General features: G+C 44.2%; 105 protein-coding genes, 2 tRNA genes and 1 riboswitch (2 of these 108 cut by a window edge). Of the genes, 97 read left to right on the plus strand and 10 right to left on the minus strand.

Going from position 1 to position 115,343, the window contains the following annotated elements; all coding sequences use genetic code 11:
* The 26 genes from DXB91_RS08000 to DXB91_RS08130 all read left to right on the plus strand — a co-directional run.
* Window positions 1–680, plus strand: the 3' portion of a protein-coding gene (locus tag DXB91_RS08000) for a dihydroorotate dehydrogenase electron transfer subunit (RefSeq protein WP_117874277.1). It extends 85 nt beyond the left edge of the window; the window shows 680 of its 765 coding nt (coding positions 86–765); its start codon lies beyond the left edge, outside the window; the stop codon is at window positions 678–680.
* An 11-nt stretch (window positions 681–691) separates the two neighbouring features.
* Window positions 692–1,594 carry a dihydroorotate dehydrogenase gene (locus DXB91_RS08005; protein ID WP_172674885.1) on the plus strand — a complete coding sequence of 301 codons (903 nt, stop codon included), beginning with the start codon at window positions 692–694 and terminating at the stop codon, window positions 1,592–1,594.
* Window positions 1,595–1,637: 43 nt separating this feature from the next.
* Window positions 1,638–5,174 (plus strand): EAL domain-containing protein, encoded by a 3,537-nt coding sequence (locus DXB91_RS08010; protein WP_118017452.1) that lies wholly within the window; start codon window positions 1,638–1,640, stop codon window positions 5,172–5,174.
* A gap of 388 nt (window positions 5,175–5,562) precedes the next feature.
* The gene (locus tag DXB91_RS08015; protein WP_015534773.1) at window positions 5,563–5,970 is read left to right on the plus strand and encodes a TnpV protein; all 408 of its coding nucleotides are present in this window, start codon (window positions 5,563–5,565) and stop codon (window positions 5,968–5,970) included.
* Window positions 5,942–6,970 (plus strand): ParM/StbA family protein, encoded by a 1,029-nt coding sequence (locus tag DXB91_RS08020; RefSeq protein ID WP_118017454.1) that lies wholly within the window; start codon window positions 5,942–5,944, stop codon window positions 6,968–6,970. The genes DXB91_RS08015 and DXB91_RS08020 overlap by 29 nt, the downstream gene beginning before the upstream one ends.
* A gap of 9 nt (window positions 6,971–6,979) precedes the next feature.
* A complete protein-coding gene (locus DXB91_RS08025) occupies window positions 6,980–7,498 on the plus strand; it encodes a hypothetical protein (protein WP_015534771.1) in 519 nt (172 codons plus the stop codon).
* A 686-nt stretch (window positions 7,499–8,184) separates the two neighbouring features.
* Window positions 8,185–8,577, plus strand: a complete 393-nt coding sequence (locus tag DXB91_RS08030) for a plasmid mobilization protein (RefSeq protein WP_015534770.1) — start codon at window positions 8,185–8,187, stop codon at window positions 8,575–8,577.
* Window positions 8,577–10,424 (plus strand): relaxase/mobilization nuclease domain-containing protein, encoded by a 1,848-nt coding sequence (locus DXB91_RS08035; RefSeq protein WP_015534769.1) that lies wholly within the window; start codon window positions 8,577–8,579, stop codon window positions 10,422–10,424. Before DXB91_RS08030 ends, DXB91_RS08035 begins: the two co-directional genes overlap by 1 nt.
* A gap of 186 nt (window positions 10,425–10,610) precedes the next feature.
* On the plus strand, window positions 10,611–11,282 hold the full coding sequence (locus tag DXB91_RS08040) for a hypothetical protein (RefSeq protein WP_055144775.1): 672 nt from the start codon (window positions 10,611–10,613) through the stop codon (window positions 11,280–11,282).
* An 8-nt stretch (window positions 11,283–11,290) separates the two neighbouring features.
* Complete coding sequence (locus tag DXB91_RS08045; RefSeq protein ID WP_117874275.1) at window positions 11,291–11,644, plus strand: DUF6572 domain-containing protein; 354 nt, start codon at window positions 11,291–11,293, stop codon at window positions 11,642–11,644.
* Window positions 11,645–11,654: 10 nt separating this feature from the next.
* A complete protein-coding gene (locus DXB91_RS08050; RefSeq protein ID WP_055144769.1) occupies window positions 11,655–11,933 on the plus strand; it encodes a hypothetical protein in 279 nt (92 codons plus the stop codon).
* 20 nt (window positions 11,934–11,953) lie between these two features.
* Complete coding sequence (locus tag DXB91_RS08055) at window positions 11,954–12,481, plus strand: DUF3916 domain-containing protein (protein ID WP_055144767.1); 528 nt, start codon at window positions 11,954–11,956, stop codon at window positions 12,479–12,481.
* Between the two features lie 36 nt (window positions 12,482–12,517).
* Entirely contained in the window at window positions 12,518–12,862 is a 345-nt protein-coding gene (locus DXB91_RS08060) for a hypothetical protein (RefSeq protein ID WP_118017456.1), read from the plus strand.
* Entirely contained in the window at window positions 12,859–13,305 is a 447-nt protein-coding gene (locus DXB91_RS08065; RefSeq protein ID WP_158564587.1) for a hypothetical protein, read from the plus strand. Before DXB91_RS08060 ends, DXB91_RS08065 begins: the two co-directional genes overlap by 4 nt.
* Window positions 13,286–13,615, plus strand: coding sequence for a hypothetical protein (locus tag DXB91_RS08070; protein WP_243003549.1), 330 nt, complete (start codon window positions 13,286–13,288; stop codon window positions 13,613–13,615). Before DXB91_RS08065 ends, DXB91_RS08070 begins: the two co-directional genes overlap by 20 nt.
* Window positions 13,616–13,666: 51 nt before the next feature.
* Window positions 13,667–13,945 carry a hypothetical protein gene (locus tag DXB91_RS08075; RefSeq protein ID WP_117549086.1) on the plus strand — a complete coding sequence of 93 codons (279 nt, stop codon included), beginning with the start codon at window positions 13,667–13,669 and terminating at the stop codon, window positions 13,943–13,945.
* 8 nt (window positions 13,946–13,953) lie between these two features.
* Complete coding sequence (locus DXB91_RS08080; protein WP_133300871.1) at window positions 13,954–14,202, plus strand: hypothetical protein; 249 nt, start codon at window positions 13,954–13,956, stop codon at window positions 14,200–14,202.
* Window positions 14,203–14,245: 43 nt separating this feature from the next.
* On the plus strand, window positions 14,246–14,656 hold the full coding sequence (locus DXB91_RS08085) for a hypothetical protein (protein WP_055144752.1): 411 nt from the start codon (window positions 14,246–14,248) through the stop codon (window positions 14,654–14,656).
* 20 nt (window positions 14,657–14,676) lie between these two features.
* The gene (locus tag DXB91_RS08090; protein ID WP_055144749.1) at window positions 14,677–14,892 is read left to right on the plus strand and encodes a hypothetical protein; all 216 of its coding nucleotides are present in this window, start codon (window positions 14,677–14,679) and stop codon (window positions 14,890–14,892) included.
* 25 nt (window positions 14,893–14,917) lie between these two features.
* The gene (locus DXB91_RS08095) at window positions 14,918–15,229 is read left to right on the plus strand and encodes a hypothetical protein (RefSeq protein ID WP_055144746.1); all 312 of its coding nucleotides are present in this window, start codon (window positions 14,918–14,920) and stop codon (window positions 15,227–15,229) included.
* Window positions 15,230–15,269: 40 nt separating this feature from the next.
* A complete protein-coding gene (locus tag DXB91_RS08100) occupies window positions 15,270–15,707 on the plus strand; it encodes a hypothetical protein (RefSeq protein WP_055144743.1) in 438 nt (145 codons plus the stop codon).
* 25 nt (window positions 15,708–15,732) lie between these two features.
* Window positions 15,733–16,518, plus strand: a complete 786-nt coding sequence (locus DXB91_RS08105) for a hypothetical protein (RefSeq protein ID WP_118017460.1) — start codon at window positions 15,733–15,735, stop codon at window positions 16,516–16,518.
* 218 nt (window positions 16,519–16,736) lie between these two features.
* On the plus strand, window positions 16,737–16,970 hold the full coding sequence (locus tag DXB91_RS08115) for a hypothetical protein (protein WP_055144735.1): 234 nt from the start codon (window positions 16,737–16,739) through the stop codon (window positions 16,968–16,970).
* Between the two features lie 35 nt (window positions 16,971–17,005).
* The gene (locus DXB91_RS08120; protein WP_055144732.1) at window positions 17,006–17,725 is read left to right on the plus strand and encodes a PoNe immunity protein domain-containing protein; all 720 of its coding nucleotides are present in this window, start codon (window positions 17,006–17,008) and stop codon (window positions 17,723–17,725) included.
* Between the two features lie 55 nt (window positions 17,726–17,780).
* Window positions 17,781–18,149, plus strand: coding sequence for a hypothetical protein (locus tag DXB91_RS08125; RefSeq protein WP_055144730.1), 369 nt, complete (start codon window positions 17,781–17,783; stop codon window positions 18,147–18,149).
* A 29-nt stretch (window positions 18,150–18,178) separates the two neighbouring features.
* Complete coding sequence (locus tag DXB91_RS08130) at window positions 18,179–19,033, plus strand: DUF2262 domain-containing protein (protein WP_118017462.1); 855 nt, start codon at window positions 18,179–18,181, stop codon at window positions 19,031–19,033.
* Between the two features lie 264 nt (window positions 19,034–19,297).
* Here DXB91_RS08130 and DXB91_RS08135 read toward each other — a convergent pair whose 3' ends face one another.
* From DXB91_RS08135 to DXB91_RS08145, 3 genes are read right to left on the minus strand one after another with little or no spacing between them, the layout of a single operon-like run.
* The gene (locus DXB91_RS08135; protein ID WP_117549082.1) at window positions 19,298–20,296 is read right to left on the minus strand and encodes a virulence RhuM family protein; all 999 of its coding nucleotides are present in this window, start codon (window positions 20,294–20,296) and stop codon (window positions 19,298–19,300) included.
* Between the two features lie 15 nt (window positions 20,297–20,311).
* Window positions 20,312–21,223 (minus strand): hypothetical protein, encoded by a 912-nt coding sequence (locus DXB91_RS08140; protein ID WP_117549081.1) that lies wholly within the window; start codon window positions 21,221–21,223, stop codon window positions 20,312–20,314.
* A gap of 55 nt (window positions 21,224–21,278) precedes the next feature.
* Window positions 21,279–22,232, minus strand: a complete 954-nt coding sequence (locus DXB91_RS08145) for a hypothetical protein (protein WP_117549080.1) — start codon at window positions 22,230–22,232, stop codon at window positions 21,279–21,281.
* Between the two features lie 258 nt (window positions 22,233–22,490).
* Between DXB91_RS08145 and DXB91_RS08150 the strand changes: the two genes are divergently transcribed.
* The 5 genes from DXB91_RS08150 (at window position 22,491) to DXB91_RS08170 (ending at window position 27,915) form a co-directional block, all read left to right on the plus strand.
* The gene (locus tag DXB91_RS08150; RefSeq protein ID WP_015534801.1) at window positions 22,491–22,670 is read left to right on the plus strand and encodes a helix-turn-helix domain-containing protein; all 180 of its coding nucleotides are present in this window, start codon (window positions 22,491–22,493) and stop codon (window positions 22,668–22,670) included.
* Between the two features lie 134 nt (window positions 22,671–22,804).
* Complete coding sequence (locus DXB91_RS08155; protein ID WP_117549079.1) at window positions 22,805–23,947, plus strand: tyrosine-type recombinase/integrase; 1,143 nt, start codon at window positions 22,805–22,807, stop codon at window positions 23,945–23,947.
* 90 nt (window positions 23,948–24,037) lie between these two features.
* Window positions 24,038–24,712: an orotate phosphoribosyltransferase gene (pyrE, locus tag DXB91_RS08160; RefSeq protein WP_118017464.1), complete on the plus strand. Its 675-nt coding sequence runs from the start codon at window positions 24,038–24,040 to the stop codon at window positions 24,710–24,712.
* A gap of 112 nt (window positions 24,713–24,824) precedes the next feature.
* Window positions 24,825–26,930 carry an LTA synthase family protein gene (locus tag DXB91_RS08165; protein WP_118017466.1) on the plus strand — a complete coding sequence of 702 codons (2,106 nt, stop codon included), beginning with the start codon at window positions 24,825–24,827 and terminating at the stop codon, window positions 26,928–26,930.
* Window positions 26,931–27,042: 112 nt separating this feature from the next.
* Entirely contained in the window at window positions 27,043–27,915 is an 873-nt protein-coding gene (locus DXB91_RS08170) for a methionyl aminopeptidase (protein ID WP_015534804.1), read from the plus strand.
* A 122-nt stretch (window positions 27,916–28,037) separates the two neighbouring features.
* Here the strand turns inward: DXB91_RS08170 and htpG are convergent, their stop codons facing one another.
* Window positions 28,038–30,005 (minus strand): molecular chaperone HtpG, encoded by a 1,968-nt coding sequence (gene htpG, locus DXB91_RS08175; RefSeq protein WP_118017468.1) that lies wholly within the window; start codon window positions 30,003–30,005, stop codon window positions 28,038–28,040.
* Between the two features lie 250 nt (window positions 30,006–30,255).
* Window positions 30,256–30,753: a DUF5721 family protein gene (locus DXB91_RS08180; RefSeq protein ID WP_055144706.1), complete on the minus strand. Its 498-nt coding sequence runs from the start codon at window positions 30,751–30,753 to the stop codon at window positions 30,256–30,258.
* A 182-nt stretch (window positions 30,754–30,935) separates the two neighbouring features.
* On the opposite strand from DXB91_RS08180, the gene glgA reads away from it, so the two are divergent.
* From glgA to DXB91_RS08260, 16 genes are all read left to right on the plus strand, one after another.
* The gene (gene glgA / locus DXB91_RS08185; protein WP_055224132.1) at window positions 30,936–32,372 is read left to right on the plus strand and encodes a glycogen synthase GlgA; all 1,437 of its coding nucleotides are present in this window, start codon (window positions 30,936–30,938) and stop codon (window positions 32,370–32,372) included.
* A gap of 94 nt (window positions 32,373–32,466) precedes the next feature.
* Window positions 32,467–34,212 (plus strand): Rqc2 family fibronectin-binding protein, encoded by a 1,746-nt coding sequence (locus tag DXB91_RS08190; RefSeq protein WP_118017623.1) that lies wholly within the window; start codon window positions 32,467–32,469, stop codon window positions 34,210–34,212.
* 95 nt (window positions 34,213–34,307) lie between these two features.
* On the plus strand, window positions 34,308–35,186 hold the full coding sequence (locus DXB91_RS08195) for a YicC/YloC family endoribonuclease (RefSeq protein WP_022216788.1): 879 nt from the start codon (window positions 34,308–34,310) through the stop codon (window positions 35,184–35,186).
* 27 nt (window positions 35,187–35,213) lie between these two features.
* Complete coding sequence (gene gmk / locus DXB91_RS08200) at window positions 35,214–35,852, plus strand: guanylate kinase (protein ID WP_117549074.1); 639 nt, start codon at window positions 35,214–35,216, stop codon at window positions 35,850–35,852.
* A gap of 77 nt (window positions 35,853–35,929) precedes the next feature.
* Window positions 35,930–36,169 (plus strand): DNA-directed RNA polymerase subunit omega, encoded by a 240-nt coding sequence (gene rpoZ, locus DXB91_RS08205; RefSeq protein ID WP_015534811.1) that lies wholly within the window; start codon window positions 35,930–35,932, stop codon window positions 36,167–36,169.
* Window positions 36,170–36,306: 137 nt separating this feature from the next.
* Window positions 36,307–37,860 (plus strand): UDP-N-acetylmuramoyl-L-alanyl-D-glutamate--2,6-diaminopimelate ligase, encoded by a 1,554-nt coding sequence (locus tag DXB91_RS08210; protein WP_022216786.1) that lies wholly within the window; start codon window positions 36,307–36,309, stop codon window positions 37,858–37,860.
* Window positions 37,829–40,087: a replication restart helicase PriA gene (priA, locus tag DXB91_RS08215; RefSeq protein ID WP_118017470.1), complete on the plus strand. Its 2,259-nt coding sequence runs from the start codon at window positions 37,829–37,831 to the stop codon at window positions 40,085–40,087. Before DXB91_RS08210 ends, priA begins: the two co-directional genes overlap by 32 nt.
* 20 nt (window positions 40,088–40,107) lie before the next feature.
* A complete protein-coding gene (def, locus tag DXB91_RS08220) occupies window positions 40,108–40,575 on the plus strand; it encodes a peptide deformylase (RefSeq protein ID WP_015534815.1) in 468 nt (155 codons plus the stop codon).
* Window positions 40,576–40,609: 34 nt separating this feature from the next.
* A complete protein-coding gene (fmt, locus tag DXB91_RS08225) occupies window positions 40,610–41,536 on the plus strand; it encodes a methionyl-tRNA formyltransferase (RefSeq protein ID WP_118017472.1) in 927 nt (308 codons plus the stop codon).
* 35 nt (window positions 41,537–41,571) lie between these two features.
* Window positions 41,572–42,909 carry a 16S rRNA (cytosine(967)-C(5))-methyltransferase RsmB gene (rsmB, locus tag DXB91_RS08230; RefSeq protein ID WP_118017625.1) on the plus strand — a complete coding sequence of 446 codons (1,338 nt, stop codon included), beginning with the start codon at window positions 41,572–41,574 and terminating at the stop codon, window positions 42,907–42,909.
* 30 nt (window positions 42,910–42,939) lie between these two features.
* Entirely contained in the window at window positions 42,940–44,016 is a 1,077-nt protein-coding gene (gene rlmN / locus DXB91_RS08235) for a 23S rRNA (adenine(2503)-C(2))-methyltransferase RlmN (protein WP_118017474.1), read from the plus strand.
* 83 nt (window positions 44,017–44,099) lie between these two features.
* Window positions 44,100–44,834, plus strand: coding sequence for a Stp1/IreP family PP2C-type Ser/Thr phosphatase (locus DXB91_RS08240; RefSeq protein ID WP_015534819.1), 735 nt, complete (start codon window positions 44,100–44,102; stop codon window positions 44,832–44,834).
* A 6-nt stretch (window positions 44,835–44,840) separates the two neighbouring features.
* Window positions 44,841–47,051, plus strand: a complete 2,211-nt coding sequence (gene pknB / locus DXB91_RS08245) for a Stk1 family PASTA domain-containing Ser/Thr kinase (RefSeq protein WP_117874270.1) — start codon at window positions 44,841–44,843, stop codon at window positions 47,049–47,051.
* 14 nt (window positions 47,052–47,065) lie between these two features.
* On the plus strand, window positions 47,066–47,938 hold the full coding sequence (gene rsgA, locus DXB91_RS08250; RefSeq protein ID WP_117549456.1) for a ribosome small subunit-dependent GTPase A: 873 nt from the start codon (window positions 47,066–47,068) through the stop codon (window positions 47,936–47,938).
* Entirely contained in the window at window positions 47,938–48,600 is a 663-nt protein-coding gene (rpe, locus tag DXB91_RS08255) for a ribulose-phosphate 3-epimerase (protein WP_117549067.1), read from the plus strand. The genes rsgA and rpe overlap by 1 nt, the downstream gene beginning before the upstream one ends.
* A 22-nt stretch (window positions 48,601–48,622) precedes the next feature.
* Window positions 48,623–49,285, plus strand: a complete 663-nt coding sequence (locus tag DXB91_RS08260; RefSeq protein WP_055224121.1) for a thiamine diphosphokinase — start codon at window positions 48,623–48,625, stop codon at window positions 49,283–49,285.
* Between the two features lie 110 nt (window positions 49,286–49,395).
* On the opposite strand, the gene DXB91_RS08265 is transcribed toward DXB91_RS08260, so the two are convergent.
* On the minus strand, window positions 49,396–51,420 hold the full coding sequence (locus DXB91_RS08265; RefSeq protein ID WP_243003550.1) for a Na/Pi cotransporter family protein: 2,025 nt from the start codon (window positions 51,418–51,420) through the stop codon (window positions 49,396–49,398).
* A gap of 272 nt (window positions 51,421–51,692) precedes the next feature.
* Between DXB91_RS08265 and DXB91_RS08270 the strand changes: the two genes are divergently transcribed.
* Both DXB91_RS08270 and DXB91_RS08275 read left to right on the plus strand, forming a co-directional pair.
* Window positions 51,693–53,141, plus strand: a complete 1,449-nt coding sequence (locus DXB91_RS08270; RefSeq protein WP_118017476.1) for a hypothetical protein — start codon at window positions 51,693–51,695, stop codon at window positions 53,139–53,141.
* Between the two features lie 15 nt (window positions 53,142–53,156).
* Window positions 53,157–53,612: a 23S rRNA (pseudouridine(1915)-N(3))-methyltransferase RlmH gene (locus DXB91_RS08275; RefSeq protein ID WP_117549065.1), complete on the plus strand. Its 456-nt coding sequence runs from the start codon at window positions 53,157–53,159 to the stop codon at window positions 53,610–53,612.
* Window positions 53,613–53,618: 6 nt separating this feature from the next.
* Here DXB91_RS08275 and DXB91_RS08280 read toward each other — a convergent pair whose 3' ends face one another.
* The gene (locus DXB91_RS08280; protein ID WP_015534825.1) at window positions 53,619–54,017 is read right to left on the minus strand and encodes a 23S rRNA (pseudouridine(1915)-N(3))-methyltransferase RlmH; all 399 of its coding nucleotides are present in this window, start codon (window positions 54,015–54,017) and stop codon (window positions 53,619–53,621) included.
* A gap of 122 nt (window positions 54,018–54,139) precedes the next feature.
* Here DXB91_RS08280 and DXB91_RS08285 point away from each other — a divergent pair, with 122 nt between their 5' ends.
* The 12 genes from DXB91_RS08285 (at window position 54,140) to DXB91_RS08340 (ending at window position 68,318) form a co-directional block, all read left to right on the plus strand.
* Window positions 54,140–54,952 carry a Cof-type HAD-IIB family hydrolase gene (locus DXB91_RS08285; RefSeq protein ID WP_118017478.1) on the plus strand — a complete coding sequence of 271 codons (813 nt, stop codon included), beginning with the start codon at window positions 54,140–54,142 and terminating at the stop codon, window positions 54,950–54,952.
* A gap of 120 nt (window positions 54,953–55,072) precedes the next feature.
* Window positions 55,073–56,485 carry an LCP family protein gene (locus DXB91_RS08290; protein WP_118017480.1) on the plus strand — a complete coding sequence of 471 codons (1,413 nt, stop codon included), beginning with the start codon at window positions 55,073–55,075 and terminating at the stop codon, window positions 56,483–56,485.
* A 250-nt stretch (window positions 56,486–56,735) separates the two neighbouring features.
* Window positions 56,736–57,434 carry a UMP kinase gene (gene pyrH / locus DXB91_RS08295; RefSeq protein WP_055145001.1) on the plus strand — a complete coding sequence of 233 codons (699 nt, stop codon included), beginning with the start codon at window positions 56,736–56,738 and terminating at the stop codon, window positions 57,432–57,434.
* Between the two features lie 45 nt (window positions 57,435–57,479).
* Window positions 57,480–58,025, plus strand: a complete 546-nt coding sequence (gene frr / locus DXB91_RS08300) for a ribosome recycling factor (RefSeq protein ID WP_118017482.1) — start codon at window positions 57,480–57,482, stop codon at window positions 58,023–58,025.
* Window positions 58,026–58,070: 45 nt separating this feature from the next.
* Window positions 58,071–58,799: an isoprenyl transferase gene (locus DXB91_RS08305; RefSeq protein ID WP_022216775.1), complete on the plus strand. Its 729-nt coding sequence runs from the start codon at window positions 58,071–58,073 to the stop codon at window positions 58,797–58,799.
* A 21-nt stretch (window positions 58,800–58,820) separates the two neighbouring features.
* Window positions 58,821–59,618, plus strand: coding sequence for a phosphatidate cytidylyltransferase (locus tag DXB91_RS08310; protein ID WP_118017484.1), 798 nt, complete (start codon window positions 58,821–58,823; stop codon window positions 59,616–59,618).
* 92 nt (window positions 59,619–59,710) lie between these two features.
* Window positions 59,711–60,853: a 1-deoxy-D-xylulose-5-phosphate reductoisomerase gene (gene dxr / locus DXB91_RS08315; RefSeq protein WP_118017486.1), complete on the plus strand. Its 1,143-nt coding sequence runs from the start codon at window positions 59,711–59,713 to the stop codon at window positions 60,851–60,853.
* Between the two features lies 1 nt (window position 60,854).
* Window positions 60,855–61,952 carry a M50 family metallopeptidase gene (locus DXB91_RS08320; RefSeq protein WP_055144682.1) on the plus strand — a complete coding sequence of 366 codons (1,098 nt, stop codon included), beginning with the start codon at window positions 60,855–60,857 and terminating at the stop codon, window positions 61,950–61,952.
* A gap of 58 nt (window positions 61,953–62,010) precedes the next feature.
* Window positions 62,011–63,060 (plus strand): flavodoxin-dependent (E)-4-hydroxy-3-methylbut-2-enyl-diphosphate synthase, encoded by a 1,050-nt coding sequence (gene ispG / locus DXB91_RS08325; RefSeq protein WP_022216771.1) that lies wholly within the window; start codon window positions 62,011–62,013, stop codon window positions 63,058–63,060.
* 47 nt (window positions 63,061–63,107) lie between these two features.
* Window positions 63,108–68,003: a PolC-type DNA polymerase III gene (locus DXB91_RS08330; RefSeq protein WP_118017488.1), complete on the plus strand. Its 4,896-nt coding sequence runs from the start codon at window positions 63,108–63,110 to the stop codon at window positions 68,001–68,003.
* 130 nt (window positions 68,004–68,133) lie between these two features.
* Window positions 68,134–68,205: transfer RNA gene (locus DXB91_RS08335), tRNA-Glu, on the plus strand.
* A gap of 41 nt (window positions 68,206–68,246) precedes the next feature.
* Window positions 68,247–68,318: transfer RNA gene (locus tag DXB91_RS08340), tRNA-Glu, on the plus strand.
* Window positions 68,319–68,384: 66 nt separating this feature from the next.
* Here DXB91_RS08340 and DXB91_RS08345 read toward each other — a convergent pair.
* Window positions 68,385–69,617, minus strand: a complete 1,233-nt coding sequence (locus DXB91_RS08345) for a peptidoglycan-binding domain-containing protein (RefSeq protein ID WP_118017490.1) — start codon at window positions 69,615–69,617, stop codon at window positions 68,385–68,387.
* Between the two features lie 99 nt (window positions 69,618–69,716).
* Here DXB91_RS08345 and DXB91_RS08350 point away from each other — a divergent pair, with 99 nt between their 5' ends.
* The 31 genes from DXB91_RS08350 (at window position 69,717) to hisF (ending at window position 110,850) form a co-directional block, all read left to right on the plus strand.
* Window positions 69,717–70,355, plus strand: coding sequence for a precorrin-2 dehydrogenase/sirohydrochlorin ferrochelatase family protein (locus DXB91_RS08350; RefSeq protein WP_015534836.1), 639 nt, complete (start codon window positions 69,717–69,719; stop codon window positions 70,353–70,355).
* 184 nt (window positions 70,356–70,539) lie between these two features.
* Window positions 70,540–70,962, plus strand: coding sequence for a ribosome maturation factor RimP (rimP, locus tag DXB91_RS08355; RefSeq protein ID WP_055144996.1), 423 nt, complete (start codon window positions 70,540–70,542; stop codon window positions 70,960–70,962).
* Window positions 70,963–70,974: 12 nt separating this feature from the next.
* Window positions 70,975–72,165: a transcription termination factor NusA gene (gene nusA, locus DXB91_RS08360; protein WP_117549056.1), complete on the plus strand. Its 1,191-nt coding sequence runs from the start codon at window positions 70,975–70,977 to the stop codon at window positions 72,163–72,165.
* 49 nt (window positions 72,166–72,214) lie between these two features.
* Window positions 72,215–72,484 carry an RNase P modulator RnpM gene (rnpM, locus tag DXB91_RS08365; RefSeq protein ID WP_015534837.1) on the plus strand — a complete coding sequence of 90 codons (270 nt, stop codon included), beginning with the start codon at window positions 72,215–72,217 and terminating at the stop codon, window positions 72,482–72,484.
* Complete coding sequence (locus DXB91_RS08370) at window positions 72,468–72,797, plus strand: L7Ae/L30e/S12e/Gadd45 family ribosomal protein (RefSeq protein ID WP_082418050.1); 330 nt, start codon at window positions 72,468–72,470, stop codon at window positions 72,795–72,797. Before rnpM ends, DXB91_RS08370 begins: the two co-directional genes overlap by 17 nt.
* A 3-nt stretch (window positions 72,798–72,800) precedes the next feature.
* The gene (gene infB, locus DXB91_RS08375; RefSeq protein ID WP_118017492.1) at window positions 72,801–75,686 is read left to right on the plus strand and encodes a translation initiation factor IF-2; all 2,886 of its coding nucleotides are present in this window, start codon (window positions 72,801–72,803) and stop codon (window positions 75,684–75,686) included.
* Between the two features lie 8 nt (window positions 75,687–75,694).
* Window positions 75,695–76,108 (plus strand): 30S ribosome-binding factor RbfA, encoded by a 414-nt coding sequence (rbfA, locus tag DXB91_RS08380; RefSeq protein WP_015534838.1) that lies wholly within the window; start codon window positions 75,695–75,697, stop codon window positions 76,106–76,108.
* Between the two features lie 33 nt (window positions 76,109–76,141).
* Window positions 76,142–77,089 (plus strand): DHH family phosphoesterase, encoded by a 948-nt coding sequence (locus DXB91_RS08385; RefSeq protein ID WP_118017494.1) that lies wholly within the window; start codon window positions 76,142–76,144, stop codon window positions 77,087–77,089.
* A gap of 84 nt (window positions 77,090–77,173) precedes the next feature.
* Entirely contained in the window at window positions 77,174–78,076 is a 903-nt protein-coding gene (gene truB, locus DXB91_RS08390) for a tRNA pseudouridine(55) synthase TruB (RefSeq protein WP_118017496.1), read from the plus strand.
* 12 nt (window positions 78,077–78,088) lie between these two features.
* Window positions 78,089–79,060, plus strand: coding sequence for a bifunctional riboflavin kinase/FAD synthetase (locus DXB91_RS08395; RefSeq protein WP_118017498.1), 972 nt, complete (start codon window positions 78,089–78,091; stop codon window positions 79,058–79,060).
* A gap of 135 nt (window positions 79,061–79,195) precedes the next feature.
* Window positions 79,196–84,553 carry a glycoside hydrolase family 9 protein gene (locus DXB91_RS08400; RefSeq protein ID WP_118017500.1) on the plus strand — a complete coding sequence of 1,786 codons (5,358 nt, stop codon included), beginning with the start codon at window positions 79,196–79,198 and terminating at the stop codon, window positions 84,551–84,553.
* A gap of 411 nt (window positions 84,554–84,964) precedes the next feature.
* Window positions 84,965–85,040: riboswitch (cyclic di-GMP riboswitch) on the plus strand.
* 123 nt (window positions 85,041–85,163) lie between these two features.
* The gene (locus tag DXB91_RS08405; protein WP_117549050.1) at window positions 85,164–85,979 is read left to right on the plus strand and encodes a substrate-binding periplasmic protein; all 816 of its coding nucleotides are present in this window, start codon (window positions 85,164–85,166) and stop codon (window positions 85,977–85,979) included.
* Window positions 85,963–88,128, plus strand: coding sequence for an ATP-binding response regulator (locus DXB91_RS08410; RefSeq protein ID WP_118017502.1), 2,166 nt, complete (start codon window positions 85,963–85,965; stop codon window positions 88,126–88,128). The genes DXB91_RS08405 and DXB91_RS08410 overlap by 17 nt, the downstream gene beginning before the upstream one ends.
* Before the next feature lie 29 nt (window positions 88,129–88,157).
* The gene (locus DXB91_RS08415) at window positions 88,158–88,853 is read left to right on the plus strand and encodes a YczE/YyaS/YitT family protein (RefSeq protein WP_118017504.1); all 696 of its coding nucleotides are present in this window, start codon (window positions 88,158–88,160) and stop codon (window positions 88,851–88,853) included.
* A 1,165-nt stretch (window positions 88,854–90,018) separates the two neighbouring features.
* Window positions 90,019–90,432 carry a hypothetical protein gene (locus tag DXB91_RS08420; protein ID WP_118017506.1) on the plus strand — a complete coding sequence of 138 codons (414 nt, stop codon included), beginning with the start codon at window positions 90,019–90,021 and terminating at the stop codon, window positions 90,430–90,432.
* 21 nt (window positions 90,433–90,453) lie between these two features.
* Window positions 90,454–95,997, plus strand: coding sequence for a DUF4132 domain-containing protein (locus DXB91_RS08425; RefSeq protein WP_118017508.1), 5,544 nt, complete (start codon window positions 90,454–90,456; stop codon window positions 95,995–95,997).
* 86 nt (window positions 95,998–96,083) lie between these two features.
* Window positions 96,084–96,329, plus strand: a complete 246-nt coding sequence (locus tag DXB91_RS08430; RefSeq protein ID WP_330416363.1) for a hypothetical protein — start codon at window positions 96,084–96,086, stop codon at window positions 96,327–96,329.
* 394 nt (window positions 96,330–96,723) lie between these two features.
* Window positions 96,724–97,977, plus strand: coding sequence for an ATP-binding protein (locus DXB91_RS08435; RefSeq protein WP_118017510.1), 1,254 nt, complete (start codon window positions 96,724–96,726; stop codon window positions 97,975–97,977).
* A gap of 106 nt (window positions 97,978–98,083) precedes the next feature.
* Window positions 98,084–98,440 (plus strand): YlxM family DNA-binding protein, encoded by a 357-nt coding sequence (gene ylxM / locus DXB91_RS08440; protein ID WP_022059475.1) that lies wholly within the window; start codon window positions 98,084–98,086, stop codon window positions 98,438–98,440.
* Window positions 98,441–98,470: 30 nt separating this feature from the next.
* Window positions 98,471–99,817, plus strand: a complete 1,347-nt coding sequence (gene ffh, locus DXB91_RS08445) for a signal recognition particle protein (RefSeq protein WP_015534850.1) — start codon at window positions 98,471–98,473, stop codon at window positions 99,815–99,817.
* Between the two features lie 25 nt (window positions 99,818–99,842).
* A complete protein-coding gene (gene rpsP, locus DXB91_RS08450; protein WP_004851225.1) occupies window positions 99,843–100,088 on the plus strand; it encodes a 30S ribosomal protein S16 in 246 nt (81 codons plus the stop codon).
* 102 nt (window positions 100,089–100,190) lie between these two features.
* A complete protein-coding gene (locus tag DXB91_RS08455; RefSeq protein WP_004851223.1) occupies window positions 100,191–100,418 on the plus strand; it encodes a KH domain-containing protein in 228 nt (75 codons plus the stop codon).
* 124 nt (window positions 100,419–100,542) lie between these two features.
* Window positions 100,543–101,091, plus strand: coding sequence for a ribosome maturation factor RimM (gene rimM / locus DXB91_RS08460; protein ID WP_118017512.1), 549 nt, complete (start codon window positions 100,543–100,545; stop codon window positions 101,089–101,091).
* A gap of 52 nt (window positions 101,092–101,143) precedes the next feature.
* The gene (trmD, locus tag DXB91_RS08465; RefSeq protein ID WP_015534852.1) at window positions 101,144–101,869 is read left to right on the plus strand and encodes a tRNA (guanosine(37)-N1)-methyltransferase TrmD; all 726 of its coding nucleotides are present in this window, start codon (window positions 101,144–101,146) and stop codon (window positions 101,867–101,869) included.
* A 137-nt stretch (window positions 101,870–102,006) separates the two neighbouring features.
* Window positions 102,007–102,651 (plus strand): hypothetical protein, encoded by a 645-nt coding sequence (locus DXB91_RS08470; protein WP_022216568.1) that lies wholly within the window; start codon window positions 102,007–102,009, stop codon window positions 102,649–102,651.
* Window positions 102,652–102,816: 165 nt separating this feature from the next.
* A complete protein-coding gene (locus DXB91_RS08475) occupies window positions 102,817–103,494 on the plus strand; it encodes a response regulator transcription factor (protein ID WP_117874256.1) in 678 nt (225 codons plus the stop codon).
* Complete coding sequence (locus DXB91_RS08480; RefSeq protein ID WP_117874255.1) at window positions 103,494–105,104, plus strand: sensor histidine kinase; 1,611 nt, start codon at window positions 103,494–103,496, stop codon at window positions 105,102–105,104. Before DXB91_RS08475 ends, DXB91_RS08480 begins: the two co-directional genes overlap by 1 nt.
* A gap of 101 nt (window positions 105,105–105,205) precedes the next feature.
* A complete protein-coding gene (locus DXB91_RS08485) occupies window positions 105,206–107,107 on the plus strand; it encodes a DNA gyrase/topoisomerase IV subunit B (protein WP_118017514.1) in 1,902 nt (633 codons plus the stop codon).
* Window positions 107,108–107,169: 62 nt separating this feature from the next.
* Window positions 107,170–109,446 carry a DNA gyrase/topoisomerase IV subunit A gene (locus DXB91_RS08490; RefSeq protein ID WP_117549035.1) on the plus strand — a complete coding sequence of 759 codons (2,277 nt, stop codon included), beginning with the start codon at window positions 107,170–107,172 and terminating at the stop codon, window positions 109,444–109,446.
* A 27-nt stretch (window positions 109,447–109,473) separates the two neighbouring features.
* Window positions 109,474–110,085 (plus strand): imidazole glycerol phosphate synthase subunit HisH, encoded by a 612-nt coding sequence (gene hisH / locus DXB91_RS08495; RefSeq protein ID WP_118017516.1) that lies wholly within the window; start codon window positions 109,474–109,476, stop codon window positions 110,083–110,085.
* Between the two features lie 3 nt (window positions 110,086–110,088).
* On the plus strand, window positions 110,089–110,850 hold the full coding sequence (hisF, locus tag DXB91_RS08500) for an imidazole glycerol phosphate synthase subunit HisF (protein ID WP_004851206.1): 762 nt from the start codon (window positions 110,089–110,091) through the stop codon (window positions 110,848–110,850).
* A gap of 250 nt (window positions 110,851–111,100) precedes the next feature.
* On the opposite strand, the gene DXB91_RS08505 is transcribed toward hisF, so the two are convergent.
* Window positions 111,101–111,823 carry a hypothetical protein gene (locus DXB91_RS08505; protein WP_243002896.1) on the minus strand — a complete coding sequence of 241 codons (723 nt, stop codon included), beginning with the start codon at window positions 111,821–111,823 and terminating at the stop codon, window positions 111,101–111,103.
* A 3-nt stretch (window positions 111,824–111,826) separates the two neighbouring features.
* The gene (locus DXB91_RS08510; RefSeq protein WP_117874252.1) at window positions 111,827–112,300 is read right to left on the minus strand and encodes an RNA polymerase sigma factor; all 474 of its coding nucleotides are present in this window, start codon (window positions 112,298–112,300) and stop codon (window positions 111,827–111,829) included.
* 234 nt (window positions 112,301–112,534) lie between these two features.
* Between DXB91_RS08510 and DXB91_RS08515 the strand changes: the two genes are divergently transcribed.
* From DXB91_RS08515 to DXB91_RS08535, 5 genes are all read left to right on the plus strand, one after another.
* Complete coding sequence (locus DXB91_RS08515) at window positions 112,535–113,536, plus strand: IS3 family transposase (protein ID WP_118017518.1); 1,002 nt, start codon at window positions 112,535–112,537, stop codon at window positions 113,534–113,536.
* A gap of 16 nt (window positions 113,537–113,552) precedes the next feature.
* Window positions 113,553–113,726: a DUF1848 family protein gene (locus DXB91_RS08520; protein WP_330416364.1), complete on the plus strand. Its 174-nt coding sequence runs from the start codon at window positions 113,553–113,555 to the stop codon at window positions 113,724–113,726.
* A gap of 29 nt (window positions 113,727–113,755) precedes the next feature.
* Window positions 113,756–114,778: a hypothetical protein gene (locus DXB91_RS08525; RefSeq protein ID WP_118017520.1), complete on the plus strand. Its 1,023-nt coding sequence runs from the start codon at window positions 113,756–113,758 to the stop codon at window positions 114,776–114,778.
* A gap of 108 nt (window positions 114,779–114,886) precedes the next feature.
* Window positions 114,887–115,195, plus strand: coding sequence for a hypothetical protein (locus tag DXB91_RS08530; RefSeq protein ID WP_118017522.1), 309 nt, complete (start codon window positions 114,887–114,889; stop codon window positions 115,193–115,195).
* A 74-nt stretch (window positions 115,196–115,269) separates the two neighbouring features.
* Window positions 115,270–115,343: the beginning of an AAA family ATPase gene (locus DXB91_RS08535; protein ID WP_118017524.1), read on the plus strand. The gene runs 1,312 nt beyond the window's last position; the window shows 74 of its 1,386 coding nt (coding positions 1–74); the start codon lies at window positions 115,270–115,272; its stop codon lies beyond the right edge, outside the window.

Below are 115,343 nucleotides of genomic sequence, written 5' to 3' on the forward strand. Positions count from 1 at the left end.
AGATAGCTTCACAGGCTATAGCAGGACAGTTCGTGTCTGTATATACTCACGATGGCAGCAAGATGCTCCCGAGACCTATCAGCCTCTGCGGAATAGACAGAGAGGCGGGAACACTCCGCCTTGTATACAGAGTGGTTGGATTTGGAACAAAGGAATTTTCACAGCTTGCGGCTGGAGATACGGTCGATATATTGGGGCCTCTCGGCAACGGCTTCATGAAGTCGGACAAGAAGGCGATCCTGATAGGCGGAGGTATAGGAATCCCACCTATGTTACAGCTTGTAAAAGAGCTTGACTGTGAGAAGTCAGTCGTGCTCGGCTACAGGGATGAGATATTCCTGAACGAGGAATTTGAGCCATACGCACAGGTGTATATGTCATCTGAGGATGGACAGCACGGTGTGAAGGGCAACGTAATAGATGCCATAAAGGAATACGGCGTGGACGGTGCTGTCATATATGCATGTGGCCCTACTCCTATGCTTCGGGGAATCAAGGCATACGCCATGGAGAAGGGCATCGAGTGCCAGATATCCATGGAGGAGAAGATGGCGTGCGGCGTGGGCGCATGTCTTGCCTGCGTATGCAAGACAAAGGATATAGATGAGCACTCACAGGTGCACAACAGAAGGATCTGTAAGGATGGACCTGTATTCTACGCTGAGGAGGTGGAGCTGTAATGTCAGATAAGATCAATATGTCAGTGGATATAGCGGGTGTGACTCTCAAGAATCCAATAACAGTAGCTTCAGGAACATTTGGTTCAGGCATGGAGTACAGCGAGTTCGTGGATCTTTCACAGCTCGGTGCAGTAACCACCAAGGGCGTGGCAAATGTGCCATGGCCGGGCAATCCGACACCACGTATAGCTGAGACTTACGGCGGCATGATGAACGCCATAGGACTTCAGAATCCTGGAATCGATGTGTTCAAGAAGAGAGATATACCGTTCCTCAGGGATTACGATACAAAGATCATTGTCAACGTGTGTGGAAAGTCCAAGGAGGACTATGTTGACTGTGTTGAGAAGCTTGGCGATTGTGATGTGGATCTGCTTGAGATCAACGTGTCATGTCCGAATGTCAAGGAGGGTGGAATCGCATTTGGCCAGCAGCCGGATGCTCTCTACGATATAACAAAGGCAGTCAAGGCAGCGGCAAAGCAGCCTATCATCATGAAGCTGAGTCCGAATGTCACAGACATAACAGAGATGGCCAGAGCTGCAGAGGCTGGTGGTGCTGATGCGGTATCACTCATCAATACACTGACAGGTATGAAGATAGATGTGAACAGAAGAACATTTGCAGTGGCAAATAAGACTGCAGGTGTGTCAGGCCCTGCGATCCATCCGATAGCAGTCAGAATGGTATACCAGGTGGCAAATGCAATAAAGCTTCCTATCATAGGAATGGGCGGCGTGGCTACCACAGAAGATGCCCTTGAGATGATTATGGTCGGCGCAAGTGCGGTGGCAGTTGGAACGGCCAACTTCCACAATCCTTATGCAACAGTGGAGATCATAAAGGGTATTGAGGAGTATATGAAGAAGAATTCCATCAGCGATATCCATGAGCTGATAGGCTGTGTAAAATAGAACGATATAAGTCTTCTGTAAGAGTTTTAAGGGGTGTTGGGTTATGGAAGATAACATAGATATTGAAAAATATGCACAAAAACTCCGCATGGAACTGGATGAGGCGCTTGGCAGAAATGAGGAGCTCAGCGAGGAGATATCTGATCACGCAAGGATGCTGGAGAAGACTCTTGACAATCTGGCAGGCGGTGTGGGTATATTTGAACTTCACGGGAATAAGCCGGCTGTCAGGTACATGAGCAAAAGCTTTTATAAGCTGTTCAATGTGACCGAGGATCAGATGAGTGGATATGCCAGTGACTACGTGATGTTGGCCATTCCAGAGGATCGGTCTGCCCTTAAGAAGCAGATCCTGGAGACCATAACGAGTAACAAGACCACGGTGCGTGACATCCGCTTTACGGATGTGAATACCGGGGGATATTTCTGGATACAGGTCTGCCTTTCTGTCATGTCCATAAAAAAGGGAATCATCGCACTGTGTGCGGTGTTTATCGATGTGACAAGCAAGATGGAAGCGGAGCTGGAGAACAAGGCGCAGTCTGAGATGCTCAGGCTGATACTTCAGGGAAGCGGAGAGTCCATAATCGTGTACGATGTCCCAACGGATACTCTGATAAATAAGAAGGTCGTGGATGGCGAGATGGTCACCACCATGAAATATGAGAATTTCTATAAGGGCATCGACACTAACAGGATAGTCCACGCTGACGACAGAGACGCCGTGACCGGCATGTTCAGAAAGATCCTTGATGCGGATGCGGATAGCTGTGACAGGCTGATGGGTGATCTGCGCCTTGATCTGAATGGCGGAGGCAAATGTGAGTGGTACAGAGTGCTCTTTGTTCCTCTCAGGGACTCCAAGAAAAAGGTTCGCAAGATATTCGGCAAATATTACTCCATAAACGATGAGAAGATAAAAAGTCAGGAGCTTCAGCTCAGGGCGGAGAGGGATTCTCTGACGGGACTTTACAATCATGTCACATTTCAGCACAAGATTACGGATATGCTAGAGTCTTTCCCGGGTGAACTGTGCGCTTTTTATATCATGGATATAGATGACTTTAAGCATATAAATGACGCATTTGGACATTATGCGGGAGATGATCTTCTGTGTGATGTTGCAGTGACGCTGGAGGAGGTTGCGTCGGCAGCCGGAGGATTCTCAGGACGACTGGGCGGCGATGAATTTGCACTGTTTATCCCGATAGTCGACAGAAGAGAGGACGTGTATAAGCTGGCTGAGAATATACAGACCAGACTCACCACGATCAATTGCAGTCTGCCGCATACTATGTCGATGGGAATAAGTATCCACAGGATAGAGGGTGGTATAGATTTTGACCTTCTATACAGTGAGTCGGATCAGGCGTTGTACGCAGCAAAGAGGGGCGGCAAGAACCGTTACTGTGACTATGCCGACTCAGCGGATATGCATTCATGTGATTCGCATCACAGCGGATATACATACAATGATGACGAAGGTCTTATGCTGGATGAGATATCTGATATAGCATATGTTGCTGACATGAAGACCCACGAGATGTATTTCCTCAACAAGGCGGCGAAGAGAAGTCTTGGAATTGCGGAGAACGACGATTCTTACAAGGGTAAAAAGTGCTTTGAGATAACCCAGGGCGGTGATGACCAGTGCCCATTTTGTTCTAATGAGATACTGGTTCCCGGACAGAGTTATGTATGGAATCACTACAACAGCAAGGCAAAGGGACTGTATGTGGTGAAGGATAAGATAGTTGACTGGCACGGAAGAAAGAGCCGGCTTGAGATTGCAGTTGACGTGTCTGACATAGATAAGACAACACAGGTTCTGGCGGACAGCTATGACATAGAGGATGCCCTTGTCAATTTCATGGCGAATATAACTTCAAAGCAGAGCAGTGAGGAGAAATATACCAGTCTGCTCGAGGTGATGGGAACTTTCTACAATTCCAAGAACGCCTGCCTTGTGGAGTATGGACAGGATGGCACAGGGGAGCTTTATTACTGGAAATCATCAGACGAGGAGTCGATAGAGGATGGTCTGAAGGCTCTTGTCACACAGAAAATGAGGGATGAACTGGAGAAGGAAGTCCTCAGGGACGAGGTTCTCATAGTGGACCGTTCCCATCCATTAAGGAATCCTGAAACAGAATTTGCACGGATGCTGAGTGACAGCAGGATATGGTCACTGTATGCGGTTCCGATCATAGTGGACGATGAACTGCTCGGCAGGGTATTTGTGTTCAATCCGGAGAAGCACAATGGAAACATAAGACTCATGAAGAACTTCGCTGCTTTTATCGGAAGTGAGATATATCAGAGACATCTGAAGGAGGACCAGCAGTTTGAGTTCACCCACGATAAGCAGACAAAATGCTTTAACAGGAACAGTTACATAGACTATATAAGAGGCAGAAAGAATCTGAGCAGTATTGGACTGGTTGCTGTGGATATCAATGAGATAAGGGGCATCGCGGAGATGTTCGGTCCGGATTATGCGGACGATGTGATCCTGCAGCTTGTCGGCAGGATAAGGAAGACGTTCCCGGACGACAGGGTGTTCCGCATGGGCTATGACAGCTTTATCATCATATGTGAGAACATTGAGCAGTTGAAGTTCAATGTATACGCTTCAAGACTCAGGGAAAATCTGCTCTACGGTGAGTTCACGGCATGCTGTGGCTATGTCTGGACAGATTGCAATATTGATGTCCGCAGGATGGAGGATCATGCGGCAAATCTCCTGTATTCCGAGAAGCAGCGGTGGTATGAACAGCAGGACTGTCATTCGGTGAAGTGGAATACGCTGAAAAAGGATATGGTGAAGAAGGAGCTTGAGGAAGGACTGTTCTATGTCCTTTATCAGCCGAAGATGCTGTATCCGTCAGGAAAGATATGTGGGGCAGAGGCCCTTGTAAGATATTCCGGAAATGATGACTTGGCGGATGTTATCGACAGGCTTGAGAAGAGCAGGACTGTAAAATATGTGGATTTTTACGTGCTTGAGAATGTGTGCAGAGATCTGGCAAAATGGCATGAAGAGGGAATGCCATACATCCCGGTATCCTGTAACTTTTCCAGAATGTCGCTTATAGAGAGCGATGTGGCCAAGCAGATAGCAGCAGTGGTTGACAGGTACGGAATACCGCATGATGTGGTCGAGATAGAGATAACGGAGTCGGTCAGTGAGCAGGAGCATGATACTCTGGTGAACATTTCGAACAATATACATGAACTGGGCTTCAGGATCGCGATGGACGATTTTGGAACAAAATACTCAAATGTCGCTATGCTTGCCCATATGGGATTTGACATTATCAAGTTCGACAAGAGCATGATAAATGACATAACTGTCAATCCGGTGGATCGCACGGTTATGTGTCATCTCATAAACATGTTCAATGAACTGGGAATGTTCTGTATAGCTGAGGGTGTGGAGACCGAGGATCAGGCGGATGTGCTCAGCAGCATAGGACTGGCTTGTATACAGGGGTATCTGTGCAGCAGGCCGCTGGAGAAAGAAAAGTATGTGGAGATGTGCAGGGAAAGAGGCATATCACAGCCGTACACCAATAAATAATTGAATCTTTATATGGATTATGGTAGTATGTGTAGGAAAAAGGGCAAAAAAGCCTGAAAACAGGAGGATTCGCAGAGACATGGAACAGTACAAGAAGGAATTTATCGAATTCTTGGCTGTCCTGTTTTGAAGACTCTCCCAAACCTCGAAAAACGCCGTATTTACAAGGCTTACAGCACTTTTACAGAAATCGCAAAAGTATCGTAACTTATCGTAAAAGTGTGTAGTTTATCATAAAAAGTGTGTAGTAAAGTGTGTAGTACAAACGAATAGGAATCATCAGATGAGGATGATAAAAGTATAAGTCCATGTACTTGTAGAAATGCAGGTATGTGGGCTTTTTTTATTATCAAAAATTCAAATGGATTATGGAAGGAGAGTTAAGATTATGAGTAATGAAATTTCATTGTTTGAGAAGCTGGGAGGTACTTATACAGAGGTGGATGGTATTTTGTATCCGAATATCGGTATGGATGATACTGATACGAAATCCGATACGGCTTCGGTTGTAGCAGCCGCCGATATCGGAAAATACGGTCATCTGTGGATTTGTTATATGAAGGAAAACCACCCTGACAGGTATCGTCATCATATTAGGCTGGGTCAGCTTCTGATTAGGGCAAAGGAAGTAAATGAGGAGGCTTATGAGATGTTAGATAGGATTGTAGAGAAGTATCTGGTGAAGCATAAGCCAAAGGATGCACATTCCACTATGGAAATGTGGAAAATAAGAGAGCAGGCAAAACAGCTTGCGGAGGAGGTTATTTATGGAGAGATTGTTTACAAGTATCACTAATGCAGGAGCGACTGCAACACAAAACAAAAATATTATGCAGACCGGTTATTATGCCGGAGAAAGAGAGGATTTTATGAGAGAAAATTTATTTATGACTGAAACAACTATGGCACCTGTTAAAATTGCACTGGATCATGGCTGGAGTTCCATTAAGGGCGAGCATACTTTTATGGAGACTTCTATAGTTCCGGTGGATTATGAGCCTCTTACCAAGAACGGACTTTTGGAGTATAAAGGGAAAAAGTATATCGTAGGACAGGGCAGACTTGGAAAGCAGGCAACCAAGACAGAGAATGAGAACTATTTTCTGCTGACCCTTGCAGGGATTGCCAAGGAATTGCAGTATCAGGGTAAGACAGCGGCTTCTCATGTGGAATTATATGCAGGTGTGCCTCTGACCTTGTTTGGTGCGGAGCGTAAGGAGTTTCGTGATTATCTGTGGCATAAGGAGCGTATTTCTTTTACCTTTGAGGGAGTGCATTATTCTTTCTTCATGGATAAGGTAAAGATTTATGCCCAGTGTTATGCAGCTATTGCGAACCGTATGGGAGATATGGACAGACTCAGATGTGTGGACTTGGGCTCCTGGACCTTGGATATATTAAGCGTCCGTGACAGAATCCCTATGGATAAGGATGCCTGTACTTATGAGCTTGGACTGATTACCACCATTGAGCGTATCAAAAAGGAAGCCCTTCCCAAGTTAAAGTGTGAAATGCCGGAGGATGACATTGTTGATGTTATCCGTGGAAAGCAGTCCAATGTAAATGCTGACTTTATCCCTTTTATTGAGAAGGGCTTACAGCAGTATGCAGACGAGGTGGAAGCGAAGCTTCGGGAGATTAAGGTGGATTTAATGCATGAGAATATTGTGTATGTGGGCGGTGGCACCTGTGTGATGAAGCGTTTTGGCAGAGCGCAGGGCAGAAACATCCAGTATGTAACGGATGTGAAAGCCAATGCCATCGGCTACCGTTATCTTGCAGAAAATCTGGGATAGGAGGCTTTTATGGGAAATGCAATATCTTTTCGGTTGAATCCGAAATGTGAAAGTGACAGAAAAATCCTTGCGTGGCTGGAGGCAAAATCCAGCCAGCCGGGATATCTGAATCAGACAGAGCTTATCAAGCAGGCATTGTTTTCTGCTATGGAAAGTGAGCAAAGGGGCATTCGGGAAAAGGAAACCACAGAATGGATGGAGCAGGCAATCAAAAGCATGGCAGAGGAATTTACCAAGGTGGTGCAGGAGTCCTCACAGAATATGGCTAACAATATGTTTGCCGGAGTTCTGGGAGCAATGGCTCAGCAGATGAATATGGGAGTTGTTCCTATGGCTACGTTGCCGATGTCTGGTGCAGTTCCTAATGGTATGACAGTTGCTGTACCGAATGTAATGCCTTCTGCTGTAGCAGCTAATGTGCCGGAGCCAACGGTTCCCGATAATGAACTTGCCGCAGATACTTCCAATGCTATGGATAGTGCCACAAAAGATATGCTTGGAAGTCTGTTTGATATGGATGATGAGTAAGAAAATGAAAAATCACAGTATGACGGACTGTCTTACAAAAAGGTGCCTTGTATGAGGAAATGACCTTATCTGTAAGACAGTTCTTTTTCTATGGGAAAAGCTGTGATACGAAATTCTTACGAAGCCAGCCAAGCCTTTGGCAAAAAATAAAGTCTGCTTGCAGGCTTTATTTTTATGTCCATAAGGCGAAAAAGCTAGGGCTTGGGGATGTCAAATCCCCAACAAGTTCCTGCCCGTGTATATACAGGGCGGAACTTGCTCTACCTTATGCGACGTATCCGGAGCCCATGCCGACTTAGGTCGGCACGCATCAGCGAAAGAAGGATTTCTTAAGGAAAATGATGCGGAGGCTATAGCAGGATTTCTTATGAGAAATGTGATTAGCAGATTTCTGTAAGACAGGTGTATGACACATTTCCATATATTCGGCGAGCGAATTATAACGAGCCGCAACAGACTGCTAAAGGAAATATCCGTGAGTGCAACGAGCGCATTGGTGAGCGACCTTAGGGGAGCGAGGCTATGCACGGGAGGGGAGATGCAGAATCTGCATCGGGGAAAATCTTCTGACGTATCCGGCAGTTTAATTATTCTATTGGAGTAGCAATTAAAAATTTATATTTTGTAGGTACGAGGGAGCAGGTATTTATTTACCTGCTTTTTTGTGTATCGGAATGGAGGAATTTATGAGAAATACAGATAAAAAGAAAGAGAATATGGTTCTGATGTCCATGCGTATTTCGGCAGAGGATAAGGAAGAGATTGAAGCGAAGGCAAGAAAGACCGGGCTTAGCACCTCGGAATATATCAGACGGTGTGCATTAGGAAGAAAGCTTCCTTGTTATGGTGATACCAGTCTGCTGAAGGAGTATTCCATGCAGCTGGGCAAGATTGGTTCCAACCTGAACCAGATAGCAAAGCACTTAAATGGTGGCGGAGATTTTTACAGCATTTATTATGAACTGAAGGAAGCCATAAGGGAGCTGTTGGATTTGAAATTTAAAATACTTCCTGCATTGGAGGATGTTGCCTGTGGAAAGAAGCGTAGGCGCAAAAGTGGAGAGGATGGTGAAGGTTAATGGCGATTTTGAAGCATATCTCAGTAAAGAACCGATTTTATTCTTCGGCGGTGGAGTATCTTACCTGCCAGTTTGATGAATATACCAACAAGCCTGTGTTGGATGAAAAAGGCAGAATACAAGAGCGTGAGAATTATCTGATTGTAGGTGTGAACTGTGATGTGGACAGCTTTGGTGCAGAATGTATCGAGGTCAATCGTCTGTATGGCAAGAATAATTCCGTAAAGGATGTAAAGGCGCATCACTATATCATCAGCTTTGAGCCAAATGATCCCATTACCATAGAGCAGGCGTTGGAATTTGGCAAGCAATGGCTTTCGGTATTCGCACCGGGGCATCAGGCAGTGGTGGCAGTTCATCCGGATGGTCACAATGGCAGTCAGAATATGCACGTTCACATGGTTATCAATTCTGTCAGAAAGTATGCCGGAAAGCAGAGCAGGTGGCATGAGAAACCCTGTGAATGGAAGCTGGGCTGTAAGCACAAAAGCACCGGGAAGATGATGTTCCATGCAAAAAAGTGGGTAATGGAGAAGTGTATCCGACTGGGTTTAGGACAGGTAGATTTGCTTGCTAAGAAGCACACGGACAACTACTGGGTGGAAAAGAATCTGATGAATCAGAATGCCAAGGACGGTGTTGGTGTCACTTCTAACAGAGAATTGATTCGGGATACCATAGACAAGCTGTTGCCTTTCGTGGATTCCTTTGAGCAAATGGTTGAATGTCTGCAATTTATGTATAACTGGAAGATTCGTGTTACGAATAAAACAGTGACATTTTCCACGTCGGGTATGAAGCAGGGTATTCGAGGAAATAAGCTGGGAGAAGGTTATGGCAAAGCTGACCTTGTAGAAAGAATTGCAAAGGTTGTGGCAGAGCGTAATGCGGAAAAAGAAGCCCGTCGCATTGCTGAGGAAGTAGCAAGGGTAAAAGCAGAGGCACTTGCCAGAGAAGAGGCTGCAAGGAAGGAGAAACAGCTACAGGAGGAGCAGAAGCAGAGAGAGCTTCTTGCGCGGAAAAGAAAACTGGCATTTGACAGAAATCGTATTTGTCAGGATTATTGTAGTGAAGAGCTTGCAAGAGAGGACTGGAATAAAGACTATGTGGATTATCTGCAATCACAGTTTATAAATGTAAATGATGCAGCCGGATTCATGGAAGGGGAGCTTACAGCACCGGTTATGACCAAAGATGAGTTTGAGCGACAGCAGGCAGTAGAACTGTATCATGAAAAAGCTGCCAGAGCAGTAGAACTTTGGGATATGGTGTTAAGCCAGCTTTCCAGTTCTACCCATAAGTGGAAGTGGGAGTATATGGATTATTTGGAAGATATCAAATACCAAGATACAGCAGATGTGACTTTGGAGATGGCAAAGGAAGATATTATGTCTTATGAGGAATTTGCGGAAGTGAAGGACGCAGAGAAAGCAATACAAGAGCAGATTTCTGAGACTGTAGAGGATTCTAAGATCGCAGCTATTCAGACTGCTTCAATAGACGAGCTACTGGCTATTGTAGTATCAGAGGAAGCAGATGTTGAAATTCCTGAGACAGAAGAAAAAGTATCAGAAGATACAGAGGTTTTTCCGGAAACGATTGATTATACTAAGCTGTCTATGGAAGAACGTGCTTCGCTTCTACCTGTGCCTACAGATGATTATACAGCAGAATATAATGCTTACTGTCAGCGTATGGGATATACGAGAGAGAAGATGAATAGTATCCGTTATAAGATGACTGTGTATGATGAATTTATGGCTGAATATCAGTATCGTAAGAAATACTATGGTGTAAGAGATGATTCGAGAAGTATCAGCGTACAGAAGAGTAGAGAAACAAGGTAGTAATTATTAAAACGTAATATTTGCTATATTGTTATGTTGTGGGCGAATTGTTGTAATTTACAGTTCGCCCTTTAATAAAAAATATAGAAAATATAAGTGGAATGAACCTCCTGAACATGGTAAAGTGTAGGTTGTACAAGTAGCGTAGTTGTATGTGTTATAAAGCTATTGATTGGTAGGTAAGATATGTTTGATAATTATGAAAGAAAATTGCATAAGTGTATTGCCAAATTTATAAAAAGAGCGAATAAAGACTATCCGGATTGGAGCGAAAGTCGCGACAATGGGGAATGGGAGATTGACTTAAATGAATTTGACGATATGTGTGATGTTATATTTGATATAATTAAGACCACGTCCTGTGATGAAGCTTCGAAGCAGATGCTTGATGATATTTTATTTGGGATTGCAAGGGATAACGAATGTAGCCGTATTGTAGCAATGTTATTAGATTATCCTGAGTGGTACGAATTATTATGCAAGAAAGTGTTGTCTACTGATTACATAAATGCAAAGTGGCAATTCGCAGAGAGTCTGAAGGATTGTAATGGTAAGGATGAAATAAGGGAGCTGATATTCGATTTTTTGCAGGTTGATAATGAGTATACACAGCGTCTTGCTTTGCAATCCTTAGCTTATATTTACCCGGACAAAGCCGAGGAGTATGCAATAGATTTTTGGTGGAGAGATAAATATAAGGATGATGCTTATGCATCAGAGTACCAAAAGATTGTGGTACTTCATGTGTTGCATATTATTCATTCGGCTGAACTTGAAAAATATTTGGATTTGGCGGATAAAAGTGAATATCGCTATTTGAAAGAAAATGCAGAGGAAATACGGAAAATAATGGAATAGGTGATGATATGGAGTTAGAGAATAACAATAATAAGCTGAACGTTGAAAATACAGATACCATAGATGGCTTGGCGTATGAACAGGAAACTTCAAGTTTGATACTTCTTCTTGCAGATGGAATGGACTGGTCAGATATGAATCGACATTTATTGTTGTTGCAGGAGAAACTCAATAATTATATTTGGTACATAGATTCCAAACAATATGAAGAAAAATATCCTGATGTAAAAAGAATAGAGTTGCGTGTAAGCTTTTTGTTTCAGGAACCGGAGGTATGTCATAAGCTTTTGGAAAGAGCAAAGCAGGTGTTTGTGGATGTGTTTGAAAATGTAGAGATGATTGTGGAGCAGGGACGGCCTTAGGGGGATTGATATGGGAAATTATATTAAGTTACAGCTGGAAAATATACTTACAGAAGGTCAAACCATTGCACCGGAGTATTGCGATAAGAAATATGTCATCTATTATAATCCCAAGGAAACCAGGCAGAAAGTACGCATAAATACAGATTATTATCAAAATGATAATGTAATGATGCTGTGTAAATCTTACGACAGGGGATTGTGTGATGCCATAGAGGAATATGAAAAGCTGAATTTAAAATACATTGAAAGTCAGGCATATGGTTCGTGGATGGATGGCGCCAGATAAGATACAGAAGGGAAAGCAAAATGTCAATATATATGATTCGAAGCAAATCCAGAGGACATCAGAGAAAATTTAAAAGACTGTTAAGATGGATGGATAAAATAGATCCATTTAAAAATGCAAATGATTTGCCCTTCAAAGATACAGAGGATTCATACGAGCATTTTCACGTACCATGCGGACCATGGCTTTCGAAACCTAAAACCTCTGGTAAGATTAAGACTGCATTTTGTAAGAAATGGCTTGAAAAGACCGAGGAAATTATCGGTAACAAGCCGAAGGATTTACCATTTTGTAAGGTAGTAGCAGCTATAACCTATCCGGATGTACGGGAATCCCAGATTATTATTTTCTATGATGAGGAGTATTATAATTCCTTTTGGGACAGGAAAGGACCTTATCAGATATGGACGAGAGTGGATGATAAGCGTTCCTTTGCGAAAGAAAGAGGAATCATGACAAAGTTGCCTGAGATTGGATATATAGAAGAACTCAATGATGAAGACTATTATACGAAATCGAATATATGGTTTTATGGAGAGTGGATATAATATGCAGATTTCAAAAACTGTTGTGAGGTGTGACAGATGAAGGACAATGAATGTAGAATCATTAAAATTGAAAAGGATGCATTATTTGAATTCATATATGAGAATTTTATAGCAAATCATGAGGAACTAATGGATTTAGATGCGGTTGGATGTATGAATACATTTGCTATCGACTGGGAAGCGGGAGAATTTATCTTCTGTGCACATAAGGACGAAAACGAACACGGGGATATTGTTTCGTTTCCGAAAGACATTGATGTGAATGAATTGCTAAAGGTGATTCCGGCAACGACAAATTCTATTCTGGAGCCGGGTGAAAATTATAGGGATTATACCTTTGATGAGTTAAAGAAATTGCAGAAAAAGCAGGTGATTATTTGAGTATTGAAGATTTCAAATATTATTGGAGATTTAGCGATGAAAAATATGCAGTACTATCTGAACAGGAACTATCTACAATAAGTGTTATATCCAAGGATGAAGTAGAGAAGGAATGGATTCGGATTTGTGAAAAGGAAATATTTCAAGAGAGTGCATACATAAACGATATCGTTCATCATAGTGCTCCAGTATTAATTAAAGATTGCCAGTGGGGAAAGAATGAAGATAAAACCAGAGAAGCTTTTGAAACATTTTTTAGTGAATTAAATGTGGACAAGATATTGGTATATTATGACTGTGAAAATGGCTTGCAATTGCCAATTAATCTTTTTTGTACAAAGTGGTCGGATTTTTGTTATCCATCTGATTTGGTTTTGATTTTGTTGCCGTCGGTGATGGTTGTTTATTATGAGGATATAGTATATGGACCATACAGAATATAATTTGAATGCAGTAGATTTTAACTATTTCTTGGCAGAATTGAGAAAAGGCGAAATTATGAATGAAACATCCTTCTATTTTGTTGGTGAAATAAGTGAACCAGAACACTATATAGGTTGCCTTCCACAGTACGATAAACCCTACTGGGCTGGATTGTGTGATATTCCTAATGGAACGGAATTTTTAACAGCAGATGAATTAGTGAATGCAACAATTTATAGAGGAAAATCATTAAAAGAAAGATGGGATGATGTACGAATTATCTGCATGGGTGGAATTCCGGTAGATGATTACATGAAGTTGAGTGATTAATGATAGAAGCTTTAAAAGTGCTATAAATAGCCTAAAACGGAGGTAAATACAATGAAGGATACAGCGCCTACAATAGAGGAAATGAGAGAGGTTATACATACATTTGAAATGTTATCATTTAAAGAATTACAGGCACAGGGTATATTTGATGACAAAAGAAAAATGATAATTACAAAGCCTATGACCTATATCCTTATGTCTCATACAGACGACACCAATAAGGAAAAGATCTGGAAGTATTGTAAGAAGATAGCTTCTTTTAGTCATGCGCTAATCAAATTAAAGGACTACCAGAGAATGTTACCTTTTTCAGAGGATGTGGAATCGTAGATGTGATTATGAAAGCATTGGAAGAAAATAGGTATCCGTTCTCTGATGGGAAGAATAAAGTGGAGCCGGTGGAAGGATATTATTACGCCATAGCGACTATATCACAATCCACATACCGAAGAGAGGAAATTCTTTCACTACTTCAAGTTATTACGGATTATTTTAAGAGTAATCAGCCGGATAAACTATCGCTGCTAAAAAGGAATATGGATGTGCTTAAGAAGGGCTATCCGGACCTTGGAGAGATTGTGTTTTAAAATTTGAACTGGAGAAAATACGTGGATAAAGGAGAAAATTGTGATGAAAGGTTTTGAAGACGCGTTTACTGATTTACAGGCGGAGTTTGTATCTCTATGTATGGAGTATACAAACGGAAATGTTGATAAAATATATATCTACATTTACCAAGATACATCACAGAAAATGTTTAATGCCATTTTCGTGAAAGGAAACGATGTTATACCCGCGGGGAATTTTGCTGATGATGAAGCTTCTGACGAGTTTTTATCAATTGGAACAAAAGATATTAATAAGCTGGTTGAATTGTGTGATAGTTATCAACAAAAATGTCCCAATGAATATAAGCTGGAATTTGATGTTGCTACGCATAAATTCGATGCATCCTATCGTTATGACAACTATACCAAGAGTGGAATATCACCTGTGTCAGAGCTGATGAGCTGGTATGGAGAAATTAAAAAAATGGTTTAATAGGATTGGTGGTTTTGAGTATGGTTGCAAAGAAAGGGAAAAGAAAAATAGAATATGAAGGAAATATATTCTATTGGTTTGTGCGTGCTGATGATAATGGAAGATTAAGAATTCACATTTTGTCAGAAGATAAGAAGATAAATCTGGAATATCCACCGTTTGATTCGGAAGTACCTGTGACACCATCCTATATTAGAAGGCTATTGGATAATTATTTCATGAAAAGTATAAGGTGAGACTCATATACGAAGGGAGAATCTTATGAATTACAATATTATTTTTCCTACAGCGTTTGACAGTATCAATCCTGATAATGATAATATGGATGTGCTTGTTCAAACTGAGAATGGGAAGCAATATACATTTGTTGTTGCTACTCCGGATAATGTGGCGTATCTTATGAAAAAAGATAATGTGCCATTCCTTAAACCCGGATCGCCGTTTATTTTTGTTGAAAAACTTACAGAGGCTAATGTCCGCATGCTGGTGGAGGCATTAATGGAGGAAGATGCACAACTTATCCGTATGTATGGAGAGGATGTTTACTTGACGGATACAGAGAGAATGTTTTAATTCTATGTTTATAACATAGATGATAGTGGGTGGACTTAACATGGCGATATGGCAGTTTCAATGCAATATTATACCGGCAAGATTAAATTTTGATAGATTAAGTCATGATGAAATGATTTCGTGGAAAGGGATACCTCAACCACCGCATAATCTTAAGTTTCTTGAACAGGAGGATAGTTGGTCAAAAGACATTATCCAGTATGGAAAATCGGATGAAACGTGTATAGAGTTCATATACATTGATAACATATTAGATGAAATAAGCTGTCGATTGGATTTGCGAAGTCTTACGAAAACCAACTTAATTTCAGTGATTGAATATGTACAAGAAATCGGTGCAATGTTTCTTGTGGGAGATAAGATTTACTCACCACGAATGGAAGAGATAATTGGGGTTATGAAAAAATCAAGAGCAAATCGGTTTTGCAAAAATCCAGTGGAGTACATTTTATCTCAAAATGAAAAATTAGAAATTTAGCAACACAATGCCGGGAGGAATCGATATGTATTTGAAACTGAATAATTATGAATATAAAATCACTGCTGCTAATGTAGGTTTTGAGATGTCAGAAGATAACAAATCATTAATCATGTTTCTGGATATAGACGGAAGCTATGAGGGTGAAGATTTGGATTATGAGCTTAGAACCATTAGATTGTATCATAATAATGGTTTTCATATCGGAGTAAAAGAACCAAATAAATTAATAGGAAAAAGCTTTGAATGGAATGAGGCTTATAATAACAAGGGCGAAGAGGCAGGAACTTTGTATGTGTTAGAGCACGAGGATGTCACATCAGGAAAAATTGATATTTTAGATGTTACGCAGGATTTGATTAAGGTAAAATGGTCCGGTCAGGCGAATGTGTTTTGGAATGAGGAATGTGGAGAAAACGTTTCTTTTGAAGCAGAAGTAGAAGCAAAAGTGCCATCTGTTCCAAAGGTAAAGGTGATAAATGGCTTTAAGAAGACAAAATTAAAAATAGATAAAAATACAGAAATCGAGCTGTTGAATTTTTCGGATATGGTAATGGAAGCAGAAAGGTGCAAGGAGTTATATCTGAAAAATGATTCGAATGCATGGTCTACTTTTGATAAAGCATTAAAGCTGAAGCTTACATATATGAAAAAGGAATATTACGGAGAGGCTGTATATCAGGGCTCGGGAACGAAATGTTATACGGTATTTGATGACCAGTGCCCTTTAAATGTGCAAATTACAAAGACTTCCATGTGGATTGAGAACGAGGAATATAAGTTTTATATTTTGGTAGAGGCTAAAAATTGAGTAATATGGTTGAACAAAAAATAGTAAGGATGTAAAAAAATGATTGTAGAATTTCATGGCATGAAGTGTCGCTGCAGCACATACCGAACAAATGGAGAAGATAAGAATATTTTAACGCTTTTGAATGCAAAGGATTGGGAGAAATCATTGCAATATGATTTTACGGAGCCGCAATACGGTTTGTGGTGTCATTTCTTGACGGAAGAGGAAATGATGCTGTGAAAAACAGTTCTGTCAGACCGACTTTTGAGTATAATGGACAGTATTATAGAGTGGATGAAGTTTGTTTTTCGGATAAACCATTTATTGTGATAGAGTATGGAACATATGATGAACTTATGAATAATGCTATGGAGGATGCAGAGCCTTTTCCGTATAACTTAACTGAGGAAGAGCTATTGAATGAGGTAAAATATTCGTTGGGAATAGAAGTATGTCCGGGAGAGTATTAAGAAAAATTTATTAGTCGGAATGAAGGGATAAAATTATGAATAGAATAAAAGATGATTTTAAGTCAAAGGAATACTATCAGAAAGAATTAGAAAATCTTGAAAAAAGAATTAATCGATATAAAGATAATCTTAACCAAGAGAATGCCTCAAGACTTCATATTGCAATAGGCTTAAAGCTATTATCTGTTATTTTGATTAAATATCAATTGGGGTATGAAATTGATGAGATAAAGCATGATGTTTTGGAATATATAGAAAATGATAAACAGAAGGTTCTGTACTGTGAAGGGAACCTAACATATGACGATGTGGCTAATTTACTCTCATTAGCATATTTGTTTGATGTTGATTCTGAGCAAGTGGATTTTATTAAAACAAAAATGGTTGAAGAAAAATACATAGATATTCGTCTGGATATTATCCGTAATTTATATTTTGAAGGAAAGTGTTATTCTTCCAAAGGTTTTTATTATAGGGATAAGGGGTATTTCGGAGATTTTAGTAAAGAAAATGGAGGGATTGTAGATGTTTACAATGCTCCTGATGCAGAAAGAACTGACTTGTTTTTAAGGCATTTGAACACTGTAAAGGACAAGCATCACAGAAAGCTTGTAAAGTATTATGAGTCATTAGCGGAAGACAGATATACATATACCGGTGCTACTGATATTGTGCTGACAGCAGTTGCAAAAGCGCTAGCGCTTGATATGTCTGCACTATGCGATTCGAAATATATCGCCTCCGATTTATTGTAAGGAACTACAGGTTGGGTATGTTGCAGTGTTGTGATTTATGGATTGGAGTGATTAAATGTTCGGAATAGAATTTGGTAATCTTGCCTTTAATTGCGAGGTTTCAGAACAGACTTTATGTATAGTAGTTGCAGGAAAAAATGAAACATCAAGCATTGATGAATTTATTCAAAAAGCTTTGGACTATCAGATAAAGAATGATTTTTCTTGTGATGCTGAAGAATATAAAAACTGTGTTTTTGTAGATGCTACAGACGATGTTGTAAAATGGCTACATGAAATTATTGAGGGAATGAATCGAAAAGTATCCTTTGAAATAGGAGAACCCATAAAAACCTTAACAGGTACTATAACAGATTTTGACAATGCTTGGGTTATAGAAACAAAGGAAATGTTTTATTATATATTTTGGTGTACAACGGCATAAATAGATTTGATTATTGTGGAGGAGCGACTATGGATATACATGAAATCTATCAGGAAGATAATAAATTTGAGGGTGAGGAGAGCATATATTACGTTCTTGTTGGAAAAGGTGACTCGTCCAGATGGGACAAGAGTCACAAGTATTATATTATTACACGTTCTGCTGTTGCAATCTATGATATAAACGCTGCCAGTATGGTGAAGAAGATAAAGGTTATGACATGGCCTATACCTAACGAGGAACATGATGCACAGGAGAAAAACAGCGGATATTTTAACAGATTTAAAGAGGGTGTCATTTATAAGGTGGCAGGAAGATTACAGTATAGTTACTTCGGAGAACTTGCATTTCTGTACATCAGAGAGGTTTTGGAAGAAAATGCATCCGGAACAAAGCTTGATAAAAATCAGGAAAAGTATCTGGCACCAATTGTCTTAGAGGATGAGGTGCTGGGGAAATTAGTGTTAGAAAAATCGGAAGGTCTGTTTGAAGGTAAGTATGATTTTGCAGGTAATGACATCACAATTTATATTGAGGTAGAGTGGGACAGTAAGGCAACTTGGAAAAAGCCTTTGACTGTTGCCAGAGATTTTGCAGAGCATATTGCTTCAAAGGATGAGGTGTTTAGATCGTATATTGCATCTGATGAGGATCTGTATGATGCTGCATTGGAGTGCGTGGAAGAATATGAAGATGAATGTGAAATTCGTTTCTCTACACAGGAAGAATTTGCAGACGCATTAAAGGGGCGCATGAAATACATATTTGTGAATCGGAATGGCTCATATACTGTAGGATATGATGATGGATACGTGTTTGGCGGACATGAGATAGATGTGGATGTAAATTCTAAGGGTGAAATGGTGTGTGCCGAGATGAGATAAAACATAGGAGCATGAGAAATAAGATGAGTGAAAAATCTGTTTTTATAAACCATTGGTTATATTCAAAGCCTAATCCGGAACCAAATAAAGCTGGAAATGTTGTTAGACGTGATTAATTCCGAGATTCAGAAATTTAATGAATGCGGATTGGCTGAATGGAGCGGAATCTTGGATGAAGCGATTGCTAAATTTGATTTAGGAAATCCAGAAAGTTGATTTTGTTGCAGGCGGGCTGTTTAGACCCGCCTGAAGTATTTTGTGTATTTATTTATTGCCGAAATCCGCAATCTCTTCCAATGTGCCAATGCTTTTGATAAAGTCCTGTTCAACCGGGGAAATGGTGTTTTCCAAGCGGTTTTTGTACTTGGTGTATTCGGAATGAGCCTTATCAAGTGCCTGCTTATGGCTGATGTGACCGCTACTGGTAAGAATATCACGGCGGGTCATTTTCAGATAGTCGTCAATGGTTTCCAACCAGTCCTTCATATACATTGGTTCCTGATTAAGAGCATGTACCTCGGCGATATCAAGGTAGGCGGTAACTATTTTATTTAAAGCATCCAGCTCCTGCTGGGTGAGATAGTTTTTGGCAACTTCCACATCGGAGCGACGGATGGTGTCACTAGCCCATGAAGTAAGTCCCATATTATCTTTTTCAGCATCGGCACGCTGGTAAATAACTTCTGCGGCTGTGTGCTTGTGTGCTGCCCAGTGCATCTTATTCTGCACCTGCTTAAAGAATAGGACGGAGCTTTCTGCACTAGGATCGTAATCGATGCTGGTAGCATAGATTTCCAGAACCTTTCTCCAGAATACTTTTTCGGATGACCGGATGTCTCTGATACGGGCAAGCAATTCGTCAAAGTAATTGCCGCCGCCAAGTTTCTTCAGTCGGTCATCATCTAATGCAAATCCCTTTTTCATATATTCCTTTAAAATTCCCATAGCCCAGATACGGAACTGTGTACCACGGTGGGATTTTACACGGTAGCCTACGGAGATGATTACATCGAGATTGTAGTAATCGACATTGTAGGTTTTTCCGTCGGTGGCAGTTGTTGCAAAATTTGCAACAACTGAAATGCGCTGTAATTCTCCCTCTTCAAAGATGTTTTTGATATGGCGAGATATAGTGGATTTATCACGCTGAAACAACTCTGCCATCTGGTCAATGGACAGCCAAACAGTATCTTCTTCAAAGGTAGTTTCTATTTTTGTCAAACCATCTTCGGTTGTATACATAATAATATTCGATTTGTTCATGTGTATGTCCTCCCGCTATTCAAGATTGCTGTCATTATTCTTTTTTGCCCTGCTCTTATACACATTGTACTGGTTTTTACATTGTGGTGAACAGAATTCCATATTTGGTCTGGTGGCAACAAAAGCCTTGCCGCAGTGCTTGCATACCTTCATGGTGGAGTTTTCATCCGTCAGCATAAAGGAAAACATCATTTGGACGCATAACAACAAGGAATTGAAATCCCAGACAATGGTAGGGCGTTCCCGTAGTTCTATGCGGTAGGTAGGTGCCACACCGCCGAAAGCCGCCATTCCCTGACGGTATAGGTTACGCTCATTCTCATCTAGTCTGTCATAATCCAGATAATAAAGAAAGCTGGAGAAGAAGGTAAATGCCCAGTCTCGGAATACTTCAACAAGCCATTCATAAGGCTCTGCATATTCCTTCTGAAAGCTCATCATAACAGCCTGCGGCTTATTCTTCATGGTCATAATCAAGGCAATCATTTCCACGCAATCCGTACTCCAACTGGATTCCACACCCATTTTGCGGAAATCAATGTTGTCAAAAGGGAAGAAGTAGGACAAATACTTCTCTGTAGAGATGCTTTCTTCCTTGATAAAATGATTCTTTGGCAGATAGACTGCCTCATATGTAATAAAATCCGGTGTGGTAGGCAGGGCAGTCATTAGTCCCAGCATACCGTATTCGGATACAAAGCTCATAATGGCTTCTTTTAATTCAACTTCACTTGCCTTGTTCATGGCAGTAGTACCGATGTTAATTGCGGTCAGCACCAGCTTCTCATAATCCTTGATAGGATTGTAGATGGATGGCTTGGCATCCGCAGAAGGTGTAATATAACACTTTCCGTTTGCGGCTGTTCGCCATTCGTATTTATCATATTTCACCCAGTTGGAACTGGATTTCTGAAAGATATTCTTCATAGTAATTCCTTTCTGTGCAAAAACTATTACTATCATAGCACGTCTGTATGCATATTTAAACTTTTTTTTTACGATCCGATCGATTATTTTTCTTGCGTTTCTTGGTTTCTTCCTTTGCCTGGTTTTCCTGTTCTCTGGCAATTCTTCTTACCACTACACCGATTTCCTTTAGTAGAGCCAGCTTTTCTTTATCCAGTTTTTCCATAGTAGCCGGGATCTCTTCTTCATGTCTTAATAGGAAGTCCAGTTCTTCCATGGTAAGATTACCATTGGTAGAAGGAAAATCCTCTCCCTGCCTGTCCACCAGTATCATAAGAACCTTTTTCTCAATCTGACCAAGAATAGTAGAGCGGACACCACGGATATTTCTGTCGCTCTGATTACGTAAAGCAGCAAGCTGACTGGTAGTGAAATCTCTAAGATATAGGAAGTATATCAACTCCTTATGGTCGTCCTTTAAGTCATAAATAATCTTGGAATAGTCCTCATCGGAAAGGGAGTTGTGCATCTCAAAAGGACAGTTAGAGATAATGTCTATATAGTCCCCTTTCATAAGCTGTCGCCAGTAAGCATGATTGATGGGAGCCGGGATAACAATGGCAAGTGGTGCCACATCCTTCTTGCTGTCTAGGTTTTCTCTGCCGATTTCGTGATATCGCTCCTTGCGTTCTCTGTTGGAATCTAATAGGTCCCATTCCCTTATCACTTCCTCAAAATCCGAAACAGTGCGGGCACCGTCCTCCAGTCGCTTTAAAGCAATGGCACGAAGCTCCTTTTTTAACATGGTCTTATTGGGGTGCTCATCCTTCGGCTGGAAATTATCATCTTTTATGGGATGTAATTCCTGTTCCAAATCCATTTCATTAAAATGCTCTAATTCAATTTGTAATTCCTGCTGGGATGCCTCAAAGGTAATATCCTCATCTATGGAAAAGGCTCCGTCTTCGCTGTCGAAGTTATGAGAATATTCCCAGAAGTCCATCAATTCCTGATGTTTTCTAATGTTCATTTATCCGTAAAACCTGCCTTGTATATACATATTTAAAATTTTTTGCAACTTTTTTTAAAAACACTTCCGCAAAACCCCTTCTAAATCTCCTATAAGTGAGAGAGTAATAGTTTTTGATAAGAAACGATTACTTTTGAAAAGAAATGGTATGCGCATAACCATTATAACATGACACAAACAAATGTTCTGTATTTTTGGAGAAAAAACAGAAATTTATTTGTGTTTGGCTTAGAAATAGGATTTTGAGGAGGTAGAAGAATGAAGGATAAGGCTTTATTGACTGTAAAAGAGTTTTGCTCTTATTTGGGGATTGGTCAGACAAAGGCACGTGAGTTGTTGGCTGAAAATGCTGATGTATTCGCGGTTCGCATCGGAAACAGACTGTATGCTCACAAGGGCAAGCTGGATGAATGGCTTTTGAATCAGATTGGATGCTAGGAAATTTGATTCATAAAAAGACAATGAATTTATTAAATAACCATGAAACTAATTGAAAATTAAGTGTGTATATGCTACAATTGGGTGGACTGATGGTTCCTTTCAACGTATATACACGCTGGAAGGAGGCAGATATGGGTAAATCCATAAAAGGTAAAGAACTTGGTAAAGGCATTACACAGAGAAAGAGTGATGGACTTTATCAGGGACGATTTGTGAATCGTTTCGGCAAGACGCAGACCATATACGCAAGCAATCTGAATGAACTTCGTAAAAGGATGCGTGAGGAACAGTATGAGGATGAGAAGGCACTGAATGTTGTCACCAAGGATGTAACCCTTGATGAGTGGTATGAGATTTGGATGAATACCTGTAAGAAGAATTGCAGGAATTCCACTAGGGAATCCTATGCCACACATTATAAGCGGATACAGAAGGAGCTTGGGTGGCGTAAGCTGACATCATTGAACCTGATTATCATGCAGAATGCACTCAATGAGCTTGTTTCTGATAATGCCAGAAAGAACACGAAAAAGATTCTGGTGGATATGCTGGAAAAAGCAATCGACTCTGATTTACTTACAAAAAATGTTGCAAAGCAATTAAACACGGTGATTTCCAAGGAAGATAAGAAGGAAAGACGTGTACTGACAGTAAGTGAAGCAGAGTTGTTTTTAGGTGAGGCACAGAGTAGTTTCTACTATAATCTGTTTGTGCTTGCCATAGAAACCGGAATGCGTATTGGAGAGCTTTGTGGTGTTCAGTGGAAGGACATTGATTTTGACAAGAAGGTACTGTATGTGCGTCACACATTGTGCTATTTTCAAAAAGATGGTAAGTACATTTTTGAGATGCATGATGCAAAGACCAAGAATGGAAGACGAACGATTCCATTAACCACGAGGGCGTTGGAGGCATTGAAACGACAGCGCATTCAAAAACAGAAGATTCTCTTTAAGGGAATCGAAACAGAGGAACAGTACAGGGACTTGGTGTTTGTTACGAAAAACAACAGACCTACACAACAGTTCATAGTGCAGGAGGCAATCGGTGCCATTGTAAACCGGATTCGAAAAGAGCATCCTGACTATGAGATGTTTTCACCACATTGCTTAAGACATACTTTTGCAACCAGAGCAATTGAGAACGGAATGCAGCCAAAGACATTACAGAAGATTCTCGGACATGGCTCCTTGCAGATGACAATGGATTTGTATTGTCATGTGACAGAGGATACACTGTTTACAGAGATGATGAAGATGGAAAAGGCTGTGTAAGCTCAAAAGTGTGTAGTAAGTGTGTAGTAAGGCTATTTTGAGAATAAGGGGTTCCCCGGAACCCCTGTAAATACAGGAGGTTTTATTAAAATGGAAGCATATAAGAAGGAATTTATCGAATTTATGATTGACTGTAACGTACTCAAGTTTGGAGATTTCGTTACAAAGAGTGGAAGAAAGACACCATTTTTTGTCAATACAGGCTTTTACAGAACAGGTGCCCAGCTAAAGAGACTTGGCGAGTATTATGCTGAGGCTATAAATGCAGAGTTTGGTCTGGACTTTGATGTGTTATTTGGTCCTGCATACAAGGGAATACCTCTCACAGTTGCGACAACTATGTCCATAGCAGAGATGTACGATGAGGACATCAAGTATTGCTCAAACAGAAAAGAGGTAAAGGATCACGGCGACAAGGGAATACTCCTTGGAAGTCCTATAGAGGATGGCGATAAGGTTGTCATCATCGAGGATGTCACAACAGCCGGAACATCTATTCAGGAGACACTTCCTATCATCAAGGCACAGGGCGACGTGGATGTCATGGGGCTTGTGGTTTCAGTAGACAGAATGGAGAGAGGCCAGGGCGAGAAGAGTGCGCTGACAGAGATCGAGGAGAACTACGGAATCAAGACAACAGCCATCGTAACAATGGCAGAGGTAGTGGAGCATCTTTACAATAGAGAGTATAAGGGAAGAGTTATCATAGATGACACCCTTAAGGCCGCTATCGACGCTTACTACGATCAGTACGGTGTAAAGTAGATATAATATATCTTAAAATATTGTAAAAAGTCTTAAAATATTATATAAAATAAAGATATGGAGTTAAGGACCATATCTTTATTTTTTTTGTTTATATGGGAGATTCCAACGTATGATAAAGTTTTTTAAGGCGATGTTTGGGGATGTAAGAGAATATTTCAGAAAATGGTCGGGGTGGATACTGTTCACTGTGTTGATCTTGTATTATGAATTGCTGTTTCACGGCATGAATTTCAGCCTGGATGATGGGAACATAGCCGCTATAATAGCATTTGCGGTGGTGGTTGGAGGCGTGTTCAGCGTGCTGACAGGATTTTTTCCGCCGGTCATCAATAAGATACTTGCAACGCTGTTCACGTTGTTTACGGGTGTGATCTTCATCGCCCAGTACGTATATCATTCGGTCTTCAACAACTATCTGTCTGTTATTGGAACCATAAAATTCGGAAATCAGGCTGTGGACAATGCGGACACGGTCATATCCAATATAAAGGCACAGATAGTGGACGTTATTCTTCTGGCTGTCCCGGTGCTCATAATGATCGTGTGCATATGGACATTTATGGCATTTGACAGGAGAAGGTGGTGGGTGAACCTCATAGGTGCCGCCGGAACAGCTCTGGTGTATGCCACAACACTGTTTGTGATGTGGGCTGTGGCCTCGGATGTGTACAGTCCGTACAATTTATACAAGGAATATACATCGGTTGATCTCTCTGTTGAAAAGCTCGGCGTCATGGAGAGCTTTGTGGTGGATGTCAGAGAGGGTATCGCAGGCAAGAGCTCAGCACAGAGCAGGATAAACTTTGCCTCGGGTGGTGAGGTCGATATCGATTCACTTGCCTCCACAGAGAGCACAACGATGCAGGAGATTACCACCGAGACGGTGGATGTCGCGGAAGCGACCACAGAGGAGGTTGTGATCGACACATCCCCGAATGTCCTGGATCTGGATTTTGATGCCATAAATGACCTTGCGGGAAATGATGCGGTTTCATCGCTCAGCGAATATTTTGCAAATATACCCCCGACAAATAAGAATGAATATACAGGTATGTTCGAGGGCTATAATGTCATATGGATAACTGCGGAGGGGTTCTCAGGCTATGCGCTTGATTCCGGTCTGTTCCCTACACTGTCAAAACTTGCGGACGAGGGCTTTGTCTTTGAAAATTACTATCAGCCGCTATGGTATGGTTCAACATTAGGCGGAGAGTATGCAAACCTGATGGGAAGCCCGACTAAGAACGGTTCATACATCAGTATGTGCAGGGCTGCCGACAATGAGAATGGCATGCTGTTTTCCATGGCGAATACGCTCAAGAGACTCGGCTATAGCTGTTACGGATTCCATGACAACGACTATACATATTATGACAGGAATATCACCCATCCGGCGCTGGGATACGAGTGGATAGCCAGCGGTAATGGGCTTGAGTATCAGACTGACGAGAACGGACAGGACATGTGGCCTCAGTCGGATCTTGTCATGATGGAGGAGACATTTGACAAGTATACAGAGACGCAGCCGTTCCACCTGTACTACCTGACGGTCAGCGGTCATGTGCCATATGGATACGGTGCGGCAAATGCCATGGCGGAGAAGAACAAGGCTGTGGTCAGTGACCTTAACTATGTCCTGGATACGACAAAGGCATATCTGGCATCCCAGTACGAAATGGAAAAGATGCTTGAATATATGATGAAGAGACTTGAGAAGAAGGGGTTGCTGGACAATACTGTTATCGTCCTGGCGGGGGATCATGTACCGTATGACAATATGGACGTTGTGGACGAACTGGCAGGGGAGAACTTTGGAAACAGTCTTGAGGCGTACAGGAGCAGACTTGTCATATGGTCGGCGTCGATGGAGAAGCCGGTGAGAGTTGACAAGGTGTGCAGCAGTATAGATATCCTGCCGACCATGCTCAATGTCATGGGAGTGGATTATGATTCGAGGCTCATCATAGGAAGGGATATCCTGTCAGACAGTACAGGACTGGTGCTGTTCCCGGACAGAAGCTTTATAACGGATGCATTTGAATATAACGCAGTCACGGACACGCTGACATCCCACACGGGTGCGGAGGTATCGGATGACAGTTTCAGTGCGATGCAGCTATATGTCGCGGATAAATTTACAGCAGCTGACAACATAACAGAGTCGGGGTATTATACATATGTTGCCAGGTACCTGGGGATAGACGAGGATAATTGACAATATTTATCATATTAAAATGTGGAATTATTCTCAAAAACGTATTATAGTATTTGTGGCTAATACCATAGGTATGTAATGAAAATATATGCAATAAAGAAAGAGGTTAATTATGAAACTTGGTAGAAATGATATGTGCTGGTGCGGAAGTGGTAAGAAATACAAGACCTGTCACCTGGCTCTTGACGATAAGCTTGAGGATATGAAGAACAGAGGATTCAAGATCCCTACACATGCGATGATCAAGAACGCAGAGCAGATCGAGGGAATCAGGGAGGCTTCAAAGGTCAACACATCTGTGCTCGACTACATAACTCCATTTGTCAAGATAGGAGTGTCTACCAGAGAGCTGGATGACCTTATCTATAACTATACAAAGTCCATAGATGCTATTCCTGCATGTCTTGGATATGAGGGATATCCTAAGAGTGTGTGTATATCGGTAAATGATGTGGTATGCCACGGCATTCCAAGTGATGACATTATTCTCCAGGATGGAGATATAGTTAATATCGACTGTACAACAGAGTACAAGGGATATTTCGGAGACTCATCAAGAATGTTCATGCTGGGAAATGTTGATCCCGCATGGAAGAAGCTTGTAGAGGATACAAAGAAGGCTCTTGATATAGGTGTTGAGGTGTGCAGCAAGCCATATGTGACCATAGGAGATATAGGATATGCCATCAACAAATTTGCACAGGAGCAGGGCTATTCGGTTGTCCGTGAGATAGGCGGTCATGGAGTAGGTCTTGCAATTCATGAGGAGCCTTATGTAAGTCATATAGGACAGCCTGGCAAGGATTATGTGCTTGCTCCGGGAATGGTGTTCACCATTGAGCCTATGATCAACATGGGCGGCCCTGATGTATATCAGGATGCAGATGACGGCTGGACTATCTACACGGAGGATGGCTCACCATCGGCACAGTGGGAGTACACACTGGTTATGACAGAACATGGAGTGGAGATACTTGCCCACTAGGGAGTGAAATAGAATAAAAGAGCAGCAGCCTGATATGCTATCAAAGACATATCGGGCTGCTGCTTTTTGTTGTGTTAGTTATCCATTAGGATCTGCTGCCGTAAACCGGCAGACAGATTATATTACTTTGTAAGTATTCCAAGGATCTCGTTGCTTCTTGCGATGAACTTGGTCATTGCCTCTGCTGACAGTGGACGGTTGGCAAGTACGGCCAGATCATATAACTGGCAGCAGATCGTAGCTGTGTTGTCGCTGTCAGGGTTGTCCAGAACGTATTTAACAAGCTTGTTGTTGCTGTTCAGGATGAGTGTCTCGCCCTCGCCCTGACCGAACATTGATGGATCCATACCGGCCATGCCGTACATCTTCATCATTTCCTGCATACGTCTTGTCCCCTCAGGCTGGGTGAGGATAGAAGATGTGTTCTCGTCCTTCAGGGATTCAACCTTTACATTCAGGTTCTTCATGTCGAGAGCCTTCTCAAATGTAGCTGTGAGCTTATCCTTGTATTCCTTTGCAGTCTCCTCTGAGAGCTCCTCGCCGACAAAGTTGTCAGAGAGCTCAGCGTCTATTCTGTAGAAGTGAACATTCTCGTTCTTCTGCTCAAGCAGAGTGATGAATGGGCTGTCTATGGTCTGTGTCATGATCAGAGCGTCCATGCCCTCAGCCTTGAACATGTTGATGTACTGTGACTGAGCCTGCTCGTCGGTTACATAGAATACCTTGTTCTCGTACTTTTCTTTTCCTGCCTCAAGATACTCAGGGAGAGTTATATATTTGCCCTCGAGGTTCTTGTAGATGCAGAAGTCCTTCATCTTGTCGAGGAACTTGAGATCCTTCAGACAACCAAACTTGATAAATGGGTTGATGTCATCCCAGTACTTCTCGTAGTCCTCTCTGTGTGTCTTGTACATGCCGGACAGCTTGTCTGCAACCTTCTTGGTGATGTAGTCTGAGATCTTTTTGACAAATCCGTCATTCTGAAGCGCACTACGTGATACGTTCAGTGGGAGATCAGGACAGTCGATACATCCCTTTAAGAGCATGAGGAACTCAGGAATTACTTCCTTGATATTGTCGGCGACGAATACCTGGTTGTTGTACAGCTTGATCGTTCCCTCAAGGTTGTCATACTGTGTATTGATCTTAGGAAAGTACAGGATACCTTTCAGGTTGAATGGGTAGTCCATGTTCAGGTGTATCCAGAACAGAGGCTCCTTGTAGTCGTGGAATACCTTTCTGTAGAACTCCTTGTATTCCTCGTCGGTGCAGTCGTTTGGATGCTTTGCCCACAGTGGGGTAGTGGTGTTGAGTGGCTTAGGAGCTTCAGGCTTCTTCTCCTCGGTCTTTATATCGTCTGCGTCTGGGCCTTTGCTGTCAGTGCTGCCCTCAGCATTATCTGCTGTGTCGCTGACTTTCTTTGCATCCACGTCTACAGTAGCATCCTTAGGATCTTCCTGTGGCTCGTCTGCGTTGGTGTAGTAGATCTCAACAGGCATGAACGAACAATACTTGTCGATGACCTCCTTGATCCTGTATTCATTTGCAAATTCATAGCTGTCCTCGTTCAGATAAAGGGTGATGGTAGTACCTCGGTCAGCCTTAATGCACTTCTTCATGGAGTACTCAAGGCCGTCCTCGCACTCCCAGTATACAGCGTCCTCGCCGTCCTTGTATGACTTTGTCTCGATGGTGACCTTGTCGGCAACCATGAATGCGGAGTAGAAGCCCAGTCCGAAGTGGCCGATGATCTGTTCCTCTGTTGCCTTGTCCTTGTACTGCTCAAGGAATGCCTCGGCTCCTGAGAAAGCGATCTGGTTGATATATTTCTCAACCTCCTCCTCAGTCATACCGATACCGTTATCGGTAAATGTGATGGTCTTGTCGTTGGCACTTGTGGTCACATCTATACGATATGGCTCATCCGGCTCGTCAAATTCGCCCATGAGAGACAGCTTCTTAAGCTTTGTCACGGCATCACAGCCGTTTGATATAAGCTCCCTGACAAATATATCGTGGTCTGAATACAGCCACTTCTTGATGACAGGGAAAATGTTTTCACTGTTGATCGATAAATTTCCGTTCTTCATAATTGTATACATCTCCTTTAAATATAATGGTTTTCAATGAAAGATGTGTCATCCCCGATCTGTGTTCAATCTTAATAGAAATGTACACTGACACATCAGGCTAAAAGGTATGATAAATCAGCTGGGAACTAAAGTCAAGAAAAAATTAGCACTCGGACAAAATGAGTGCTAACAGGGGCGGCGCGTAAAAAAATCCGGCATCAGATGAGGTGCCGGATCTTCAAAAATCATATTAAATTTCTTCAAAAAATCAGCTTTCGGTGAAATATATTCCGGCAGTCTTCAGGAAATCCCTGATCTCCGCATCCCACACATGCTCAAGGGTCTTATCCATGGTGAATATGTTCTGGGTCGCCATGGATGTGAGTTGTATGCTCATGCCGTCATAGTAGACGTTCAAGGTGAGATTTGCCACATCGGATACCGGTATGGTGAGATGGTTCTTCTCAAGCATATCCATGATGTCCGGTTGGGAGAGCACGAGCACTATCTTGAAGCTCAGTGGCAGCTTCTTTCCTCTTATAACATTATATACATGTGGTTTTATGGACTCCCATGAGGCGTAGGATGTGGAAGCCATGAGCTCCAGCTCCTCCTTGTCATAGAAATCCTTGTTTACCCTTCCGTCAAAGCTGTATGTTATCCCGCTTTTTACAAATGCCTCCATGGCGAGAAAGCGGTCAAATGTATTGTCCATCAGAAGCTTCTTCACGAAGTCCCTGGTCTCGGTGATGGTGATGTCTAACATTGAAAATCTCCTGTTTTCTGGATTGTGATCCAGCCGTATCTGCGTGCGGCTGCATGCTAAAAGTATATCAGCGGAATGTGGCAAATGCAACAATATAGATACACTGATTTATTGAATTATGGATACTCGTGTGATATAATATACAAGGATTTAATGTCTAAATGTCATGGAGGGTTTATTTGATGAAGAAGGTTGCATATATAGCATCAGAGTGTGTGCCATTTATAAAGACGGGTGGTCTTGCGGATGTAGTTGGAACACTGCCAAAGATATTTGATAAGAACGAGTATGATGTGAGAGTCATCATGCCGAATTATCTCTGTATTCCGAACAAGTACAGGGAGAAGATGCAGTATATAACGCATTTTTATATGGACATCGGTTACAAGAATGATTATGTTGGCGTTATGTATCTGGAGTATGAGGGTGTCAAGGTATATTTCATAGATAACGAGTATTACTTTAACGGATTTACACCTTATGGTGATGTAAAGTGGGATATCGAGAAGTTCTGTTATTTCTCAAAGGCAGCGCTTTCGATCCTTCCATCGATCGGTTTCCAGCCGGATATACTTCACTGTCATGACTGGCAGGCAGGACTTGTGCCTGTATATCTCAAGACTCTGTTTGCAGGAGATATGTTCTATACAAGCATGAAGTCTGTTATGACTATTCATAATCTCCAGTTCCAGGGCAAGTGGGATATAAAGACCATTCAGGAGTATTCAGGGCTCCCTGATTATGTATTTACACCGGACAAGCTGGAGATCCAGAAGGATGCTGCCATGCTCAAGGGCGGACTTGTATATGCAGATAAGATAACAACGGTAAGTAACACATATGCCAAGGAGATACAGACTCCATATTATGGAGAGGGACTTGACGGGCTCTTAAGTGCCAGATGGCAGTCACTCTGGGGCATTGTCAACGGTATAGATTACGAGGTATGGAATCCTGCAACAGATCCACAGGTATATAAGAACTACAGCGTGGATAACTTCAGACAGCTCAAGAAGATCAACAAGATCGAACTGCAGAAGGAATGTGGACTTCCTCAGGATGAGAATCAGTTTGTAATAGGAATCATATCCAGACTCACAGACCAGAAGGGTCTTGATCTGGTTGACAGGATCATGAACGATATATGCTGTGACGGAGTACAGTTCATCGTCCTCGGAACCGGTGACGGCAAGTACGAGAACATGTTCAAGTATTATCAGGGAATACATCCTGCAAAGGTATCAGCGAACATCTATTATTCAGATGAGAGATCTCATAAGATGTATGCAGGCTGCGATGTGATGCTCGTGCCTTCAAGATTTGAGCCATGTGGACTCACACAGCTCATGGCACTCAGATATGGCACAGTTCCAGTAGTAAGAGAGACAGGTGGTCTTGCAGATACTGTTGAGGCTTATAATCAGTTCGAGGGTACAGGAACAGGATTCTCATTTGCTAATTATGATGCATATGAGCTCCTCAATGCCATAAACTATGCAAAGGAAGTGTACTATAACAACAAAGAGGCATGGTATGGAATCCAGGAGCGTGGCATGAGACAGGATTACTCATGGTATAACTCAGCGAATATATATAAGGATCTCTACAATTCACTGTAGGATCAGGATAGCAGTAATGTGGTAGTAGATATGGAAGAGGCAGAGAATGAATTTGCATTTTCTGCCTTTTTTCAGGGATATAGGAGAGACAGATATGGCGTTTGACGGAATAGTGATATCCAATGTGGTAAGAGACATGAAGGAGAAACTCATCGACGGAAGGATATATAAGATATATCAGCCGGAGAAGGACGAGCTCAACATAGTAATAAAGAATAACAGGGAGAATTACAGGCTGCTCATGTCTGCGGATGCAAGCCTCCCGCTTATATACTTTCAGCAGTCCGCCAAGGAGAATCCTATGACAGCGCCGAATTTCTGTATGCTCCTCAGGAAGCATATCAACAACGGAAGGATAGTTGATGTGTATCAGCCGGGCTTTGAGAGAATAGTTGTCATGGTCATCGAGCATCTGGACGAGCTTGGAGATCTAAAGAGAAAGAAACTCATCATAGAGATCATGGGTAAGCACAGCAATATCATATTTGCCACGGATGAGAATGTCATCATCGACAGCATAAAGCATATATCCCATATGGTGAGCTCAGTGAGGGAGGTTCTTCCGGGCAGGACTTATGAGTATCCTCCGGCGGGAGGAAAGGTATCCCCGCTTGAGATAGAGCGCGGGGACTTCATAGAGCGTGTGAGCTCGAGCCCTACGAATATCATAAAGGCGATATACCAGAACATAACCGGATTTCCACCGGTTGTGGCGAGTGAGATAACCTACAGGGCAGGACTTGACGGCAACATGCCTGTGGACAGCATGAGCGAGGCGGATGTCGCAAGGCTTTATGATGAATTTGCCGGGATAGTATCTGATATAAGGAACGGGAACTATACTCCTGAAATCATACTGGACGGTTACACTCCAGTGGAGTTCTCGTCGGTGCATCTGTCGATGTACAGCGACAAGACCATAGAATCAAGGGATGACATTTCAAAGGTGCTTGATGAGTATTTCTACAGAAAGAGTGCGGTCACAAGGATAAGACAGAAGTCATCGGATCTCAGAAAGATCGTCTCGAATGCCATTGAGAGAACGAGCAAGAAGTACGACCTGCAGCTCGCTCAGTTAAAGGACACTGAATCCAGGGAAAAGTACCGTGTGTACGGAGAACTGATCAACACATATGGTTACAATATAGAACAGGGAGCGGACAGTTTTGAGGCTCTCAACTACTATACTAACGAGATGATAAAGATCCCGCTTGACAAGACCATATCTGTTATGGATAACTCCAAGAGATATTTTGCGAGATACAACAAGCTCAAGAGGACTTATGAGGCACTTACACAGCTCACTGTCGAGACGAAGAGTGAGCTGGAGCATCTTCAGTCGGTACAGACGTTCCTTGATATGGCGATAGATGAGAATTCACTGGCACAGGTCAAGGAGGAGCTCGTAGCCTGCGGATATGTAAAGGGACATTACGGACGCAAGGGCGACAGGAAAAAGGCAAAGTCAAAACCGCTGCACTACATATCCAGCGATGGATTCCATATGTATGTGGGCAAGAATAATATCCAGAACGATGAGCTCACATTTAAATTCGCAAATGGTGGGGATATGTGGTTCCATGCTAAGAAGATGCCGGGTTCCCATGTCATCGTGAGACTTGAGGGTGCGGGAGAACTTCCTGATTCTACATATGAGGAGGCGGCAAGACTTGCAGCGTATTATTCGTCTGGAAGGACGGCACCGAAGGTGGAGATAGACTATACCGAGCGCAGAAATATCAAAAAGCCTGCAGGGGCAAAGCCTGGATTTGTAATATATCATACGAATTACTCGATGATCGCAGAGCCGAGGATTGCGGGAATAGAGGAAGTACAATAAATAATTTGATTTTTAAACAGGTGTGAAGTATAATATATTATCTGTTATCAGGTAATTGAAAACAACATATAACCTGGGAATATTAGGAGACAGATATGGTAAAAAGCATGACAGGATTTGGCCGCAGCGAGAGGGTGACTGATGCATACAAGATAGTTGTAGAGATGAAGTCAGTCAATCACAGATTCTGCGACATCAATATAAAGCTCCCAAAGAAGATAAGTTTCTTTGAGACAAACATAAGAACATATCTCAAAAAATATATTGAGAGAGGAAAGGTTGACGTGTTCATCACATACGAGGATTTCTCGGATGACAATGTCAAGCTGAAGTATAACAAGGACGTTGCCGAGAAGTATATGGGATATTTCGAGGAGATGTCCAAGGATTTTGGAATTGAGAACAGCATAACACCTGCACAGCTTGGAGGCTTCCCTGACGTGTTCACGGTTGAGGAGCAGGCGGTCGACCAGGATGAGCTGTGGAAGATAATAGAGACATCCCTTGACGAGGCTGCGAAGATGTTCGTGCAGTCGAGGATAACAGAGGGAGAGAACCTTAAGAAGGACATGATCGACAAGCTTGACGGAATGAGAGCTGCAGTTGATTATATAGAGGAGATATCACCTGAACTTGTGGAGGAGTACAGACGCAAGCTCACGGACAAGATCACAGAGGTCCTTGACAATCCTGTTATAGATGAGAACAGGATCGCCACAGAGGTCGTTATATATGCGGACAAGATATGTGTGGACGAGGAGACTGTAAGGCTTAAGAGCCATATCAGCAGCACGAAGAAGATTCTGGAGGATGGCGGAAGCGTCGGCAGGAAGCTGGACTTCATCGCACAGGAGATGAACAGAGAGGCGAACACGATACTTTCAAAGGCCAATTCACTTGATGTGTCAGACAAGGCGATACAGCTCAAGACTGACATAGAGAAGGTCAGAGAGCAGATACAGAATCTGGAATAGAATACATAATTTTTAGAGGTAATGATGATGGCAGATAAGAGTACAAAGCGTGGATCGCTCATAGTCATATCCGGTTTTTCAGGAGTTGGAAAGGGCACAGTTGTCAAGAGACTTGTGTCGGATTTTGGATATAACCTTTCAGTGTCCGCGACGACAAGATCACCGAGAGAGGGTGAGGTCGATGGAAGAGAGTATTATTTCATGGATCGCAAGGATTTTGAGAATCTCATTGACTACGGTGGATTTATCGAGTGGACACAGTATGTAGAGAATTATTATGGAACTCCAAAGAAGTATGTTGAGGAGAAGCTTGCTGATGGCAAGGACGTCATACTCGAGATAGAGGTCATGGGCGCACTTAATGTCAAGAAGCAGTTCCCAGATGCGCTTCTCATATTTATATCAGCTCCAAGCATAAGCGAGCTTAAGAGCAGACTGGCAGGAAGAGGAACAGAGTCGGAGGAGACCATAATCAAGAGACTCCGAAAGGCCACAGAGGAAGCTGAGGATATGGACAAGTACGACTACATTATAGTCAACGATGATCTGGACGAGTGTATACACACCGTGGATTCAGTCATCAGAAGCTATGGCTGCAGAAGAGATAATCAGCTTGGATATATAGCCGGAATAAAAGAAGAGCTTGCAGAGATAAAGAAACTCTGATAAATTAGACTGGATAACAGTGGACAGCAGTTTAGAAGAATATTTCAATAATCATATAAGAAAGGGGATATAATATCATGTTACATCCATCATACACAGACTTAATGTCAGTAGTAAATGCAGAGGTTGAGCCAGGTGAGCAGCCTGTAGTAAACAGCAGATATTCAATCGTTCTTGCAACAGCAAAGAGAGCAAGAGAGATCATTGATGGTCAGGAGCCTATGGTGGCAGCAGACCCAAAGAAGAAGCCATTATCCATCGCTGTAGATGAAGTTTACCATGGAAAGGTAAAGATCGTCGGAGCAGACGAGGATTAACAGACCGGAATATATAGCGGTAAGTGAGAAGAATGGAGGTTGGAGCTTTTAGCACAGCCTCCTATTTTTCTGATACACAACTGTGCCGGATGTGGCATATTCTAAATAAACAGGAATATGTCGACGGGAGGTGTATCATGAGGGCGTCAGATGTTCTAAAAGGCACGGTCTATGAGATCCTGGCAGGGGACATTGACTGTCAGATTACGGATCTGGCAGATGATTCCAGAGATGTCACACAGGGAACTCTTTTTGTGTGCCGGAGAGGTGCGAGAACAGATGGACATCGCTATATAGATGATGCCGTGGCAAGGGGCGCAGCGTGTATAGTCATGACAGATGATATCGGCATACCTGCGGAGCGGTCAGCCGGACGCTGGGGGGATACCGATGGTGTACTGATCGTGAGACTGTATGACTATCGCCACGGTATAGGAATGATATGTAATAATTTCTGGAATTTTCCGTCACGAAGTATGAAAGTTATAGGTGTGACCGGGACAAAGGGAAAGACCACGGTCGCATGTATGATAAAGTCTATGCTGGACAGATGGGGGCGTAGAACCGGTCTTGTGGGAACCATAGAGATCGATGACTGTATCCGGAAGATACCATCTGTGAACACTACTCCGGGAACGATATATCTCCATCGCAAGCTTGCAGACATGGTGGCAAATGGTGCGGAATACTGCGTCATGGAGGTATCGTCACAGGGGCTTATGCACGGCCGTGTGTCAGGGGTAGAATTTGATATATGCGTATATACAAATCTTGCTCCGGATCACATTGGGCGGAATGAACACCGCACATTTGCCGAGTATGGGAGATGGAAGAGAAGCCTGTTCTCAAAGTGTAAGACTGCGGTGATAAATGCAGATGACATGTATTCTGGGTGTATTGCTGCCGAGGCTGTGAATGCAGGGGCTGAAGTGGTATATTATGGTGTGAGGAATCACACTGCAGCCGGGGATGGCAATGTGTGTATGGCGGGAGCAATACACAGGCTCATTCTCCATAGAGTTATGGGGATAGGCTATGAGTGTGAGAGAACGGACGGGGAGAGCACTTACATGACTGTTGGCATACCGGGAGAGTTCAATGTGTACAATTCTCTTGCTGCGGTAACCACTTGCGGGATCATCGGGATACCGATGGAGGTAATGCAGGATTCGCAGTCGGATATGAAGGTGAGGGGCAGACTCGAGCCGGTGGAGATTCCGGGATACGCAAGGATATTCATCGATTATGCCCACAATGCCGTGAGCTTGGAAAATGTACTGACAACCCTCAGACAGTACAGGCCGAAGAGGCTTATATGTCTGTTCGGATGCGGCGGCAACAGATCAGCCGGGCGCAGAAAAGGCATGGGATTTGTGTCGGGCAGGCTGGCGGATATGACGGTCATAACAAGTGATAACCCGAGGTTTGAATCCCCGGAGGCGATAATGACGGATATTGAGACCGGGGTTCTCGAGGGCGGAGGAGAATATGTAAAGATATGCAGCCGTCTGGATGCTATAAGATACGCTCTGGAGATTTCGGACAGGGATGATATAGTCCTTCTGGCCGGCAAAGGCCATGAGACATATCAGGATATAGAGGGACGCAGGACACAAATGGACGAGAGAGAAATGATACGGCAGATATTGGAGGAGAAAAATGCGGGGATTGTACGCAGATGTGATAATTGATATATCCCATGAGGCGATAGACAGAACATTTCAATATGCTATTCCTGACGATATTGCCGGCAGGATACAGATAGGAAGTCAGGTCAACATTCCATTTGGCAAGGGAAATAATCTGAGAAAAGGCTATGTCATAGGGATATCGGATTCCACGGAATATGATGAGAGCAGGATAAAGTCTATAGATTCTCTGTGCGAGGACGGCGTGGCAGCTCCGGGAAGGCTCCTTGCCCTTGCGGCGTGGATAAAGGAGAACTACGGCTCCACCATGATAAATGCCATCCAGACGGTGATGCCGGTGAAAAAAACGGTTAAGTCCGTGGTGGTCAGATATGTTGTCCTTTCATGCGAGGATGTGGACACATGGGAATACAGATATATGAAGAAGAATGCCAGGGCAAAGCTCAGGCTCCTCCGCGAGCTTATGGTGAGACATGAGCTCCCAATGACGGAGGCCACCGGGACTTTGAATGTGTCACATCAGGCGGTTAAGGCCATGGAGGACGAAGGTGTCGTTCGTATCGTTGAGGACAGCAGATACCGGGATGTGGTGTCTGACGCGGTGAGGCAGCAGGCATTTGAGGCTCCTGATATAGAGCTTAACAGTGACCAGCAGAGGATAGTCGATGATTTCGTAAGTGATGCAGATCAGGGTATACACAGGACTTATCTTCTTCATGGCGTGACGGGAAGCGGCAAGACTGAGGTGTATGTGAGGTGTATCCGTGAAGTCGTCCGCGCGGGCAGACAGGCGATCGTGCTGATACCTGAGATAGCACTCACGTATCAGACACTGACATATTTCTCCAGATACTTTGGTGACCGTGTGACCATGGTCAACTCAAAGCTCAGCAGCGGGGAGAAGTATGATCAGTTTGAGCGCGCAAGGAAGGGCGATGTGGATGTGGTGATAGGCCCGAGGTCTGCGCTGTTTACCCCATTTGAGAAGCTGGGGCTGATAATAATAGACGAGGAGCATGAGAGCAGCTATAAGAGTGACAGCCCGCCAAAATATCACGCAAGGGAGACTGCCATAGAACGTGCAAGGCTTGAGGGGGCGAGTGTCATACTCGGTTCCGCAACTCCTTCCGTGGAGAGCTACAAGCGTGCACTGGCGGGTGAGTACAGGCTGTGGACCATGGACAGCCGTGTTGAGGGCAGAGCCATGGCAGAGACAAGCATAGTAGATCTCAGGGATGAACTCCACCGGGGCAACAGATCCATAATAAGCGACGAGCTTGCAAATGATATAGCGGACAGGCTCAGCAAGCGGGAACAGATCATGCTGTTCATCAATAAGCGGGGATATAACAGCTTTGTATCCTGCAGGAGCTGCGGAGAGGCAGTGAAATGCCCGCACTGTGACGTGTCCATGGCACTGCACTCTGGAAATAATACACAGAAGGGCGTGCTTGTGTGCCACTACTGCGGATTCAGAATGCCGGAGCCGGACAAATGTCCGGTGTGCGGTTCAAAGCTCATAGGAGGCTATGGAGTCGGAACCGAGAAGGTCGAGCAGGAGGTACACAGGTTGTTCCCGGAGGCCAGGACTTTAAGGATGGACAGGGATACGACCTCGAAGAAGAATTCTCATGAGCAGATACTTGAGAGCTTCGGAAGAGGCGATGCGGACATACTCATAGGAACCCAGATGATAGTCAAGGGACATGACTTTTCCAGAGTGACACTTGTGGGTGTGCTGCTGGCGGATCTCACACTGTTCAGCGGAGACTACAGAGCCGGTGAGAGGACATTTGATCTGCTGACCCAGGCTGCGGGAAGAGCCGGAAGGGGTGATGTGCCCGGAAAGGTTGTGATACAGACATACAAGCCGGACAACTACGCCATAACTGCGGCAGCGTCCCAGGATTACAGGGCATTCTACGATATCGAGGAGGCGTACAGATCACTCATGAGGTATCCGCCGGAGTGGAATATGATGGTCATAATGGGCACGGGCATGGACGAAGAACAGCTTGCCAATATAATGGATAGGATGTATTCTCTTATAAGGGGAAAATATATAAATGCAGGACATCTGTCTGTGATCGGTCCTTCGGAACCGGCCATATCAAAGATAAAGGATGTGTACAGGCGGGTGTTGTATATAAAACACCGGGATTACAGGATGCTGGTGGATGTCAAGGATTATGTCGAGGAATGGCTTAAGGAGAACGGAGAGAACGATGTGAGCGTATTCTTTGACCTGAATCCGGTAAATATGTATTAGTGAAAAGGAGATTTGTGGACATGGCGATAAGAAATATAAGATATGACGGAGATGACATACTCAGAAAGGTGTGCAGACCGGTTGAGAAGATGGATGACAGAACACTTACACTCATAGATGACATGTTTGATACCATGTATGAGGCAAATGGAGTTGGACTTGCCGCACCTCAGGTTGGAATCCTCAAGAGGATAGTTGTTATTGATGTCGGCGATGACAATCCACTCTGTCTTATAAATCCTGTGATAACAGAATCAGACGGAGAGCAGACAGGTGAGGAGGGATGCCTCAGCCTTCCTGGAAAATTTGGAACAGTCACAAGACCTATGCATGTAATATGCAAGGCATTTGACGAGAATATGGAGGAGTTTACAGTCGAGGGAGAGGGACTTCTGGCGAGAGCTATCTGCCACGAGCTTGATCATCTTGACGGAAAGCTCTACAAGGATCTTGTCGAGGATGGCCTTCACGAGGTAGAGCAGAATTAAGAGATACTTAACCTATAATAAGGAGGACATGCAGATGAGAGTTATATATATGGGAACCCCTGATTTTGCCGTGCATGCACTTGTATCCATAGTGGAAGCGGGACATGACGTTGTGGCATGCTTTACGCAGCCGGACAAGGCAAAGGGAAGGAGCAAAAAGCTTCAACCGACACCGGTGAAGGTACAGGCAATGGAATATGATATTCCGGTATATCAGCCGGTGAAGCTCCGTGAGCAGGAGAACGTGGACATCATCAGAGAGTATGCACCTGATGTGATAGTTGTGGCAGCATATGGCCAGATACTTCCTGAGAGCATACTCAATATTCCGAAGTACGGATGTGTCAATATCCATGCATCGCTGCTCCCGAAGTACCGCGGTGCGGCGCCTATCGAGTGGGCGATCATTGACGGCGAGAAGGAGACCGGAGTCACCACCATGTACATGGCAAAGGGACTTGATACCGGAGATATGATAGAACATTCGGTTGTGCCTATCGGTGACGATGACACTGGAGAGACATTGACGGACAAGCTTGCGGCAAGCGGTGCGCAGCTTATACTGTCAACCCTTGAAAAGCTTGAGAATGGAACTGCGGTCCGGACACCTCAGGATGACAGCCTGAGCTGTTACGCTTCCATGTTGAACAAGGGTATGGGAGATATAGATTTCAGTGAGCCGGCAGAGAAGATAGAGAGACTTGTGAGAGGCCTTCAGCCATGGCCTTGTGCATACACAAGGATAGGAGGCAAGAATGTCAAGATATATGGGGCAAAGGTAGTGAGCCGTGAGGATGGCATTGCACCGGGTGAGATAACCATGGTGACCAAGAAGACATTTGCCATAGCGTGTGGACAGGATGCACTCCAGATAACAAGATTGCAGCCTGAGGGCAAGAAGCCTATGGATGCGGCGGCGTTCCTTGCGGGCAATAAACTCACAGCCGGAGAGCACATCTGATCAAATATATCTGATGAAGAATGGACAGAGGTAGAATGGATACAAAGACTCGAGAGGTGGTTCTGACCACATTACTGGACATAGAGAAAAATCATACATTTTCAAATATAGCACTTGGAACGGCACTCCGCGCCAACCAGTTCATGAGCAAACAGGACAGGGCGTACATCACGAGAATGGTCGAGGGAGTCACAGAGCAGAGGATAAAGCTGGACTACATAATAAACCAGTTCTCCAAAACAAAGGTGAACAAGTGCAAGCCGCTCATAAGATGCGTCCTCAGGATGGGAACTTACGAGCTGTTCTTTATGGACTCTGTTCCGGATTCGGCTGCCTGCAACTTGTCGGTGAAGCTGGCGGTGGATCATGGATTTGGAAGCCTCAGAGGCTTTGTCAACGGAGTGCTCAGAAATATCGCAAGAAACAGGGATGGTATAAAATACCCTGATAAGAACACATCATCTTTGGAATACTATTCGGTTGAATATTCAGTTCCTGTGGAGCTTGTGGAGATACTGCTGCAGGACTATGACAGAGAAACGGTGGACAGGATACTCGGAAGCAGCTACGAAATGCGTCCGACATCCATAAGGGTGAATACAGACAGGATAAGCGTTGATGAAGTCGAGAGGAAGCTGGAGGCCGCTGGAATAGAGACAGTGCGAGGAAGCCTGAATGACACATCACTTCTTATAAAGGGATATGATTATGTCAGAAGGATCCCAGGATTCATGGATGGAGAATTTGTTGTACAGGATCAGAGTTCGTGTCTGGCTGTAAGGGCAGCAGGTATACAGAATGGAGATCTGGTGGTGGATGTGTGTGCAGCACCGGGCGGCAAAACCATGTATGCCGCAAGTCTTGCGGGACAGACAGGAAGGGTTATCTCAAGGGATCTCACCGAGAACAAGACGGAGCTCATAGAGGAGAACGTGGACAGACTTGGACTGACAAATGTCACTGTCGAGGCATGGGATGCGAGAGACCTTGATGAGAACCTTGTCGGAAAGGCTGATGTGGTAATAGCAGACCTTCCGTGTTCGGGACTTGGCATAATGGGCAGGAAGAACGATATCAAGTACAATGTGACAGGTGACAGCATAGACGAGCTGGCACAGCTTCAAAGGGATATTCTTGACACTGTATCCAGATATGTGAAAACGGGTGGAACACTGGTGTATTCGACATGTACTATAGACAGCAGGGAGAATCAGAACAATGTTAAGTGGTTTGCGGAAAATCATGATTTTGAGACTGTGAGTATAGATGAGATTGTACCGGGGCACGGCGGCGATAAAGGATATGTAACTCTGTTACAGGGAGTCGATGAGTGTGATGGATTTTTCATATCGAAGTTCGTGCGTACAAAATAGATAGAACATGTATAAAAGATTGGACAGAGTATGGAAGTAAAGGATAGAGAAGATAAGGATATTAGACAGCCGGATCTGAAATCAATGAATATGGAAGAACTCAGGAACTGGGTCACCGGTGCCGGTCAGCCGGCATTCAGGGCGAAGCAGATATATCAGTGGTTTCATGTGAAGCTTGCGGACGGAACGGAGGAGATGACCAATCTGCCGAAAAGCCTCAGAGAGAAGATGGATGAATATGGAATATATGGTGTGAGCGTTGTCACCAGACTCATTTCAGAGGATGACGGCACAAATAAATTCCTGTTCAGACTCCATGATGGGAATGTCATAGAGAGCGTGCTCATGAAGTACAAGCATGGCAATTCCGTGTGCATATCATCCCAGGTGGGCTGCCGTATGGGCTGCAGGTTCTGTGCATCGACCATAGGCGGGCTGGTGAGGAATCTCACAGCGTCCGAGATGCTGTCACAGATATACAGCATCCAGAAGATAACAGGTGAGCGTGTGTCAAATGTGGTCGTGATGGGAACAGGAGAGCCGCTGGATAACTTTGACAATCTTGTCAGGTTCATAGAGATGCTGACGGACGAGAATGGACTGAACATAAGCCAGAGAAATGTCACAGTGTCGAGCTGCGGTTTAGTGCCTGAGATAAAGAGGCTTGCGGATATAGGGCTTTCCATTACATTTGCATTGTCGCTTCACGCGCCAAATGACGAGGACAGAAGGGCACTCATGCCGATAGCTAACAGATACAGCATTGCAGAGGTTCTGGACGCCTGTGATTATTACTTTGACAGGACGGGCAGGAGGATAACATTTGAGTATTCTCTTGTAAAAGGGCAGAATGACAGCCCTGAGAAGGCATGCGAGCTGGCGCATCTCATAAGGGGAAGAAACTGCCATGTGAACCTCATCCCCGTAAATCCGATCAAGGAGAGGGATTACGAGAGGGCGGATAACAGCGCCATTGAGAATTTCAAAAATATTCTGGAGAGAAACCAGATAACAGCTACGGTGCGAAGAAGCATGGGGCGTGACATAGACGCAGCGTGCGGACAGCTCCGCCGTAAATATGAGGAGGAGAACAAGACGGATAAATAGTTCGTCTTGTTCTTTTTTATGTGTTGTGCTAAAATAGGCAAGGTGGCGTATCAGATAATATTTTAGGCTGATGGAGAGAATATATGAAATCATTTGGAATAACAGATGTTGGAAAAAAGCGTTCCATGAATCAGGACAGCATATTTTATACAGATGAGCCAATAGGGGCTATCAGCAATCTGTACATAGTTGCGGATGGCATGGGCGGTCATAAGGCCGGGGACGTTGCATCCAGAACGGCGATTGAAGCCGCAGTTGAATATATAAGTGAAAGCGAGATAAGCAATCCTGTATCGCTGCTCAAGAGGGCGATAATATATGCCAATGACAAGGTGTATAAGCTTGCGCTCAGCAATCCGGAGGATTACGCAGGTATGGGAACGACATTTGTAGCTGCAGTGATCGATGATGGAATCATGTATGTCGCGAATATAGGTGACAGCAGATTATATATAGTTAACAATGAGATAAGACAGGTCACACTTGATCACTCATTGGTTGAGGAGCTGATAAGGAATGGTCAGCTCGACAGGAATAAGGGACGGAATCATCCAGAGAAGAACATTATAACCCGAGCACTTGGAATAGGTGATGATGTGGTTCCGGATTTCTTTGAAGTAGAACTTTCAGCGGATGATAAGATCCTTCTATGTTCTGATGGTTTGTCGAACATGATAGAGGACGACGAGATTCGGGACATTGTATCAGAGTCGGATGATCTTAAGACAGTCGGTGAGAAGCTGGTGGAGAGAGCGAATTACTACGGCGGCAAGGACAATATATCTGCCGTTGTAGCTGCGATAGATTGGGAGGAATAAATTGGTATGTTAAATCCGGGAACGATGCTCAGCGGTCGTTATGAGATCATAGAATTGGTTGGATCTGGCGGTATGTCAGAGGTATATAAGGCAAAATGTCATGTGTTAAACAGATATGTTGCCATAAAGGTGCTTAAGCCTGAGTTCAGCTCAGACGTTAATTTTGTTACAAAGTTCAGGATAGAGGCCCAGTCTGCGGCGGGGCTGTCACATCCTAATATTGTGAATGTATACGATGTCGGTGAGGACAACGGAATATATTATATAGTAATGGAGCTTGTGGAGGGAACCACCCTCAAGGAATATATACAGGCCCACGGCAGAATAGAGCCTATGCAGGCGATCGATTTTGCCATACAGATAGCCCAGGGACTTCAGGCAGCCCATGAGCATCACACGATACACAGAGATATAAAGCCTCAGAACATCATCATGTCGAACAACGGCACGCTGAAGGTTACTGATTTCGGAATCGCAAGAGCCGCATCGTCAAGCACGACCACGACAAATGCGATGGGTAGTGTTCACTACATATCACCGGAGCAGGCAAGGGGCGGATTCTCAGATGAGAGAAGTGATATTTATTCACTCGGTATCACCATGTATGAGATGCTCACAGGACATGTTCCATTTGAAGGCGAGAACAATGTGGCTATAGCGCTGATGCACATTCAGGGCGAGATGGTATCACCTAGGGAGTATTACCCGGATATACCTACAAGCCTTGAGAAGATCATAAGAAAGTGTACACAGAAGAAGCCGGAGAGACGATATCTCACAGCAAATGCGCTTATAGCTGATCTCAACAGAGTAAAAGAGAATCCTAATATAGATTGTATAGTGGTGCCTAAGACCAGCGTTCCTACATCCCCTACCATTGAGATGACAAAGCAGGAGATGGAGATGATCAAGACCGGAAGACAGGTCGATAAGGCAGATACTACGGAGATTCCACCTGTAAGTCCGAGAACGTCAGAGATCAAGGCTAACGTGCCAGTTATGCCGCCGTCACAGTTCGACGATCTGTTCCCAGATGACGACGATGAAGAGGATGATACGGACGAGTCAGTGGCAGATGATGGAGAACAGGAGCAGGAATACGATGGAGAAGAGGAGCTTGATCCAAGACTTAAGAAGATAATCATGGTATCAAGTATTGCTATCGCGGTGGTTCTTGCCATACTTGCCATACTTCTCATAGGCAAGATAGCCGGCTGGAATATTCTGGGCGGTAAGGGTAAGACGGAGGAAAGCACCGATGTCATAACCACAGAGGGAACGAACGACACAACTGCACAGGAGACAGTACCTATGGTCAATGTAGTAGGTCTGTATAAGACTGCGGCTGAGGAGCAGATGAAGAAGAATGGCTTCACCAACTATACATTTGTGGAGAAGACAGATGCCACAGTTGAGAAGGGCTATGTAATATCACAGAGTATAGATGATGGAACATCCATAACAAAGGATACACAGATAACTATTTACGTGTCATCGGGCAAGGAAAAGACCAAGGTGCCGGATGTTTTCGGATATGAGGACAGTCAGGCCACAACATTGCTCGAGGAGGCAGGACTTAAGGTAACACATGGCTATGCGTACGATGATAATGTTGAGAAGGATCATGTAATATCCTCAGATCCTGTTGCCGGAACAGAGGTTGAGGAGGGCTCAACAGTCAAGATAATCATCAGTAACGGTAAGGAGACGAAGAAGATCGCAGTTCCTAACCTCAAGGGTATGTCTGAGGCAGATGCAGCAGATAAGCTTCAGGAGGTCAACCTGGTAGGCAATCCAAGCTATGAGTACAGCGATGATGTGAAGGAAGGCCAGGTAATATCACAGGATCCTGAGGTCAACACTGAGGTTGACGAGGGAACTACCGTGTCATATGTTGTCAGTAAGGGACCTCAGAAGGTTACATACTCTGTATCTTTCAGCGGTTCAATATCGAATATAGAGTTTGATTTTGATACATTTGGAAGTGTGACAGTTGACATCTCATACACAATAGGCAGACAGACATTCTCTGTATACAGCGGCAAGGCTGGTGCAGGAGACTTCCCTATCAATATAGATGGAGTTGAGGGTCCTACAGGACTTGAGAGCAACCAGGGATCATTCTCTGTGACCATCACGGATTCAGAGGGAATAGATGTCACATCAAGCTTTAACACGGGCGGTTTGTCCGCTACATTTACACAGGAGAGTAATTAGTAGTGGCAGAGATCATATCAGGAAAGATAATCAAAGGAATCGGTGGATTCTATTATATAGACGCCGAGGATGGACATTTGTACGAATGTAAGGCGAAGGGCATCTTCAGAAACAAAAAGATCAAGCCCCTTGTCGGAGATAATGTGAATATAGAGATACTTGATCCTGAGAACAATCTAGGTAATATCGTTGAGATATTGCCTAGATTTAACTCTTTAATAAGACCTGCTGTGGCAAATGTGGATCAGACGATCATAATATTTGCCGTGAGCGAGCCTGAGCCGAACTTTAACCTGCTTGACAGATTCCTTGTCAGCATGGAGAAAAGCGGTGTTGAGACTATCATTTGTTTTAACAAGACGGATCTTTCGCCGGACAATATGGAGGCTTGCAGATCATACAGCAAGAGCGGGTATGAGACAATCTTTATAAGCGCCAGGGAAGGCGAGGGCATAGACAGGCTCAGGGAGATCATAAAAGACCGCACAACGGTGTTTGCGGGGCCATCGGGAGTCGGCAAGTCGTCTACTCTCAATGCGATCAAGCCAGAGGCGGAGGCCCAGACAGGCGCTATAAGTGACAAGATAAAGCGTGGCAAGCACACCACGAGACATTCTGAGCTCATGCACATTGGCGGCAGGACATATATTATGGACACACCGGGCTTTTCATCGCTCTATGTTGATTCCATAGAGGCGGAGGATCTCAAGGAGTATTTCCCGGATATTGCGGCATATACGGGAGAGTGCAGATTCAACATGTGCAATCATGTCAGTGAGCCGGATTGTCTGGTAAAGCAGGCGGTTGCGGACGGAGAGATAAGCCGTATAAGATACGAAGATTATGTAATGATATATAACGACTTAAAAGAAAAGAGGAAATGGTAATGATAATTCTTTCACCTTCATTATTGTCAGTTGATTTTGCACATATTGCGGACGGCATTGCGGAGCTTGACAGAGCGAAAGTTCCTGCGCTGCACCTTGACGTTATGGACGGTGCGTTTGTTCCGAACATATCATTTGGTGCGCCTGTCATAAAGTGTCTCAGAAAAGAGACGAACATGATATTTGACGTGCATCTCATGATAGAGGAGCCGGACAGATATCTTGAGGATTTCAAGAAGGCAGGTGCTGACTGGGTAACCGTACATGCAGAGAGCTGTAAGCATCTGCACAGAACCGTTGCCAGGATACATGAGCTTGGAATGAAGGCCGGAGTGGCACTCAATCCGGCAACTCCTGTATCAGTGCTTGACTATGTGATAGACGATCTGGATATGGTACTTGTTATGAGTGTCAATCCGGGATTCGGCGGACAGTCATTTATTCCTTCAGCACTCAGAAAGGTGGCTGAGGTCAGAAAAATGGCAGATGACAGAGGCCTTGAGCTCAATATAGAGGTGGATGGTGGAGTCAATCTGAAGAATGTGGGTGACGTCATAGAAGCCGGTGCAAATGTCATAGTTGCCGGTTCTGCGGTATTTGGCGGAGATGCTTATGAGAATAGCTGCAGCTTTCTCAAAGTATTTGAGAAATATGAGGCATAGATAATAAAGGGCAAATAGTGATATGAAGAGTTATATTATAATATCCGGAGGCAGAGTTGATCTGTATTCACTTCAGGGAATCATGGACAGACACCTTGAAAGCAGCAGAGTGATAGCTGTGGACAAGGGTATAGAGACCTGCAATAAGATAGGAATAGTACCAGATGTGATCGTGGGTGACTTTGATTCAGCCAGCAAGGTGACTGTGGGCGTGTACAGGAAGATGGCTAAAAAGATGCACTCCATACAGTTTGTTGATCTGGACACACACAAGGACTTCACGGATACTCATGTAGCCATCATGCATGCCATGGAGGAAGGTGCTACGGATATTTATATATCGGGGGCCACAGGAACAAGACTTGATCACACAATGGCAAACATAGGGCTACTCAAGGAATGTGCGGATAAAGGCGTAAATGCGTATATAGAGGATGACCATAATGTAATAACCATGATAAATTCCAGTGCCGGAATAAGCCGGCTGGAGGGATACGATTATATATCTTTTATACCGTACGGTGGATGCGTCACGGGGGTAACACTTACAGGGTTTGAATACAACGTGGAGAATCGTACATTTGAGATAGGAGACAGCCTTGGAGTGAGCAACCGGGTTGTATCGGAGGATGCAAGGATAGAGATAGAAGATGGCTATATGATCGTCAATTACAGCCGTGACTGATATGTTTTTAAAGACCAGGCATATAAACTACAATATAAATATAACGAAAAAGCTCTGCACAGTGTATTATCTGTGCAGAGCTTTTTCACATAGCAGTTTGTTATATTCCTTTACTTTTTCTTGGAGTTCTTTTTACCCTTTTCAGGATATTTCTCGTTTATCTTTTCTTTTATCTTTTCGTGCCTGTCGGCTACTTTGTTTTTTGCTGATGACTTTTTCTTCTGGTCGGACTTCTGGTCGTTCTTTGACTCATTCTTTTGCTCGTCGCCGGAAACCTTAGCTTTGTTATCAGGTTCATCAGGTGTTGTTAACTCACGGAGTTCGCGGATGCTGGCATCAAAGCCTTCTGTTATCGGATCGGCATACATGGATGAATAATATGCATACAGAGCCTTGTATTCCTCAGATGTCTTGTATCCGGTGATGTAGATGTGTCCGTGCATCTCGTCCATATGGATACCCCTGATCTTCTTGGCAATGTGAAGGCCGATGTTCTTACAGTGGCTTCCGATCCTGTCAAGACTTGTGAGAATGTCAACCAGTGCAAATCCTCCAGGGATACCACATTCGCCCATCTGAAGTCTCACAACGTGGTGATCCTTTATAAGCTCTGTTATCTCGCTGATGGTCTGTGCAAGTGGCTCTATTCTTGATATTGCCTGAAGATCGTCCTCCTTGAAGGCGTTCAGAGTCATATCAATAATATTGTTAGTCGCCTTGAGCGCTGTATGGATCTCCTTCATTCCCTGATCTGAGAAGTTTATCTTCTGATCTATTATATTTCTCGATACAACGAGAAGATTCTCACAGTGGTCACCAATCCTTTCCATATCACTCAGACTGTTCAGAAGCTCAGACACATCAAGTCGTTCGGATCTGGACATGTTGTTCTGTGATGTTACCTTGAGGAGGAAGTTGTTGAGTGAGCTCTCACATTTGTCTATGAAATCCTCATTCTCCTCGAGTTTGGCGGCATCTTCTTCATTGAAATCACTGATGAGTCTGCATGCTATTGCAAAGTTCTCTCTTATGCAGTCAGCCATGGCAAACATGACATTTCTTGCCTGTGAAATAGCGATGGAAGGGGTAGCGATAAGTCTAGGATCCAGTGTGGCGAGCTCTTTGTCGATCTTGGACTCCTCGTCGTCCCTGATGATCTTTCCTGTAAGTTTTGCCACCTGATTGGAGAATGGCAGAAGTATCAGGCTTATGATAAAGTTGAACAGGAAGTGGACGTTTGCAATGTTACCACGGTTTACGACCTTGTCCATGAAAGGCATGTCTATGAAAAGCTGAAGTCCGTATGTGACAATAACAAAGAACACAGCTCCGAATATGTTAAAGAGAAGATATGAGAGAGAAACTCTCTTTGCCTTCTTGTTCGCACCGATTCCCCCGAGGATAATGGTCATACACTTACCGATGTTCTGACCGATAATGATAGGAATGGCTGTTCCGTATGTAACGACGCCTGTGGACGAAATGGCCTGGAGTATACCTACTGATGCAGATGAACTCTGTATGATGGCTGTGAGCACAAGTCCTATTAAAATACCAAGTAATGGGTTATTAAACGATGTGAACAGATTCTGGAAGCTCTCTGATTCCTTGAGTGGCGCAAATACACCCTCCATGGTATTCATGCCGAGAAAGAGGATTCCAAGACCAACAAGAATACTTGCAATATCACGTTTCTTGTTGTTATTTGTAAATAGTATGATAAATGCACCTATACATATAAGGATAGGAGCAAATGATGACGGTTTTAAAAGTTTAAGAAGAATATTAGTCTCCGCAAGATCTCCGAGACGAAGGATCTGTGCGGTCGCGGTACTACCGATGTTGGCACCAAACACGACAGGTATGGCCTGCCCAAGCTTCATGATTCCGGCATTTACAAAGCCGATGAGCATGATGGTCGTTGCTGCCGAACTCTGAATGATGGCTGTTACGGCTGTACCGAGTGTAAAACCCTTGATAGTTCCCGTGAACTGATTTTTTCCGGTTGTAAGTTTCTCAAGAACCTTTTCCAGACTGCCACCGGCGAGATTCTTCAGCGAGGCACCCATGAGATTCATTCCGAACAGAAATAAACCTACGCCTCCGAGCAATGTTAAAATAGAAAATAAATCCAAAATTATAGCCCTCCTGAGTAAAATGAATTTTACCTGTGTTTCTGACAGGTAAAAAATATGTAATAAATATGTAAAAGCCCATACGGTTCAAATTATAACACATCACTAGTTTTTGTACTATTGAAAAAATAATGCAATTGATGGTAACATTTCGGCAAATGTCACAATAAATATGATGGTGGCGGCAAAACTTCAACTGTGGTAGAATGAGCAGGGTATATTATATAAAAATGATAACGAAGATTCAGATAAAAGAATGGAGTGGCTGATACATGTCTGTTTTTAGTGATAAGAGAGTATTTGGAATCAAAAGGCAGAACTGTGGCGGTGTGTCCACCGCAGGGCAGGTATGCGCCAATGATGTAATATTGTGGGTCATATTTCTGCTGCCTATTAATATAGTAATACATGGTGCAGGACAGTGCCTTGTGGCCATGGGATTGTTCGTGGGCAATGTTGTCGGATGGATATTTCTGTCAAAGCGTATGAATTCGTATGCTGAGATATCCCCTAAAAAGATACACAATGCTCCGGAGCTGTTCGCAGCAAGATATGGGGCATGGAAGCTGAAAGATCTGGTGTCCGTCATATGGATAGTGACGCTTGGCCTGATACTGGTGTCTGTTCTCAAGGTTATCGTATCGGTTGTCGCCTATTTTATGGACATGCCGGAGAGCATAAGCCTTGCCATCATAGTGTCATTTCTCATCCTTGCCACCATACTGGTTGACAATAAGCTGATGGGAATAATCAAGACAATAGTGTTCATAATGGTTATAATCGTATGTCTGACGATGATCGGACTGGTATTTTACAGGATGGATGCGAGGGAGATACTTGACAATTACAGGAGATCAAGGCTTGCAGGGGGAACCAGCATTTATCTGAATATACTGTATTACGATGGCAAAACAGTGGATATAGGAAGTGCGATATCCATGACGGGAGTAGGACTTGGATGTATAGCCATGCCGCTGATGTACAAGGGTGTCTTAAATATCCGGGATATCAAGGAGCTCGATGTCGGAAGAATATGGGCTGTAATCTTTGAAGGGTTCACAATACTTTCAAGCTGTATACTGGCACTTCTGGTCGTACCGGTGCTCTATCCTGAGAAGGCATGGGCAAATATGAACTCATTCCAGGTGTACAACCTGATGCTCAAGAAGCTGCTTGGAACGGGAACCTATGCGTATGTGTTCAGATTTGCCGCGCTTATGGTGTTTATAGCGGCGGTTGTCGTAATGCTGGAATCGTTCATGAGAAATATATGCGAACATATAAGAGGGCTTGTTCCTGCAATCTCAAGAGCCGGTGGAATCGCAAAGCTTCTTATAGATATAGGTGTTGTTGTGCTGACCGGATGCTGCGTTTTCCTGGTGGCAGAGTTTGTTGAATTCAACAGAGAGCATATGATCGCCGAAAACTGGGGATTGTGTGCGGCGGCACTTGCGGCTCCTCTTTTCTGTACACTGACGTACAGGCATGCGACCGGAAAAGGCATGTATGCCGGAATAATAGCAGGAATACTCACATTTGTTATGTGGAAATATCTCCCGTTTGTGAACGGAGGCAGCCTGGCGGCATACTCGGGTATCAGCGGTGACGTGGTTGGATTTGCAGTGAGTCTGCTGTTCACCATTGGAGTAAGTGTGTGCACGCAGAAAAATACAGAGGAAGAACTGAAGATATTTGACAGGATGAGGGCTGATCAGGCCTGATCTGAAGGAGTTCATATGATATACAGGATTGCCTGCGTCGGCAGGATAAAGGAACAGCATTTTACGCAGATGTTAAATGAATATAAGAAGGAGATCGACAAGAGAGGACGTCTGGAGATATGCGAGGTTCCTGACGAGAGGATACCTCAGAAGGCTGGCGACAAGGTAAATGCCATGATCATTGAGGCCGAGGCGGACAGGCTGAGACATGTGATCGGGAGAGACGACTATGTTATGGCACTGTGTATAGAAGGAAAGAAGACGACCACGGAAGGACTTGCCGATCAGGTCCGCAGGGCATCGGAGCGCGGACATGACACGGTTACATTTGTGATAGGGGGATCTCTTGGACTTGCTGCAGATATAGTGAGGAGGGCTGATTACAGGATGAGCGTGTCGGATATGACATTTCCGCATCAGCTCATAAGGGTGACGCTGGCGGAGCAGCTTGCGATCATAAGCCGGAGCTGACAGGGATTATTTGTGGTAGGTTATGTTGTTCAGGATAGTGTATGCCCTGTAGGTCTGCTCGGACAGCAGGAGGGCAGTCATCTCGGCGGACGGCTGTACTGAACAGAGAGAGAAATTTTCCATATCAGCTGTGAGTGATTCATCGTACCCTATGTAGAAGTTTATCTTTGAGGTACCGCTTGAAGTCAGACTGTTGATGCGGGCTGCGTAGTCCTCAGATGAGATGGTATCGGAGCCGGATATGCAGTAGTTTGTGGTGTTTTTCCCTGATGTGCATTTAATTTTCCCTGCAACACATACTATAGACAGAGTACAGTATGGAGAAAGTCTCTTGACGTACTCGGCGATGGCTTTCTGATACAAAGGGTTGATTTTTTTCTGATTAACGTATATGTTTATATCCATGTGATTTCTCCTAAAGTCAGAAATGGGCGGCAGGATGACGTAACGGCATCCTAACTATGACATTATATAGCATCAAGGAGAAAATATATAGCAAATTATGTTATAACATTATGGAGGATAAAATGAGTAAAAAATTACTGGCACTTGATATTGACGGAACGCTGACAAATACTCAGAAGGATATTACTCCGGCAACGCTGGAGAAAATAATAGAGGCACAGGAGAAGGGGCATATCGTTGCGATAGCATCGGGACGTCCACTGCCTGGAATAAGGAAGATAGCAGACACCATAGAGCTTGACAGATTTGGCGGATATGTGCTTGCTTTCAACGGCGGAAGGATCGTCGATTACAGTACCGGTGAGGTGGTATATCAGGCTGTGCTTGACAATGATGTGGTGAGGGATATATATGATTACTGTCTGAAAGCGGGCTGCGGAATGGTGACATACGATGGAGACCGAGTTATAACCGGAACTGATATAGACGGATACATGACATTTGAGGCAAGTATCAATCATATGGAGATCATGAGGATAGATAACTTCAGGGAATATATCGATTTCCCTCTCAACAAATGTCTTCTTACCGCAGATCCTGACAAGGCGGAGAAGATAGAGCAGGAGCTTGCAGAAAAGTTCGGTGATCAGCTTAACATATTCCGCTCGGAGCCATATTTTGTGGAGATCATGCCGCCAAATGTTCACAAGGCAACATCCCTTGAGAAGCTTCTTGAGATCCTTGATATGGACAGAAAGGATCTTGTGGCGTGCGGTGACGGATATAATGACCTCACGATGATAGAGTATGCCGGGGTGGGAGTCGCCATGGCAAATGCACAGGACATAGTGAAGGAACATGCCGATTATATAACATTGTCAAATGACGAGGACGGACTTGTGCCGGTGGTGGACAAGTTTATCCTGGCTGACTGATCAAGTATAAAAAATGTGTGAATTATGTGTATCCCGTTGAATTGATGAGATATTTGTAGTAAAATGTATTGCTATATGAGTTAAATTTTGACAGATACATTCGATATTTAGGAGAAAAATATGGGAAATAAAATGAGTGGTCATGATGACGATGATATGAAGCGTGTTAAGGGCAGATATGCCGGAGAGATGCTTTTTGACGATGAAGATGATTACGATGACGATGCCAATGATTATTCAGATGATCATGGCAGAACCGGTATTGCAAAGGATGATTATTCCGACAGCGCATTTGGACCGGGCGCAGACGATGAAGAGGATGCGGCATCAGAAGAGGAAGCTTATACATCGGATGATGAATATTATGAAGATGAATATGCGGAAGAAGAGCAGGATATGAAGGATCAGAAGAGAAAGAAAAAGAACAGAGTATGGGGAATCATACTTGCAATCGAGGTTGTTGCAGCCATAGTCATAGGCGTTCTGTTTGTGAAGTCGTACATCAACAACACATATAACAAGATGCAGTACAAAGAGCTGAAGGACACTCATATAAATGAGGATCTGGATGAAGAAACAGTCAAGAAGATGACAGGATACACCAACATCGCATTGTTTGGTATAGATACCAGAGATGCAGGCATGGTTGACGAAGGAGTGCGTTCAGACAGTATAATCATCTGTAGCATCAACAATGATACACAGGAGGTCAAGCTTCTCTCACTGTACAGAGATACTTACCTTGAGCTCTGTAATGACAGCCAGTCATACGAGAAGGCAGCTCATGCATACGCATACGGCGGAGCACAGGGCGCTGTCAATATGATAAATAAGAACCTTGACCTGAATATAACAGATTACGTTGCGGTCAATTTCACAGCCCTCACAGAAGCCATCGATGCCCTGGGTGGAATTGATATAGAGCTGAAGGAGGAGGAGCTTTATAAGCTCAACCAGTGTATTGACGAGCAGATGGGTGTAAATGGTATTTATTCAGATTATGTATATGACACAGGTGTCGTTCATCTGAACGGTGTGCAGGCTACAGCCTACTCAAGAATCAGAAGTACAGATGAGGGTGATATAACAAGAACATGGAGACAGAGAACAGTTATCTCCAAGATGATAGAGGCGGCAAAGACAGCAGGAATCTCCAAGCTGCTTGATTGTATCAACGTGGTTGTGGATGATGTTGCATCAAGCCTTACAGAGGAAGAGATCATTGATATGGCAAAATCCTGCTTCAACTACAAGCTGTCTACTACAACAGGATTCCCGTTTACCATCGCCAGTCCTACCATGGATGAGGTGAGCTATGTCGTTGCCTGTGATCTCGCAACGAATGTCACAGCACTTCACAGATTCCTGTTCGACGACATGAATTATACACCGTCAGCTACCGTACAGAATATAAGCTACAACATCATCAATGATTCAGGCTGTGAGAATCAGCTTGATCTTGATACATTTACAGTTCAGGATGATGTGGATTCCATTGTATCGACGGAGTCAGATTATTCTGATGGCTATTGATGATATCTGGGATCTGAAAGCAGGATGTCGGGTGACATATAACAGAAATAAGCATAACAGCAAGGCACATATCATATGCACGTGTACACAGTGATATGTGCCTTTCTTTTTTACTTTGAAATGTAAAGGGTATGTGCTATAATGAATCAGGTCGTCAGGCAGATGTCTGCATGGGTTATCATGCTAGGATATGACGATATATAATATGAATAATAAAATTTGAACACAAAGGATGGATCGCGATATGAAGATGGACAGAATTCTGCTCAAGATGAGCGGTGAAGCTCTTGCCGGTGATAAGAAACATGGTTTTGACGAGGAGACAGTCAGAGATGTGTCCAATCAGGTAAAGCAGATAGTAGACAAGGGAATACAGGTATGTGTAGTAATAGGAGGAGGAAACTTCTGGAGAGGAAGAACTTCAGACAACATGGACAGAGTTAAGGCGGATTCCATAGGAATGTTGGCAACTGTCATGAACTGTATCTACACAGCGGACAGCTTCAGAAGCTGCGGAATAAAGACACACATCATGACACCATTTGTATGTGGTAATATGACTGAGCTTTTTGACAAGGACAAGGCAATCGCATATATGGAGCAGGGAGATGTCGTATTTTTTGCAGGTGGAATCGGCCATCCATATTTCTCAACAGATATGGCGACAGTGCTTATGGCAATAGAGGTTCAGGCAGATGTCATTCTTTCAGGTAAGGCCATCGATGGAGTATATGACAGTGATCCAAAGACCAATCCGAACGCTAAGAAGTATGACAGCATGAAGATGAGCGATATAGTAGATAACAAGCTCGGAGTAATAGATCTTGCCTCAGCAGTTCTTGCTATGGAGAACAAGATGCCTATGATGCTGTTTGGCCTGAATGATGAGAACAGCATAGTGAAAGCCGTTACAGGCGGTTTCACTGGAACATATGTGAATGCGGAATAAAAGGGAAAATAATAAGAAAAATATATAATCCAGGAGGAATGAATCATGTTAACACAGTACGAAGAGAAGATGCAGAAGTCAGTTGAGAATCTTGAGGCTGAGTATGCTACCATCAGAGCAGGAAGAGCGAACCCTAACATCCTCAACAAGATCAAGGTTGAGTATTATGGAGTTCCAACACCTATGCAGCAGCTTGCAAATATAACTGTTCCAGAGGCCAGAACACTGGTCATCGCACCATGGGAGCCATCACTTGTCAAGGAGATAGAGAAGGCTATCATGAATTCTGATCTTGGAATCACACCTAACAACGATGGAAGAAACATCATCCTCAACTTCCCAGAGCTCACAGAGGACAGAAGAAAAGAGCTCGTCAAGGATATCAAGAAGAAGGGTGAGGGCACAAAGGTCGCTATAAGAAACATCAGACGTGATGCCAACGATGCCATCAAGAAGATGGAGAAGAACGGAGACATAAGCGAGGATGAGCTCAAGGACAACGAGGACAAGATCCAGAAGCTCACAGATAAGTACGTTGGTCAGATCGACAAGGCTGTTGAGTCAAAATCCAAGGAGATCATGACAGTATAATAATCATGGATATGATGTATCCCTCAAATGGAATGCGGAGAGAATATGAAGAGAGAGATTAACGGAGAATTACTTAATGTGCCGGAGCACGTGGCTGTGATCATGGATGGAAATGGCAGATGGGCAAAGAAGAGATTTCTTCCCAGAAACTATGGACACGCAGAGGGTGCGAAGGCTCTAGAGGCTATATGTGAAAATTGTGATAAGCTTGGAATAAAGTATCTTACAGTGTATGCTTTTTCCACGGAGAACTGGAAGAGGTCTGTTGAGGAAGTCACAGGTATCATGAATCTTTTCAGAAAGTACCTGGTTGACAGTATAGAGAGATCTAACAACTCCAACATGAAGGTTAACCTCATAGGTAAGCGAGAGGGCCTCCCGGAGGATATAGTTCAGAAGATGGATGATCTGGAGAGGGAGACTGCGGGGAATACAGGACTTCAGTTCCATATAGCGATAAACTACGGTGGACGTGATGAGATTGTCAGGGCGGTGAAGAAGATCATGAAGGATGCCGATGCGGGAAAGATCAGTGCGGATGACATTGACGAGAGCCTGTTTGCGGAATATCTCGACACAAAGGGTGTGCCTGATCCTGATCTGCTAATAAGGACAAGCGGTGAGGAGAGAACATCCAACTTCCTCCCATGGCAGCTTGCATATTCTGAGTTTTATTTCACAGATACACTGTGGCCTGATTTTGACATGGATTCTCTGATAGAAGCCGTGAGGTACTACAATAAGAGAGAGAGAAGATTCGGAGATGCAAAATAGTTATCCGGAGGATATTAGTTAATGAAACAGAGAGTGATAAGTGGTGCGGTTCTGGTAGTGATACTGGCCATCACATTATATTTTGGAGGGATAGTAACATGCGGCCTTATGGCTCTGGTATCCCTTGTGGGCAATATGGAGCTGCTCAGAGTATACGGAGTGAACAAGAAGACTCCGGGAATCGTGTGTTACCTGGCGACAGTTCTGTATTATATAGCCATATACCTGGATCGTATGGACACTATTGTTCCTATGATGGTCGTATATTTATTGGTTATGCTTGCTGTGTATGTGCTGACATTCCCAACATACAGCGATAAACAGATCATGGCGGCATTTATGGATTTCTTCTATGTAAGTGTCATGCTGTCATTTGTATATCTCATAAGAAACATGGAGCATGGACTGGTACTTGTCCTGCTGATATTTGTCAGCTCATGGATAAATGATACATGTGCTTACTTCGTGGGAAGAGCCCTCGGAAAGCACAAGATGGCACCTGTGCTCAGCCCTAAGAAGAGCATAGAGGGTCTTATCGGCGGTATCGTTGGAGCAGGTGTATTCGGAGCAGTGTTTGGCATACTGTTTGATAAGTATGTAGACACCATGAACTATGCGCCATTACTTTTTGCAGTTGTCGGCGCTGTCGGTGCACTTCCGGCGGTTATTGGAGATCTGGCAGCATCTGCGATAAAGAGAAATAACGACATCAAGGACTACGGAAAGCTGATTCCGGGTCACGGAGGAATATTGGACAGATTTGACAGCATAATATTTACAGCACCGATAATTTATTATCTGCTTGTATATCTGCTGTAGGATACATGATGGGCAGTGCCCAGTGGGTTCACTGGATACTGCCTATTATATTCGGATAGATGATCCGGTAAATCCGGATACAGGAGGATAACATGAAGAATGTAGCGATAATTGGCTCTACAGGTTCAATTGGAACACAGACCCTTGAGATAGTTAGGGTTCAGGAAGATCTGAATATAGTGGCGCTTGCCGCCGGAAGTAATATAGAGCTCCTGGAAAAACAGGCGAGGGAGTTTTCGCCTGAGGTTGTGGGAATATGGAGCGAAGAGAATGCTGCGAGACTCAGAGAGTGCCTTGCGGACACTGACATAAGAGTTGTTGCGGGCATGGACGGATTGATAGAGATAGCAGAGCTTTCGTCATCAGACATCCTTGTCACGGCAATAGTTGGCATGATCGGAATAAGACCGACTATAGCAGCCATAAATGCGGGAAAGGACATAGCACTTGCCAATAAAGAGACTCTGGTGACAGCGGGACATATCATCATGCCGCTGGCGGCGGAGAAGAATGTAGCGATACTGCCTGTTGACAGCGAACATTCCGCTATATTCCAGTCCCTTCAGGGAAATGTGCACGGCGATGTGGAGAAGATACTGCTCACAGCGTCAGGTGGGCCTTTCAGGGGAAAGGATACCGCATTTCTTGAGAATGTTCAGGTGGAGGATGCGCTCAAGCATCCAAACTGGAGTATGGGAAGAAAGATAACAATAGATTCAGCAACCATGGTCAACAAGGGACTTGAGGTTATAGAGGCAAAGTGGCTCTTTGATGTGAAGCCGAAGAATATCCAGGTGGTAGTCCAGCCACAGAGCATAATCCACTCGATGGTTGAGTACAGGGATGGCGCAGTCATAGCACAGCTTGGAACTCCGGACATGAAGCTTCCGATACAGTACGCTTTGTGTTATCCGGAGAGAAGATACATGGCCGGTGACAGACTGGACTTCTGGACTATGAACTCGATTCTTCTTGAGAAGCCGGACATGGATACATTTAAGGGATTAAAGTATGCGTATTCTGCCATAGCAGATGGCGGTTCAATGCCGACTGTATTCAATGCGGCAAATGAGTGCGCAGTGGCAAAATTCCTTGACAGGAAGATACGCTTCCTCGATATATACAGGATAATAGAGGAGTGTATGGCGAGTCATACAGTTATAGAAAACCCTGACGTGTCACAGATACTTGACACTGAGCGCTGGGTATATGATTTTGTAGAAAGCAGGTGGTAGATTGAACATAATTCTCATAATTCTAGTATTTGGTGTGATAATATTTTTTCATGAGCTTGGACATTTTATTGTCGCAAAGATCAATCATATATCGGTAATTGAGTTTTCCATGGGACTTGGCCCAAAGCTCTTCTCGTTTACCAAGAAGGATACACAGTATTCACTGAGACTCATACCTCTGGGCGGTTATTGTATGCTGCTAAGCGAAGGCGAGGAAGGTCATGAGGATGACGAGAACGCATTTGAGAAGAAGTCCATATGGGTGCGTATGGCGGAGGTTCTTGCCGGTCCGTTCATGAACATAGTTATAGCATTTATCTTTTCAGCGGTCATAATCCACTTCTGTGGTACAGATCCTGCGACTATCGGCAGGGTGTACGACAGCGAGATGGCGAAGGAAAGCGAGTATGCGGATGTTGTCAAGGAGTTCAATGGAGTTTATCCTGCGGAGCAGGCCGGGATAGAGGATGGAGATACCGTCCTTGAGATCGGCGGAAGCAAGATCAAGAACTTCAGGGAGCTTCAGATATATCTTGAGATATACGGGGACGGTTCTCCTATAGACCTCAAGATGCAGAAGAAGGATGGCACGGTGTACGATACGACTGTATATCCGGTGGAGACAAGTGCAGGTTATAAGGTGGGAATCGTAAGCTGCGGTTATGTCTTGCCACAGAATTTTGGCGAGCTGATGAAGTATTCTGCCTATGAGGTCAGATACTGGGTCAAGGCCACGTTCCTGAGCCTTAAGCTCATAGTCACCAGACAGGTCAGCTCAGATGAGGTGTCCGGCCCTGTGGGTGTGGCAAAGTCCATGAACGATACGTTCAATGAGGCTGCAAAGGTCGATGTCCTTACGGTTCTCCTCAACTGGATGAACTATATAGTGCTTCTCTCGGCCAACCTTGGAATCATGAATATGCTTCCGATACCGGGACTTGACGGAGGACGTTTCCTGTTCCTGCTGATCGAGCTTATAACCAGGAGGAAGGTCCCGAAGGACAAGGAAAACATAGTCACATTTGTGGGATTTGTGCTGGTCATGATCCTCATGGTCGTAATATTGTTCAATGATATAAAGAATGTATTTTTCAGTTAAAGACAATTAAAGAAGGAGGAAAGGCGCCAGTGCTTATGTACTGGCGCTGTGAGTATATATGAAGACAAGAGAGATCCACATAGGTGACAGGGTTATAGGCGGAGGCAATCCGATACTTATACAGTCCATGACCAACACAAAGACGAGCGATGTGGAGGCTACGGTTGCACAGATACTCCAGCTTGAGAAGGCCGGATGTGACATAATCAGATGTACGATAAACGATGAGGCTGCAGCAGATGCAATCCCGGCTATAAAGAAACAGATCCACATTCCGCTTGTGGGCGACATACATTTTGACTACAGGCTTGCCATAAAGGCCATAGAAAATGGTGTGGACAAGATCAGGATAAATCCGGGGAATATCGGAGGACAGGAGAAGCTGGCAAAGGTAGTCGAGGCTGCCAGAAAGAGAAATATTCCTATAAGAGTCGGTGTAAACAGTGGTTCTCTGGAGAAGAATCTTGTGGAGAAGTACGGCGGAGTGACCGCAGAGGGAATAGTTGAGAGCGCTCTTGACAAGGTGCGCATGATCGAGGAGCTTGACTATCACAACATAGTCATAAGCATCAAGTCGTCTGATGTTATGATGTGCGTGAGAGCCCATGAGCTCATCGCGGACAAGACAGATTACCCTCTGCATGTGGGAATCACGGAGTCAGGAACCGTCACAAGAGGAAATATCAAATCATCGGTGGGACTTGGAATCATACTCCATGAGGGAATAGGCGATACGATAAGAGTGTCCCTGACAGGAGATCCGGTGGATGAGATCCTGTCGGCAAAGCTTATTCTCAAGGCTCTTGGACTCAGAAAGGGCGGAGTAGAGCTTGTGTCATGTCCGACCTGTGGACGTACTGAGATTGACCTTATCGGACTTGCAAACAAGGTTGAAAAGCTTGTGTCAGACTATGACCATCTCAATATTAAAGTCGCAGTTATGGGGTGTGTGGTGAACGGCCCGGGAGAGGCCAAGGAGGCAGACCTTGGTATTGCAGGAGGCAAGGGCTGCGGACTGCTCATCAAAAAGGGTGAGATAGTTGGCAAACTCAGTGAGGATGAATTTATACCGGCGCTGAAGCGCGAGTTAGATAATTGGAGTGAATAGGATTGAACAACGAAGATCGTATTTTGGAACAAGAGGATATAGATCAGATGTATGCCGATGAGATGCAGACTCAGATGGATTATGAAGCCCAGATGGCTGAACAGGAGATGTATGAGAGCCAGATGTATGCTGATATGCAGCAGGAGAGCGCATCGTACACCCAGGCGGATGTTCACGACTCGGACTGGCATATCGCAGATGATATGGAGGAAGATGCCGAGGACGAAGACGTGGTCAGTGATGGCACTGGTGGCGATATGGTCGAGGGGTGCGAGGCTGATGCTGATACACCGGAAGGCTCAGTGAGTGGAAATGAGAGTAATGATGGCTCTGCAACGGCGGTTTCAGATGCCGGAAATGAGCAGGCGGAGCTCTTCATGACGGTGTTCCCCGGAGTGGAGATGACTAAGGAGCTTGCAGGTCTGTTCACCGAGGTGTATGTGACAAAAGTCACGATATATGACAGTAAAAATATCCTGCAGGTTGACATAAGATCGAGACATATAATAAGCAGACCGAATATAGAAAAGGCGGAGGAGTGTATCCGTAAGTTTGTATTTGGCAATAAAAGGTATACGGTCCAGATACGGGAGCACTATACACTTTCTACACAGTACAATCTCGAAGCAATAGTCAAAGCATATCAGGACAGCATACTCTACGATATAAGATCATTCAGCAATGTGGGCTACAGGCTTATATCCAGATCGATAGGAGAACTGTACTGTGACGGAGACGCGATAACCATAGCTATAGAGGACAGTAAGATAGCGCATATACACGCTGAGAAAATAAAGGCGTATATGGAGGAGATGTTCCAGGAGAGATTTGACCTGAATGTCAATGTTGCATTTGAGTACAGTGAGGCGGACAAGGAGAAGCTGAGGAGAGCCAGTGCACTTGTTGAGCAGCAGAAGATAGATGCCATATTGAACAACCTCAGGGATCATGGCGACATCATCGTGGATGGAAAGGCCGTGGACAAGGATAAGCTCGGAGTGTCGAAGAAGGAAGATAAGAAGAGCGAGGGACACAAGCCTGATGAGAATAAGGCTGCTCCTGCATCCTCCGGCGGCGATTCAGGCCAGAAAAATGGCGGTGAAAAGGAGAAGTTCGGAAGAAGGCGAAGATATTCAGATGATCCAGAGGTGTTCATAGGAAGAGATGTGGAGGGCAAGCTGCTTGAGATATCCAGCATCAACGATGGTATCGGAGAGGTCGTCATCCACGGACAGATCATGAGCACTGAGGAGAGAGAGCTCCGAAATGGCAAGATCATACTGACGGGATATATAACAGATTTCACAGACACCATAGGCTTCAAGATGTTCTGCAGTCCTGAGGATATGGAGGTCTACCGCGAGGAGATACAGAAGGGTAAGTTCTATAGGATGAAGGGCCTTGCCGAGTTCGACTCGTATGCCAAGGAGGTTATGATATGCCGAGTGCTCGGTATGAAGCACATTCAGGACTTCCGTGTACCTCGTATGGATACATATCCTGAGAAGCGTGTCGAGCTTCACATGCATACCAAGATGAGCGAGATGGACAGCGTGGTCGATATAGAGACCATCGTGAAGCGTGCCAGCGACTGGGGACACCCTGCCATAGCCATCACGGATCACGGTGTTGTTCAGGCTTTCCCTATAGCAAACCATACAAAGGGACTCAGAAAAGATTTCAAGATCATATATGGTGTCGAGGGTTACTTTGTCGATGACCTGAAGGATCTGGTCAAGAACTCAAGGAATCAGAGCCTTGATTCGGAATACGTGGTATTTGATATAGAGACAACGGGACTTTCCAAGAAGCACAACAAGATCATAGAGATCGGTGCGGTCAAGGTGAAGGACGGAGAGGTCGTAGATACATTCTCGGAGTTTATAAATCCGGGTGTGCCTATCCCATACCAGATAGAACAGCTCACATCCATCAATGATGATATGGTAAAGGATGCGCCGATGTTCGATGTGATCGTGCCGAGATTTGTGGAGTTCTGCGGTGACGATATCGTGGTTGCCCACAATGCGTCATTTGATACGGGATTTGTGAGAATGAATGCGGAGGAGCTTGGACTTAAGTTCGACAACACGGTTCTGGATACCATGACGCTCAGCCATATACTGCTGCCGGAGCTCGGAAAATTCACTCTGGACAGAGTGTGTAAGGAACTCAAAGTCGTGAATGCGCATCACCATAGAGCCATAGACGATGCGGAGGCCACGGCGAAAGTATTCTTCAAGCTGCTCGACATGCTGAAGGAGAGAGATGTTAAGACCATGGATGATCTAAATGTCCTTGGAAGCACCTCACCTGATGCGATCAAGAAGGATAAGACATATCACGGAATCATCCTGGCAAAGAACGAGATAGGAAGAGTCAATCTGTACAGGCTCATATCTGAGTCTCATCTGACATATTTTGCGCGAAGACCGCGTATGCCGATGAGTCTCATCAACAAATACAGAGAGGGTCTGATAATAGGCTCTGCCTGTGAGGCGGGAGAGCTGTTCCGTGCCATAGTTGATGATGCGCCGGATGAGGAGATAGTGAGACTGGTCAACTGGTTTGACTACCTTGAGATACAGCCGCTTGGCAACAATGAATTTATGACGAGGGATACAAGGAATCCAAAGACCATGGACGATCTGATCGGATACAACAAGAGGATCGTGGAGCTCGGAGAGATGTTCAACAAGCCAGTGGTCGCAACCTGTGATGTGCATTTCCTTGATCCTGAGGATTATATATACAGGGCGATCATCATGAAGAGCAAGGGCTTTGACGACGCTGATATGCAGCCACCGCTGTATTTCCGTACCACGGAGGAGATGCTGGCAGAGTTCCAGTATCTTGGAAGTGACAAGGCCAAGGAGGTCGTCATCACCAACACGAATATGATAGCAGACATGATAGAGAGGATAGAGCCGGTCAGACCTGACAAAGCACCGCCTATCATCGAGAATTCGGATCAGACACTTACGGATATATGTTATACCAAGGCACATGAGATATATGGCCCAGACCTGCCACCTCAGGTTCAGGAGAGACTTGACAGGGAGCTGCACTCCATCATTTCAAATGGATTTGCGGTTATGTACATCATCGCACAGAAGCTTGTGTGGGATTCAAATGACCACGGATATCTGGTTGGTTCCCGAGGTTCGGTTGGATCTTCATTTGTCGCAACAATGGCCGGTATTACGGAGGTAAATCCGCTGTCGGCTCACTATATCTGTCCGAAATGCCACTTTGTGGATTTTGATTCAGAGCTTGTAAAGTCGTATTCGGGAATGAGCGGATGTGATATGCCGGACAGAGACTGTCCGAATTGTGGAACACCGCTTATAAAGGAAGGACACGATATACCATTCGAGACATTCCTTGGATTCAACGGAGACAAGGAGCCTGATATCGATTTGAACTTCTCGGGTGAGTATCAGTCGAAGGCACATGCATACACCGAGGTACTCTTCGGCAAGGGCAAGGCATTCAAGGCGGGAACCGTAGGTGGTGTTGCGGAAAAGACAGCATTTGGATATGTGTATAATTACTTCAAGGATCACTCCAAGGAGGATCTCATGGCGGAGGCCAAGGCGTCCGGAATGGATGAGAAGGCCGCGAAGAAGTACGCTGAGGAGAATGCAACGGTCACAAAGAGAAGATGCGAGATGGAGCGTCTGGCCCTGGGATGTACCGGTGTCAGAAGAACCACGGGTCAGCATCCGGGTGGTATGATAGTTCTTCCGAGACATGAGGAGATATATTCATTTACACCTATACAGCACCCGGCAAATGATATGACGTCGGATATTATCACATCGCACTTTGAGTACCATTCAATCGATCATAACCTGCTGAAGCTTGATATTCTCGGCCATGATGATCCGACTATGATAAGGCGTCTGGAGGATCTGACGGGACTTGATGCCACAAAGATAAGACTTGATGACAAGGATGTCATGGAATTGTTTCACAGCACAAAGTCGCTGGGGATCACACCGGAGGATATCAATGGGATACCTCTTGGAAGCCTGGGGGTGCCGGAGTTCGGAACGGACTTTGCTATGCAGATGCTTATAGATGCCAAGCCGACATGTTTCTCAGATCTTGTGCGAATAGCGGGTTTGGCGCATGGAACCGATGTATGGCTGGGCAACGCGCAGGAGCTCATCAAGTCGGGCAAGTGTACCATATCGACAGCCATTTGTTGTCGTGATGATATCATGGTATATCTGATACACATGGGACTTGACGCCGGACTTGCCTTCAACATCATGGAGAAGGTTCGTAAGGGAATAGTGGCCAAGGGCAAATGTGACAAATGGGATGACTGGAAAGCCGAGATGGCTGCCCACGGAGTACCGGACTGGTACGTGTGGTCATGTCAGAAGATCAAGTACATGTTCCCGAAGGCCCATGCGGCGGCCTATGTCATGATGGCGTGGAGAATTGCCTGGTTCAAGGTCAATTATCCGCTTGAATACTATACAGCATTCTTCAGTATCAGAGCTGATGACTTCAGCTATGAGATGATGTGCTTTGGCAAGGAGAGAGTTCTCTTCCATATCAATGAGATAAGCAAGGTGGACAAGAACAAGAGATCAGCCAAGGACGAGGGCAAGCTCAAGGATTTGAAGATAGTTCTTGAGATGTACGCAAGAGGTTACGACTTTGTTCCAATAGATATATATAAGGCAAAGGCTGACCGGTTCCAGATAATAGACGGCAAGATTATGCCATCCTTCGCATCCATAGAAGGAATGGGAGAGAAGGCTGCACAGCAGCTCTACGATGCCGCCCAGAAGGGGCCGTTCCTCTCCAAGGAGGAGATCAATGAGCGTGCAAAGATCGGCAAGGGAACCATCGAGAAGATGAGTGAGCTGGGCATCCTGGACGGAATGCCGGAGACAAATCAGCTTTCGCTGTTTGACTTTATGTAGGCTGGCGGAACAAATTAAGTCAATAATCTGAAAAAAGTTTGCAATTTTATAAAAAAAGTGCTTGCATTCTGCTTTCGTTTCTGTTATATTAAACAGGTCGCAAGCGAAGCGGCAGGATACAAGCACTTATGGTTCGTTGGTCAAGCGGCTAAGACGTCGCCCTCTCACGGCGAAAACAGGGGTTCGATTCCCCTACGAACTGCTAAGAATCGAAAGATTCAATAATTAGATAACAAGACCTATGGTTCGTTGGTCAAGCGGCTAAGACGTCGCCCTCTCACGGCGAAAACAGGGGTTCGATTCCCCTACGAACTGCTAAAAGCTGAAATCATTATGATTTCAGTTTTTTTGTGTTTTCATGCCATAGTGTGTGAAGCGGTGCTACACATTCTCCGCAATCTTCGTAACTCCCACATATATCTGTGAAATTTTATACCACGTTTTATAGTCGGTGACTCCGGTAACCGGAAGATTGAATATCTGCTGGAACTTTCTCACAGCATCAGCGGTTTCCTGACCATATACGCCGTCGACGGTTACGGTACCGATGGCGGGATAGTTGAGTGCGATCCTGGCGAGCTGCCTCTGGAGCTGGGAGACCTTGTCGCCGCTTGAGCCGATGGTCAGCTCGTAGCCCGGATATGATGAAGGTATACCGGATATGGTCTCCGAGGTGTTGATGTATATTGTATCTCCGTAATAGTATCTGAGAATCTGGATGGCGGTGAGACCGTCGTCTGCCAGGGATTTTGACCCCCACTGGGTCATCCAGCCCGGACAGGATACACGTTTGCCATCGCAGTATTGGGTGAATAGTGGCTGTGTAACGTTGGGCTTTGAGAGATAGTTGGCGAACATCTCATCGACGATCTGGGAGACATTTTCAAATATGGTTGCATTGTAGACCCACTTCTGGTCGAACGCGGTATTGCTCGTGATAGTAAAGTCGTATCCTTTTCCCCTGTACCACTCGGTATAGACCCTATTAAGGGTAAATGACTGTATCGCCAGTACATTTGCACGGATGGCTGCATCAGGCCAGGTGGAATATATCTCGTTGCAGGCAACATTCTTTATGTAATCCTTATATGGAACATAGTAGTCCCTGGCGGTGGAGTCCGCCGGGGCGCCGTCATGGACAACTATGGTCTCAGGTACAACGACGCGGCTCAACACTATGCCGCCTGATGGATTCACCGGCTTTATCATGTCCTCGGCGATCTTGGGTGGATACTGCTTCCAGAGGGTGTGGGCGTCGAGAACGGTAGGGTTCGTATCGCTTCCATCGGATGGTGTCAGCTCTATGTTCTGGATCCCGTTCTCACCGGAGAATATCTGAACCCCGGAGATGAAGCGCTCGTTGTATCCGGGAGCGTTCACAAGCACGTTGTATTCCGAGTATGGCTGGTTTTCGCCAGGCTCCAGACTGTAGGCGACATCGGGGGCGGGAAGCTCTTCATCGATGACGATACCATTTTTATCGGTGACAAATTCCTCTGAGGTGGAATCGGGCATTCCCGTAGGGCTTATGTATACGGAAGCACCCTCGACGGGAAAGAAATTATTGTTCGTTATCTGAATTTTTAGTGAACCAACGTTATTTGTAATTGCCATTTCTTAATTCCTCATTTATAATTTGCTGTGAAAGTTTTTTAAGCAGCTTTCACAGTAAGTATATGACTAGATTTATAGAATATTCGGAGGAGATAAGATATGGCATACTTTCCAATGTACATCGATCTTGAGGGCAAGAAAGTAATAGTTGTAGGTGGAGGTAAGGCAGCACTTAGAAAGATCAATTCGCTGCTGTATTTCGGAGCGAAGATAGCGGTCATTGCGCCGAAGGTGTGCGATGATATAAAAGCGATAAAGGGGATAAATGTACATGAGAGCAACGTGGCACTTGACATACTGCAGAATGCAGACATTGTTGTGGCGGCAACCAGGCGCCCGGAGATCAATGCCAAGATAGGTACATATTGTAATGACAGGGGCATCATGGTAAATGTGGCTGATAACAAGGAGCTCAGCAGCTTCCTGTTTCCAGGCGTTATCGTCCGCGGAGATCTTGTGGTGGGAGTCACAACAGGCGGCAACAGCCAGGCGGTATCCAAGCAGATCAGGAATATGATAGACAGGATGCTTCCAGAGGAGTACGAGGCGCTCACAAGAAAGATGGGAGCGTACACAGAGCTTGCAAATGTCAACATCAAGAGCACGGCACTTAGGGAGGAAGCACTGGATGAACTCGTCAAGGTTGCACTGTCCAACAAATGCGTTCTTGACGACAAGAAGGCGAACAAGGTGCTTGACAAATATTACCGTGAGGACGCAGCCAGAAGAAACGCATAAATATTTGTTAATATTTGTACTTGAATTATTTGATAATTATGATACAATAAATGAGATTGTTATAGATTGCAGCATGAGAGTGGGCCTTGGCCCACTCTCAATTGTTGTGGGGATAATATTTTACAGAAAGGTGGTCGTATTTACGAAGAGAGCGGATATTGAAGCAAAGACGGAGGCACTTGTGATGCCGATCATTGAGGCGAACAATCTGGAGCTTGTTGATGTGGAGTACGTCAAGGAAGGCAGTGATTATTACCTCAGAGTGTATGCAGACAAGGAAGGTGGCATCACGATCGGTGATTGCGAGATAGTGAACAGAGCACTTGGAGACCTGCTTGACCAGGATGATTATATAGGAGATGCCTATATACTGGAGGTCAGCTCACCGGGGCTTACGAGACCACTGAAGAAAGAGAAGGATTTCAAGAGAAGCATAGGTAAGGTCGTGGAGATCAAGACATTTGCCAAGGTGAATGGTGCAAAGGAATTCGAGGGTGTGCTCAAGGCATATGATGAGAATACAGTTACCATTGAGCTTGAGGATGAGACAGAGATAACGATAACGAGAAAAGATATTTCCATGATACGATTAGCATTTATATATTAGGAGGATAAAAAGGTGTCAGAGATCATTGAAGCATTGAACCAGCTGGAGAAGGAGAGAAACATTAGCAAGGATGTTCTGCTTGAGGCTATAGAGAGATCACTCAAGACAGCCTGCAAGAAGGATTTCAATACAGACGAGAACATTACAGTTTCACTGGACAGAGAGACTGGTGAGTGCCATGTATATGCAGCCAAAGAGGTTGTTGAGGAAGTTGAGAATCCTGCATGCCAGATAACACTGGAGCAGGCCAAGATGATAAGCAGCAAGTACGAGATAGGTGATACAGTAAATATAGAGATCACAACTAAGAACTTTGGAAGAATCGCAGCCCAGCGTGCGAGAAATGTCATCGTTCAGGCGATCAACGAGAACGAGAGAGCAGCTATATACGATCACTTCCATATGAAGGAGAAGGATATCGTAACAGGAATCGTTCAGAGACAGGTTGGAGACAGCGTGAATGTGAGCCTTGATGACAAGACAGAGGCACTCTTAAAGCCATCAGAGATGATCGAGGGAGAGAGCTACGAGAGAGGCGACAGAATAAAGCTTTATATCACAGAGGTCAAGAAGACAAACAGAGGACCAAGGATCACTGTATCAAGAACTCATCCAGAGCTCGTCAAGAGACTTTTTGAGAAGGAAGTAACAGAGATCGCAGACGGAACAGTTGAGATCAAGAGCTTCTGCAGAGAGGCAGGATCAAGATCTAAGATCGCAGTATGGTCAAACGATGAGAACGTCGATGCAGTTGGAGCATGCGTAGGAATCAATGGTGACAGAGTAAATGCTGTCGTTGCAGATCTGAACGGTGAAAAGATCGACATCATTCCTTGGAGTGAGAACCCTGCTGAGTTTATTTACAATGCGCTCAGTCCTTCAGATGTTGAGGACGTATCCGTTGATCTTGATGAGAAGACAGCATTTGTCGTAGTACCTGATACACAGCTTTCACTTGCAATCGGTAAGAAGGGTCAGAATGCCCGCCTTGCAGCAAAGCTGACAGGATACAAGATCGATATCAAGAGCCATTCAAAGGCTGAGGAGATGGGTTACTTTGATGAGCAGCCAGAGGATGAGTACGATGAGAACTTTGATTCTTATAACGACGATGAATATTATGATGAAGTAAGCGAAGATAAAGATGCCGATGCTGCTTCATTTGACATAGATGAAACAGTAGACACAAACGACGAAGAGTAATCATTTGCATTGATGTAGTGGCACATGATAGAGAATAGGGAGTGATGAGATGGCAAAGAAGGTACCTCTGAGGCAATGCCTTGGATGCCGTGAGATGATGCCGAAGAGTGAGCTGATAAGGATAGTCCGAAGCAATGACGGGCAGTTCGCAGTTGATGCAACCGGCAAGCTCAACGGAAGAGGCGCTTATATATGCAAGAGATCCGAGTGCCTTAAGAAGGCGGTTGGAAGCAAAGCACTTGAGAAGGCTTTCAAGGTCAGCATACCTGCTGAGGTGTATGAACAATTAGACAAGGAGCTGCGTGACATTGAAGAATAACAAGATCTACTCGTTAATTTCTCTGTGTGCCAGAGCCAGAAGGCTGTGCAGTGGCAATTTCTCAGTAGAGAAAGCAGTTAAGAATCAGAGCGCGTACGTGGTCATTGTGGCGAAGGACGCTTCTGACAATACGAAGAAACTTTTCGACCAGAAATGTAATTATTATGGGATTCCTTATTATGAGTACGGGACAAAGGATGAGCTTGGCAAGTACAGTGGCAATGAGATGAGAACATCCATTGCGATACTTGACGAGGGATTCGGGAATCAGATCATAAAGTACATGAATGTAAATGAAAACATGGAGGTGTAACATTTGGCTAAAATCAGAGTACACGAATTATCAAAACAGTTAAACATTTCAAATAAAGATATCATAGATACCCTTGGCGCAAAGGGAATAGAAATCAAGAGTCATATGTCCAATCTGGACGATTCGATGGTTGGAATAATCAAGGCTAAGTTTGGAGCAAAGACTGCGCCAAAAGCCGAGGCTCCAAAGGCTGAGCCCCCAAAGCCTGCAGCACCAAAGCAGGAGGCTCCAAAGGCAGCGCCTAAGACAGAGCAGCCAAAGCCTGAGACAGCAAAGCCTGCTGCAGCGCCAAAGGCGGACGCGCAGAAGCAGAATCCTTCAAGGGATGACAATTCAGCAGCCAGACAGGGTTCTGGCAATCATGTAAGATTTGCCAGGGAGGACAGGAACGGCGGCAAGATGAATAACAACGGTAACAGAGTCAGATTTAACAACGACAGACAGGGCGGTTCAGACAGAGCCAGATTCAGCAACGACAGGAACCAGGGCGACAGAAATCAGGGTGACAGACCAAGATTCGGCAGAGATGGCCAGGGGGACAGAAATCAGAGTGACAGACCAAGAGGAGGCAGAGACGGTCAGGGCGACAGACCAAGGTTTAACAGAGATGGCGACAGAAACCAGGGTGACAGACCAAGATTTAACAGAGACGGCCAGAATGACAGACCAAGGTTTAACAGAGATGGTGATAGAAACCAGGGTGACAGACCAAGATTTAACAGGGACGGCCAGGGTGACAGACCAAGGTTTAACAGAGACGGAGACAGAAACCAGGGTGGCGGACGCTTCGGCAATGGAGATAGAAACCAGGGCGGAAGAGGCTTTAACAGAGATGGTGGCAACCGTTTCAGCAACCGTATCAATATGCCATTTGGCAAGGATGACGAGGATGACAGCCCAGCTCAGAAGAGAGCACCATTCAAGAGAGACCGCAAGGACTTCGATGCCAAGGAGATGCCAGGTAAGGATTTAAAGAGCCAGAACAGAGACAATTACAACAGAGATAAGAACAAGCCACGTAAGGGCAACAGAAGATCACCTGAGGAGGTCGAGGCTGATATCAGCAGACTTGCGAAGAATGTGAAGAACAAGCCACAGAAGAAGCAGCAGGCATCACAGGAGGATCCGGATGCAATCAGAACCATCACACTTCCTGAGGTTGTAACACTCAAGGAGCTGGCTGATGCGGTAAAGACTCCTGTAACAGCACTTATCAAGAAGCTGTTCCTCGCAGGTAAGATGGTCAATGTGAACTCAGAGCTTCCATTTGACGAGGCTTCAGAGATCGCACTTGAGTACAACTGTATAGCTGAGGAAGAGGAGAAGGTAGATGTGATCGAGGAACTCCTGAAGGAGGACGAAGAGGACGAGAAGGACATGGTTCCAAGACCTCCAGTAGTCTGCGTTATGGGACACGTTGATCACGGTAAGACATCACTCCTTGATGCGATCAGACAGACAAAGGTTACATCGGGCGAGGCTGGTGGAATCACACAGGCGATCGGTGCATCTGTTGTCGATGTAAATGGCCAGACTATCACATTCCTTGATACTCCTGGACATGAGGCGTTCACAGCGATGCGTATGCGTGGTGCACAGAGTACAGATATCGCTATCCTTGTTGTAGCTGCCGATGATGGTGTTATGCCACAAACAATCGAGGCTATCAACCATGCAAAGGCTGCCGGAATCGAGATCATAGTAGCGATCAACAAGATCGATAAGGAAAGTGCGAATATAGAGAGAGTTAAGCAGGAGCTCACAGAGTACGAGCTGATCCCAGAGGATTGGGGCGGTTCAACAATATTCTGCCCTGTATCTGCACATACTAAGGAAGGTATCGACAATCTCCTTGAGATGATCCTCCTCACAGCGGATGTGCTTGAACTTAAGGCAAATCCAAACAGAAAGGCAAGAGGTATCGTCATCGAGGCTGAGCTTGACAAGGGACGTGGACCTGTTGCAACAATGCTTGTACAGAAGGGAACACTCCACGTTGGAGATTACATCGCTGTAGGAGCGTCACATGGTAAGGTACGTGCCATGACCAACTCAAGAGGTGAGAGAGTTACAGAGGCTCTTCCATCAACACCTGTACAGATCCAGGGTCTCAACACAGTTCCTGACGCAGGTGAGATATTCATGGCAGTTGACAATGAGAAGGAAGCAAGAACCATATCAGAGACATATATCTCGCAGGGTAAGGAGAAGCTTCTTGCAGATACAAAGCAGAGAATGTCACTTGACGATCTGTACAGCCAGATCCAGGCCGGTAACCTCAAGGAACTCAAGATCATCATCAAGGCAGATGTACAGGGTTCAGTTGAGGCCGTTAAACAGAGCCTTTTAAAGCTCTCAAATGACGAGGTTGTCATCAAGTGTATACATGCAGGTGTAGGTGCTATCAACGAGTCAGATATAATTCTTGCGTCAGCATCAAATGCCATCGTAATTGGTTTCAATATCAGACCGGATGCGAGAGCAAAGGATATGGCTGACAGCGAGGGCGTAGATGTTCGTCTGTACAGAGTCATCTACAATGCAATAGAGGATATTGATTCAGCAATGAAGGGTATGCTTGATCCTATATATGAGGAGAAGGTCATCGGACACGCAGAGATCAGACAGACGTACAAGGCTTCTGGTATCGGTGTCATTGCCGGTTCATATGTTCTCGACGGAACAATCAACAGAAACTGCAGCGTAAGGATCACAAGAGAGGGCAATCTTATATTTGAAGGAAAGCTTGCTTCACTCAAGAGATTTAAGGATGACGTAAAGGAAGTTAAGTCAGGATTCGAATGTGGTATGGTATTTGAGAACTTCCAGGACGTTGCAGAGGAAGATCAGATAGAGGCATACGAGATGGTAGAGGTGCCTAGAAAGTAGTAATAGATATGAGAAAAAACAGTGTAAAGAATAACAGGATCAACGGTGAGGTCCAGAGAGAACTCAGCAGGATCATCAGCCGTGAGATCAAGGATCCAAGAATATCACCTATGACTTCGGTCGTTGATGTGGTTGTCACACCTGATCTCAAGTTCTGTAAGGCATATATCAGTGTCCTGGGTGACCAGGATGCTGTTGATTCCACATTTGCAGGGTTGAACAGCGCAATGGGATATATCAGAAGAGAGCTTGCTCATTCTGTAAATCTGCGCAATACACCGGAGATAACATTTATCATGGACCAGTCCATAGAGTATGGTGTCAGTATGTCCCACAAGATAGATGAGGCTCTCGGAAAGCATGGCGATGCTGACGAGAGTACAGATGAAAACTCAGAGAGTGAAGATGAGTTTGAAGAGTAGGATATAATATGAGAATTTAAAAGGAGGTATATCATGAACGATCTTATAAGGGAGATAGAGAACGCAGACAGCATAGCCATAACAGGACATATCAATCCTGATGGTGACTGTATAGGTTCAACACTTGGAATGTATAACTATATTACAAGCAATTACCCTGACAAGAGGGTTCAGGTATATCTTCAGGAATTCCCGGATGTGTTCATGTTCCTGAATGGTGCATCTACTGTAAAGCATGAGGCAGATGACGAGACCTATGATCTGTTTATGTCGCTTGACTGCGGAGATATGGACAGATTCACACCATTTGTCAGATATTATGAGACTGCGAAGAGAACCTTGTGTATAGACCACCATGTGTCCAATAAGGGTTTTGGAGATGTATGTTATGTGGAAAGTGGTGCGTGTTCTGCTGCGGAAGCCATATTCAAGCTCCTTGACGCTGATAAGATCAATCAGAAGTGTGCAGAGTGCCTGTATACCGGAATAGTCCACGATACGGGAGTGTTTAAGCACAGCAATACAACAAGGGCAGCCATGACTATAGCGGGAATTCTTATAGAGAAGGGGGCAAGACCAAGCTTTGTCATAGATGAAACCTTCTACAAGAAGACGCTCACACAGAATAAGCTTCTGGGCTATGCGCTTCTCAACATGAAGCAGTTTGCAGATGGAAAGATAACCCATACACTTCTGACAAAGGAGGACTTTGACAGATTTGGTGCCAGCAAGATGGATACGGATGGAATCGTGGATCAGCTCAGACTGACATCAGGTACTGAGGTTGCTTTCTTCATGTATCAGGCTGGTGAGGATAATTACAAGATATCCCTCAGGGCAAATGATATCGTGAACGTGAGTGAGATCGCGTGCAGTCACGGTGGTGGCGGCCATGTGAAGGCTGCGGGCTGCAATATGTCAGGTGATCCGGAAAAGATAGTTGCGGAGATAGTTGCGGATATAGAGAAACAGCTTGGCTGATAAATTGCAGAAAAGATGTGATCTGGAACAGGTACTGATACAGCGGACTGATGTAAAAGACTTTGGATTGGATTTGAAATAGTTATGATAGATGGATTTATCAATATATATAAGGAGCAGGGGTTCACGTCATTTGATGTGGTGGCAAAGCTCCGTGGTATATTAAAACAGAAAAAGATAGGTCATACCGGAACTCTCGATCCCATGGCGGAGGGAGTTCTTCTTGTGTGTCTGGGAAGTGCTACGAAGATGTGCGATCTGCTCACTGAGAAGAACAAGACATACACATGTACCATGCTTCTCGGAAAGACCAGCGACACCGAAGACGTGACAGGAGTCATGACAGACGTGACAGATGTATATCCTGATGAGAAGACAGTCAGGGCTGCGGTGATGAGTTTTGTAGGCGATTACATGCAGATCCCGCCTATGTATTCAGCCATCAAGGTAAATGGTAAGAAGCTCTATGAGCTGGCGAGAGCCGGACAGGTTATAGAGAGAGAGCCGAGACTGGTCACGATACATGGTATCACCATACAGTCGGTAGAACTTCCGAGGGTGACATTCGATGTGAGCTGTTCCAAGGGAACATATATCAGAAGCCTGTGCAGGGATATAGGAGAGAAGCTTGGCTGTGGTGCGGTGATGGAGAAGCTTGTCAGAACCGAGGTGAAGGGCTTTACTATAGAAGAAAGTCTGACGCTTGATGAGGTGGAGAAGGCAAGGGATGACGGGACACTCATGCAGCATGTGCTCACAACAGACAAGCTTATGCCGGATATTCCAGAACTCCATATATCAGCAAAGGGTGAGAAACTCCTTGCAAATGGCAATAAACTTTCTGCGGATTCATTTATGGAAGATCAGATATACAGGGACACATATGTCAAGGTGTACGATGAGAACGGGAGATTTGCGGCACTGTATGAATACAGTGATGAGAAGAGGCAGTATGTGCCATTTAAGATGTTTCCGGTGAGCAATTAAGGACAGACAGTTATGATTCATATAAAGGATACAAAGAAGATACAACTAAATAGCACAGAGCGCACGGCGGTTGCACTGGGAAAGTTTGATGGCATACACCAGGGGCATATGTTATTGATAGAACAGGTGCTCAAACTGCAGAAAAAAGGCTATATGGGTGTCGTGTTCACATTTGACATGAGGGAGAACCATGTGTTTGATGTAAGTAATATGAAGACCATATATACATCTGACGAGAAGGCACAGGTAGTAGCTGATACTGGAGTTGACGTCCTGGTTGAGTATCCGTTTGACGATGAATTTGCAGCCACAGAGCCGAAGGCTTTTATCAGGGATATACTGGTGGGTATGATGAGAGCCGGATATGTGGTGGTTGGAAGCGATTACAGATTCGGCAGAGACAGAAAGGGCGATGTGGATACCCTCAGAAGCTATGCGAACGAGTATGGATATAAGGTCATAGTCATAGACAAGCTGGAACAGGATGACGAGGTGGTCAGCTCAACTGTCATCAGGAAGAATATTTCTGAGGGAGATGTGAGGTCGGTCATTCCGATGCTCGGTAGACCGTACAGTATGACAGGTGAAGTGGTGTCCGGTAAACAGCTTGGAAGGACAATAGGAATACCGACTGCGAATATGCTGCCGGAGGAGCGCAAGCTGTACCCGCCGGCTGGTGTGTATGCTTCAAGGATCAGGATAATCCGGGGGAAGCATACGGGATATGAGGATCCTTTCAGAGTCTATATGGGAATCACCAACATAGGAGACAATCCTACAGTCAACGACAAAGGAAATATCACCATAGAGACGAATATCTTCGACTTTGACAGGAACATATATGGACAGGTCATCAAGGTGGAGCTTATCGAGCAGATCCGAGGTGAGAAGAAATTTGGAAGCCTGGATGAGCTCAAGGCCCAGATGACAAATGACATAGAGAATTCAAAGAGAATACTTGGAAACAAGGTGTTGGTAAAATAGCACAGAAAACATTGGTAATTATGCGGATAAATAATGACGGATTATTGGGTCGCATGAAGATGTTTTCTGTGCTATATTTTTAATAATAGGGTATTTTTTTCTGGTAGAAAAGGAAGTACAAGGAGGAAAAGGGAAATGAGAAAGAAAGCAGCGAGCAGGATCCTGGCATATGTTCTCACCTTATGCATGATCATCGGCAATATAACATGGCCGGAGATCACAGCTAAGGCAGAGAGCATCACAAAGGATCTGAAACCGGACACCGGCTGGAAGACGGTGACTGCGGCAACAGATGAGTGGAGTGATTATGGAAAGGCGGAGATCAGATTTTCGCCTTCATCAGATCTGGCATCCATGAAGGCTATTGCGGATGCGGGATACAAGACGCTTAAGATCACATATGCGGTTGACACATTTACCGCTGCAAGTGGACAGAATGCGGGAGTTATGCCATTTGCATCATATGGATCTTCCTGGTCGAATAATGACAAGTGGATAGATCTGTCCAAGAGCGGTCAGTTTGGGACCGTACTTGATCTGTCATCTATCAGCACAACCAGCACGGAGAAGGTGGCATTTGGAATACAGGTGGCGAACCTTCAGGCGGGCAGTACGATAAAGTTCAGAATTGTATCAGCGGTTCTTGCCGGAACAAAGAATAGTTCAGGCGGTTCAGGTTCAACAGGTGAGTCTGGCGGTTCGGGAGGCAGCGGACAAGGAAGTGCGGATCTTGATTCTATAGGAAACACAAGCTCAAGCGTAACTGCAAGCCTTGCCGATGGAGATGGAACAGCCAAGGGAGACGGCTACTACGAGACAGAGATAACGATAAATAACAAGAGCAATTCATACATAGCAGACTGGATAGCGGTGGCTGATGTGAATGGTTCAGTAACTGCAGTAAAGGATTACAGTAGCTGGTCAGCCCTCAAGGGTGTATTCAGTGATGGAAAGCTGTACATATATCCAAACACATCCAAGAAGTCAGGTGCAGTAAATGCCGGATCGAGCGTGAGTTATTCAAAGCTTGGCTACACAGGCACGGCAAATGGTGTGTCTATAACAGGTGTCAAGGTGTACTACAGCTCACAGTCAGGTGCATTTGACTCATTTATCGGTTCACTTTCATCATCATCTGGCGGAGCCGGGGACAACACAGGCGAGATCAATACGGATGTTGAGTACAACTATGCAAAGCTTCTTCAGGAGTCACTGTATCTTTATGATGCGAATATGTGCGGAAGTGATGTATCTGCAAAGAGTGAGTTTTCTTGGAGATCAAACTGCCATACTGAGGATGCAAAAACAACATATAATGGAAAGACTGTGGATGTCAGCGGTGGATACCATGATGCGGGAGATCATGCCAAGTTTGGTCTGCCACAGGCATATTCGGCTACAGTTCTAGGACTTGCGCACATGGAGTTTGCCGAGGCATTTGCGGATACTGCTACAGAGGCACACTATAAGAGGATCATGGACAGATTCGTTGATTATTTCGAGGGATGCACAGTCCTTGGAAGTGATGGCTCGGTTCAGGCTTTCTGTTATCAGGTCGGTGATGGAAATGTCGATCATGGATACTGGGGAGCTCCGGAAAAGCAGTCATCAAGAAGTGGACAGGCAACATTCACATCTGATTCGGATACGTGTACAGATATCGTTTCAGAGACAGCGGCGGCACTTGCGGCATATTATATAAATTACAAGGATAAGAAAGCGCTTTCCTATGCGGAGAAGCTTTTCACATATGCGGATACTAAGGCTAAGAAGAACAGCTCGGGTCCGGCATCAGGTTTCTATAACTCAGATTCATGGGAAGATGACTATGCCCTTGCGGCGGCTCTTCTGTACAAGGCTACAGGAAAATCAGCATATGCAACAAAATACAATAATGTATATGGTGGCAGAACAAATCCTAACTGGGCTCTTTGCTGGAATAACGTGGCTCAGGCGGCTCTGCTCTACAGTCCTAATTCATCCAAGAAGAGCGTGTTCGTGGAGAACCAGTCAGGACTTATAGCAAGCAAGACACAGTCAGGAGATAACAATTTCTGCCTGATAGACAGCTGGGGATCGGCGAGATATAACACTGCTCATCAGATGACAGGTCTTCTGTATGATACTATATATGGAAAGAATGATTATTCATCATGGGCAAATGGTCAGATGAAGTACATACTTGGCAACAATGCAGGTTCAAAGTGTTTTGTTGTCGGTTACAACAAGTATTCATCAAAGTACCCTCATCACAGAGCCTCAAGCGGATATCAGGGTTCTGTAACTGGAAATGCATATACAAAGCAGGCACATGTACTAGTCGGCGCTTTGGTTGGCGGTCCGGCGGGTTCGAGTACATCCTATGTAGATAGCTCAGAAGATTATAACCAGAACGAGGTTGCACTGGACTATAATGCAAGCCTTGTGGGTGCAGCAGCTGGACTTTATCTGTATGTAAAGAACAGCGGAACAGATGAGGAGAAGGCAGCACAGAAGGTAGTTCCAAAGAGCGAGGTGTCGTCAGAGCTTAGGACGATAAGCGGTGAATCAGGTGGAAATGTCACCACTGAGACTACAACAAAGACAACTACCACAGAGAAGGCAACAAAGAATCCTTCATCTGGATCCAGCACGGGTTCGACAGGATCAACAACAGGTTCATCAACAGAAAAGACTACAGAGTCTTCTACGGAAACTCAGGTTATACCAGTCAAAGGAATCACATTTGACCAAACGGCACTTACTATGAAGGTAGGTGAGAGTGGACAGATAAAAGCCACAGTCACACCAGCGGATGCGACAGACAGCTCACTCGTGTGGACAAGCTCTGACAGGACAAAGGTATCAGTTCAGAATGGCAAGATAACGGCACTTACAGCTGGAACGGCCACCATCACCGCAAAGGCAAAGGATGGTTCAGGAGTTAAGGCTGTGTGCAAAGTCAAGGTTCTTGAGCCGGGAAAACTGTCATGCGAAACTTCTGGAAAGGCATGGAATGCTCTTGTCTATGGATACGGGGATGTTTCTTCAGAACGCATAGGCTTAAGTAATTGTGGCGAGACTGAGCTGAGCGATGTGAAGGCGAGTCTCAAGACCGGAAGTAATTTCCAGATCACAGTATATCCTGCAGGTCAGATAGCAGCCGGACAGGAGACCTCTGTTGAGGTGAGACCTGTGACAGGCCTTGCTGCAGGAAGCTATAGCGATACACTTGTGATCACAACAGCAAATGGAACAGCGAATATACTTCTTAAAGCGAAAGTCGCAAAGTCTGAGAACACAGCTAGTGTGTCACTTGCCAAAAAGGCAGTTTCATCATTATCTGTAACAGTTGAGAGCTATGTATCAGGTACAAATACAGGAGTTGAATATGCAATATCTACAGTTCCTGTCGATGATGCGGATAGTCTCACATGGCAGGACGGCGCATATTTTGCAGGACGCAAGGCATTTACAAAGTATTATGTATATGGACGAATGAAGGCAACTTCAAATCTGAATGCCGGTGCAATGAGTAAGGCACTTGAGATTGTGACACTTGTGTCAGATCCATACACAATAGATGTTGGACGACTTGGCGACAGTGAATATGTTGGAGCTTTGGTAGATGGCAATGGCAATCCAACTGTAAGAGTGTCTGAGTCCGGTAAAAATATACTGGTTTCATTTACACAGAGCGGTGATTATACTGTGACGGGCGATGGCGCAGATGTGGCGGTTGATACCGGAAAAGCAGGCAGTATCACGATAGACAGTGCTGTGTTAAAGAAACTCACAGTAGATCCAGGCAATTCTGGAACATTCGTGATCAGTGTGCTTGGAAACAATATCGTCTCAGATGGAATCAAATGTATGGAGAATTCTGCGGGATCAGGTGTTGTGAAGATAAATGGAAATGGCGATTCATCAGTGATAGTCTCATCAACACCGGATGCTCCGGCGGTGAAGGCTGACGGAGATGTTGAGATATCAGGCATAAAGATAAAGTCTGAGGGCAAGGGCGTTGAATCAGCTGGCACAGTGAAGATATCCGGTGGCAGCAACAAGATAGAGGCAGTGTCGGAGGCCGTTGCAGCGAAGGATGTCGAGATGACAGGTGGCTTGCTTGATGCCACATCCACAGCTCTTGGCGAGGATGAGTCGGTTATATCAGCGGATAATTCTATAAAGCTTGTAGGCGGAAAGATCACAGCAGATGCATCAGGTTCAAGTACAGGTGGATCATTTGGTGTCAGATCAGACGATGGAAAGATCATAGTTGACGGAGATGCCGTTATAGGCGGAGATCCGACGTATTCAAAGGATCCTGTAGACAGCACGGGTGAGAGCATTGTTATGGTCAAGGTGACATTTGTCGATGAGAATGATGATCAGATCTGTGTATCGTCATTCAACAAGGGTTCAATACTTGATATCTCAAAGCTCGATATAACTACAAAAGATGGTGTAGCTTACTCAGCATCAAAGCCTGGGTACAGCCTGACATGGACCGACAATGCAGGTAAGACATATGTGGCCGATGCGTTGTATGGAGCCGTGGATGGAGATATTACACTGAAGGCTGTGTGGACATGGATAACGGTTGACATATCTAAGAGCGCAAAGGTAATTTATAAGGCGACACAGAAGGCATCCTACAAGGCTACATATACGGGAGCGAAGATAACTCCTGCAGTAGTGGTTAGTGTCGGAAATACCACACTTGTATCTGGCACAGATTACACAGTTACATATTCATCGAATATAAATGCCGGAACAGCCAAGGCGGTCGTAAAGGGCAAAGGAAAATACAAAGGCACGGTTACATTGACATTTGCCATTGCAAAGAGAGATATCAAAAAGGCAAAGGTGGCTGTGTCAGCAAAGGTTATGTATACAGGCAAGGCAGTAAAGCCAAATACCAAGGTGGTGTACGGCAAGACCAAGCTCACATTGAATAAGAATTACAAGATAACATGCTATTCTAATAAGAACTTCGGCAAGGCAAAGGTAGTCATAACCGGAATTGGCAACTATGGTGGAAGTGTGGTGAGATACTTCAATATAGTTACAAAGGCCGGAAAGGTATACACATACGGAAACTACAGATATAAGATAACAAATGCATCCACAAGCGGCAGGGGAACAGTAACTCTTGTGTCGGTTGTCAAGAAGACAACTTCTGTTACTGTGCCGGATGCGATAAAGCTTGGCGGAAAGACATTCAAGGTCACTGCCATAGGAGGCAGAGCATTCAAGGGTAATACAAAGCTTGCAAAGGTTGTTATAAGCAAGAATGTAAAGACCATAGGTTCAAAGGCATTTTACGGATGTAAGAACCTCAAGGCACTTGTGGTGAGAAACACAGCCATGACCACAAAGACGGTAGGAGCTGCTGCCTTTACAGGAACATACGCAAAGATGACCGTAAAAGTACCGGCATCAAAGCTTGCTTACTATAAGAAACTTCTGGTAGCAAGGGGTGTGTCTAAGAAAGCGGTTATCAAAAAGTAAGATATATTCAATAAAATAATTTCTTTATAGACATTTCAGAAAGATCCAGACATGACGTATAAGTTGTGCCTGGATCTTTTTTCTATAGGTAGAGATGGGGGACGGAGGTGCTTAACATAAAACAGGCAAAGAGTTTGCTGAATGGTATTGCCTAATATTTTGCTTTGAATGGTTTACAAAATGATTTGCGCTTCAAAGTTTTATGTGACAAACGTAACATCCTATGATATTATAAAAAAGATATAAGCGAAAATGACTTTTGCAGAAAGACGTTTTAAAGATATGGAACGATCTTAGTACAAATGAGCAGGAAACAGTGATGTCAATGTTGTGTGGACTTCGGAAGTAGAAGAACAGTTCGAATGTATATATCGGCTGTTCTTTTTTTGGGCATAAGTTTAAAAGTTAAAAAATGATAATCGGCAAACCAGATGAAAGTCTGGGACGCAAAGCTACAGGGCCTTTAAAATGGCAGCCAGTTGCATGAAATTAGGTGCACTGTCTGTAGGACAGTGTTTTTTTATGATGATATTTCATAGATGTAACCATAATAATTTTATTAGGAAATCAGATATGAAAAAACGAAAAAATAGTTAAGGATAGACGGAAAATGATAGGAAAAAGAGTGATTGCAGGCATTCTGCTTGCGGGAATCTTAACAGTCACCCTGGCAGGGTGCACAAACACAGGTGACAGTAGAAAAGAAATGGAAAAACCCATCATCACGCTCGGGAGTGACAGTTATCCACCATACAATTATCTGAATGAGGATGGAATCCCGACAGGAATTGATGTAGAACTGGCTACAGAAGCTTTCGAAAGAATGGGATATCAGGTGGAGGTTGTACAGATCAACTGGGAGAAGAAAAAAGAACTGGTGGAGAGCGGAGAGATTGACTGTATCATGGGTTGTTTTTCCATGGAAGGACGCCTTGACGATTATCGCTGGGCGGGACCATATATAGCAAGCCGTCAGGTGGTTGCTGTAAATGAGAACAGCAATATCTATAAACTGAGTGACCTGGAGGGAAAGAACCTGGCTGTCCAGTCCACAACCAAACCGGAAGGCATCTTTCTGAATCGGACAGATGAAAGAATCCCCAAGCTGGGAAATCTGATCAGTCTTGCACACCGGGAGTTGATCTATACGTTTCTGGGGAAAGGATATGTAGATGCAGTTGCCGCACATGAGGAATCGATTTTCCAGTATATGAAGGATTATAACACAAGCTTCCGTATTCTAGAAGAACCGCTGATGATTACGGGGATAGGTGTTGCTTTCGCAAAAGATGATGACAGAGGAATCTGTGAGCAGATGGACCAGACGCTGGAAGAAATGCGTCAGGATGGCACATCCCTGAAAATCATTGAAAAATACCTGGATAATCCTGAGAAGTATCTGGAGGTAGATGATCTTGGATATTAAGAGAAAGAAGAAAGAAAAACGAATCCGGCTGCTCGGTGGTCTGATTGGAATCTGTGTGGCAATAGCCTTTCTGTTCTATTTCTTCAACGCAGAAAAAACAGAAGCAGAGAAAAGAATGTTGGAGATTGTAAACTATGTCAAAGTGCAGTGTTCAAGCTACACCCATTATAATGAATCTTCGGAATCCAAAAGTCTCCTCCGTGCGATTGAAAGTGCCAGACAGATGAGTACGAATATCGACATGGAAACAGAAAACGGTGGTCAGCTGAGTCAGGAATTTCTGAAAGAAAATCTGCAGACGCTCTGGGTGGATGGTATCATTGTACTGGATAAAGAAGGAAAGACGGACTGTGAATACAGCACGGATGAATTTCTGTACAACGAGATTACGGAGTATCTGCAAAAAGAAATTATCATGGATTTTGCCGGATATGAAGAAAGATCTTATTCAGAACGGTTTACCAGGGAAGATGGATCATATATTGATATTGCAGCCTGCGCCAGAAAAGATGCACCGGGTATTGTGGCAATCTACTATTACACATCACCTGAATTTGCTAGAAATTATACCCTTACGATACAGAGGCTTTTAAACGGCTATAGTGTCCATAAAGATGGAACAATAATTATTGCAGATGATGGAATAGTTGTTGCCAGTAACGATGAGAGCCTTCTGGGGCAGAATACAACTGGTAACGAGGTTGTTCAGGAAATGAAAAAGCATACAGACAGTCAGCATATTTATCATTTGAAGAATGAGGGAACTGGATGTTACGGTATCATGCTGAAGCAGCGAGATTATTATATTTATGCATATCTTCCGGACACAGAAGTGTTTCATAACCTTCCATTGAGTGTAGCAGGTGTTATTTTTCTTTATTTGCTGATGTTCAGTACATTTTGGTTCTGGGCATACAGAACCAATCTTACACATCAGAAACTGGAACAGGAAAAAGACGAAAAATATAAAGCAGAACTTCTGATAGCTGCAAAAAAGGCAGAAGCCGCCAATGAGGCAAAAACGGAGTTCCTTCAGCGAATGAGCCATGATATCCGGACTCCGATCAATGGAATCTGCGGTTTGGTCAATATGGCAGACTATTATGCAGATGATATGGAGAAGCAGGCGGAATACAGGACAAAGGTTAAAGAGGCATCCAATCTGTTGCTGGAACTGGTAAATGATATTCTGGATATGAGTAAGCTTGAGTCTGGTGAAATCGTTCTGGAAGAGATTCCATTTAATCTGAGCAGTATTTCAAGGGAAGTATTCGTTGTGATCGAGCCGATGGCTGCAGAACAGAATATCCGGATCGTGTGGGAGAAAAAAGAAATCACACACCAGAATTTTATTGGAAGTCCAGGGTATGTGAAACGTGTGATGATGAATATCCTGTCGAATGCGGTGAAATATAATAGAGAAAACGGACGTATATATATCAGCTGCATGGAAATTCCATCCGAACAGCCAGAAATGACGACAATGGAATTTGTCTGCCGGGATACAGGAATCGGAATGACTGAGGAGTTCCAGAAATGTGTGTTTGAACCATTCACGCAGGAACACACAGGAAGCCGCACAAAATTTGCAGGAACAGGCCTGGGAATGCCGATTGTAAAAAATCTGGTCGAGAAAATGGGTGGAACAATTACCTTTGAAAGCAAAGAAGGCGAAGGAACTACCTTTGTGATCAGGGTTCCGTTTAAAATAGATCTAGATGCGAATAAACGTGAAGAGCAGAAGTGTGTATCAGAAAAATCTATAAAGGGACTGCATATTCTTCTGGCAGAAGATAATGAGCTGAATATGGAAATTGCAGAATTTGTGCTTCATAATGAAGGTGCGGACGTGACAAAAGCATGGAATGGTAAGGAAGCTGTTGAGCTGTTCAGAAAAAGTGAATCTGGTGATTTTGATGCTATTCTTATGGACATTATGATGCCGGTCATGAATGGTTATGAAGCCACAAAGATGATCAGGTCTTTGGACAGAGTGGATGCAAAGAAGGTACCGATCATTGCAATGACAGCAAATGCATTTACGGAGGACAGGCTGAAAGCTAATGAAGCAGGAATGAATGACCATGTGGCGAAGCCGGTTGACATGAGTATTTTAATATCTGTCATTGCAAAATATATAGAACGATGATCCGTTTTTGGAAAAAGAGGAGCAGAGTAATGAAGAACATGAAGGTAAGAATCCCAATGTATTTTGTTGGACTGTTTATTATGACTATAGGAATAGCACTTTCAGTCAAATCCAATCTGGGAGTGTCGCCGGTTAGCTCTATACCATATACGATGACATGTGTATGGGGAATCGAGATGGGAAAGGCAACGATCATATTCCATGCGGCATTGGTGCTTATACAGATCATTATACTTCGAAAGAATTTCAAACCGATAAATCTCCTTCAGATAGTGGTTGGAGTAGTATTTGGATACTTTACGACGTTCTGTAATTATCTTGCGACATTTCTGCCATCAACAGATAACATAGTTGTCAGGGGTGTTTTGATGCTTGTGAGTACCATATTCATAGCAGGCGGAATATTCTTTTATCTGCCGGCGGATCTTATCCCACTTGCCGGGGAGGGTGTTATGCAGGCTGTCTCAGAGGTCACACACATTGAATTTTCAAAGGTAAAGATCGGATTTGACTGTTCTATGGTGGCTGTGTCGGTCGTAACATGCCTGATCTGCATACACAGTCTTGGAAGCGTGGGCGCCGGTACGGTTATTGCCGCATTCCTTGTTGGATTCAATCTTGGCAAGTTGAATAAGGCATTTGGCGGAAAACGAGATAAACTTCTTGGAAAGCACACATACACTGAGGAGGAAGTGCTCAGGGAGAGAATGGAGCAATTGCATTAGGACTTGTTCCTGCCCGTGAGCCGGTCGAATTTTTATCCTTAATCAACCTGTTTTGTAGAATTAGGGATAATATTTTCTCGTTTTCTAAAATATAGGGTTGTAAGGTATAAAAGTTCAGGACTTTATCCTGAAAGGCGGTATTTGTGAGCTCGTCTACGTATGTCTGACTGTCATATGGCCCATTTGCATTTATATGGAAAAGATGTTTTTGCGCTTTCGCGGCACGCCGGCAAGTTCTGCGCTGAATATATTCCTGTTGTATTCTATGCGCTTTTTCTTTCCATCAATCAAGTGACAGTATCTGCTCTAAATTCGTATCGGAAGGCTGCTCTGATCTATTCCTATCTACGTCATATGATGCGGGAACGGTGGCGTTTTCCGGTTTTGTAAGTTTTAAATTCATTTTTGAAATCCCCTTTTGTACTTGTTTATACGAGACGATATAACATTTGGGTTTTGTTGGCAAGGCTTTTAAGTAAATACATGAGCCGGAATGATTGGGTGGAGTTTTATTTGTTTGCTTTTGATATTACGTGGTGTATAATTTATAGCATGATAAATAAGTGTTTATGATTATACTTAAATAATAAAAACGATATATTTGACATAAAAGCGGTTGAATGTTAATATAAGTGTAAAGAGGTGCTACCGATAGACGGTTAGCCCTGATATTGCAATTACAAAAAAGTAACCGCCAAGTTTTGTCAGGACAGGGCGGTTACTTTTTTGTCTTATTTCTTATCATTGCTCTTAGAGCCAACGGCATAACCAAGAGCAAAGCATGTTATGCATAAGCTGATGATGGCTATAAAAAGTTCCGTTGTAAGCATAAGCACAAACCTCCGTAATAGATTTCCGTAAATGGATGTATCTATGTAAACACAGGCTATAAACTCCTGTGGCGAAGGCTAACCGCCTACCGAATAGGGTAGCACCTCTTATATTATAACAAACATACGTTCGATAATCAATATACATGAAAAGATAAATTTTTATTTGCTCTACAAAACACGTAGACCATATAAGTTCAAAGAAAGTGCTAATGTGGCTTAACAGACACTATTATTCAATATGTGCAATTTTTGCACAAGTTGAACATTTATTTCAGTATGTGCAATTTCTGCACAATGTGAATATACATATAACAAGATTTCGGGGGAATCACATGACTTTATACATGAACATAAAACAGCTTGGCAAGCGTAAGGACACAGTTCACAAGGTCCCATTTGAATATGACACAGCACCGAGTACGCTACGGGAACTCATAACAGAGACAGTAAAGATATGCGTGGCACAGTACATATCCCGCATGGATCGTGGCGATGCAGTGCTGACAGATGAACAGATCGATGACATGGGAAGAATAGGAAAGATAGCATTCGGGATCGTCTATGGGGAGAAGAAACCGGATGTGAAAGAGGCGGTAGAGACAGCCATTCAGGGATTTGAGGATGGGCTGTTCAGAGTGTTCCGCGGTATGGATGAATTAACGGAGCTGAACAGGAAAGAGAAGTTTAACGAAGGGGATGAGATCACATTTATCCGCCTCACAATGTTGGCGGGCAGAATGTGGTAGAACATAAAGAAAGGGGTTACAATGGCGGAGGACAAGAAGACAAGACTTGAGCTTGAAGAGCAGAAGAGAATCGCAGATGAAGTGAGAGAGGTATTTGACGAGAATTCCACGAAGCTCAGAAAGAGCTACAGTGCGGATGCGCAGAAGCTTCTTAAGGAGATGGATAATTACTATGGAGATGTAAAAGAGTCAACGATCGGCAAGAGACTTGAGACATTTCTTGAGAATGAAAAGAATATACCCTCGGAATTCTTCAGGAAGGAGCTGAAGCATTTGCCGGGGTGGGTGCCGGATCATCTGATGGAGGATTTCTACACTTCTATAGACAGCATAATCAAGTGGCAGACAAGCCAGTATTATTACAGAAGAACCATGCGTACGAAGAGGTATGGGGCATTTCTTGACAGATATTTCAGGATCATGAATGAATATCACTCCATGGGGATATACGGATGCGACATAGTATCTCTCTACAGGGAGAAATTACCGCAGGATATATTGTGCTATTACAGGGATGGCAACAGCAACGGATATAGAATAATATCTGAATATTGGATACAGGCGGAGCTCGACAGGGGGAATGCAGAGCTTGAGGAAGTGCTCATGGACATCATGTTCGGTGAGAGTGCGCAGACAAGGCTCACGACCAATATCCTCAGGGGAATATATATGAGCTCCAACACAAGATTACATGAGGCTGTAGGCAAGCTGCTCGTTGCGGCAAAGCTTCAGGAGGGACTCAGGCAGGCGATCTGTGAGAACATGGATTATGGAACGGCAGGTGCATTTATGACCCTGTTCCATGTGATAAAGGAGAATGATCTTCTGAGATTCTCATCTGTCATGAGGGCTGTAGCCACCTGGACAGGACTTGTGACTGACGAGGAGAGCAAGCTTGACCATATACAGAAGAAACAGCTGCTACTTATAGATACATATCTGAATGATGAAAATGCAAGGCGTGAGGCATTATCCGGCGAGGATGCCATGCAGATCTATCTTGCGCTGTGGAGCTATGGTTTCTTTGATGTGGACGAGGCATGCCATGTGATGAACAAGCTGGCGCTTGATGGCAGCAGACACCAAAGACTGGTATTTGGCACATATATTAGGGCAATGAGTCTGGGAAAGGTGTACACACACAGCGTTGCAAAGGAATTTATCAAGAGATTCCCAGACGAGATGGACACCATGGCGGTCATCATGCCAAGCTTCATGTCGGATTACCAGCCTTATATGAATAGTCTCATATATAAAGACGGCAGATCGTACAACAATGAACTTAAGAAAATGACATTTGCCGAGGTGGACAAATATTTTGACAGCAGGAAAGAATGTCAGGAGATGTACGATATCCTCATGGGCATACTTGAGCGCATGCCAAAGAAGAGGCTTGAGTTTGATCCGTGTGTATTTCCATGGAATGCCGAATATCTGGACAGATCTGCAATCATCATGAGACTTGCGGTCTGTGCAAGCGCTCTCAGGGATGAGGACAAGATCACTTACATAGCGGAGATGGTTCCTGAGATAGATTCCGCAAGGTACAGCAGAGATGCGCTTTTGCTTCTGCTTGTAAGGCAGCCGGCAAATGACAGACAGCGTGCCATACTGGTGGATGCGGTTGCCGACAAGGAGACATATACCAGAAACAAGGCGGCGATGATCGTTAAGGATATGAAACTTTCGCCGGAGAATTATGTACAGCTTGAGAATATGCTCAAGTACAAGAAGTCAGACATAAGGGAGACTGTACTGTCTATACTTTATAAACTTGACGGTGATGACATGGACGATCTCATCGGAAGACTTCTCGCAGATTCCAAGGAGGAGAAGAGAACAGCGGGACTTGATCTGCTGCTCCAGCTCAAAAATGATGAGAACAGGCAGAACCTTTTTACAGATTGTGTTGGTCATATAGACGCTATGCAGAGGGAGTCTGCGAATGGAAGATCCAGTGTTACAACTAAGGAGCAGATTCTTATACGTGAGATAAAAAATGTTGGCACAGACCGGGCTGGTGCAGATGAGGGGTATGGACTTTATGATGTAAATGCGGACTATGAGCCGGTATTTGACAAGAGTTATCTGGCTGAGTGCCTTGAGCTGTACAAAAAGTATTTCCCTGAAAGCGGAATTGCAAATGATAATCTGTGCAAGACTGCCAAGAGCGAGGGTGCATTTGCAAAACTCAAATCAAAGATTGTGCCTAAAAAGAAAGACACGACATCTGATTCAGAAGTTATAAATATATTAAGAAAATTTGATGCATTTGTGGATGAGCACAAAAATGATGAGTATGAGATGGCTGACGGAGAGATCGGCCTGCTTGGTGAGGCAGGTGGAAACATATATGTGAACCGTGACAAAGTGGCATGTGAGGAATTGTGGGTAGATTTCTACGAGAAGAATATTCAGACTCCGTATATGTGCATGCAGCTCTATGTGTATCTGAATGGCTACAACAGTGACAAACAGGATTTCAAGAAGTACTGTGAGAGCTTTATGGCGGATATGTTTGGAAATATATATATAGAAGAATGTCCGGCATTCGGATATCTTGCCATTGCCAGAGCTGTAATTGGTTTCCTGTATAGAAGATATGTGATGGATAGTGACAAGAGGAGGCTTGCCGTTGTGGCAGCAGACTATCTGCTTGGAAGAAACGATGAGCTCATATATACATTTGGCGGGAATAAAGGTGGCAGCAGTATATCTGGTGATGATTCAAAGATATATCACAGAAGTGTGCTCACAAATGAGCAGATCATGATAATAACAAGGTGGCTTGCGATCGATGGTGACAGCGATATATTGGACGTAAAAGAAGATTCTGACGAGGCAAGGCAGAATGAAGAGGATTTCAGGCATTTGTTCCCATACAACTATGCCCTTGCAAAGTGTCATAACTTTAATATACCTTCAGACGTTGTAAATGATAGAAATTCATATTACTGGATACACACAGGAAGTGTCATGTCGGTTCCTGGTCTCCTGAACTATATTGCCGCATACAGTCGTGGCATTATATCCAGGGATTATATGTACAAGATGGCATTTGAGGGGAATTCCCTGGATAGGAGCCTCAAATGTGTATCTGACGTGATGCGTTTTATAACGGAGCGCAACAGGAAGGTGCAGACCAGAGGCTATGAGTGGGGATATACGGAGCGTGAAAGACTGAGAAGTGTGCGGCAGATACTTCTTCACAGTCCGGAAGGAGAGTTCTCGGAGACGGACGAGAAAAGGCTGGATATAGCTAAGAAGCTGTACACTGATATGTCAGAGCTTGTGCTTTCTGCAGAGCTCACAAGGGGAGACACGGAGACAGAATTCTCTCCATATATATACGGGCTTACAAGAATATTCGGAGCGGAGTATTTTGTCAGGATACTGTCAGCCCTAGGCAAGGAGACGTTGGAGAGATCAACGTATTTCAATACCGGTTATTACTATAATCGTCAGAAGGTCAGTAAGAAGAACAGTATGTCGCATCTTCTTCAGGCGTGTGTGCCTGATGCAAATGACAGTGCGGAGACTTTGAAGGCCTATCTTACAGGTACGGATATAAGTGATGCCAGGCTTATAGAGGCAGCTATGTATTCTCCGGAGTGGATAGATATAGTTGGAGAGTATCTTGGATGGGATGGATTTACTGCGGGATGCTATTACTTCATGGCGCACATGAACGAGTCATTTGATGACAAGAGAAAGGCTATGATAGCGAGATTTACACCGCTTGAGGTGGATGAGCTGAATGACGGTGCATTTGACAGGACGTGGTTTACCGAAGTCTATGACAGGCTGGGTGACAAGCGATTCCAGCTTATATACAAGGCGGCGAAATACATTTCAGACGGTGCAAAGCACACCAGGGCGAGAAAATATGCGGATGCGGCACTTGGCAAATATGTTGAGCCCGAGCTGATGGCTGAGATCGAGGCAAAGAGAAACAAAGATCTGCTCATGGCGGTGGGAATCCTGCCGATAGAGAATGAGGAGCAGATAAAGGACAGGTACATGTTCCTTCAGAAGTTCAAGAAGGAGAGCAAGCAGTTCGGAGCACAGAGGAGAGCCAGCGAGGCGGCAGCAGTTTCTACAGCTATGCGCAATATGGCGATCAATGCCGGATATCAGGACGTGACGAGACTTACCCTACGTATGGAAAGCCTTGTAGTTCAGGGCATGAGGGAATATTTTCAGCCGCATGAGGTCGGAGAAGTGACCGTATGGCTTGAGATGGAGGACGGCGGCAAATGCGCTGTCATCTGTGAGAAGAACGGCAAACAGTTAAAGTCCGTTCCGGCAAAGATCAAGAAGGATGAGTATGTATTGGCTCTGATGGATGCCAAGAAGCAGATGGCGGAGCAGTCAAGGCGTACAAAGGCGATGCTTGAGGATGCGATGGAGAGTCAGGAGGAATACACCTGGGCTGAGATCAGGGGCATGCTGGAGAATCCTGTTATACATGACATGGTAGCGGCGCTGGTGTTCAAGGTGGCGGAGCCGGATGGTGTGAAGACGGAGTTGGATAATACGGCTGATAACATTACATCAGTGGCAAGTGATCTTGATGATAGCAAGAATATTGATTTGAGGAATAACAGCGATGCTGGTGATGTGCAGTTAGATAATGCAAGAGGCGAAAGTGCTGGTGTACCTAGTCAGAATGTAGTTCTTGGATTTGCAACTGAGGATGGATTCAATGTGTTTGTTGAAACAACCGCTGGTGATGAAAACAAACATTTGTCAGACGACACCAAGCTCACAGTTGCACACCCATTCCACATGTATACAGCAGGCAGGTGGCACGACATACAAAAGTATGTATTTGACAACAAGATCGTTCAGCCGTTCAAGCAGGTGTTCAGAGAACTCTATGTGAAGACCGAAGAGGAAATGAATATGGAACATTCCCTCAGATACGCGGGCAATCAGATCCAGCCGAAGAAGACACTTGGCTGTCTGAGGTCAAGACATTGGGTAGCAGACATAGAGGACGGACTCCAGAAAGTGTATTACAAGGAGAACATAGTAGCACAGATATACGCGCTTGCAGACTGGTTCTCACCTGCGGATATAGAGTCACCGACCCTCGAATGGGTGGTGTTCTCAGATAGAAAGACAGGAAAGAATATGAGAATCAAGGATATCCCAGACATCATATTCTCTGAGGTCATGAGGGATGTGGACATGGCTGTTTCCGTGGCGCATGCAGGAGGCGTGGATCCAGAGACCTCACATTCGACTGTTGAGATGCGAAAGGCGATAGCAGAATTTACCATGCCGCTTTTCAGACTGACAAATGTCACATTTACAAAGAACCATGCAGTGATAGAGGGCAAGCGCGCCAATTATACAGTCCACCTTGGAAGTGGAGTGGTACATCAGGAGGCAGGACCTATGATAAATGTACTTCCGGTACATTCACAGAGACGAGGCAGAATCTTCCTGCCATTTGTGGATGACGATCCAAAGACATCGGAAGTACTCACGAAGATACTGTTCTTTGCAGAGGATAATAAGATCAAGGATCCTTATATACTGGGACAGATCGAGCAGTGAGTGTGAAGATAATACTGCTGCCTGTGACAAGTAAGTGATGTGATGTTTGACAGACAGATTTCCGGACAGAGAAAGAAGATGACATAATGGGAATCAGGAATATAATAACAAGGCTTAAAATTGGACGTGGTGATGCAGATAACAGGTTCCCATATGATGAGAACATGCATGAGGCTGTCATCAGGTGTTCTATCTGCACCGGCGAGCAGGTCGCAGGTTTTAAGAACAGACAGGACGGCAGCTTTGTGGGTGTGATGGTGATAAAGTCGGATGACGATCTGGAATACTTCAAAGAGCTTTATGGCGTGGAGAAGGTTAGGAAGGTATATTAAAATAAAATTTTCATCGATATTGACATAAAATAGTGTTGAGTATATTATTAAACAAAGGAGTGTCTGCCTTAAGTGGGGATGATAACAGAGTTGTTTCGCTACTTGGGAAACAACATAATACGTAAATGGCTATGCGTTAATCGCATAGCCATTTGCTGTTTTATCAGATGTATACAAATTGGATAATTATTTGATAGTAGAGAGGCGGATATAAATAGATAATAAAAAACTGAATCTGTATAGGGTAGATATTTTTTATATTTTTATTGTTGACTGCTACATAAAAACGTGAAAATACACATAAAATAGTAGTTGGTATTGATTAAGTAGACACGGGATAGTAAAATAATATTACTAAAAAATGTGTCCATACACAAAAACAAGGAGTGTAACAATGGAAATCAAGAGAGATGCTTACCTTGAACAGTTGAAGATAAGAAAAGATAATGGAATGATAAAGATTATCACAGGAATCAGGAGATGTGGAAAGTCATTCCTATTATTTGTATTATTTAAGAACTATTTATTAGAGAATGGTGTAGATAATGAACACATTATTGCGATTGCATTAGATGGTATCGAAAACGAAGAACTGAGGGATCCGAAAAAGTGTTATCAATACATTAAGGATGCAATGAAAGATGATCAGAGGTATTATTTGATTTTGGATGAAGTACAGTTTATGCCGCGATTTGAGGAAGTACTGAATAGTTTGCTCAGAATTAGCAATATTGATGTATATGTGACCGGTAGTAATTCGAGATTTTTATCCAGTGATATTGTAACTGAATTTAGAGGCAGAGGTGATGAGATAAGAATTTATCCATTATCTTTCGCTGAGTTCTATAGTGCGTATGATGGAGATTATGACGAAGCCTGGGAAGAGTATATGACATATGGTGGTTTGCCACAGGTAGCACAATTTTCTGTGGAACGCCAAAAGGCAGAATATCTAAAAAATATTTTTACCAATGTCTATATCAGGGATGTTGTAGAGAGGAATAACATTAAAAATGTTGATGAAATTGGAACTTTAGTCGATATTCTTGCTTCTGCCATAGGCGCACCAACCAATCCAACTAAAATATCAAATACTTTTAAAAGTGAACGGGGTATCAATTATAGCAATAAGACTATATCTAATCATATTGATTATTTGGCGGAGGCCTTTTTGATTTCTAAAGCGGAACGGTATGATATTAAGGGAAGAAAATATGTGGGTGCTAACTTAAAATATTATTTTTCAGATGTGGGACTTAGAAATGCCAGGTTAAATTTCAGACAGCAGGAACCTACTCATATTATGGAGAACATAGTTTATAACGAACTGCTTATTAGAGGCTACAATGTGGATGTTGGTATCGTAGATGTGTATGCAAGGAATGATTATGGAAAAACTATTCGCAAGCAGTTTGAGGTTGATTTTGTAGTGAATCAGGGTAGTCAGAGATATTATATTCAAGTAGCCTATGATATGGTTTCTGAAGAAAAACAGACACAGGAATTTAATTCATTTAGGAATATTCCAGATTCATTTAAGAAGATTGTTATAGTAAATGGAACGAAAAAGCCGTATAGAAATGATGAAGGATTTGTGATTATGGGAATGAAATATTTTTTACTTAATGCAGATAGTTTAGAATTTTAGTGAGGTTGTCAAGAAAAAACACTTGACAACCCATCCCACCTGTATTAGAATAGCCCATGGTAAAGCAAAAACACTTTACATGCAAGTGCGTTACGGAGAGTTTGTTATGGAGAAGATAGTCAGACAGTCTATGTTATATGATTTTTATGGCGAGCTGCTCACAGAGCATCAGAAGAGCGTGTACGAGGATGTCGTGAACAATGACATGTCTTACTCAGAGATAGCGAGACTCAACAACATAAGCAGACAGGGCGTATATGATATGGTAAGGCGCTGTGACAAGATCCTCGAGGAGTATGAGGAGAAGCTTATGCTGGTACATAAGTTCATGAAGGCACAGGAACAGGTTCAGAAGATCAAGGAATGTGCGGATGAGCTCAAGGCGATGAACTCGGATGAACGGCTTGCGGGCAGAATTGAAGATATAGTGAATTATTCAGATAAGATACTCGAAGATTTCTGATGATAGATAATATCAGAAGGGAGAATGTCTATGGCATTTGACAGTTTATCAGATAAACTGCAGAACGTTTTTAAGAAGCTGAGAAGCAAGGGCGTACTTACTGAGGATGATGTCAAGGAGGCTATGAAGGAAGTCAAGAGAGCACTTCTCGAGGCGGATGTCAACTTCAAGGTCGTAAAGTCATTTGTCAAGTCGGTGAGTGACAGAGCTGTAGGAGAGGAAGTTCTCAAGGGTCTGAATCCTGGACACATGGTCATCAAGATCGTTAAGGAAGAGATGGATAAGCTCATGGGCTCTGAGATGACAGAGATCAAGCTCAGACCATCCAATGAGATCACGATCATCATGATGTGTGGACTTCAGGGAGCAGGTAAGACCACAACGGCGGCAAAGCTTGCGTATCAGTTCAAGAACAAAGGCAAGAAGCCACTTCTTGTGGCATGTGATGTATACAGACCGGCGGCTATCAAGCAGCTGCAGGTGAATGGTGAGAAGGTTGGAGTTCCTGTGTTTGCCATGGGAGACAACAACAAGCCACTGGATATTGCGAAGGCGGCTGTACAGCATGCAGCCAAGAACAATATCAATCTGGTGTTCCTTGACACCGCAGGACGTCTTCATGTTGATGAGGACATGATGAACGAGCTTGCAGAGATAAAGGAGAATCTGGACATTGCCTACACCATACTGACTGTGGATTCCATGACAGGTCAGGATGCGGTAAATGTAGCGACAACGTTCAATGATAAGATAGGTATAGACGGTGTCATCCTCACAAAGCTGGATGGTGATACCAGAGGCGGTGCCGCACTGTCAATCAAGGCAGTAACGGGCAAGCCAATCCTGTACTCAGGTATGGGAGAGAAGCTTACCGATCTGGAGCCATTTTACCCGGATCGTATGGCGAGCCGAATCCTCGGAATGGGTGATGTAGAGTCACTTATAGAGAAAGCCCAGTCAGCCATCGACGAGGAGAAGGCCAAAGAGATGGAACAGAAGTTCCGCAAAGCAAGTTTTGATTTCAACGATTTTCTTGATCAGATGGCTCAGCTCGAGCAGATGGGCGGCATGCAGGAGATCCTTTCCATGATGCCTGGCATGGCAAGTCAGATGAAGAATGTTGAGATAGATGAGAACGCTGCTAAAACACCAAAAGCAATCGTTCTGTCCATGACACCTAGAGAGCGTTCACTCCAGGATCCGATATCGCCATCCAGAAAGAAGCGTATCGCAGATGGAGCCGGTGTCCAGATAGCAGATGTGAATCGCTTCCTTAAACAGTTTGAACAGTCTAAGAAGATGATGAAGCAGATGTCAGGCATGATGGGCGGAAAGAGAAGACGCGGTGGTTTTAAAATGCCTTTTGGCTTAAGATAATTAATATTTAGGAGGAACAAGAACAATGGCAGTAAAGATTAGATTAAGAAGAATGGGTTATAAGAAGCATCCTTTCTACAGAGTGATCGTAGCAGATTCAAGATCACCAAGAGATGGTAGATTCATCGAGGAGATCGGAACATATGATCCTAACCAGGAGCCATCTGTAGTAAAGATCGACGAGGAGGCTGCTAAGAAGTGGTTAGCTACAGGAGCACAGCCAACTGAGTCAGTTGCAAAGTTATTAAAGCAGGCAGGTATCGAGAAGTAATTTTACGGATGTATCAGCTTTTCTATGAAAAGCTGATATGCAGCGCCAGCCATCGACGAAGTCGATTTTGCATGGCTGGTGTTCCATTTGGGAGGTATAGAGATGAAAGATTTAGTAGAAATCATTGCAAAGTCCCTAGTAGATCATCCTGAGCAGATAGCTGTAACCGAGACTGAAGAAGACGGCATAATAAAGATAGACCTTACTGTCGCACCAGAAGACATGGGTAAGGTAATCGGCAAGCAGGGCAGAATCGCCAAATCCATCCGTACAGTTGTCAAGGCAGCTGCTTCAAAGGGTGATAAGAAGGTTGTCGTTGATATTAAGTAGAACTGCATAAGCAGGATAAGTGGTATTTCTTAATCTTCATATGACAGAGGATTTTATTACCGAGTTAAGAGGGGGAGTTTATACTCCCCCTTATATTATATATGAGTTATATATAGGAGATAGAATGGAACATAACACAGAAGACAGACTCAGAGTGGGTGTGATAACCTCAAGCCATGGTATAAAGGGCGAGGTTAAGGTATATCCGACAACAGATGACAATGATCGTTTCAAGACCTTGAAGAAGTGCTATCTGTCAAATGGCAGAGAGACTCTGGAGGTCAATTGTACATCTTGCAAATTTTTGAAAAATATGGTTATTCTTAAGTTCGAAGAATACGATAACATAAATGATATAGAGCGTTTTAAGAACTACGACATACTTGTTGACAGGGAGGATGCAGTTCCTCTCATGGATGGAGAGTTCTTCATTTGTGATGTCCTTGACGCTGATGTATATGATCAGAATGACGAACACATAGGAATCCTTGATGATGTGTTGGAGACTCCGGCAAATGATGTATTTGTCGTAAAAAAGGATGATGGTGGGGAGATACTTATCCCTGTTGTCCCGGATTTCGTTTATGATGTGGACACTGAGAATAGGAAAGTCAAGGTCAGGACATTTGAGATGGTGGAGGCGGATGATTCGGTTCATAAGACAGAGAGATAAGAGCGTGAACAGGCAAAGGTTTAAACCTAAGTTCAAATATCAGGAGTAGATTATGAATTTTTATATTTTGACACTTTTCCCCGAGATGGTTATGAATGGACTTTCAACGAGTATCACGGGAAGGGCCATAGAGTCGGGAAAACTTCATATAGAAGCTATAAATATAAGAGATTACACCCAGGATAAACACAATCATGTGGATGATTACCCATATGGGGGAGGCGCAGGCATGGTCATGCAGGCGCAGCCTGTGTATGATGCATACACGGCACTGGTGGAGAAGCTTGGCAGAAAACCATGGGTCATATATATGACTCCGCAGGGAAGAACCTTCAATCAGGGTATTGCACAGGAGCTCTCGGAGAAGGAGGACATAGTTCTTCTGTGTGGTCATTACGAGGGAATAGATGAGAGGGTTCTTGAGATGATAGTCGATGACTATATGTCTATAGGCGATTTTGTGCTGACTGGCGGAGAACTTCCAGCCATGGCTATCGTGGATGCTGTGTCTCGTCTTGTCCCAGGGGTTCTGAATAACGAGGACAGTGCTGAGATAGAGACTTTTTATAACAATCTGCTTGAGTATCCGCAGTATACCAGACCTCCTGAATTCATGGGGAAGAAGGTTCCGGATGTACTGCTTTCGGGCAACCATAAGCTCATAAATGAGTGGCGACTTGAACAGTCTATCACCAGGACGAAGGAGCACAGGCCGGACATGTACGAGAAGTATATGATCGAGAATCCTCCTAAGGAGAAAAAGAAACGAAGAAAATAGCAGGTTGCCACCTGTGGTCTTAAGGTGGTATACTAAGAGATGGCAGAATTCGAGGTTATTCGAATTCTGCCATAACCTTGTGGAGACGCGACTGCAGGGCATACACAAAACAAGGAAGAACAAGGAGACAAAAGATTATGAAACGCAGATTACTTATGACTATGATGGCTATGGTTCTGGCATTCTCATTTACAGGATGTGGAAACAAGAAGGCAGACGAGACGACGGCAACCACAGAGGCTGCATCAGAGGTGAAGGATGAGTTCATCAAGTTTGTTGGAACAGATATCCCTAAGATGGATACAGAGGAAGCGGAGATCATGAAGAAGTTCAACTCATATTTTGCTGAGGGAACTGCTGTTGATACAGATGCTCTGCTCAAGGATTTGACAGACAATCTGCTTCCAAATTATAAGACATTTCTTGACGACGTACAGGCTATAGAAGTCAAGACCGACGAGGTGAAGGCGCTCAAGGATCAGTATTATGATGCCATGAATGCACAGTATGAGGCTATGCAGAAGGTTGAGGCTGCTGTTAAGGATAAGAACAAGGACATCCAGACAGAGGCACAGAAGCTTCTCTCAGACGCCCAGAGCAAGTATACAGCATACAATGACGCGGTATATGCACTTGCCCAGAAGGAGAATGTAACGTTGAACGGCGAGATAGCAACAACTGCAACCAGTGAGGCAGGAAGCACAACAGAGGCCAACACAGAGGCTATAGATCCAAGCGAGGCCATGACAGATGAGGTTGAGACAACAGAGGCAGCGCAGTAGTATTTAAGATATAGAAGAATATTTTGAAAAGCAGTGGATACATGAGTGTGTTCACTGCTTTTTTGCTGTGGTATACTGTAAAAAATATGCTCAGTTCACATTTTTTACAAATATCAATGTTATATTGAGATAAATTGGATATTATTCTATATGTGGAGGTACGATATGGATTCAATAAAGGTTCTTATGGTTGATGATGAGAGCAGAATGAGGAAGCTTGTCAAGGACTTCCTCACAAGAGAGGGGTATATGGTTCTTGAGGCCGGAGATGGTGAACAGGCCCTGGATATATTCATGAATGACAAGAATATATCTCTTGTAATACTTGATGTCATGATGCCTAAGATGGACGGATGGGAGACTCTTAAGGAGATAAGAAAGTTCTCACAGGTTCCGGTTATCATGCTTACCGCGAAGGCAGATGAGCGCGATGAGCTCCAGGGCTTTGATCTGGGAGTAGATGAGTACATAACGAAGCCGTTCAGTCCCAAGATACTTGTTGCCAGAGTTGCAGCGATACTCAGAAGAACAACGGATGCCGCTTCAGATGAGAAGCTTGTAGCCGGAGGTATTGAGATGGATCTGTCGGCTCATGTGGTGACTATAGATGGCAAGCCTATTGAACTCAGCTTCAAGGAGTTCGAGCTGCTGCAGTATTTTATCATGAATAAAGGTGTGGCACTGTCGAGAGAGAAGATACTTAACAATGTGTGGAATTATGATTACTTTGGCGATGCCAGAACCATAGATACTCATGTCAAGAAGCTCAGAAGCAAGATGGGCGATAAGGGCGAATATATCAAGACCATATGGGGAATGGGCTATAAATTTGAGGTGGAGTGATGACCGGATCAAAGAGAACTTCTATCAGAACAAAGATAACTTTATCGCTTGCGGCAACTATACTATTTATGGTTGTCATGTCGTGTGCCATAACCATGCTTTTTATCAAGAAGTATTTCTATCACGGCATGGAACAGATGCTGCTGGATACATACAATTCCTGCAATGAACTGTTCGGCCGGGATGAGGATATAGACAGTAAAGAGCTGGCAAATGATGTGATCAATCAGTCAGGTGCGATGATATTTATCTTCGACAGCGTGAATATGCATGTGTACACGACGGTGAACGAGGAGGCTGCGGTATATAACAACCTGTCATTTATAGCGGACTACTTCAATTACAGTGGTGGCAAAAATCCGGATAATCCGAAGATAAAGAGAAAGCAGATTGAAAAGACAGATAAATATGATATACAGATCACAAATGATAAAAATACCGGAAACAGCTATTATGATGTGGTAGGATTTCTTGACAATGGTTTTGTGGTTGTAATCAGAAAACCAATCTCCAGCGTAGACTCAACGATAATTATATCACTAAAGTTTTTCTTTTTTGTATTCTCGGTTGTTGCGATACTTGGATTTGCCGTGATCTATTTTATCAGCAATGCGGTTGCAAAGCCGATAAAGAATCTTGCGTTGGTTGCCAATCGTATGGCACAGCTTGATCTCGATGTGAAGGTGGATCACGCATCCAACGATGAGATTGGTGAGCTGGCGGACAGTATGAACGAGATGTCATATCAGCTGAGGAACACGCTGACAGAGCTTCAACAGGCAAATGCTAAGCTGCAGACGGATATTGATGAGAAGGTACAGATAGATGAGATGAGGAAGGAGTTCCTGTCCCATGTGTCCCATGAACTCAAGACTCCTATAGCTCTCATACAGGGATACGCCGAGGGCCTTAAGGACAATGTTATAGAGGATGATGAGAGCAAGGAGTTTTACTGTGATGTCATTCTGGACGAAGCTGGCAAGATGAATAAGCTTGTCAGACAGTTACTTGATCTGAATGAGCTTGAATTTGGAGTGGACAGGGTTCATCCTGTGGTATTTGACATAGATGCACTCATAAAGAATGTAGTGGATTCATCATCCATTCTGGTGGAGCAGAACCATGCGGAAGTTGAGCTGGCGGATGAGCTGAATGATGTGTGCAACGTATATGCAGATGAGTTCATGATAGAGCAGGTATTCACCAATTATTTTACAAATGCACTTCATTACTGCAACGATGGAGGCAAGGTCAGAGTGTGGACGGCGAATAAGGACTATGATCAGCCGAGAAGGACTGAGGATGGACTCGTCACAGGCAACTTGAGAGTATTTGTATATGATGAGGGACCGAACATTCCTGACGATGAGCTTGATAAGGTATTCATTAAGTTCTACAAGGTGGACAAGGCGAGGACGAGAGAGTATGGTGGAAGCGGTATTGGACTTTCTATAGTTGCGGCGTCCATGGCGGCTCACAACAAGAACTATGGTGTTTACAATGTGGAGAATGGAGTGGTATTCTACTTCGACCTTGATATCATACAGCAGGATGATGGCGAACCGGAAATGATACCGGAGAATAGCGCAGATAACACGTCAGAACAATAAATACTTTGCAAGGAGGAAACTTTTAGGCTATAATTCTAAGGGTTTCCTTTTTCTGTTGGATTCTGGCATCTGTAAATATATTTATAAAATGGGAGAAGATTATGTCATATAGTGCAAAAAACATTGAGGTGTTAAAGGGACTTGAGCCGGTAAGACTGAGACCGGGAATGTACATCGGCAACACAGGGCGAAGCGGATTGAACCACCTCATACAGGAGCTTATAGACAACTCGGTGGATGAGCATCTGGCGGGGTATTGCAACAATATATGGGTGAGCATCAACGAGGATGGCTCGGCAACCGTGTCTGACGATGGACGAGGCGTTCCTGTCGATATACATGAGCAGGAGGGAATTCCTGCGGAGCGTGTTGTATACACAGTGTTGCATGCAGGTGGCAAGTTTAACAGCTCCACCTACAAGATAAGCGGCGGACTTCACGGAGTAGGTTCTGCAGTTGTAAATGCACTGTCTAACAAGCTTATAGTAGATGTTGCCAGGGATGGCTACCTCTATCACGATACATACGAGAAGGGAATACCGACAACTGAACTTGTTGATGGTATGCTTCCAAAGACAAAACTCAAGGAAAAGAGAACAGGTACGACGGTAACACTCTATCCTGATGATACAATATTTGAGACAGTAAAGTTCAAGGCGGACGCAATCAAGCAGAGGATTAAAGAGACAGCATATCTGAATCCGAATCTTACGATCACATTCCAGAACAAGAGGGATGGCGAGGAGCCTATAGTGTTCCATCAGCCAGGGGGACTTGCAGCATTTGTTGAGGATATATCCCAGGGACTCACACATACATCACCGGTTGTCGCCATATCGGGGGAGAAGGACGGAATCGCCGCAGATATAGTATTTCTGATGACGGAGGACGGCGAGGAGAATATCATAGGATTTACCAACAATATCACGAATCCTGAAGGTGGAACCCATGTGACAGGATTCAAGTCAGCATTTGCCAAGCTTATCAATAATTATGCGAGAAATGAGCTTGGAACTCTGAAAGAGAAGGATTCCAATCTGACAGGTGCAGATATAAGATCTGGCATGCAGGCTATCATATCCGTGAAGCATCCGGATCCTCAGTTCGAGGGACAGACTAAGACAAAGCTTTCCAACACGGACGTGTCAAAGGCCGTCGACGATATCGTGAAGGAACAGCTCACAGTTTATTTTGACAGAAATTATGATGTGCTGAAGGATATAGTGGACAGGGCGGTGGCTCTCTCCAAGAGAAAGGCGCTTGAGAAGTCCAAGATCAATATAAACAAGTTTTCATTTGAGGGAAATGGCAAGCTTGCAAAGCAGGAGTCCTCAGATTCGTCTAAATGCGAGATATTCATAGTCGAGGGAGATTCGGCGGGAGGCTCAGCCAAGACCGCGAGAAACAGAAAGTATCAGGCAATACTTCCACTTAGAGGTAAGATACTCAACGTGGAGAAGAAGCCTGTTGCAAAGGTGCTTGAGAATGCCGAGATCAAAGCACTCATCAATGCATTTGGCTGTGGCTTCATGCAGGGCTACGGCAATGATTTTGACATAAGCAAGCTGAACTATGACAAGATAATCATCATGACGGATGCCGATGTGGATGGTGCGCATATAGCGACCCTTCTGCTGACATTCTTCTACAGATTCTATCCCGACCTTATAAGCGAGGGACATATATACATAGCGATCCCACCTCTCTACAGGGTTGGCGAGGGCAAGAACATCAAATATCTGTACTCAGATGATGAGCTTGCAAAGTATAGAAAGACGCACACAAGCAAGTTTACGATACAGAGATACAAAGGTCTCGGTGAGATGGACGCGGACCAGCTCTATGAGACAACCATGAATCCTGAGACGAGACTTTTAAAGCAGGTATCAGTGAACAGCCGTGTTGAGGCAAATCAGCTCACACAGACGCTCATGGGAACTGAGGTTGCGCCTAGAAGAGAGTACATAGAATCGCATAGTGCGGACGCGGTGCTGGATATATAAAAGTTATATTGGAGAATACTTAGCAGTGTGTTTTCACAGTTGTATGATGAAAGGGATAGATCATGTCGGAAAAGATATTAAATGTAGATTATGAGAGCGAGATGGGGCAGTCCTATGTGGACTATTCCATGTCGGTTATAACAGAGAGAGCTCTCCCGGATGTAAGGGATGGATTAAAGCCGGTTCAGAGAAGAATACTTTACTCGCTGGATGGCCTTGCAGGCTCCGACAAGCCACACAGAAAATGTGCGAGAATAGTCGGAGATACAATGGGTAAATATCATCCACACGGAGATAGTTCCATATATGAAGGACTTGTAAATATGGCACAGAACTGGAAACTGCCGATACCACTTGTTGACCCACACGGCAACTTTGGCGCGGTGGACGGTTCCGGTGCGGCTGCCATGCGATACACTGAGGCGCGTATATCTAAGTACACAGAGGATGTGTGCATGAAGGATCTTCCGTTCTTCAAGGATCAGTTCATACCAAACTTTGACGGAACGGAGACAGAGCCGACTTTCCTGCCTTTCCAGGTGCCAAATATCCTGGTGAGCGGTTCAACCGGTATAGCAGTAGGTATGGCGACAAATATTCCTACACACAATCTCGGTGAGGTCATAGATGCCACAGTTGCATATCTGAATGATCCTGAGATACAGCTTGAGGATCTGCTTGCGCTCATGCCGGGACCAGATTTTGCCACAGGTGGAATCATCAATGCAACACCTGAGGAGTTGTATAATGTGTATGCCACAGGACTTGGCAAGATCAAGGTGCGCGGTAAGGTAGAGGTCAGGGATATCGGATACGGAAGAAAGAGTATCTGTGTCACAGAGCTTCCATATACAATGATCGGAGGCACTGCCAAGTTCCTTGATACTGTCGCAGAGCTTGTCAGAAACAGAGAGCTTCCAGCGGTCGTGGATATCGCGGACAGAGGAGACAAGAACGGTGAATGCCTGTGTATAGATGTGAAGAAGGGAACTTCTGACGAGGAGATACAGAACATCATCAATATATTATATAAGAAGGCAGCCCTTGAGGATACATTTGGCGTGAATATCAACTGCATCAACAACGGCAAGCCGGAGGTCATGGGACTCAAGAAGATACTGAAGGTATACACAGATTTCAAGTACGGTCTGTATGACACGAAGTATAGAAAGCTTCTGGCACAGCAGGAGGAGATCAGGGAGATCAAGATGGGACTTCTCACAGCGGTTGACTGCATAGACCTGATCATAGAGATACTCCGCGGAAGTACAAAGGTTGCAGATGCAAAGGCGTGTCTCATGCACGGCGATACATCGAATATCAAGTTCAGATTCAAGGGCTCAGAGGCGGACGCAAAGTTCCTGTGCTTCACAGAGAAGCAGGCGGATGCGATACTTGCCATGAGACTTCAGAAGCTCATTGGTCTGGAGATCAATGCCTTAAAGAAAGAGCTGGCAGACGCTGAGAAGCTCATCAAGAAGTACACAAGGCTTATGGAGTCCAGGGATGCCATGAAGCAGCAGATGATAGATGACATGCTTGAGATCAAGGCAAAGTATGCCATACCTAGAAGGACTCAGATTCATAACTATGGAACTGTTGTTGTGAAGAAGGCTGAGGTCGTGGCTACAGATGTGGCTGTACTTCTCGACAGATTCTATTACATCAAGGTTGTAGATGCAAATGTATACGAGAAGAACATCGACCAGATCACGAAGGATTACAGATTTGCTGTTAAGTGTCAGAATCTTGACAGGATAGCGGTATTTGCTGACAATAATCAGGTGTATACGATCAAGGTTGCAGACATCATTAAGCTTCAGGCGAAGAAGAACACCAGCAAGAAGGGTGGCGGAAGCCTCATAGGACGTCTTGCCGACAAGGGAATCCAGGTGTTCGAGTTCTGCAACATGAATGGTGACGAGAATATCCTGTTCATGGACTGCATAGAGCATTTTGTGACTGACAAGCTGCTGTTCGTCAGTAAGCAGGGTCTTGCCAAGGTTGTTGACGGCTCCGCATTTGACACCACAAGGCGTGCTGCAAATGCTTCAAAAGTTGGTGATGATATCATATATATCGGCAAAATCTCCGAGGGCGACTTCATAATCGCACAGTCAGAGAAGGGCTATTACATAAGAGTTGACGCAGCGGAGATTCCTGAGAAGGGCAAGGGCGCAGCGGGAGTCAAGCTCATCAACTTAGAGGGTGACGATGTCCTTGAGTCGGTATTTGTGGGAAGCACAAAGGATACCTTCAAGGTTGGAGATAACGAGATAATCTTTACCAGAGTTAAGCCGGGCAAGCGCGGCGGCAAGGGAAGCAAGCTGAGGTTCTAGAAAAAACTTTTGAAAGGACAGAGACAGATGATTTCAATTTTGGATTACGATGCAGGTAACATAAAGAGTGTTGAGAAGGCAGTCCAGTATCTCGGCGAGGAGGCTGTCATCACAAGGGACAGAGATGTGATCATGGCGAGTGACAAGGTTGTCTTACCTGGAGTTGGAAGCTTTGGGGACGCTATGGGAAAGATCAGGGAGTACGGCCTTGAGAATGTCATCTATGATGTTGTGGATGCAGGCAAGCCGTTTCTTGGAATATGTCTTGGACTTCAGCTTTTGTTCAAGACCAGCGAGGAGTCGCCGGAGGCAACAGGACTTGGAATTCTTGACGGTGAGATACTCCGCATACCGGATGCACCGGGACTTAAGATACCACAGATTGGATGGAACAACCTTGAGATAAATCCAAAGGCAAGACTTTTTAAGGGGCTTCCTGGGAATCCATATGTTTATTTTGTTCATTCATATTATCTGAAGGCAAATGATCCTGAGGATGTGGCAGCGTCCACATTCTATTCAACACAGATTCATGCATCTGTAGAGCACGGCAATGTATTTGCATGTCAGTTCCATCCTGAGAAGAGCTCAGAGGTTGGACTTAAGATACTGAAGAATTTTATAGAGCTGGAGGTGTAGGACATGCATACAAAGAGAATAATACCTTGTCTTGATGTGAAGAACGGACGAGTTGTAAAGGGCGTAAATTTCGTAAATCTCATAGATGCCGGTGATCCTGTGGCAGTCGGTGCAGCGTATGACAAGGCGGGAGCTGATGAGCTTGTTTTTCTTGACATAACAGCTTCATCAGACCAGAGAAATATAGTTGTGGATATGGTTAGAAGAGTTGCAGAGACTATCTTCATTCCGTTCACAGTGGGCGGCGGAATAAGAACTGTCGATGACTTTAAGGCAATACTCCGTGAGGGTGCAGACAAGATATCCGTGAACTCGGCAGCCATAGACAATCCGACGCTTATAGCTGATGCCGCTGACAAGTTTGGCAGCCAGTGCGTAGTCTTAGCAATAGATGCCAAGAGACGTGATGATGGTTCAGGCTGGAACATATACAAGCACGGCGGCAGAATCGACTGTGGAATAGATGCAGTTGAGTGGGCTATGAAGGCCGCAGAACTTGGCGCAGGAGAGATATTACTTACCAGCATGGACTGCGATGGAACAAAGGCGGGATATGACATAGAACTCACCAGAACCATAGCAGACAATGTGAATATTCCAGTCATAGCTTCCGGCGGTGCGGGAACAAAGGATCATTTCTACGATGCCTTGACAGAGGGCGGTGCAGATGCAGCACTTGCGGCATCTCTGTTCCACTATAAAGAACTTGAGATAGGAGATCTGAAGAGATACCTTCAGGACAAGGGAATTCCTATGAGACTGTAGAGAGAAATTCCTTTAGTGTATTTAGCTTGGAAGATTTTCTCTAGGAACATGATTTTCATAAAAAAGGATACATAATTATCGGCTTTTTGTCTCAAATCTTAAAAAAGATACAATTTCAAAATAAGTTGTATCTTTTTTAATTTTAACGTCAAATTGGCGATAATTTTGTGTCCTTATTTAAATAAAATACTCTTCAGGGAAAAGTTCCCCTGAAGAGTGAAATTAGCTTAGAGTAGACAATTTAAATTTATTACTGTTCAATGTAAGTGGCATTTCCTGATGCTGTATTGTCATCATCTGAGTTGGAGATACCGTAAGAGGCAGCATCCTCGGATGCAAGGTCATCCAGGTAAGGATTGCCTGTGTCAACACCCTCGGCATGCAGGGCGTCATTAAGCCATGGGTCGTTGTAGTCTTCAACGTTCATGTTGTTAAATACATATTTTCCATTCTTGTCGAAGAAGAGCTCGCACCAGCCGCAGCTATCAGGTGTACCTCCGATGAGAATGACGCTGTGTGAGCCGTCCGCATTCTTGATCTCATGACGGAAATATTTGTCAGGACCGCATTTGTCGGTGATATCTTCCTTGGTATCTCCGAGAACAAGGTAGAGACGGCCGTTTTCAACTTTCGTGTAACCGTTGACATCATCTGTAGATATGGTGAACTGTATGGAGTTTCCCTCACTGTTTTCCTCGTATGTCACTTCGGTACCATTTGCCAGGTGGAAGGTCTGCTTTATGTAGTCTATGGCTGCTGAGACGGTTGTTCTTGTCGCCGGGATGCACAGAAGAACTGCGCACACGGCAGCGGCGATGGCGGCATATTTGCCGACGCGGGCGAGTCTGTGACCAGATCTGCCGGTTTGAGCCTGTTCGGCAAGCTTTGCCCTGAGATCGTCTTTGTCATCCTGGGGCATGGTCACATTGTCCATGGTAGCTTTGTATAATTCGTTTATATCTTTATTATTCATGATCTATTCCTCCTTTAAAAATTCTTTTAGCTGATCCCTTCCGCGGGATATCCGCATGGAGACTGCTGAGACTGACAAATGAAGCATCTTAGCGATCTCCTTGAATGAATACCCCTCGTAATAGTGCAGATACAGGGCCGTGCTGTATGTATCGGGCAGCCTGTTTATGGCTGCAAACATTGACTGTTCCTCCATATTGAAGCCACTTGTGAGATCATCGTTTGCCAGCTCTTCATAGCTGCTGTTCAGTCTGTTTGCCGCTGATTTCAAATGGTTTCTGCACATATTTGCGGTCATGGTGAGAATATAGGACTTCTCACATCCCTTTGATATGTGAGGACTTTTTTCTATAAGCTTGGTATATACATTCTGGACAATGTCCTCGGAATCCACTATATTGCCAAGAAAACTCATGGCCAGACGGAATGCATTGTCCGAGTAATTGTCATATAGTTCAAGCAGTTGCTGCTGCTTCAAGTGTCATCACCTCCGTGGTTTGTATGTATGAGAGAATCAGGAATCTTGTTCCTTCTCAATTGAGTTCTCATATATAAAACAAATCAAAGTATCAAAATAGCACATGGATACGAAAATTTCTATCCAAAAATCAATATTGAAAATTGCTTCGTAATTTGTACGGGACAAAAATGTATCAGATGTACAATAAGACCTGACATGAGATATTGATTTTACAAAAAAGGAGGACTGCGTATGAGCATGGCGAAAAGGAAAGATCCGTATCTGAGCGGTCTATTGCAGAAGCTTGCTGAGACCGATAAGAAGATTTCTTTTACACGGCTGAGGTCAGAAGATCTGGATGGCGAGAGTAGGGAAGCAATATACGAATTCATAGAAAAGTATAGTGGCAGGTTTGGCGTGCGCTGGCTTTTGAACGAGTTTGGGCTGTCGCCAAGTGTGTACTATAATTACCTGCACAGTAAAAGAGATGGGTGCAAGGCACAGAAAGATCAGATCTTAGATGAGATCCGTTCTATATATGAAGAGCATAATGGCACCGACGGATACAGAAAAATGCATTACTATCTGCTTCAGAGGGGTTATAATATCAGCCTTGAGACAACGAGAAAGTATATGAACCAGGAACTTGGATTGTGTTCGGTGGTTGGTGCCAGACATCCTCCGTATGAAAAGCGCATGCCTTTTCACATTTGCCCGGATATTTTAAAGGGTAATTTCAAGGCGGGCCGGGTAAATGAGAAGTGGAGCATAGATTTTACATTCATCGCACTTGAAAATGGAAGTATACGGTTCAACTGTGCCATTATGGATCTGTATGACAGGAGTATTGTAGCGTCTCTGTGTGGCACTGAAATGAACTCGAAACTTGCTATAAAGACTTTGAAAAAGGCTCTGTCCACAGATAAAGAAATAGATCCACGGAGGCTGATCCTTCACTCTGATCAGGGAAATGAATTTACATCGGAGGAATTCACGACATATTGTCTGGAGAGAGGTATCCGTCAGAGTATGAGCCCTCCGGGGCATCCCTACAGCAATGCACCCATGGAAAGGTATTTCAGCACGTTAAAGAGCGAGCTGATCAACCGAAAAAGCTATGGTAATGAGAGAGAGCTGTACGATGCAGTAGATGATTTTGTGGAGAATTACTACAATACGACGCGGCCACATACTTACAACAATAACAAGCCTCCTTATGAGGTGAGATATAAGCAGGATAGACCTCTCACCTGAGGTGGTTGACTGCATTGTGTTCTGGACAAAGAATCCCATACCGATGCTTCCAAGGCTTTCGGAACTGGATGCTTACAAATACTATTTCCAGTGTTACGGCAAGGATATGGAGACGAATCTGCCTGATAAAAAGGGACAGCTCATTCCTGCATTTCACTCGGTTACGAAGAAAAAACATAGGAGTCTGTAAGTTAGGACGGGTGATAAGGAGGAATGATCGTGGATTGGTTTGAGAGACAAAGACTCAATGAGGTCAGCGAAAATAAGAAAAAATACCATGATCTCATGGACGAATTTGAAAAGATCATAAGCGGGAGGTCTCACTCGATCGTCCCATATGTAACAGATGAGAACGGAAAGTTCAGTGAGTCTAAAACGCAGGCCTTCATAGGTGAGTTTTTAGAGCTGATGGATATATATGCTGGCAAAAACATGCTCTGGTTTGGCAGGATAGTTGATGAGAAAGCCCTGCCCGGGCAGAAGAGCTTTTGCAGATATATGAGACTGTATTTGTACCTGGCTGTCCGCATGTCTCTGCTCAAGCTTGACTGGCTGGAGAATAAGATTGAGACGCTTCCCGACGAGTCATTTAACACAATACTTGCAGGATGCAGGAATTTCAATTCTGGGCAGGACAAGAATAATCTGCTCATGGAATATGAGTGTGATGGTTTTCTGTCGGATTCAGGAGTCATCTCGTGGGGCATTGAGGTGTATTACTGGCTAAGTGACAGCACAGAGGACACATGGATGACACCGGACATGAAAAGAAGGATGGAAGTCGCATTTGAGCAGCTTGAGGCTGAGAACGGGGATGTTCGGAGGTCAAATGAATCTCCTGCTGATATTATGGACTGTGATTATGGTATAGGTGGAGATGAAGAAGAATATGAATTCTTTATGGAAGGATGCGGTATCCCATTGAAGGAGAAGCCATTTTTCCATGATCTTGAGCCGTGGAAATATCTTCACGAACATGTGGCGGATGCGGAGACATTCTGCGCACGGTTCAGGGAGTTTATGGCGCTTCTCTATTCAGACGAGGTGCCGTATAGCTATCTGTACATCGTGACAAAGGTGGTCGAAGGGGCTCTTGATATGTATCTATGTAAGCACAACATATCAATATATGGCAATGCATATGACATGGCAGATGCGGTTATCTACATCAGGAAGGCGATGGAGAAGACGGATATGTTGTACAGAATGGAGAGAACATACGGTCCCGATTCTCTGTATTAGACAGAGACAGGATTTTATTATCAGTACAGTAATGGAAGCAGCAGTAGAAAGAACATAAGATAATCATGGCAAATGTAGTTAATTTGAAGGAATACCTACGAAGAGTGTTTGTATATAGCGGTTACATATAGTAGAAAGCCACAGAGACTTGAGCATTATCATGCATATGATACGAGATATGCGACATATCTTGTTGACTGCCTGGCCCGCAGGGGACTCAAGGTAAGTCAGTTAAAACCTAGGCATATTACAAGACCCGGATATCAGGATATGGAAATCATAAATGACACTGAGGAGAATAAAAAATATTACTTCAGATACGAACAGAATCATTTCTATACAGGAAAAAAGTGTGCCGACGGAGAGAAGCTTGAGCTGTGGCAGATGGGAAACGATCGTAGAATTTACGAGATATAAAAATATCGTGTGTATACTCTAATCATGAAAACAAAACATTTGCATACACTTCGGAGAAAGAAAGGAGTTTACACATGGATATAACAAATATGAAAGAACTTTATGCAGAACTTATCAAGGCGGCAGGAAGAGGATTCAGAAACAGGAG

The organism is Coprococcus sp. OM06-34AC (assembly GCF_003462545.1).
GTDB classification, from domain to species: Bacteria; Bacillota; Clostridia; order Lachnospirales; family Lachnospiraceae; genus Coprococcus; species Coprococcus aceti.

Bases quoted from the DNA above. Each gene is read 5' to 3' on its own strand.
- DXB91_RS08010 (WP_118017452.1), top strand. From the start codon at position 1,638: ATGGAAGATAACATAGATATTGAAAAATATGCACAAAAACTCCGCATG.
- DXB91_RS08015 (WP_015534773.1), top strand. From the start codon at position 5,563: ATGAGTAATGAAATTTCATTGTTTGAGAAGCTGGGAGGTACTTATACA.
- DXB91_RS08020 (WP_118017454.1), top strand. From the start codon at position 5,942: ATGGAGAGATTGTTTACAAGTATCACTAATGCAGGAGCGACTGCAACA.
- DXB91_RS08025 (WP_015534771.1), top strand. From the start codon at position 6,980: ATGGGAAATGCAATATCTTTTCGGTTGAATCCGAAATGTGAAAGTGAC.
- DXB91_RS08030 (WP_015534770.1), top strand. From the start codon at position 8,185: ATGAGAAATACAGATAAAAAGAAAGAGAATATGGTTCTGATGTCCATG.
- DXB91_RS08035 (WP_015534769.1), top strand. From the start codon at position 8,577: ATGGCGATTTTGAAGCATATCTCAGTAAAGAACCGATTTTATTCTTCG.
- DXB91_RS08040 (WP_055144775.1), top strand. From the start codon at position 10,611: ATGTTTGATAATTATGAAAGAAAATTGCATAAGTGTATTGCCAAATTT.
- DXB91_RS08045 (WP_117874275.1), top strand. From the start codon at position 11,291: ATGGAGTTAGAGAATAACAATAATAAGCTGAACGTTGAAAATACAGAT.
- DXB91_RS08050 (WP_055144769.1), top strand. From the start codon at position 11,655: ATGGGAAATTATATTAAGTTACAGCTGGAAAATATACTTACAGAAGGT.
- DXB91_RS08055 (WP_055144767.1), top strand. From the start codon at position 11,954: ATGTCAATATATATGATTCGAAGCAAATCCAGAGGACATCAGAGAAAA.
- DXB91_RS08060 (WP_118017456.1), top strand. From the start codon at position 12,518: ATGAAGGACAATGAATGTAGAATCATTAAAATTGAAAAGGATGCATTA.
- DXB91_RS08070 (WP_243003549.1), top strand. From the start codon at position 13,286: ATGGACCATACAGAATATAATTTGAATGCAGTAGATTTTAACTATTTC.
- DXB91_RS08075 (WP_117549086.1), top strand. From the start codon at position 13,667: ATGAAGGATACAGCGCCTACAATAGAGGAAATGAGAGAGGTTATACAT.
- DXB91_RS08080 (WP_133300871.1), top strand. From the start codon at position 13,954: ATGAAAGCATTGGAAGAAAATAGGTATCCGTTCTCTGATGGGAAGAAT.
- DXB91_RS08085 (WP_055144752.1), top strand. From the start codon at position 14,246: ATGAAAGGTTTTGAAGACGCGTTTACTGATTTACAGGCGGAGTTTGTA.
- DXB91_RS08090 (WP_055144749.1), top strand. From the start codon at position 14,677: ATGGTTGCAAAGAAAGGGAAAAGAAAAATAGAATATGAAGGAAATATA.
- DXB91_RS08095 (WP_055144746.1), top strand. From the start codon at position 14,918: ATGAATTACAATATTATTTTTCCTACAGCGTTTGACAGTATCAATCCT.
- DXB91_RS08100 (WP_055144743.1), top strand. From the start codon at position 15,270: ATGGCGATATGGCAGTTTCAATGCAATATTATACCGGCAAGATTAAAT.
- DXB91_RS08105 (WP_118017460.1), top strand. From the start codon at position 15,733: ATGTATTTGAAACTGAATAATTATGAATATAAAATCACTGCTGCTAAT.
- DXB91_RS08120 (WP_055144732.1), top strand. From the start codon at position 17,006: ATGAATAGAATAAAAGATGATTTTAAGTCAAAGGAATACTATCAGAAA.
- DXB91_RS08125 (WP_055144730.1), top strand. From the start codon at position 17,781: ATGTTCGGAATAGAATTTGGTAATCTTGCCTTTAATTGCGAGGTTTCA.
- DXB91_RS08130 (WP_118017462.1), top strand. From the start codon at position 18,179: ATGGATATACATGAAATCTATCAGGAAGATAATAAATTTGAGGGTGAG.
- DXB91_RS08135 (WP_117549082.1), bottom strand. From the start codon at position 20,296: ATGAACAAATCGAATATTATTATGTATACAACCGAAGATGGTTTGACA.
- DXB91_RS08140 (WP_117549081.1), bottom strand. From the start codon at position 21,223: ATGAAGAATATCTTTCAGAAATCCAGTTCCAACTGGGTGAAATATGAT.
- DXB91_RS08145 (WP_117549080.1), bottom strand. From the start codon at position 22,232: ATGAACATTAGAAAACATCAGGAATTGATGGACTTCTGGGAATATTCT.
- DXB91_RS08150 (WP_015534801.1), top strand. From the start codon at position 22,491: ATGAAGGATAAGGCTTTATTGACTGTAAAAGAGTTTTGCTCTTATTTG.
- DXB91_RS08155 (WP_117549079.1), top strand. From the start codon at position 22,805: ATGGGTAAATCCATAAAAGGTAAAGAACTTGGTAAAGGCATTACACAG.
- pyrE (WP_118017464.1), top strand. From the start codon at position 24,038: ATGGAAGCATATAAGAAGGAATTTATCGAATTTATGATTGACTGTAAC.
- DXB91_RS08165 (WP_118017466.1), top strand. From the start codon at position 24,825: ATGATAAAGTTTTTTAAGGCGATGTTTGGGGATGTAAGAGAATATTTC.
- DXB91_RS08170 (WP_015534804.1), top strand. From the start codon at position 27,043: ATGAAACTTGGTAGAAATGATATGTGCTGGTGCGGAAGTGGTAAGAAA.
- htpG (WP_118017468.1), bottom strand. From the start codon at position 30,005: ATGAAGAACGGAAATTTATCGATCAACAGTGAAAACATTTTCCCTGTC.
- DXB91_RS08180 (WP_055144706.1), bottom strand. From the start codon at position 30,753: ATGTTAGACATCACCATCACCGAGACCAGGGACTTCGTGAAGAAGCTT.
- glgA (WP_055224132.1), top strand. From the start codon at position 30,936: ATGAAGAAGGTTGCATATATAGCATCAGAGTGTGTGCCATTTATAAAG.
- DXB91_RS08190 (WP_118017623.1), top strand. From the start codon at position 32,467: ATGGCGTTTGACGGAATAGTGATATCCAATGTGGTAAGAGACATGAAG.
- DXB91_RS08195 (WP_022216788.1), top strand. From the start codon at position 34,308: ATGGTAAAAAGCATGACAGGATTTGGCCGCAGCGAGAGGGTGACTGAT.
- gmk (WP_117549074.1), top strand. From the start codon at position 35,214: ATGGCAGATAAGAGTACAAAGCGTGGATCGCTCATAGTCATATCCGGT.
- rpoZ (WP_015534811.1), top strand. From the start codon at position 35,930: ATGTTACATCCATCATACACAGACTTAATGTCAGTAGTAAATGCAGAG.
- DXB91_RS08210 (WP_022216786.1), top strand. From the start codon at position 36,307: ATGAGGGCGTCAGATGTTCTAAAAGGCACGGTCTATGAGATCCTGGCA.
- priA (WP_118017470.1), top strand. From the start codon at position 37,829: ATGCGGGGATTGTACGCAGATGTGATAATTGATATATCCCATGAGGCG.
- def (WP_015534815.1), top strand. From the start codon at position 40,108: ATGGCGATAAGAAATATAAGATATGACGGAGATGACATACTCAGAAAG.
- fmt (WP_118017472.1), top strand. From the start codon at position 40,610: ATGAGAGTTATATATATGGGAACCCCTGATTTTGCCGTGCATGCACTT.
- rsmB (WP_118017625.1), top strand. From the start codon at position 41,572: ATGGATACAAAGACTCGAGAGGTGGTTCTGACCACATTACTGGACATA.
- rlmN (WP_118017474.1), top strand. From the start codon at position 42,940: ATGGAAGTAAAGGATAGAGAAGATAAGGATATTAGACAGCCGGATCTG.
- DXB91_RS08240 (WP_015534819.1), top strand. From the start codon at position 44,100: ATGAAATCATTTGGAATAACAGATGTTGGAAAAAAGCGTTCCATGAAT.
- pknB (WP_117874270.1), top strand. From the start codon at position 44,841: ATGTTAAATCCGGGAACGATGCTCAGCGGTCGTTATGAGATCATAGAA.
- rpe (WP_117549067.1), top strand. From the start codon at position 47,938: ATGATAATTCTTTCACCTTCATTATTGTCAGTTGATTTTGCACATATT.
- DXB91_RS08260 (WP_055224121.1), top strand. From the start codon at position 48,623: ATGAAGAGTTATATTATAATATCCGGAGGCAGAGTTGATCTGTATTCA.
- DXB91_RS08270 (WP_118017476.1), top strand. From the start codon at position 51,693: ATGTCTGTTTTTAGTGATAAGAGAGTATTTGGAATCAAAAGGCAGAAC.
- DXB91_RS08275 (WP_117549065.1), top strand. From the start codon at position 53,157: ATGATATACAGGATTGCCTGCGTCGGCAGGATAAAGGAACAGCATTTT.
- DXB91_RS08280 (WP_015534825.1), bottom strand. From the start codon at position 54,017: ATGGATATAAACATATACGTTAATCAGAAAAAAATCAACCCTTTGTAT.
- DXB91_RS08285 (WP_118017478.1), top strand. From the start codon at position 54,140: ATGAGTAAAAAATTACTGGCACTTGATATTGACGGAACGCTGACAAAT.
- DXB91_RS08290 (WP_118017480.1), top strand. From the start codon at position 55,073: ATGGGAAATAAAATGAGTGGTCATGATGACGATGATATGAAGCGTGTT.
- pyrH (WP_055145001.1), top strand. From the start codon at position 56,736: ATGGACAGAATTCTGCTCAAGATGAGCGGTGAAGCTCTTGCCGGTGAT.
- frr (WP_118017482.1), top strand. From the start codon at position 57,480: ATGTTAACACAGTACGAAGAGAAGATGCAGAAGTCAGTTGAGAATCTT.
- DXB91_RS08305 (WP_022216775.1), top strand. From the start codon at position 58,071: ATGAAGAGAGAGATTAACGGAGAATTACTTAATGTGCCGGAGCACGTG.
- DXB91_RS08310 (WP_118017484.1), top strand. From the start codon at position 58,821: ATGAAACAGAGAGTGATAAGTGGTGCGGTTCTGGTAGTGATACTGGCC.
- dxr (WP_118017486.1), top strand. From the start codon at position 59,711: ATGAAGAATGTAGCGATAATTGGCTCTACAGGTTCAATTGGAACACAG.
- ispG (WP_022216771.1), top strand. From the start codon at position 62,011: ATGAAGACAAGAGAGATCCACATAGGTGACAGGGTTATAGGCGGAGGC.
- DXB91_RS08330 (WP_118017488.1), top strand. From the start codon at position 63,108: ATGTATGCCGATGAGATGCAGACTCAGATGGATTATGAAGCCCAGATG.
- DXB91_RS08345 (WP_118017490.1), bottom strand. From the start codon at position 69,617: ATGGCAATTACAAATAACGTTGGTTCACTAAAAATTCAGATAACGAAC.
- DXB91_RS08350 (WP_015534836.1), top strand. From the start codon at position 69,717: ATGGCATACTTTCCAATGTACATCGATCTTGAGGGCAAGAAAGTAATA.
- rimP (WP_055144996.1), top strand. From the start codon at position 70,540: ATGCCGATCATTGAGGCGAACAATCTGGAGCTTGTTGATGTGGAGTAC.
- rnpM (WP_015534837.1), top strand. From the start codon at position 72,215: ATGGCAAAGAAGGTACCTCTGAGGCAATGCCTTGGATGCCGTGAGATG.
- rbfA (WP_015534838.1), top strand. From the start codon at position 75,695: ATGAGAAAAAACAGTGTAAAGAATAACAGGATCAACGGTGAGGTCCAG.
- DXB91_RS08385 (WP_118017494.1), top strand. From the start codon at position 76,142: ATGAACGATCTTATAAGGGAGATAGAGAACGCAGACAGCATAGCCATA.
- truB (WP_118017496.1), top strand. From the start codon at position 77,174: ATGATAGATGGATTTATCAATATATATAAGGAGCAGGGGTTCACGTCA.
- DXB91_RS08395 (WP_118017498.1), top strand. From the start codon at position 78,089: ATGATTCATATAAAGGATACAAAGAAGATACAACTAAATAGCACAGAG.
- DXB91_RS08400 (WP_118017500.1), top strand. From the start codon at position 79,196: ATGAGAAAGAAAGCAGCGAGCAGGATCCTGGCATATGTTCTCACCTTA.
- DXB91_RS08405 (WP_117549050.1), top strand. From the start codon at position 85,164: ATGATAGGAAAAAGAGTGATTGCAGGCATTCTGCTTGCGGGAATCTTA.
- DXB91_RS08410 (WP_118017502.1), top strand. From the start codon at position 85,963: ATGATCTTGGATATTAAGAGAAAGAAGAAAGAAAAACGAATCCGGCTG.
- DXB91_RS08415 (WP_118017504.1), top strand. From the start codon at position 88,158: ATGAAGAACATGAAGGTAAGAATCCCAATGTATTTTGTTGGACTGTTT.
- DXB91_RS08420 (WP_118017506.1), top strand. From the start codon at position 90,019: ATGACTTTATACATGAACATAAAACAGCTTGGCAAGCGTAAGGACACA.
- DXB91_RS08425 (WP_118017508.1), top strand. From the start codon at position 90,454: ATGGCGGAGGACAAGAAGACAAGACTTGAGCTTGAAGAGCAGAAGAGA.
- DXB91_RS08430 (WP_330416363.1), top strand. From the start codon at position 96,084: ATGGGAATCAGGAATATAATAACAAGGCTTAAAATTGGACGTGGTGAT.
- DXB91_RS08435 (WP_118017510.1), top strand. From the start codon at position 96,724: ATGGAAATCAAGAGAGATGCTTACCTTGAACAGTTGAAGATAAGAAAA.
- ylxM (WP_022059475.1), top strand. From the start codon at position 98,084: ATGGAGAAGATAGTCAGACAGTCTATGTTATATGATTTTTATGGCGAG.
- ffh (WP_015534850.1), top strand. From the start codon at position 98,471: ATGGCATTTGACAGTTTATCAGATAAACTGCAGAACGTTTTTAAGAAG.
- rpsP (WP_004851225.1), top strand. From the start codon at position 99,843: ATGGCAGTAAAGATTAGATTAAGAAGAATGGGTTATAAGAAGCATCCT.
- DXB91_RS08455 (WP_004851223.1), top strand. From the start codon at position 100,191: ATGAAAGATTTAGTAGAAATCATTGCAAAGTCCCTAGTAGATCATCCT.
- rimM (WP_118017512.1), top strand. From the start codon at position 100,543: ATGGAACATAACACAGAAGACAGACTCAGAGTGGGTGTGATAACCTCA.
- trmD (WP_015534852.1), top strand. From the start codon at position 101,144: ATGAATTTTTATATTTTGACACTTTTCCCCGAGATGGTTATGAATGGA.
- DXB91_RS08470 (WP_022216568.1), top strand. From the start codon at position 102,007: ATGAAACGCAGATTACTTATGACTATGATGGCTATGGTTCTGGCATTC.
- DXB91_RS08475 (WP_117874256.1), top strand. From the start codon at position 102,817: ATGGATTCAATAAAGGTTCTTATGGTTGATGATGAGAGCAGAATGAGG.
- DXB91_RS08480 (WP_117874255.1), top strand. From the start codon at position 103,494: ATGACCGGATCAAAGAGAACTTCTATCAGAACAAAGATAACTTTATCG.
- DXB91_RS08485 (WP_118017514.1), top strand. From the start codon at position 105,206: ATGTCATATAGTGCAAAAAACATTGAGGTGTTAAAGGGACTTGAGCCG.
- DXB91_RS08490 (WP_117549035.1), top strand. From the start codon at position 107,170: ATGTCGGAAAAGATATTAAATGTAGATTATGAGAGCGAGATGGGGCAG.
- hisH (WP_118017516.1), top strand. From the start codon at position 109,474: ATGATTTCAATTTTGGATTACGATGCAGGTAACATAAAGAGTGTTGAG.
- hisF (WP_004851206.1), top strand. From the start codon at position 110,089: ATGCATACAAAGAGAATAATACCTTGTCTTGATGTGAAGAACGGACGA.
- DXB91_RS08505 (WP_243002896.1), bottom strand. From the start codon at position 111,823: ATGAATAATAAAGATATAAACGAATTATACAAAGCTACCATGGACAAT.
- DXB91_RS08515 (WP_118017518.1), top strand. From the start codon at position 112,535: ATGAGCATGGCGAAAAGGAAAGATCCGTATCTGAGCGGTCTATTGCAG.